The organism is Sinorhizobium sp. 7-81, from assembly GCF_030124405.1.
In the GTDB taxonomy this organism is placed as follows: Bacteria; Pseudomonadota; Alphaproteobacteria; order Rhizobiales; family Rhizobiaceae; genus Sinorhizobium; species Sinorhizobium psoraleae.
This window is the reverse complement of the sequence record NZ_JASKLT010000002.1, coordinates 657,218-740,247: the sequence shown is the minus strand read 5'-3', so window position 1 is coordinate 740,247 and position 83,030 is coordinate 657,218. Positions and strand designations below refer to the sequence as shown.

Here is an 83,030-nt window from a genome sequence, read left to right as displayed (position 1 = left end):
ATCGTCGAAGCCGTCGGCAGCGGTGTCGATCCGGCACGCATCGGCCGGCGCGCGGGTGTCCCTTGGCTCGGCCATACCTGCCAGAGCTGCTTCTATTGCCGCTCGAACGCGGAAAATCTCTGCGATGATCCGCTGTTCACCGGCTATACCCGCGACGGCGGTTTTGCCACGGATGTCATCGCGGATGCCGACTATGCTTTCGATCTTGATCCCGGTGGCGATCCCGTATCACTTGCACCGCTCCTCTGCGCGGGCCTCATCGGCTGGCGCTCGCTGAAGCGGGCCGGCGACGGCAGGAGGATCGGGATCTACGGCTTTGGTGCCGCTGCACACATAATCACTCAGATCTGCGTCTGGCAGGGGCGGCAGGTTTACGCCTTTACCCGCCCGGAGGACGCGGCGGCGCAACGCTTTGCCCTCGACCTCGGGGCGCTTTGGGTTGGCGGTTCGGCCGAGCTTCCGCCGGAACCGCTCGACGCGGCAATCATCTTCGCGCCCGTCGGAAGCCTCGTACCGGCAGCGCTGAAAGTAGTCCGCAAAGGCGGTCGGGTGGTCTGCGGCGGCATCCATATGAGCGATATCCCCGCCATGCCCTATGCCGTCCTTTGGGGAGAACGCGAACTCGTTTCGGTCGCGAACCTCACGCGCCAGGATGCCCGCGAGTTTTTCGCAATCGCGGCAGCAGCCGGCGTCAAGACGCACACCATCGCTTATCCGCTGGAGGAAGCCAATCGCGCCCTCGCCGATCTTCGCGCCGGCAGGCTCAGCGGGGCAGCGGTACTCGTCCCTTGATTACGGCGCCGTGGGGCTTTTGAGACGCACAAAGGAACGCGGTCTATATCTGTAGACTACGCGGAAGCAGGCCCGCCTTCCGCCGATTTCAGATAGCTGATGACCGCATCCGCGATCATCGCGCGGTGCCGTTCGATCGTCGTCTTTTCCGAGAGGTCGCGGCGGAAAATCGTGCCGAATGTATAGCGGTTCGAGACACGGAAGAAGCAGAAGGCGCTGATCAGCATGTGGACGTCGATCGGGTCGGCCTTGCGGCGAAAGGTGCCGTCGGCGAGACCGCGCGCGATGATGGCCTCGATCATCTGGATGACCGAGACGTTGAGGTCGCGGATTGCCTCCGAACGCAGCATATGCGCGGCATGGTGGATGTTCTCGATGCTGACCAAGCGGACGAAGTCGGGATTGGCTTCGTCATGGTCGAAGGTGGTTGCGATCAGCGTACGAAGCGCTTCTTCGGGGGCAAGGTTCGCGAGTTCCAGATCGGCTTCGAGCGTGCGGATCTTGCGATAGGATCGCTCGAGCACTGCGAGATACAGCGCTTCCTTGCTGCCGAAGTAATAATAGATCATCCGCTTCGAGGTGCGGGTGCGCTCGGCGATCTGATCGACGCGCGCGCCCGCCAGACCGTGGGTAGAAAATTCCTCCGTCGCAACTTCGAGGATGTCTTCCTGCGTCCGCTGCGGATCGTTCTTCCTGCCGTTCGCCTGCCGCTCCGCCATTTTCATCGCCTGCCCCCGCTTTTCCCCAAGTTCTTGTTTCGTCGATCTTATTGCCAGAACGGGCAGCGTCGACCCACGGATCTCCCGGGGGATACATCAAGACATATTCACCTTGGCCTTTCCTTTCAACCTTAGCCTATCTTGATTTTCCGAACTAGTTAGTACATTTTTGTTCAAGAACATGCCGAGCTTGCGCGGAGGAGCGCGGGTCCCGGCCGTCAGGCCGAACGTCCGGCTTGGGTAGGAGAAGCCACCGGCGAGTGCACAATGCTAGCATTGACGCTCGTTCGACGCTTGGGAGGAGCGAATGGCCCGCATCATCGATTTCTATTTCCTCGCGCTGAAGGTGACGATTGCCCTGCTGCTTGCCGGCATGGTCGTGCTCGTCTTCGGCAATGTCGTCCTGCGCTATGCCTTCAACCAGGGAATCACGGTTTCCGAGGAGCTGTCGCGCATGTTCTTCGTCTGGCTCACGTTTCTCGGCGCCGTCGTCGCCATGCGCGAGCATGGCCACCTCGGCGTGGACTCCCTCATCAAGCGCTTGCCGCCATTCGGTGCAAAGCTTGCTGTCCTTTGCGGCCATGCGCTGATGCTCTACGCCACGTGGCTGGTGATCAGTGGTAGCTGGACGCAGACGCTGATCAACCTCCATGTCGGTGCGCCGGCGACCGGCATTCCAATGGCCTTCTTCTACGGCGCCGGTCTCGCCTTCGGCATACCGGCCTTCCTGATCCTTCTTTCCGACGCCTTCGCGATCGCGACCGGCCGCATCGACCTGACGACGGTCGACCTCGTGCGCGAGAGCGAGGATGAGGCCGCCATCGATGATCTGCCCAAGCCCGTGCTCGGCCAGCTCTCGCCGAAGCATTGAGGAGGCGACGATGACAGTCACCATCTTTCTCGGCGCGCTTCTCGGACCCATGGCACTCGGTGTGCCGATCGCCTTCGCTCTGATCTTGAGCGGCGTGGCACTGATGCTCTATCTCGGCATGTTCGATGCTCAAATCGTCGCGCAGAACGTCTTGAACGGTGCCGACAGCTTCCCGCTGATGGCCGTTCCCTTCTTCCTGCTGGCCGGCGAGGTCATGAACACCGGCGGCCTTTCCCGCCGCATCGTCGCCCTGGCGATGGCGATGGTCGGCCATATCCGCGGCGGCCTCGGATTCGTGGCGATCTTCGCAGCCTGCATCCTTTCGAGCCTCTCTGGCTCGGCTGTCGCCGATGCGGCCGCACTCGGCGCCCTCCTCTTGCCGATGATGCTCAAAAGCGGACACAACCCGGCGCGCGCCGGCGGACTGCTGGCATCGGCCTCGGTCATCGGCCCGATCATTCCGCCGTCGATCGGCTTCATCCTTTACGGGGTGGTCGGTGGCGTCTCGATCACCAAGCTCTTCCTCGCCGGCATTTTCCCTGGGCTGATGATCGCCGCCGCCCTTTGCGTCACCTGGCTACTCGTCGCCCGCAATGAGCAGTTCGAGCTGCCGCCGAGAGAGAGTGGCGCCGTGCGCCTCAAGGCCTTCATCGACAGCTTCTGGGCGCTCATGCTGCCGGTGATCATCATCGTCGGGCTGAAGTTCGGCGTCTTTACGCCGACGGAAGCGGGCGTGGTCGCTGCCGTCTACTCGCTCTTCGTCTCGATGGTCGTCTATCGCGAATTGCCGCCGGCGCAGCTCTTCCACGTATTCGTCTCGGCCGCGAAGATCACCGCTGTGGTCATGTTCCTGGTCGCTTGCGCGGCAGTCTCGGCCTGGCTGATCACCGTCGCCGATGTGCCCGGCGCGCTCGCCGCGCTCGTCGAGCCGCTGATGGACAACCAGACGGCGCTGCTCATCGCCATCATGGTTCTGATCGTCATCGTCGGCACCGCCATGGACATGACGCCGACCATCCTGGTCATGACACCGGTACTTATGCCGATCATCAAGCAGGCGGGCATCGACCCGGTTTATTTCGGCGTGCTCTTCATCATCAACAACTCGATCGGTCTCATCACGCCGCCCGTCGGCACGGTCCTGAACGTCATCTGCGGCGTTTCGAAACTGTCGATGGAAGATCTGATGAAGGGCGTGATGCCCTTCCTCATCGCGGAGCTGATCGTTCTTTTCCTGCTCGTCCTGTTCCCTCAGCTGGTGACCGTTCCGGTCTCCTGGTTCGGGCACTGACGGGCGCGACTTCTGACTGTCAACACGGCCGGCGTGACACCGGTCAAACCTGGGAGGAAAACATGTTGAACAGACTGACGAAACTGGCATTGGGCCTCGCCCTGCCCCTGGCACTGCTGACGGCCGGACCGGCACTGGCGGAAATCCGCGACCAGACCATCAAATTCGCCTCGGCGAACAACAAGGGCCACCCGCAGGTGACCGGCATGGAGAAATTCGCCGAGCTCGCGAAGGAGAAGAGCGGCGGCAAGATCGAGGTAAAGCTCTTCCCGGGCGGCACGCTCGGCGGTGACGTGCAGACCGTCTCGGCGCTGCAAGGCGGCGTCATCGAGATGACGGTGCTGAACGCCGGCATTCTTGCAAGCAATGTCAAGGAGTTCGGCGCCGTCGACCTTCCCTTCCTCTTCAACAGCGGCGAGGAGGCCGACAAGGTGATGGACGGCCCGTTCGGCACCGGCCTGATGGAGCGCCTGCCCGACACCGGGCTCGTCGGCCTTGCCTATTGGGAACTCGGCTTCCGCAACCTCACCAACAACCGCCACGCGGTCACGAAGCTCGAAGACATCAAGGGCCTGAAGATCCGCACGATCCAGTCGCCGATCCCGGTCGAGCTCTTCAACTCGCTCGGGGCGAACGCGGTACCCCTCCCCTACACCGAGCTCTACACCGCGCTCGAAACGGGAACCGTCGACGGCCAGGAGAACCCGTCCGCAAACATCCTCAACGCGAAGTTCTACGAGGTGCAGAAATACATGACGCTGACCCGTCACCAGTACAACCCGCAGATCGTGCTGATCTCGAAGAAGTTCTGGGACGGCCTCAATGACGAGGAGAAGGCGGTTCTGCAGCAGGCCGCGGTCGAGGCACGCGACTTCCAGCGCAAGGTGTCGCGCGAGCAGGATGCAGCAGCGCTCGAGGAAATCCGCAAGACCGGCATGGAGATCAGCGAACTCAGCCCCGAGGAGACGCAGCGCCTGCGCGACGCGGTCAAGCCGATGATCGAGAAGTTCAGCGCCGACATCGGCCAGGAGACGGTGCAGGCCCTCTTCAAGGAAATCGGCGCCGTACGCGGCCAGTAACGAGGAAGCCGCAGGCCCGTCTCGCGAAAGGACGGGCCTGCCCAGCGCCCGCGGACCTCGTTGGTACGAACACATGGAACCGGAGACCATGACCGATACGCTTGTAAGATCCTTGAAGGCCGGCCTGATCGGCGCCGGCATACAGGCCTCGCTGACGCCGGCGATGCACATGGCGGAGGGCGCGGCCCAAGGGCTCGACTACGAATACGAGCTGATCGATCTCAATATGCTGGGCGCGAGCGAGAAGGACCTTTCGCGACTGCTCGCCGACGCCGAGAAGCGAGGGCTTGCCGGCGTCAACATCACCCACCCGTGCAAGCAGGCGGTGATCCCGCACCTTGACGAACTCGCCGCCGAGGCGCGATCGCTCGGCGCCGTCAACACCGTGGTGCTGAAGGGCGGGCGGCGCTATGGCCATAATACGGACTGGTGGGGTTTTGCCGAGAGCTTCCGTCGCGGCCTCCCCGGAGCCGACCTCTCCTCGGTCGTGCAACTCGGCGCCGGCGGCGCAGGCGTCGCGACAGCCTATGCGGCACTGTCACTTGGCGTGCGGCACCTGACCGTATTCGACCGTGAACCGGAGCGGGCGCCGTCCCTCGCCCGCATGCTCTCCGGATATTTCCCGAATGCTGAAATCATGGCGGGAACCGACCTCACCGAAGCCATGCGAGCAGCCGCCGGCCTCATTCACGCGACGCCGACGGGCATGGCCAAATATCCCGGTCTGCCGCTTGACGCCGAACTTCTCGAGCGCCGCCACTGGGTGGCGGAGATCGTCTATTTTCCGCTGGAAACGGCGCTTCTGAAGGAGGCGCGTCGGCGCGGATGCCTGACGCTCGACGGCGGCGGCATGGCCGTGTTCCAGGCGGTCGGCGCCTTTCGGCTCTTTACCGGGCTCGAGCCCGACGCGACGCGCATGCTCGGCCATTTCAGGACGATGACCGGCTGACGCGCAGGCGCATCCGGCGTTGAGCCCAAACGAGGACAGGACGATGAAGACCTCGATAGCCACCGTTTCGCTCAGCGGCGATCTCAAGGACAAGCTGCAGGCAATCGCCAAAGCCGGCTTCGACGGCGTGGAAATATTCGAGAACGATTTCCTCGCTTTCGACGAGGGCCCGCGCGAGGTCGGCCGGATGGCACGTGACTTCGGCCTCAATATCACCTTGTTCCAGCCGTTCCGGGATTTCGAGGGCATGCCGGAGCCGCTTCGCACGCGAACCTTCGACCGTGCCGAACGCAAGTTCGACGTGATGCAGGAGCTTGGAACCGATCTGGTGCTCGTCTGCTCCAATGTGTCGCCTGCGGCGCAGGGCGGCATCGACAGGGCGGCTGCCGATTTCCGCGAGCTCGGCGAGCGGGCGGCGAAGCGGAACCTCAGGGTCGGCTACGAGGCCCTCGCCTGGGGACGGCACATCAACGATCATCGCGATGCCTGGGAGATCGTCCGGCGCGCCGATCACCCCAATGTCGGCCTCATCCTCGACAGCTTTCACACGCTGTCTCGCAAGATCGAGGTCAACTCGATCCGCTCGATCCCGAAGGAGAAAATCTTCATCATTCAACTCGCCGACGCGCCGTTGATCGACATGGACCTGCTCTACTGGAGCCGGCACTTCCGCAACATGCCCGGCGAGGGCGACCTTCCCGTCACCGACTTCATGCGTGCCGTCGCGGCGACGGGCTATGATGGCTACCTGTCGCTCGAAATCTTCAACGACCAGTTCCGCGGCGGCAACGCCGGCGCCATTGCTGTCGATGGCCGCCGCTCGCTGATCTATCTCGGCGATCAGGTCAAGCGCGCCGAGCCCGATACACCCTTGTCGGTACCGGCGATGCCGGCGCCGGCCGAGGTGAAAGGCGTCGCCTTCATCGAATTTGCGGCCGACGAAGAGCAGGCGGCCGAACTGGAAGCGCTGGTGAAAACGCTCGGTTTCCGCAAAGCCGCGAAGCACAAGACCAAACGCGTCGCGCTTTACCGGCAGGGCGCAATCAATCTGGTCATCAACACCGAACGCGAGGGGTTCGCCAATGCCTCCTACCTCGTGCATGGCACCTCCGCCTACGCCATTGGGCTGATGGTCGACGATGCCGCGGCGACCGTCGAGCGCGCAAAGGCGCTTGGCGCCGAACCCTTCGCACAGGCCGTCGCCCCCGGTGAGCTTTCGGTACCGGCAATACGCGGCGTCGGCGGCGGCATCATCTATTTCCTCGATGAACGGTCGGAGCTTGCGCGCATCTGGGAGATCGAATTCGAACCGGCGGAGGACGACCAATCGACGACGCCGGCCGGCCTCATCTCCGTCGACCATGTCGCGCAAACCGTCAAATACGAGGAAATGCTGACTTGGCTTCTCTTCTACAACTCCCTGCTCAACGTGCATAAAACACCGATGGTCGACATCATCGACCCGGCCGGGCTGGTGCGCAGCCAGGTGGTGGAGAATGACGCAGGATCGTTGCGCATCACGCTGAACGGCGCCGAAAACCGCAACACCCTCGCCGGCCACTTCATCGCCGAGACCTTCGGCTCCGGCGTCCAGCATCTCGCCTTTGCAACGAACGATATCTTCGCGGCGGCCGGGGCATTGCAGACGAATGGTTTTCGCGCGCTGCCGATCTCACCGAACTACTACGACGACATCGAGGCCCGCTTCGCGCTTGAGCCGGAACTGATCGAGCGCTTGAAAAAGGCAAATATTCTCTACGACCGCGATGAGCACGGAGAGTATTTTCAGCTCTACAGTCCGACATACGGCGAGGGGTTCTTCTTCGAGATCGTGGAGCGGCGCGGCTACCGCGGCTACGGCGCCGCCAATGCCATCTTCCGCATCGCCGCGCTGAAGAAACAATTGCGGCCGGCGGGTTTGCCACGAGATTGAGCAGCGCGTTTCTCGTGTGCTTTATTGCGAGGAATCGCCCGTCTTGGTTGCGAGAATGTTCGCCAGTTCCATCGGGAACGGGAAGATGATCGTCGAGTTCTTTTCGCCGGCGATGACGTTGAGGGTGCTGAGATAACGCAGCTGCATCGCCTGCGGCTGCTGGGCGAGGATCTGGGCCGCTTCGAGCAACTTCGCCGCCGCCTGCTGTTCGCCCTCGGCGTTGATGACCTTCGCGCGGCGTTCGCGTTCTGCTTCCGCCTGGCGTGCGATCGCCCGGATCATCGATTCATTGATGTCGACATGCTTGATCTCGACGGTGGCGACCTTGATGCCCCAGGCATCCGTCTGGACGTCGAGTATCTTCTGGATATCATCATTGAGCCTGTCGCGCTCGGCCAGCATTTCGTCGAGGTCGTGCTTGCCGAGCACGGACCGCAAGGTCGTCTGGGCAAGCTGGCTCGTCGCCGCCATGAAGTCCTCGACCTGGATTGTCGATTTTTCAGCATCGATCACCCGGAAATAAATGACCGCGCTGACGCGGACCGAAACGTTGTCGTGCGAAATGACGTCCTGGCTCGGAACGTCGAGCACCCGCGTCCTGAGATCGACCCGCACCATCTGCTGGACATAGGGAACGAGCAGGATCAGCCCCGGTCCTTTGACGCCGGTGAACCGCCCTAGTGTGAAGACGACGCCGCGTTCATATTCACGCAGGATCCTGATTGCGTAGGCAATGACGATGAGCAGCACCACAAGCGCCGCGATGAAGGGGGTAAGACTTCCGACTATGTCCATGACCTTCTCCTGCCGAGGCGCTTAGCTTTGCGATTCACTGCGCGCGACTTTCAGCGTCAATCCGTTGCGTCCGACGACCGTCACGTCTTCTCCCGCGGCGAGCGGCTCGCCGCTGATGGCCTTCCAGCGTTCGCCATGGGCGATGACGTAGCCCGTGGCGCCCGTCCAGCTATCGACGGTGCCGGAGATGCCTATCATTTGCTCCGCCCCGGTGGCCACCTTGTGCCGGCGCGAGATGAAGGCAAGACGCGCGACAAGCAGGCTGAAGGCGAGGCTTGCGATGGCGACGCCGCCAAGCACCGGCCAGGAGACCTGCAGGCCCGGGACATCCGTGTCGAACAGGATGGCTGCGCCGAGCACAAGCGCGACCCCGCCGCCGAGGCCGAGCGCCCCGAACGACGGCGCATGCGCCTCGGCCACCAAGAGCCCCACGCCGAGGATGATCAACCCGATGCCGGCATAACTCACCGGTAGCACCGCAAGGGCATAGAGCCCGAGCAGGAGGCTTATGCCGCCGATCGTGCCGGGCAGGACCGTTCCGGGGGTCAGAAACTCGAAGATCAACCCGTAGATGCCGACGATCATCAAAAGCAGGGCGACGTTTGGATCGGTGATCACGGACAAGAGGCGTGTCCGCCAATCAGGCAGCAGGTCCTCGATGGCAAGACCAGCCGTATCGAGGCGGATATCGGTCTGGCCGACACGAACCGTGCGGCCATGCGCCTGCTTCAGAAGGTCGCCGACGGTGGCAGCCGTGAAATCGATAACCTTTTCGCGAACGGCAGCCGTCGACGAAAGGCTCGCGGCCTCGCGCACTGCCCGCTCCGCCCAATCGGCGTTGCGGTTGCGCAGTTCGGCGAGGCCGCGGATATAGGCGACCGCATCGTTTATCATTTTTGCTTCACCAGCATTGGCTGGCTGCTTCGCGCCACTCGGCCGGTCCGCCTCGCCGGAACCATCTTTGTCGCCTTCTTCATCGCCGCCGAAAAGACCGCCGCCGATGGCGATCGGCGTTGCGGCGCCGAGATTGGTGCCCGGCGCCATCGCCGCAATGTGGCTGGCGTAGAGGATATAGGTACCGGCGCTCGCCGCCCTCGCCCCACTCGGCGCTACGAAGCTTGCGACCGGTACGGAAGAATCGAGGATGGCGCGAATGATGTCGCGCATCGATGTGTCGAGGCCGCCTGGCGTGTCCATCTGCAATACGACCAGGGATGCGCCACGCGTCTTGGCCCGCTCGAGCCCTCGCGTCACATATTCGGCAGTTGCCGGGCTGATCGCGCCGTTCACGTGCAAGACCACCGCGCGGCGCTCGGCTCCGGATGCAGGCGGGTCGGGAAACGCGAACACCGATAACAATGTCATGAGCAGGATGAGGATTCGGGACATTCGCCGCCATAACCTCAGGGTCGTTTCGGATCACGGTGATCTCAAGCCTGAACGACCCGAATGCATAAACGTGATCGCCGTTTAATATAGGTCAGAACTGCCGAAAGGGGTAGGCGTCTCGCAACCTGCCGTGGAAGTGCTGCCGAAAGCTCAGCCAATGCGGCGGCTCACGGCAACAGCAGCGCAGACAAGCATTGCTCATGAACCGGCCGTCCGGGACAAGTTCGTCGCCCAGGCGAGTTCCGCGCCTTCGAGGCCGTCCTTCGCGACAAACTCCCATTCGGTGCGTGGTCGTGTTCGCACCGGCACGCAGCGTTAAGGCGAGTTTGATTGACGTTATCGGGAGGCTCTCATACGCTGAGTTCGCGGCTCTGCTACATCTCCTCGGGAGGAGAGAATGGAAAGCAAGGCTATCGCCGTCATCGGCGCTGGTATGATCGGCGCCGCGCACGCATTCGGCTACCGGACAAATTTGCCGCGCTTCAGGGACCGCATTCCCGGTCTGCGCCTTGCAACCGTCTGCGACGGCAACGGGGCGCTGGCCGGCCGGCTTGCCGCAACCTGGGGCTTCGAAAAGACGGAGACCGACCTCCATGCGGTTCTCGACGATCCTGGTGTCGGCATCGTCAGCATCTGCCTGCCGAACGCGCTCCATGCGGAGGTGACGCTGGCGGCGATCGCCGCCGGAAAGCACGTCCTTTGTGAAAAGCCGCTCGCCCTCAATGCCGATGAGGCGCTGCGCATCCATCGCGCCGCGACGGCATCGCTAGTCGTTTCCGCGACGGTCTTCAACTACCGCCGCATTCCTGCCGTCGCGGCGATGCGCGAGATCATCATCGCGGGAGAAATCGGCGATCTCGTCAACGCTCTGATCCAGTACGAAAGCGAATACGCGGCCGATCCCAATCTGCCGCACAGCTGGCGTTATGAGCGGAGCCGCGCCGGCCCCGGCGCGCTGCTCGATCTCGGAACCCATGCGATCGATACGGCCCGCTTTCTCTGCGGAGAAGTGTCAGATGTCGTCGGCGCCATCGCCACGATTTCCGTCAAGGAGCGGTTTCTGCCGGCGTCCGCCAGCATCGGTCACGACAAGGTTGCACTCAGCACCGAAAGCAGACCGGTCGACAACGACGATGTCACATCCGCCCTGCTTCGCTTCGAAAGCGGCTGCCAGGGCATGTTCATGGCAAGCCGGGTCGCGGTCGGCATGGGCAACACGCTGTCCTTGTCGATCACCGGCACCAGGGGCGCGCTGCGCTACAATTCTCGCATGCCATCCCATTATGAGATCGCGCGTTTCGACGGGAGCGGGCAATCCCCCTTTGCGCTCGTCGCGAACAACCCGGCCCTGCCCTATGCCGGCCTGCTTCCCGTTCCCCACGATGGCGTCGCGATCGGTTACGCAGAAGTGTTCGGGTTCATGATCCACGAGTTTCTCGAAGCGATCGCCGAGAACCGCCCGATGCGGAACGGATCGACCCTCGACGGCCTGCGCGCCGCCCAGATTCTCGACGCAATCCAATTGGCCGCGGACACCGGTGCAGCGACGAAGGTATCGCACGCCGAGTGAGACGCGGCTGCCGCGTCGATTACGAACCGGGGCAGACAGCAGTCGCCTCGACTTTTCACAATTTCATTTGGCTTCTGCGCGGGCGGTCAACTGATAGTCGTTGCAGCCCGTAATGTCTCCGATCCGTCGTCTCGCGACAGAGCGACGTTCGTCGCTCTTTGCCCCCGCGCGAGCGCAGCCACCTGCGCCGCCACGAAGATCGCGTGATCGTTGACCTGCGGCAGCCCCATCAGCTCACCGAAGGTTCCGCGGGCGAGCGGTCCGGCGATGAAAAGGGTCTCCGTTTCCCGCCCTTGCCTGTCGAGCGCCCGGCTCGACTCGCTGCAGGCAAGGCCGAGCCCGACCGCGTCCGGCTGCAGATGGCCATCCGCCGAAAGTGTTTCGAGCCAGATCTGGCTCTTCAACACGGATTTGTGTGCCGGGCCGGTTGTGATGACCACGGCATCGACATTCCACTGCTCGATCCCTGCCCCATGCCGCCGCCGGAACGTGGCAGCGATCTCGTCGCCGTTTCGCTCGAGCCTATCGATCGAACCCGCCAGAATGCGAATGTCGCCCGACTGCAATCCGGCTCTGACGATCGCGTCGATTTGCGGCGCGACGCGAAAGCGGTGAACGTCCCAGAAGGGGCGCAGATGACGTAGCAGCCGCCGCTGTTCCGCCACCGGGAGATTGCGCCAGATCTCTCCGCCTTGGCTGCGCAGCGCATCGAACACCGCATGCCAGGAAAAGCCGTCCGCTTCCGCACATGCGACAACCCTGCGCACCCGCACGAGGAGATCTGTCGCCGTTGCCGATAGCGGCGACGTGAAATCGCCATAGGGATCCTGGGCGCGGCTCGCATGCCCGCGCGAGCGCAGGCCGCGGCGGGAAAAGGCGGTGATCGGGCCTGTTCGGCCCGTCGTGCGCAACGAGGCGATGACGTCCGCCGCCGTGAGGCCGGTGCCGATGATCAGGACATGGTCGTCAGGGCGAATGGCCGCAAGGGCGCCGGGCACGGTGGTATCCGCCACATAGCGCGGGTGCCCCCGTAACACGTCGTCGATGCCTGCTGGCGCCGCAGGAGCGGGATGCGTGGTCGCGACCACCAGCACGTCGGCGCGAAGTGTTGTGCCAGCATCCCCACGGATTTCCCAGTCGGCGCCGCGCCGCGCGACGCTGATGACCCGCTGCCGGTGGTGGGTGATGCGGCCGTTGCCAAGGAACGGCGCCACGGCATCGGCGACATAGCGGCCGAAGAGGCCGCGGCGTGGATAGAGATGGCCGTCCGGCGCCAGCGCCTCCGCGTCGTCACGCGGTTCTCCCTGAAGCTGCATCCAGCGGACGAACTGGTCGGCATCGTCCGCATCGAGGCTCATGCGCCCTGCCGGCACATTGACCCGATGCGCCGGGTCGTCGGTATCGTAGGCAAGGCCGCAGCCGAGACGTTCGCGCGGCTCGAAGACGGCGATCTGCCATCCTTCCATGCTACTGTCGCGGGCGAGACTTGCCGCGACGACGGCCCCGGTAAAGCCGCCGCCGATGATGACGACCGAGGGGCGCCGTTCGATCACGATTGCGAGACCTTGCTCTGGCCGACGGAATCCATTCTCTCGAAGACCTCCTGTGCCGCAGTGATGGTTTCGTTATCGACATACTGAATAAGCTTGTCCGCCGCCTTTTTTAGGCCGCCTCGGCGGTCGCGCGAAGCGCTTCGGCACGAACTTCTGCGATCTTTTTTCGCCACGTCCTGCGGAGGCTCGCCTCATGTCCGGTATTTGTCAATGGTGGGCGCCAGCGGCTCTGCGGCAGCGGCATCGCCGTTGGTTCCTTGCCGCACGGCAAAGCTGAAACCCCATTGGCGTAACTGCCTGAACGTGCGAAGCCCGCTTGCCATTGAAGATGATTTGAGGGAGAATTTGACACTGGCCCTCGAGGCCTGGGCAATCTCCCGTGATTGGAGAAAACCATGCCTCTTAGATTTCTGATTGCTGCCGTAGCGCTTCTGGCACTTTCGGCATGCGCAAGCACCGGTTCTGGCGATATCAACACAACCTATGCTCAATGGCAGGGCGCCTATCCTGAGCCTGAGTTCACCGCGACCGACACGGGTAGCATTCGAATTTCTTACTGATGTCCGCCGCGCTCAATCGGCCTCATCTTGGTGAGCGCAGGAAGCATCTGTGCCATCTGCATTTGCCGCCGAGGGCGCGCCACTCGGGCAGACCGGCTGAGATCCCGCATGCTCGATTGTGGATTATTCTTGCCTGATTCTCTCGAAATCAAAATAATGTGATAAGAAATGTGACCCAGGTTGCGATAGAGAACGGTCAAGGCCCAGGAGTGACAATGAGCAAGACCATGTTCCAGAAGCGGGACCTGCGCGAGGAAACTGCGCCGCTTCGCGCGCAAATTCTCGACAAGCTTTCGCAACTGCCCTGGGATGGGATCTCCTTCAAGCACACGATTCCTGGACTTTCGCTCTATCGTGTCGTCGAGCCGGCCGGACCGTTTTCCGGTGTCTACGAACCCAGCGTCTCCCTGATCATCAAGGGAAGCAAGAATGTCCATGTGGGCAACGAAACGCTCATCTACGATGAATCCTGCTTCTTCTTGACCGCCATCGGCCTGCCCGTGACCGCCCAGATTTGTGCGGCAAGCGAGGCCCAACCCTATGTCGCAGCCTCGCTGCGGCTTGATTTGGAGAAGCTGCGGCGCATCATAGCCGACCACGACATACACCCGACCGGTATGCCGGAGCGCGACCTCGGCGTCGCCGTCGGCACCGCCACGCCGGAACTGTTCGACGCCTTGCTTCGCCTGATTTCACTCGCGAATTCGCCGAAGGACATACCGTTCCTCGCCAATCATATCCAAAACGAAATCCTCTACCGGCTGCTTACCGGCGAGCAGGGGGCGCGGCTGCGCCGCTTCGCGCTTGCGGGCACGAACAGCAACCGGGTGGCAAAGGCGGTTGCATGGCTGAAGGAGAACTATACCAGTCCGCTGCGGGTCGAAGAGTTGGCGGAGATCGCCAATATGGGCGTCTCGACGTTGCACCATCATTTCCGCGCGATGACAGCGATGAGCCCCTTGCAGTTCCAGAAACATCTGCGGCTCCATCACGCACGAGAACTGATGCTTGCTCAGTCGGTTGACGCTGCAACGGCCGCGTTGCGGGTTGGCTACGAGAGCCCGACACAGTTCAGCCGGGAATATCGTCGCGCATTCGGGCATCCGCCGTTGCGTGACATCAAGGCGATCCTGAACTCCAATGATTCGACAAAGCGCAATCCAGTCGGGTAGCGCCGGCACCGCCGGAACAGGACAGGCCACTATCAGGCAGACATGCAGCGCCCTCGCCCCATGATCACAATTGCGTCAAGTCGGCAGGAATGGGCAACAATTCGACAGGATTGAATCTTCCGGCCTCAAGGATGGTCTCCTAAGCTGCTGCGGCGGTCTGGTGGCCGCCGGGTGCGAAGCGCCCTGCCGCGTTGCGCGGCCCGCGACCACGGCATAACGCAAGGAGAACACCATGGTGAATGTTACGATCAACGGTGTCGAACGTACGTTCGACGCCGAAGCGGATATGCCGCTTCTCTGGGTTATCCGCGACCTTGTCGGGCTGACCGGGACGAAATTCGGCTGCGGCATGGCGCAATGCGGCGCCTGCACGGTCTATGTGGACGGGTCGCCGGTACGGTCCTGTCAAACCTTCATCGGTGACATCGAAGGGGCCAAGGTGACGACAATCGAGGGGCTGAAGGGGAAGGTTGCCGAAACGGTGCAGGCGGTCTGGGCCGATCTCGACGTTCCCCAGTGCGGCTACTGTCAGTCAGGCCAGATCATGTCTGCAACGGACCTCCTGACGACCAATCAGAAACCCACCGACGCGGACATCGACGCGGCCATGTCGGGCAATCTCTGTCGTTGCGCCACCTATCATCGAATCCGTGCCGGCATTCACGAAGCCGCAAAGCGTCTGGAGGCCTGAGCCATGATCCCGAAACTGATGCAATCGGTTGCCCTTCCTACCGCCCGGATCGAGGCGTCGCGGCGGCAGTTCCTGCTCGGCGCGCTCGCGGCCGGTACCGGAATCGCCGTCGGCTATCGCCTGCTGGCAGCATCGCCAGTGGCCGCCGCCGAAACGACGAGCACGCGCGAGGCGCATTCCTTTTCCCCCTACCTGACGATCGACGGGGATGGAAAGGTGACTGTGCTCTCCTCCCAGTTCGAAATGGGTCAGGGCTCCTATAACGGTATTGCCACGCTCGTCGCCGAGGAACTCGACGCCGACTGGTCTACGATCGACGTGATCGGTGCCGCCGGCAATGTGAAGGTCTACGGCAATATCGCCTTCGGTGGCGCCCTCCAGGGCACCGGCGGCTCCACTTCCATGGCTTCGTCCTGGGAACGCTATCGCAAGGCGGGTGCTGCGGCCCGCGCCATGCTGGTCGCCGCCGCCGCCTCCGAATGGGGCGTCGGCGCAGCGGAGATCACTGTCGAAAACGGCGTCCTGTCACACCCGTCCGGCAAGAGCGGCGGTTTCGGCGTCTTCGCCGCGAAGGCGGCAACCATGCCGGTACCGGCCGATGTGCCGCTCAAGCAGCCGTCGGACTGGAAACTTATCGGCAATGCCGGGCTGAAGCGCTTCGACAGCGCCCGCAAGGCGAACGGCACGGAGCAGTACACGATCGACGTCAAGCTTCCCGGCATGCTGACGGCGGTGATGATCCATCCGCCGTTTTTCGGAGCGAAGGTGAAGTCCTTCGATGCTTCGGCCGCAAAGGCTCTCAAGGGCGTGGTCGACGTCGTCGAAACGCCGCGCGGCATCGCCGTGATCGGCGAGCACATGTGGGTGGCGATCAAGGGCCGTGACGCCGTCACCGTCGAATGGGACGAAACGGCGGCGGAAAAGCGCGGCACGGATGAGCTCATGTCCATGTACCGCGACCTGGCCAAGAAACCGCCGGCGGCGGTCGCCCGCAAGGACGGCGACGCCGAAGCCGCCTTCGCGAGCGCCGCAAAGGTCATCGAGGGAAGCTTCGAATTCCCCTATCTCGCTCATGCGGCGATGGAGCCCTTGAACGCGGTCGCGCGGATGAACGAGGACGGCACGCTTGAGGTCTGGGGTGGGCATCAGTTCCCGGACGTCTATCAGCGCCTTTCCGCCGAGATTGCGGGCATTGCTCCGGAAAAGGTGCGCCTCAATGTCATGAAGTCCGGCGGCAGCTTCGGCCGGCGGGCGGTGTTCGACGGCGATGTCGTCGTTGAGTCCGTCTATGCGGCCAAGGCCATCGGGTTCCGCGCGCCTGTAAAGGTGCAATGGACCCGCGAGGATGACATGCACGCCGGCCGCTATCGGCCCGCCTACGTGCACAGCCTCAAGGCCGGGCTAGACGAGAACGGAAAGCTCGTGGCTTGGGACGATCATATCGTCGGCCAGTCGATCGTGGCAAAGACCGCCTTCCAGGGCATGATCCAGAATGGCGTCGACCCGACTTCGGTCGAAGGCGCCCACAACCTTCCCTACGCCATTCCGAACCAGACGGTCGGCCTGACAACCACTGAGGTCGGGGTGCCGGTTCTGTGGTGGCGCTCCGTCGGCTCAACGCATACCGCTTTTGCGGCCGAAACCTTTATCGACGAGGTGGCCGAGGCGGCAGGCCGCGATCCGGTCGAGTTCCGCCTCTCCATGCTCGAACCGGAGTCGCGTCACGCAAAGGTCCTGAAGCTCGCGGCCGAAAAGGCGGAATGGGAGAAGCCGCTCGCCGAAGGCCGCTTCCGCGGCGTCGCCATCGCCGAAAGCTTCGGCTCCGTCGTGGCCGAGATCGCCGAGGTTTCGAGCGATGGGAATGGCGGCATCAAGGTCGAGCGCGTCGTCGCTGCCGTGGACTGCGGACTGGCAATCAATCCCGACCAGGTCCGGGCGCAGGTCGAGGGCGGCATTGGTTTCGGGCTGGGTGCCATACTCGGCGAGGAAATCACGCTCACGGATGGCAAGGTCGATCAGGGCAATTTCGACATGTACACGCCGCTGAGGATCGATGCGATGCCGAAGGTCGAGGTTCACATCGTGCCCTCCGCCAATCCGCCCTCGGGCATCGGCGAGCCCGGAGTTCCGCCGATCGGCCCAGCAGTTGCAAACGCAGCCTACAAGGCGCTCGGCAAGCGGATCCGCGTCATGCCGTTTGCAAAATCGCTCAATGCCTGATCCCTGCACACCCGGCGGCCGGCTGACCGACCGCCGGGGCGGGGATCCCTCGAGAAGTTGGATGGTCCACCCGGTAAGCCAGGTGGACCTCCGGCAAGGCGCTACGCGATGATGACCACGATCTCCAGCGATGACGGGTCCACGATGGCTATCCGGCCGTCCGCCAGCACGAAGAACAGGTAGCCTTCGTATTCCGGTACGATCCTCACGATGCGCGTCGGAAGCGGTTTCAGCTTGACCTTGACGGTCTCGGGAACCGCTACCCCCACGGACACGTCGAAATCAACGTCGATGGGTTCGACGTTTTCTTCCCTTATGACCTGGGTGATTTCGGTCTTCTGCTCCACCGTCACGTTAACGTCTCCGGATGAACCGGATGTCTGACCCTGCTGCTGTGACGGCTGAGTTTCGCCTTGGGCGGGTTGTTCCGATTCCCCTTGCGACGGCTGCTGTTCAGTTTCACCCTGTGCGGGCTGCTGCTGATCTGTGCCCTGTTGCGGAGTCTGAGTGTCGGTGCCCTGCTGCTCGGTTTGCGAGCCGCCCTGATCCGGCTTCGGGGTCGTGCCAGTCTCGCCCTGCTGGTCCTGCTGCTGGTCCGGTTGTTGCTGGCCGGCGCCCCCTTGGTCGGTCGGCTGCTGTTGATCAGGGGTCTGTTGCTGCTGGCCCTCACCCGCCTGCCCAGGATCCGGTTGGCCTGTTCCTCCTTGAGCATCAGGCTGCTGACCCTGTTGTGCCCCGCCCTGCGGGCATTCCGTTCCGGCGGGGCAATCGCTGGATTGGCCCTGCGCCGGCTGCTCGGTTTGCGCGAAGGCTGGACTGCACGCGACGCCGAGGCCCAAGGCAACTGCACTCTTGATGAGAATACTCGTCATCGGAAGTTCTCCAATTGATTGTCCCTTCCGACAGCCAACCGCTTATCGGCAGGTTTGTTCCGTGGCAATGGCTCGTCGGTTGCGCCATCCGCCGAACTTTCGAAGGAAAGACCAGGCATAAAGGGCGTTTTCTTGCCCTAAACGCCGAGAATGCGAATCTGTTAGACATGACTGATATACCGTGTTGCGGCAGGAGCTAATCCTCGTCACAGCCGGTCAGATGGAGTATTCTCTTCGGTCTGCCGTCACCGGCCACGACGTGGGGTGTAGGGCGCCCGGACGGCGGACGGTAGGGGTTTATCACCGAGCCGGTCGCCTGCAGAGCGCAAAAATAAGGGGGGCGCGAGGTGGAGGAGTCGAGCCTCAGCATCGGACGTCAGATCGAATTGCTGGAGCGGGAGCTTGGCGAAGCGCTCGAACAGCAGACCGCGACAAGCGAAATCCTGCGCGTCATCTCGACCTCGCCCACCGACATACAGCCGGTGTTCGATGCGATAGCGCAAAACGCCGCGAGGCTGTGCGGCGCAGAGTTCTGCTTCGTTTTCCGGTTTGACGGAGAACTCCTGCACCCTGTTGCCTATCACGGCATTTCGGGCGAAGGCATCGAAGCGGTACGTGCCAATTTTCCGCAGCAACCAAATAGAGGCAATGTCACAGGACGGGCCTTCATCAGCGGCGCCATCGAGCAAATTCCCGATGTTTTTGCCGACGCTGATTACCGGATGCTCTCGCTGGCGAAAATCGTGTCCTACCGCAGCGCCATCGGCGTGCCGCTGGTGCGGAAAGGACACCCAATCGGATCAATCGCCGTCACTCGAGGCGCTGTCGGATTCTTTCCAGAGCGGCAGGTCGAGTTACTGCAAACCTTCGCCGACCAGGCGGTGATCGCCATCGAGAACGTCCGCCTTTTCGAAGAGGCGCAGGCGCGCAATCGAGAGATCATAGAAGCGCTCGAACAGCAGACCGCGACAAGCGAGATCCTGCGCGTCATCTCGACCTCGCCCACCGACATACAGCCGGTGTTCGACACGATCGCGTTGCGTGCCGCCAGACTCTGCGGAGCGCAGTTCTGCCACGTGTTCCGTTACGATGGCGAACTTCTCCACTTCGTGGCGTATCACCGGCTGGAGCCGGAAGGCGTCGAAGCGGTGCGCGCGATGTTTCCGGCCCCGCCTGATCGAGGCAGTGCCGCCGGGCGTTCGATCCTCAGTCGATCGGTGGAGCAGATACCGGACCGGCTCGCCGATCCTGAATATCAGGCCCACACCACCCTTGGCGCCCAGTCCGCGAACTACAGAAGCCTGATCGCGGTACCGATCACGCGCGACAGCAGGCCGATTGGAACCATTGTCGTCGCACGAACCCAGCCCGGAGTGTTTCCTGATCGGCAAGTCGAACTCCTGCAGACCTTCGCCGATCAGGCCGCGATAGCGATCGAGAATGTTCGGCTGTTTACCGATCTGGAAAAAAGAAACCTTGAGCTGAAGGAATCTCTACAGCAGCAGACTGCGACAGCGGATGTTCTCAAGGTAATCAACCGGTCGCCGTTCGATCTTCAGGCCGTGCTCGACACCTTGGTCGAGTCCGCAGCGCAACTCTGCGACGCTTACGACGCGGTAATATTCCTGAAGGACGGAGATACTCTCCATGTCAGGGCGCATCACGGGCCGATCCCAATCGATTTCCCCGGCTGGCCGGTATCACGGAACTGGGTCACGGGCCGGGCCGTGGTAGAGCGAAGGCCCATCCATGTGCCTGATCTGAGCGCCACGCCCGACGAGTTTCCGGACGGCCACAGCATGGCCGTACGCATGGGCCACCGCACAATTGTGGCGGTGCCTTTGATGCGGCAGCGGGAGGCGATCGGGGGGCTCGTCATCCGCCGGACAGAAGTCAGGCCGTTCACAGAAAAGCAGATCGAGCTCGTCCAGACCTTTGCAGACCAAGCCGTCATCGCGATCGAGAATGTGCGGCTGTTCGACGAAGTGACGGCGCGAACCGCTGAACTGACCGAGGCGCTGGAGCAGCAGACTGCGACGGCTGACGTTCTGAAAGTTATTAGCCGCTCCGCATTCGACCTGCAGGCGGTCCTCGACACTCTTGTGACGTCCGCTGCCCGTCTTTGCGAGGCCGATATGGCAACGATGACGCGGCCGATGGGTGACGCGCACTATCCGGTCGCCAGCTACGGCCTCTCGCAGGAATTCGGCCAATATCTTCGGGCTCTTCCGCTGGAGCCGGGACGCGGCACCATCGTGGGGCGGACCTTGCTTGAGGTTCGGCCGGTCCAGGTCGCGGACGTCCTCGATGATCCCGAGTACGCGCTGCACGAGGGACAGAGACTCGCGGGATTTCGCACTGTGCTCGGCGTGCCGCTCTTGCGCGAAGGCAGCCCGATCGGAGTGCTCGCATTGACCCGCTCGATCGTGCGCCCCTTCACCGAAAAACAGATCGACTTGGCGTCGACCTTCGCCGACCAGGCCGTGATCGCCATCGAAAACGTCCGCCTATTCCAGGAGGTGCAGTCGAGAACCGAGGAACTGTCACGGTCGCTGGAGGAGCTCAAGGCCGCCCAAGACCGGTTGATCCAGACCGAGAAACTCGCGTCGCTCGGGCAGCTGACCGCCGGAATTGCGCACGAGATCAAAAACCCGTTGAATTTCGTCAACAATTTCTCGGCGCTGTCCGTCGAGTTGATCGAAGAGTTGCAGCAAGTGCTCGATGGCGCCGTAGGTGACAGCGCCGCTCGCTCCGAGATCGACGAACTCACTGCCATGCTCAGGGGCAACCTTGAAAAGATCGTCCAGCACGGCAAGCGCGCCGACTCGATCGTCAAGAACATGCTCCTGCACTCACGCCAAGGGGCGGGCGAGCGCAGGCCGGCCGATATCAATGCAATCCTCGAGGAGAGCCTCAATCTCGCTTATCACGGTGCCCGTGCCGGGGAGCAGGGCTTCAACATCACGCTCGAGAAATCCTTCGATCCGGCAGCCGGCGAGATTGACCTCTACCCGCAGGAGATCACACGTGTGCTCCTCAATCTCATCTCCAATGGCTTCTATGCCACCAGCAAACGCGCGGCTTCCGAATCTGCCGACGGGTACGAGCCGAAGTTGGCCGCGGTGACCAGAAACCTCGGAGACAGCGTTGAAATCATCATCCGCGACAATGGGCTCGGCATTCCACCGGAAGTGAAAGAGAAGATCTTCAATCCCTTCTTCACGACCAAGCCTGCTGGCGAGGGCACGGGGCTCGGCCTTTCGCTCAGCCACGACATCATCGTCAAGCAGCATGCCGGTTCAATCGAGGTGGACACGGAACCGGGTCACTATACCGAGTTTCGCATCCGGCTGCCGCGGATTGCCGCTGCGATCATAAAATCGGAGGGCAGATCATGAGCCTCCTTATCCTGGTGGTCGACGACGAGCCTGACATCGAGTTGCTTTTCAGGCAGCAATTCCGCCGGGACCTGCGCGCCGGCCGCTTCGCAATGGAGTTTGCGCAGTCGGCGCCAACCGCGCTTGAGCGGATCGCCGATGTCGTCGACGTCACGCTTATTCTCATACTGTCCGACGTCAACATGCCGGGAATGAGCGGGCTCGAACTGCTTCCGAAGGCACGGAATTTACGGCCTGACGTGCCGGTGATCATGATCACCGCTTACGGCGATGCGGACACGAAGCGGAGAGCTCTCGAAAGCGGCGCGGAAGCGCTTTTGACCAAGCCGATCGACTTCGTCGCACTACGGGAAGAAATCGACATGCGAATTGGGCGCGCCGCATGAGCACCAGCATACTCGTTGTTGACGACGAGCCGGACCTGGAGCGCCTGCTTGTCCAAAAATTCCGGAGGCAGATCCGCGACAGCACGCTGCGTTTTCTGTTTGCCCGTGACGGAGTCGAGGCCTTGGCCGTACTGGCTGCAAACCAGGACGTGGACATGGTGCTGAGCGATATCAACATGCCGCGGATGGATGGCTTGTCGCTGCTCGCGAAACTTCAGGAGAGGGACGCGGAGTTGTCCACGATCATCGTCTCCGCCTACAGCGATATGGCCAATATCCGAACCGCGATGAACCGCGGCGCTTATGATTTCGTGACGAAGCCGATCGATTTTCCGGATCTGGAGGCGACGATCGTCAAGACGATCCACCATGTGGAAGCGCTGCGCGAGGCACAGCGCCGGCAGTCGGCGGCCGAGCAGGCCCGTGCGTCGCTTTCCCGCTATTTCTCGCCTAATCTCGCCGAGCGCTTAGCAAGCAGCGCCGAGACCCTTGATCTTGGCGGCACGCGCCGGGAGGTTGCCTCACTTTTTACCGATCTGACGGGTTTCACCACGCTCGTCGAGACGATAGAGCCAAGCGTGCTCGGACCACTCGTTAATGATTACATCGTCGGCATGACCGACATCGTGTTCGCCCATGACGGTACTGTCGCAAAGATCATCGGCGACGCGCTCCACGTGCTGTTCGGGGCTCCTGCCGACCAGCCGGATCATGCCGGTCGCGCCATCGCCTGTTCGCTCGCTCTCGACGCCTTCGCGCGGTCCTTCCGCGGAGACTGGAGCAGAAAAGGGATAATCCTTGGCGACACCCGGATCGGCGCGCACGCCGGCACGGCTGTTGTGGGCAATTTCGGCGGAGGACGGTTTTTTGACTATAGCGCCTATGGCGACACGATCAACGTCGCCGCGCGCCTGGAAGTGGCCAACAAAACGCTAGGCACCCGCATTTGCGTGAGCGGCAGCCTCGCCACCAAGGCGCAGGATTTCCGCGGCCGGCCGGTAGGCGACCTCCTCCTCAGAGGCAGGGCCGAGCCGATCCGCGCTTTCGAGCCCCTTGACGCCGCAATTTATGCGAGCGCGGAAACTCAGGCCTACATGGAGGCCTTCGGAAAGCTCGAGGCCCGCGACCACGGTGCACTCGCTTCGTTTGCCGCGCTGGTTGGTCGCAATGCGGAGGACCGGCTTGCGAGCTTTCACCTCAAGCGTCTGCTGAACGGCGAAACGACGACGATAATTACGCTTTGAATGACCGGCTACATTGGCGGCAGATCGTACGCAGCTAGATTGGCGCATAGGGACGACGTTCTAAAGTGATGCATTATCCGGCGCCTGGCGAACGAGAGCCGAGCGCTTGCCCCCGTAAAGCTCGGCGGCAAAAACGCACGCAGCATTGTGATCTGGCGAGAGACCGTATGACGGCGGCGTGCCTCGGGCGCACTCGTCGAAAGCGAGTGAACAGCGCGTTCTGAATCTGCAGCCGGAAGGGGGGCTCGTCGGACTGGGTACTTCTCCCACCATCAATGGTGCCCTACGGAGTTTTTCAACGCGTGGATCGACCTCGGGAACTGACGCCAACAGCATCTGCGAGTAAGGATGGCTGGGACGGTCGTAAAGCTCCTGGGACGGCCCATGCTCCACGATCTTGCCGAGATACATCACGTAGACGCGTGACGCCGCCTGCCTTACCAGCGAAAGATCGTGGGCGATAAACAAGCATGCCACGCCCAGCTCCTTCTGCAGTCGTAGGAAAAGGTTCATCACCTGCGCTCGGATGGAAAGATCGAGAGCGCTTACCGGCTCGTCGCAGATCAGCACCCTCGGGTTCACCGCAAGCGATCGGGCAATGGCAACGCGCTGGCGCTGGCCGCCCGAAAGCTCACGGGTGTGACGGTCCTTGATCGCGTGCGCCAAGCCGACGTGATCCAGCAGTTCCTTGGTCCGGCGATTTCGCTCGTGCTGCGACCTAAGGCCACCGATGAGCAACGCTTCATCGAGAGCCTCGCCAGCCGTTTGCCGCTCGTTCAGAGATGAATATGGATCCTGGAAGACGTATTGGAGCGCCCGCCGACTGTTGCGCAATGCGGCTCCTGAAAGTCCGCTGAGGTCTACTCCATCGAGCAACACCCGCCCGCCGCTCGCCTTCTCGAGCCCCACGATGGTTCGCCCGAGCGTCGACTTTCCACAACCGGATTCGCCCACCAGTCCGACGATCTCGCCCGGGTAAAGCTCGAGCGAGACGTCATCGACCGCGTGCACATATTTGCCCCGCTGGACGCTTTTGAAGCGCGTCTGCAGGTTCTCGACTTTAAGTACGGGCGCGTGTGTCATGCGGCAGCCTTTCCTTGATTGACGACCGAGCAGGCCACGGAAACCTTTCTGTCCGAGATTGGAACCATTGAAGGCCGGATGCGCGTGCATGCAGCAACCGCAAGCTCGCAGCGCGGTGCGAAAGCGCAGCCCTTGATCGGCGCACCAAGCATCGGCGGCACGCCGGGAAGACCCCGGAACTCGGAACCAATCGGGTCGTCCCGCCGAGGAATCGCATTGATCAAGCCCTTGGTGTAGGGGTGACGAGGATTGACCAGGACCTTGTCCACCGGACCGCATTCGGCGGCGCGTGCCGCGTACATGACGACGATGTCGTCGGCAGCCCCGGCGACCACACCCATGTCGTGGGTGATCAACACCATGGCCATGTTGAGGCGTTGCTGGAGATCTTTGAGCAATCGAAGTATCTGCGCTTGGACCGTCACGTCGAGGGCCGTTGTCGGTTCGTCCGCGATGAGGAGCTTCGGCTCGCCGGCAAGTGCAATGGCGATGACGATGCGCTGCCTCAAGCCGCCCGACAGTTCATGCGGGAACTGCCTGAGCCGTGCGGCGGGATCTGATATCCCGACAAGCTTGACGAGATCGAGTGCTCTCGCTTCTGCTGAGCGCGGACTCATGTTGAGGTGCAGTTCCGCCATTTCAGCGATCTGTCGTCCGATACGACGCACAGGATTGAGCGCACTCATCGGGTCCTGGAAGATGAAGCCGATGGATTTTCCGCGGAATTTGCGGATCTCGGGTTCGGCGAGGCCGATCAACTCCCGGCCGTCAAACCGCACTGAGCCGGAAAGGTTCGTCGTCACACCCGTCGGCATCAGCCCAAGCGGAGCAAAGTTCATCACTGTCTTGCCGCTGCCACTTTCGCCGACGATCGCAAGACATTCGCCTTGCCGGACCGAGTAGCTGACGCCGTCGACCGGGCGCACCGCCGACTTGGCAGTCAGCAGATCAACCGTCAGATTGTTGACGGACAATAGTGGTTCGTCATGCATCGACATTCTCCCTTGCCCAGCCGGCAACCTCGATCCGACGTGCAGCAAGCATGCGTCGCGTGAGTGGTTTGGGGATGCGGTTGAGCGCAATCGATTCTCCGAGTGTGTTGAAACCGATGACCGCAGCCGTCAGCGCCAGCCCCGGCAGGAGAACCTGGCGCGGGTCGGACTCGAGATAGGGCAGCGCGTCGACCAGCATCTGGCCCCACTCGGGCGTGGGCGGCTGGATGCCCAAGCCCAGGAAGCTGAGCGTTGCGACAGCGAGCGCTGCCACGCCCGCGTCGGCGGTCGCATAGACCATCACGGCACCGATCGTGCCGGGAAGGAGATGATTGAAGTAGATGCGCCAAGGGCTGGCGCCCAGCACACGCAACGCCTCGATGTGAGGCTTGCTCATGATGCTAACGGCAACGGCGCGGCTGATACGGCCACTCATAGGCCACCAGGCAAGCGCCAGCGCCAACACCATCGTCCAGTATCCCGGGCCAACGATGCCGATCACTGCCAGTGCGATGATCAGACTCGGTATGGACAGACCGACATCGACTACACGCATCAAAAGATCGTCCACCCAACCTCGGTGATAGCCGGCGATCGTGCCCATAGCGATGCCAATCGTCATGGCTATGCCGAGGACGGAACCGACGCTCACCAGCGACGTGTTCGCAGCGATGATCAGCCTGCTGAACGTGTCGCGCCCAAGATGGTCTGTACCGAGCCAGTGGGCAGCACTTGGCCCACCGCCAGCCTCCAGCAGGTTCTGGGCGCTGGGGTCCTGGGACGCCAGCCAGGGAGCGAATGTACCGAGGGCGATAAACAGGCCGATGGTGATCAATGCCGCTCTGGGCATCTTGTTCAGTCTGGTCAGGATAGGGTGCAGTCTCTTCATGATCAGCTCCATTGGCGCCTGATGCGAGGGTCGGTCAAAAGCACCGCAACGTCGACGACCAGGTTCACGAGGATGAAGAAGGTGAGAAAGATGAGCAGGCACGCCTGCACCACCATGAAGTCGCGAAAGCGCACGCCGGCGAGGAAGTAATCGCCGAGGCCCTGCCATGCGAAGAGCGGCTCGACAATGATCGCGGTGGCAGTCATCAGCCCAACTTGAGTGCCAAGTGCGTTGATGAAGATGGGCGTGATATTCGGCAACGCATCGCGGAACAGGATCGCGGTGCGACTCAGCCCCTTGCTCTTCGCGGTTAGAACAAAGGGGCTCGCCATCGCCTCTTCCAGCCCTACTCGCACGACGCGACTGAGGACCGCAGCGGGCAGGACACTGACAGTGAGCCACGGCAGGATCCAGCTTAGCGGACCGGCGAAGCCGAAGGATGGCAGGAGCTGGAAGGTGACCGAGAAGCCGTAAATCATCAACGCGCCGACGAAGAATGTCGGTGTCGACGCGCCGAGCAACGCCAGACCGCGGGAAACGCGGTCTGGCAGTTTGTATTGCCACAGGGCGCCCACGACGCCGAGCGCCAGGCTCATCAAGGTCGCTATGGCGGCCCCGCCGGCAATCAGTGTTCCGGTGATGAGCATGCGGGCGGCGAGGTCCGCACTAACAGCCTGGCCCGTCCTGTAGGAGATGCCGAAGTCGCCGCCGACCGCATCGCCGAGCCAGTCCACATAGCGCATCAGCAATGGCTTGTTCAGTCCTATCTCTTCGGCAACCTGCTCGACATAACCCGGTGTCGCGACGGCTCCTCGAAGTTCGGCAATCAGGACCGCAACATTCCCCGGAGCCGACACGACGAGGGTGAAGCACACCAAGGATGCCAAGAAAAGCAGGATCAGGGAGTGCTTCAGCCGCTTGCTGATGAAGTGCAACAAGGCGCGCTCCTCCCTACTCGGCCAACACGATGTTTTCGTACGGCATGTCGTATTCGGTGACGGGACTCGTGAAGCCCTGGACCCGCCTGGAATGCGCCCAGACGCTCGGCACGTAGACCAGCGGCGCGATCGCATCGTTGTCCCGCAGCCAGTCGTAGACCTTCTGAATCGTCGGCTGGATCTGGTCTCCGGTCGCCGCGGTCGCCGCATTGATCAGCGGATCCAGATTGGCCGGATCAGTGACCAGCTTGCCCTCGACGTCGTTGTGGAAGGTCGAGAGACACAGCCCCACGATCGAGCCAAACGGATCATAAGGCGCGCCGTAGGTCAGGAAGAAGCCGAGGTCGTACTTCTGTTCCAGCATGTCGGTGTGCTTGGAGGCATGGTCGACCGAGCGGATCACCAGGTCGATGCCGATCTCCTTCATCTCGGACTGGATGACTTCGGCAATCACGCGTGATCCCGGCACGGCGTCCGGGCTGACGACCAATTCGAGCGTCAGTGGCTTGCCGTTCTTGGATCGGATGGGACTTCCCGTCCAGCCGGCCTTTTCGAGCAGCGCCGATGCGGCGACAGCATCGCGGACGGGTGCATCATGTTGCGTCCCGGCGTAGGGCAAAGCGTCCGAGAACAGGTTGCCGGCGGGCTTCGCGTAGCCGTGATAGAGCACCTTGGAGATAGCCGCGCGATCGATACCGATGCTGACAGCCTTACGGACCTGAGAATCCTTAAGTGCCTCGGCGCGGTCGGGATTGAACGCCATCACCAGCGTGACGTTGCCCGGATCGACGACGACGTTGAAACCGGCCGCCTCGAGCTGTTTGCCCTCTTCCGGGGTCAGGGGCGCGATCCAGAACCCCCCGACCAGGTCGATTTCGCCGGCACGCAACGCCGCAACCCGTGAACGCGCATCGGGGATGACCTTGGCCTCGAGGCGCTCATAGGTCGGCTTGTCGCCCCAGTAGCCGTCGTAGCGCTCGAAGACGCTCTGGGTGTCGTCCGCGCTGATCTGAACCCAGGGTCCTGTTCCAACGGGCTCCTTGAACTTGCCATCAGCGCCAACCGATTTGGGGCTAAGGAAGCGCGTCGGTCGCGTGTAGGAGAGTTCCTGCATGAGCGCGAGGACCGGTTCCTTGAAATGCAGGGTGACGCGGTAGTCGTCGACCACCTCGAGCGACTGGAAATACTTGGAGCAGTTCATCCAGCTGAACTGGTCGAGGCCCATCCAGCGCTCGAGGTTCCATTTGCACGCAGCAGCGTCGAACTTGGTGCCGTCCTGGAACGTAACACCCTCGCGCAACGTCAGATACAGCGTCTTGCCGCCGTCCTCGATCTGCCAGTCGGTCGCCAGGCAAGGTTCGATCCGGCCACCCTTGCCGTACTTCACAAGCGGCTCGAACATCAGGTCCTGGATGGCCCAGATCGCGTAATGGCTTTGCGGGTCGAGATTGCCGGCGGGCTTAGCGATGGCAACGCGTAAGGTGCCGTTTGCACCCTGTGCATATGCAAGTTTGCACAGCGCGCTTTGCGCCAAGACTAGCCCAAGGGCGCCGGATGCCCCGTGCAGGAAGGTACGCCTCGTCAATGACATTTGTTGTTCCTCCTTTTTGGTGTTCCCTGAGCCCATCACGGCCACTGTGTTTTGGGCGTTACTTTTGTATAGACAAAACGATCGTCTCATGTACACAAACCATAGTCAACATTGTATTCATCAGGTTTGCGACATTTACCGGATGGTAAAGAACTGAACCCAAGAGAAATGGCGTCTTGTTGGCAGGATCGGCCGATGGAATGCGGGCCGTCTGGGACTCTTCGCAAGATTGTGCGCCTACGCCGCGCGAGGTTTACTCACGACGTCACATCCAAACCTATGGCTATTGTATACAATGTGTAGCCCAGATCTGCCGAAACTGCCGTTGCAGATGGCATCCGCAGGCTACCGAACCAATCAGGGCTGGGTCGGGAGGTTGGTGGCGGTAGACAAGCCGCTCCACAGGCGCGGGAGGACGACCGCCAGCTCCCCGGAACCCGGTGCGTTCGGCACAGAGAGCCTCATGCTAACGGCTTGCGCCTGTCCTCGGGGGGCTTCCGCTTTCCGGGCGAACCTGACGGAACGCGGAAAAGCGTCACCTCATTTCGGAATTGCAGCAATACGGAAAACTTTATTGAAATCAGCGCATCGGCACTCTACGTTGCGCCGAATCAGACAGTCCCGTAGGTCGCGTGCGAGAGGGCTCGTTCGATGCCGCGCAGTTCCGCGAGCCCCTTCAGCCGGCCGATCGCCGGATAGCCGGGCTGGGCGCCGCGTGAGAGATCGTCGAGGATTTCCTGGCCGTGATCCGGCCGCATCGGAATCTGGTGGTCCGCTCGCCCGACGGCGCGCCGCCGTTGCTCTTCCTTGAGCAGTTCGGCGATAACCGCCACCATGTCGGTGTCGCCCTCCAGATGCTCGTCCTCGTAGAACGAGCACGGGGTCCGCTCCTCCTCGCGGCGGACATTGCGAAGGTGGACGAAATGGATGCGCGGCGCGAACTGGCGAACCATCACCGGCAGATCGTTGGCCGCAAGAGCGCCAAGCGAGCCCGTGCAGAATGTGACCCCATTGGCCGGACTGTCGACCTCCCGCAGCATGAAGGCATAGTCCTCCGCAGTCGACAGGATGCGCGGCAGACCCAGCAGCGCCCATGGCGGATCGTCCGGATGGGCGCAGATGTTGATGCCGACCCGTTCCGCAACCGGCGTCACCTCGGCAAGGAAATCGACCAGGTGACGCTTGAGCTTTTCACGGCCGATGCCGGCATAGGTTTGTAGATGTTGGCGCAGTTGCGGCAGGCTGTATCCGTCGGCGGAGCCCGGCAGACCCGCGCCGATGTTGCGCGAGAGCGCGAGCCGGCGCTCTTCCGTCATCTCGCGAAAGCGCCGCTCGGCCTGCTCGGCGGTCTCCTCATCATAATCGTCGATCGCGCCAGGACGCTCTAGCAGATGGAGATCGAAGGCGGCAAAGTCGATCCGGTCGAAGCGCATGGCTTTCGCCCCATGCCGGGCGGTCCAGCGCAGATCCGTGCGGGTCCAATCGAGAATCGGCATGAAATTGTAGCAAACCGTGCGTATGCCGGCGGAAGAAAGGCGGCGCAGCGTCTCCTGCCAATTGGCAACATGCTCGCGCCAGGGGCCTGTTTGCGTTTTGATGCTTTCGGACACCGGGACGCTTTCCACGACCTCCCATTCCAGACCACCCGCGCGGACCTCCTGTTGCCGCTTTTCGATCTCCGCAACCGGCCATACGTCCCCTGTCGGAATGTGATGGAGCGCGCTGACGATGCCGCGCGCACCGGCTTGCGCCGCATCCCGCACGCTCACGCGATCCACTGGTCCGAACCAACGCCAAGTATGTCTCATCTAGGACTCCCTCAGGGCAGAAATGTCAGTTGCACCTTACACGCAGCCGAGCGGTCTCCGGCCTGCTCGAAAGCCTCGACGGCCCGATCAACCGGGAACGCGTGCGAAATGATCGGGCGTATATCGATCCGTCGCTCGGCGATGAGTCGGACGGCAAGGGCGAACTCGCCGTCAAACCGCTGTGATCCGATCAGCCGCAATTCCTTGCCTACCAGCGCATTGAGCGGAAGGGTGATATCGCCCGTCACCCCAACCTGCACGATCAGGCCGCGCGGTCTGACCGCCGCGATCGCGCTCCGAAGCGCCGGTTCGGCGGCCGAGCACTCGAAGACGACGTCGAATTGGCCTTTGTCAGCCTCATAGGCGGCAAGGCCCGCGGGATCATGGCGGACGTTGACCACCCGCGTCGCGCCCATTGCCATCGCCCGATCGAGTGCCGCATCGGCAAGATCCGTGACGACGATTGTCTCAGCGCCCGCGTGGCGCGCAGCCGCGACCACGAGGGCGCCGATCGGCCCCGCGCCGGTGACCAGCACATGCTTGGCCTTGAGATCGCCGGCCTGCCCGACCGCATGAAGGCAGACGGCGAGCGGTTCGGCGCAGGCGGCCTCGCCAGCGCTGACCAGCGTACCCGCCGGGAAACACTGGTTCGCCGGAACCACCAGCCAGTCGCGGAACATGCCCTGGGTATGGGGAAAGCGCATGGCACTGCCCAGGAACTGCATGTTCAGGCAATGAATGGGAAGCCCCTCCCCGCAAAAACGGCAGGTTCCGCAGGGTTGGCTCGGATTGACCGCCACCAGATCGCCAATCGCAAGCCCGGACACGCCGGCGCCGAGTGCGGCGACATGGCCGGACGCCTCATGACCAGGAATAATGGGCTCGCGCACCCGGATGGGACCGAAGCCCCCATCCTGGTAATAATGAAGATCGGAGCCGCAAATGCCACCGGCCGCCATCTTCAAGAGGACCTCGCCTTCACCTGGCGCGGAGACCTCGGCAACTTCGAGCCGGAGGTCCCGTTGGCCATAAAGCCGGGCAAGACGCGTGCGCATGGATACCCCTGCCATCAGCGGATCAGCCCGACCGCGCTCGGCAGCCACAGCGTGATCGCCGGAACGAAGGTGATCAGGATCAGCGCGATGAAGAGCGGCAGGAGCCAAGGCAGGATCGCCATGGTCGTCCGCTCGACCGAGAGCTTGGCGACGCGCGACAGAACGAAGAGCACCATGCCAAGCGGCGGGTGGAGCAGGCCGATCATCAGATTGAGAGTCATGATCAGGCCGAAATGCACGGGATCGATACCGAATTGAGCCGACAAAGGTAAGAGGATCGGCACCAGGATGGTGATCGCGGCGATCGTGTCGAGAAAGCAGCCGACGAACAGCATCAAAAGGTTCACGAGGATCAGGAAGACCCATTTGTTTTCGGTGATCGTCAGGATCGCGCCGGAAAGCATCTGGGCGGCTTGGCTTACCGTCAGGAGCCACGCGAAGATCGATGCCGCCGTGACGATGAAAAGCACCGAGGCAGTGGTCTCGATCGTATCGAAGGTCGCCCGCGTCAGTGTCGACATGGTCATCGTCCGGTAGCGCACCAAGCCCAGGAACAGCGACCAGAGAACGGCAGCAACGGCGGCTTCCGTTGGCGTGAACCAGCCCATCGTCATGCCGCCGATCAGGATCACGGGAGTCATCAGCGCCATGACGGCGGAGAAATCGAAATACCAGTCAAGGGCGAGGAGGGCGAGGAGCGCGATACCGGCGGCGACATTTATCGACAGGCCCGCCGACATCAGGAGATAGATGAAGATCGGCACCGCGAGCACGACGACGACCTCGAGCGAAGCCGACAGCAACCGCTTCACTTCGAAAGGCGTGTCCGAACCCCAGCCGCGCTTGTAAGCGAAGATGGCGACCGTCAGCATCATCAGAACGGTCATCACCACGCCAGGGACGATACCGGCCATGAACAGCGCGCCGATCGAGACATTCGCCATCATGCCGTAGATGACGAAGGGCAGCGACGGCGGAAAGATGGGACCGAGCGTTGCCGACGCGGCCGTCACGCCGACGGCGGCCTCGACCGGGTAGCCGTGATCCTTCATCGCCTTGATTTCGATCGTGCCGATGCCGGCAGCGTCGGCAAGCGCCGTGCCCGACATGCCGGAGAAAATCACCGAACCGATGATGTTGACCTGTGCGAGGCCGCCCTTCATCCAACCGACAAGAGCGACGGCGAAGGAATAGATGCGGCCGGTGACGCCGGCGGAGTTCATCAGGTTGCCGGCGAGAATGAAGAACGGCACTGCAAGCAGCGGGAAACTCTCGACGCCGGCGATCATCCGCTGCGCCGCGATAATGTCGGGTGCGACATTGTAGAAGACCAGATAGAGGACCGATGCAGCGGCCATCGAGATGGCGACCGGCACCCCGACCAGCATCAGCAGGAGAAACGAACCAACGAGCAGCAGCATGGATCAGCCCTCAACCTTATGGAATTCCTCGGGCTTTTCGAGAACCGAATAGCCGCGGCGCTGATTGGCGATAAAGACCTGGATCGAGCGGACGAGCATCAGCACGAACCCGGCCATCACGCTGTAGAAGACGATGTTGCGGGGCAGATTGACGGTCACCATGCGCTCGTTGGCGACGATCGCTACGTAGCGCCACATCAACCAGCAGGCATAGGTGAAGAAGCCGATCCGCACGAGATCGACGAAGATCGCCATGGCGCGCGCGATCGTCCGCGGCAGATAGTGATAAAGCACGTCGACCTGGATGTGCCGCGAAACCCGAACGCACATGACGGAGCCGAGAAACACGACGCCAATCAGGCAGTTTGTGGCGATCTCCTCCGTCCAGGCGTAGGAATCATTGAGGACATAGCGAGTGAAGAACTGCAGGAACACGCATGCCGTCATCACCCAGAAGATGGCAAGCGTCACCCAATCCTCGAAGGCATAGTTCGAAATATCCGCAGCCGGCGGAGCCTCATCGAAGGAATGGGCGATTTCCTCCGGCGTCGTCTGCAAATGGACTTCCTGTGACATGGGCAATCATCCGGTGAATGTGGGCGGAACGCCGGCCGCTCTGCCGAGCGGCTGGCTTTGCAGCACCGCGCATTCATGAATGCGCTCAGTCGCTGCAACGTTTTTGACCGCAGAACGGGATCAGGAGAAGCATGCGCGGCTCTCCCGCGTCCCGTTCTGATCTGCGCGTAGCGGTCACGCATTGGGCCGGTACGAACCCAAGTCTTCGTGCGATCACTTGACGGCGCGGACAGCCTCCCAGTCTTCCTTGGTGTAGCCGAAGTCCTCAAGCTTGACCTTGTCCATCACGGTCGACTCGAAATCGGCCTTGTCGACTTCGGTCACTTCGATGCCGCGTTCCTTGAAGGTCTCGACGAGTTTGTTCTCACGCTCCTCGATGATCTTGGTGGCGCGCTCCGCGGCCTCCTGCATCACTTCGGTGAAGATCTGCTTGTCGGCATCGGAAAGCTGCGACCACAGGTTCTTCGAAACGACCGTGTTCAGATGATCGACGATGTGGCCGGTCAACACGATGTGCTTCTGCACCTCGTAGAACTTCTTCGCCTCGATCGTCGTCAACGGGTTTTCCTGGGCCTCAACCGTGCCGTTCTGGAGCGCGAGATAGACCTCGGCAAAGGCGATCGGCGTCGTGTTGGCGCCGCAGGCGCGCGGCATGGCGAGATAGGCCGGAACGTCCGGCACGCGCATCTTCAGCCCCTGCATGTCGGCACATTTGGCAATCGGCCGGTTCGACGTCGTGTGACGGGTGCCATAATAGGTGACGGCGGTGATGTGGTTGCCCGAGGCCTCCTCGTATCCTTGAGCCAATCGCTTGAAAACGTCGGTCTTGGTGTAGGCGATCAGATGGGCCGGGTCGCGGAAGATATAGGGGAAATAGGTGACGCCGATCGGCGCATATTCGCGCGCGGCGAAGCTCGAACCCGAAATGATGATATCGACGGTGCCGAGCTTCAGGCCCTGGTTGATATCGGCCTCCTTGCCGAGCTGCGAAGCCGGAAAGACATCGATCTTGTAACGCCCCTCGGTGCGCTTGCCGATCTCCTCGGCAGCCCAGACGGATTCCGTGTGGAACGGCTCCGAGGTCTCGTAGACATGCGCCCATTTGAGCGCGGTCTGCGCCTGCGCGGTCAGCGCCGAAGCCAGAATGGCGGCGGTCGCACCTAACAGCGTCAACAGTTTGAACTTCATCTTCTTCCTCCTCCCAAGGTGAAATGATTGAACAAAAGCGCTAATTGCCCCCGGTACGCCTCCACGCGGCGGGTATCGTGCTGTCGGACGGCTCCTCCCCGAAGCTCGCCGACAGGCGAAGTTGAGATTGGTCGAGGTGCGCACGCATCGCGGCGCGTGCGGCGGGCGGATCGCCGGCAGCGATCGCGTCACGGATCGTGCGATGTTCCTCCATCGCGGCGCGCCAGGTCTCGGTGTTTTCGAAATAGCTCGCGAGCTTCTCGAAATACGGCGTCATGCGCATGTCGTGGATGCTGCCGACGAAACGGTTCAGCGTCTGATTGGCGATAATGCTCGAGACGATGACATGGAACTCGCGATCGAGCGCAAGCGACTGGCGCCGGTCTTCGAGCGCCGCAGCCATCCGCGCCAGATTGTCGTCCATGACGGTTATATGCTCGGGCCGGGCCAGCCGGGCAGCCTCCTCGGCGATCGCGCACTCGACCACCGCCCGCGCCCTAAGCAATTCGAAGGGACCTTCGAAATCCTCTGGCGGCGTATCCGATGCTGCGTCCTTGCGTGCCGTAACATAGATGCCCGACCCCATGCGGATGTCGATGAAGCCCTCGACCTCGAGCACGATCAACGCCTCGCGGATGGTGGGGCGGGAAACCCCCAGCTTCTGTGCGAGTTCCCGCTCAGCCGGAAGCCGCGAGCCGGGCGCCAACTCGCCACGCTCGATCAGGGCTCGCATCTGGTCCGCGACCTGACGATACAGGCGGCGCGATTCCACGGCAGAGAACATCGTGTCCCTCGAATACAGCCTTGCGATTACCGGCGGCCAAGTGGCCAAGTGGTCATACCAATCGCGATAGTACCAACCCGTGCGAGCGAGTCAACTGTGTCCGAGACCACGAAGCCGACACAGCTATCGCGGCTCTATCTCTTTTCGGCAGGCTTGAGGGGCTTACCCAACCGGTGGCCGGCCGATGCACGCAGCACCGCTATCGCCGCGACGTGCCTTTTTAAGACGCCTCTGACGAAAATCAGGCTTCGCCTGACCACTACCGCATCGACAATGACCCGACCCACCGTTTCAAACCTGCCGCTCGCGGCCCAAACTGTGGCGCAACTTGCCAGAGATGGTTCTTCCAGTGCCCTTCCTGTGGTATGTTTCCGGATTGCGCTTCCTCCCGGAGGGACACCAAAATGGAAGCTCTTACCGCCTTGGCGCGAAACTGTGTTTTCGCATTTTTAACCGGTTGCATCCTCCTCTTGCCTCCAGCGGCGGCTGAAGAGGCCGCTGATGTAGCGACCGGGACGCGGCTTGCGGAATTGCTCAGAGCCGCCCGAAGCGTCCTTTCGAATTATCAGTCGGTGATTAACGATCCAGCCGTCGGAGACAAGCATCTCGATGGCGAGCGTTTCACGGCGGAGGCGATTGCCCTCTATGGCAAGCGTACCGGTGTTGACTTGATCTCCGGTGATCTCGAGGCGCGCGACCACAAACTGCTCCGGGCACAGGTCGAGGCTATGCGTGAAGTCGTCGACCAGCGGCAGGACGACATAAACCGCCGCGGCATCGGCTTTAAGGGTTTCGTCCCAGCGGTTTTCGCGCGCCTGATGAACGAGAAATTCGCCACCAAAGTGGGAAACGAGGCGCTGGTCCGCGTGACTGCGCCGGAGGTCCTCGTCCGGAACCGCAAGTCGCTGCCGGATACTTGGGAGACACGCGTCATCAATGAAGTCTTCTCGGACCCAAAGAGGCCGAAGGGTGATGCCTATACGGAAGCGGCTCAGGTCAACGGCCGCCCTGCTTTCCGGATGCTGCTGCCGGAATACTACACGGAATCCTGTCTTTCCTGTCACGGTGAACCGAAGGGCGAGATCGACATCACCGGCTATCCCAAAGAAGGCGGCAAAGCGGGCGATCTGGGCGGTGCGATCAGCATCGTCTTGTTCAAATGAGCGCGCTCGGGCAACAGGAGCGGGCGTTCGAGGCAGCCCCGGCATCGGCCAAGAAGCGCGCCAGCCGGCTCGCCAACCTGCCGATCTCCGCCCGCGTCGCTACACTGACTGCAGCCGGCCTGATCAGCCTTATCCTGTCATCCGTTTTTCTCACACAGGCGCTCTATCGCAGCGCCGAGCGCATGGCCGAAACCAGAGAACTATTCGACCGCGCAGCATCAGCGGCCACGGCGCATGTCGCCTTCGGCGATCTACGGTATTGGCTGACCGATCTCTCGGTCAGCCTGCTGATGAATTCGCAGCGCAATGCCGATGAGGCCCGAGAACGCCTGCAGGTCCAGTTAGAGCGGCTTGCGAAGCACTCGCCCGAAGCGGTCGAGGAAATCCGCGCGCAGGTCGATGCCTATGTCGAAACGGCGCTGCAGGCAACGGACAGCTATACGCAAGACAACCGCATCGTCGGCAACGCTCTTCTGGCAAAGGCACGCACCCACAGCGGCAAGGTCGATGCGGATCTCAACAAACTCGTCGAGCAGGTAAAGGCGGATGCGGAGGCGGCCCGCAACGAGGTCGTCGCGCAAACTGAGCGGACCGCCACGGCCGCCGCCATCCTGGTGGGTGTCCTAGTCCTGATCGGCTCTTTCCTCACGCTTCTTGTCCTGCGCTCGATCGTCGGACCGCTCAGGCGTCTCAATCGCGTGATCGGAGATCTGACGGAAGGACGCTACGACGTCGAGATTCCTGAGGAGAGCGGCGATGAATTCGGAGCAATGGCGAAGACGCTTTTGCTCTTCCAGCAAAGCGCGATCGAAAAGAAAAGGCTCGAAGACGAGGCAGAGCGGCAGAGGCGGACGATAGCCGCGGCGCTCGAGGCGATTTCCGATGGGTTCGTTCTCTATGATCCGGACGACAGGATCCTGGTCGCCAACAGCAAATATTGCGAAATTTTCCCCAATCACAACCCGAACGAGCTTCGCGGCAAGAGCTTCCGCGAAATCCTCGAGCAGAACCTGGCAAAAGGGCAAGTGGACCTCGAAGGCAAATCGCCGGAAGAATGGATTGAGGATCGCCTGCGCCTTCATAGGGATCCTGCGGGCCTCGTCGACGAGAAGCGGTTCGGCGACAAGTGGGTCCGCATTACCAAACGCAAGATTCCCGATGGCGGGACGGTCGCAGTCTACACGGACATCACCGAACTCAAGCAGAGGCAAGTCGAGCTCGAGCGAGCCAAGAGCAACGCAGAATCGGCAAGCGAGGCGAAAAGTCGTTTTCTCGCTTCCATGAGCCACGAATTGCGTACGCCACTGAACGCGATCATCGGCTACAGCGAGATGCTGATAGAGGAAGCGCGCGACCACAACGACGACGAACTCGTCCCGGACCTTGACAAAATAGCGTCTGCCGGCCGGCATCTGCTGTCGCTTATTAACGATATCCTCGACCTTTCGAAGATCGAGGCCAACAAGATGGAAATCTTTCTGGAAACCTTCGACGTCGCGGACTTGCTCCGCGACGTAAGCGCTACCGTCGCGCCGCTAATGGCGAAGAACCGGAACGAGTTCATTGAGGACGTCCACGACGACCTTGGCGAGATGCACTCCGACCAGACCAAGCTGCGCCAAAATCTCTTCAACCTGCTCAGCAACGCGGCCAAATTCACCAATGGCGGCAGGGTAACGCTCTCAGTTCGACGCGAAAGGCGAACGGATCGCGATTGGCTCGTGTTCAAAGTGTCCGATACTGGGATCGGCATGACCCCGGAACAGCAGCAACGGCTTTTCAATGCCTTCACCCAGGCCGATGCTTCCACGACCCGGAATTACGGCGGTACAGGTTTGGGCTTGAGCATTACCCGCAGCTTCTGCCGCATGATAGGCGGCGTCGTCAAAGTCGAAAGCCAGGCCGGAAAAGGCTCGGTCTTCACGATGGAAGTGCCGGCGCAATGCAGGCGGGAAGCTGACGAACCTCGGGCAGCAGAGCCGCCGCCGATCGTTCAGCCGGGTCGCACCGCACTCATCATCGACGACGAACCGGCTGCCCGCGACCTAATCGCGAAAGCGCTTGCAGAAGCGGGGCTTGCCTCGATAGAGGCGGCAAGCGGAGCGGAAGGAATAGCCGCCGCACGGGAGCATCGTCCCGCCGCAATCATTCTCGACATCATCATGCCGCATCAGGACGGCTGGTCGGTGCTGCGCACGTTGAAGAGCGATCCCGAACTGTGCACGATTCCTGTGATCCTTGCGACGATCCTGGCGGATCGCGAACTCGGCCTCTCACTCGGCGCGGTCGAATATATGACCAAGCCCATCGACACGGAAAAGCTCATACGGACCATCGAGGCTTACGGCAGCGGCAACCGCGACGTACTGGTCATCGACGACGATCAGGCTTCCCGCGAATTCCTCCGCCGCATTCTGGTAAAGCGGGATTGGAGGGTGCACGAGGCAGCCGACGGCGTCCGCGGCCTCGAACTGATGAAACGGCTTATGCCGCGCCTGGTCCTGCTCGATCTTCTCATGCCGGAAATGGATGGATTCCAGACACTCAACGAGATGCAGAGGATTCCGGAACTCCAGAACATTCCGGTGGTCGTGGTCACTTCGAAGGACCTTTCTGCAAACGAGTTGAGTTGGCTGCGCGACCGGGCGGTCGCTGTCGTGAACAAAGGCGCAAACAGCAGGTCCCAACTGGTCGAGGCTCTCGAGCGCCAGATAGGATCACGCGAAACGGCTGGTGAGGCCATTACCCACGGCTGAAGCGCAAGACAGGAGGAGACCCGGAAATGACGACAATCCTTCTGGTGGAAGACAATGAAATGAACCGCGACATGCTTTCGCGGCGGTTGTCTCGTCGCGGCTTCGATGTGCTGATTGCAGAAAACGGAAAGGCCGGCGTCGAGCTTGCCGCTTTGGAAAAGCCGGATCTGATCCTGATGGACATGAGCCTGCCGGTGATGGACGGCTGGGAAGCGACCAGACTGATCAAGGCCAATCCGGTGACGTCCAGGATTCCCGTCATCGCGCTGACTGCCCACGCAATGGCGAGCGATCGGGACATGGCTCTTGAGGCCGGCTGCGACGATTATGACAGCAAGCCAGTCGACCTTTCGCAGCTTGTCCGGAAGATCGAGCAACTGCTCGCGACACCTCATTGAGCGGCCATTGCCATGAGTATCGGCAACCAATTCCAGCGCCAAGCCATCGCCGCCCACGTGGAACAGCGGCTGGCCGGGCCAGCGCGGGCGATCATGGGCTTTCAAGAGCTGCTGCTCGAGCAGGCGCGGGAGCTCGGCTTGCCCCATATGCAGGCAGACCTGGAGCGGATCGGCGCCGCGGCGCGGCAACTGAACGACCTCATCGATCGCCTAATTGACGGCAACACCGGCTCTGGGAAAGGTGGGGAGACGGAGGCCAGGCTCCGCCATGATCTGCGCACGCCTCTCAACGCCATCATTGGCTATTCCGAAATGATCCTTGAGGATGCCGGGGATCTGCGAGAGCTCACGCTGAGAGAGGATCTCGGTGTGATATTGGCGGCGGCGGCCGAGCTTTTGAAGCAGGTCGACGCCATCGCCGGTCTTTCGCGCGGAGAAGCAATCGAGACCCTTCACCCAGGGGATCAAGCCAAGATCGACGCGGCGGAACTTGAACGGCTGCTCTTCAAGGCCGATCGTGGCGCATGGCCCGAGCAGGCCGGCAGGATTCTGGTCGTCGACGACGTCGCCAGCAATCGCGATCTTCTCTCCCGCCGCCTACGGCGTGAAGGTCATCACGTCGCCACTGCTGATTCCGGTCTGTCCGCGCTCAAGAGACTGGACGAAGATGAATTCGATCTTATCCTGCTCGACATATTGATGCCGGACATGAACGGCATCGAGATTCTCTCGCGGCTGAAGGGTGAAAACCGGTGGCGGCATGTCCCGGTGATCATGATATCGGGCTTAAGTGAAGTTGCGGCGGTAGCCCGCTGTATCGAGGCGGGAGCCGATGATTATCTTACAAAGCCCTTCAATCCGATACTGCTGCGGGCGCGCATCAACTCCGCTCTCGAGAAGAAGCGCTGGCTTGATCGCGAGCACCGCTATCTGCAGCGTATCGAAATGGAGAAGCGGCGTGCTGATTCGCTGATCCACGCGATCCTGCCCGACCAGATCGTTGCCCGATTGCAGGGCGGCGAGGAGGTTATCGCCGACCGTTTCGAAGAGGTTTCCATTCTGTTCGCGGATATCGTCGGTTTCTCGCCCATTGCAGCAAGGCTGCCACCCTCCGATCTAGTCAGGCGGCTGGATGGGATGTTCAGGACATTCGATTTCTTGGCTGAGCAGCATCGTGTGGAAAAGATCAAGACCATCGGAGATGCCTATATGGCCGCCTGCGGCATTCCAGAACCTACAGCGGATCACGCCGACAGGATCGTGGCTCTCGGGAAGTCAATGCAGAAAGCGTTGGGCGACATGCCCCCGGACAGCGACCGCTTTCGAGTCCGCATCGGGATCCATTCGGGACCGGTCGTCGCCGGTCTGATCGGCCGGCTCCGTTTTGTCTACGACGTGTGGGGAGAAACTGTGAACATCGCAAGCCGCCTGGAATCGCAGGGCGTTGCCGATCGCGTTCAGATCTCGGAAGCGACGAGGCGCGCCCTTCACGGTCAGTGGGCGCTCGAGCCACGTTGCGTACTGGATCTGCGGGGCATCGGTCCCACCGAGACTTACCTCGTGGAATAGAGGTGCGCGGCGGCAGGCCGACACTCACCCGCTCATCGTCCTCCTCAATCCTGTTGTGGACCTGTCCTCGTCTCCACGGTTCGAACCACGACGCCATCGCACGAACGGACGACGCCGTCGGGACCTATTCCCGACTGGCGAGAATTTTCGGCATCCTTGGGCTCGGGGAAGTGTTTAGAGATGCTGCGTCTGGCCGCTTTCGGCGGCACTGAGAATGGAGGCAATGAAGCGGTGAACCTTTAGCGCTTCGCGCCCGTTCACGCGCGGCTCTCGCCCGCCGGCGATGGCATCGAGGAAATCGGCAAGCACCGCGCGATGATGGTGGTGCGGGAACGCCATAGGATCGGCGCCGGCACCGCCGGCCGCGTCGTCTTCGAGCGACGATTCCGATCCATCGTGGAAGGAAGCGGTAAGGCTTCGCCCGCCGAGACGGGCCATGCCACGCGTGCCGATGATGTCGATTTCGTCCGGATAGCCGGGATAGGCGCAGGTGGTGGCACTCACCGTTCCGATCGCTCCGTTTGCGAAACGGATGGCCGCCATTGCCAGGTCCTCGGTTTCCATGCGGTGCACCTTGCTGGTCGCCGCATAGGCCCTGACCTCCTCCGGAAGGCCAGCGAGCGAGATCAGAAGGTCGAGAGTGTGGATGGCCTGAGTGAGCAGCACGCCGCCGCCATCGCGAGCCAGTGTCCCGCGTCCCGGCTGATCGTAATAGCTCTGTGGCCGCCAGTTGTGGAGACGCGCCGAGGCACTGACGATCTCGCCAAGGCGCCCCTCGTTGATCAGCTTCGCAAGCGCCTCACCGACAGGGCGGAAGCGGTGCTGAAGCACGATGCCAAGCTTTATCCTTGCGCGCTCCGCCGTTTCGACCAGGGCCTCCGCTCGCTCGTGTATGATCTCCAGCGGTTTTTCGAGAAGCACATGCTTGCCCGCTTCGGCGGCCCGCCGCACGAGCTCGAGATGCGTATTGGGCGGCGTCAGCACCATGACCGCGGCAATCGACGGATCACGGAATATCGTTTCGGCGACGTCACAGGTCGCGAAACCATAGGTCTCGGAAAATGTCTTCCGCCTCGCAGGCGTCGGGCTGAAGGCGGCAGCGACCTCAACCCTGTCTTTGAGGTCGAGCAGGCTTTTGGCATGCGGCGCCGCCGCCATGCCAAGCCCGATCACACCAATGCGCAGCTTTGCCATTTCGGTCTCTCCGTCAGCCAAGCGTTCCAAGCGTGCGCATGATCCCTCCCCAACGCGCTTTCTCCTCCGCTCTGTCTACGACGAGATGTCGTCCGACGCAAGAAATTCATCATACAACTTGATGAATTTCGTATGTTGACATTATACCTTACAAGCTCTAGCCATAGAAAACCTGTTGGAGGAGCGGGTCAAAATGAAGGGGCTGATCGATCCAGATCTTCTGTTTCCGGGAGAAGCGCGCGGCCTTTCGACCGGCGTCGACGCCCGGCCGATCGTAAGCCCGCATGGGCATACCGAGCCACGCTGGAATGCGATCAACGCGCCCTTTCCCGGTCCTGCGCAACGCCTCGTCGTGCCGGACCACGGTGTGTTTCACATGCTGTTCAATCAGGGTGTGACGCTGGAAAAGGGCATCAGGGGCGTTTCCGTTCACCCTCGCGCGCCGCGATATTGCGCGCCGGATGGGTGGACTGCGCATCGCGCGACACCGCCTCAGGGAGGCGCATAGGAGCTTGCGCCGGACCTTGCCTATGGTCCCGCAAAGATTCGAGACATCAAATCATGCAAAACGGGAGGAAAGCATGAAAATCTTAGTCAAATTTGCGGCAGGTCTGTTGGCTGCCGCTTCATTCATCGCCAGCGCGGCCAGTGCCGAGACGGTGCTGCGTTCATCCGACACGCATCCGGACGGCTATCCGACGGTCGAGGCGGTCGAATATTTCGGTGAACTGGTCAAGGAACGCACAGCTGGCCGCTACGCCGTCGAGGTCTACCATTCTGCGCAGCTCGGCGAGGAAAAGGACACGATCGAGCAGGTGCGTTCCGGCGTCATCGAGCTGAACCGCGTTTCGATGGCGCCCTTCAACGGCACGGTGAAGGAAACGATCGTTCCGGCGCTGCCTTACCTTTTCCGTTCTGAAGAGCACATGCACAAGGTCATGGACGGCGCTGTTGGCGACCAGATCAAGACCGCGTTCGAAAGCGCCGGACTGGTGGTCCTTGCTTACTACGATGCCGGCGCGCGCTCCTTCTATAACAAGCAGAAGCCGATCAATTCCGTCGCCGACATGAAGGGACTCAAGTTCCGCGTCATCCAGTCCGACATCTTCGTGGACATGGTGGCCGCGCTTGGGGCCAATGCCACGCCGATGCCCTATGGCGAAGTCTATTCGGCGATCGAAACCGGTGTCATCGACGGCGCGGAGAACAATTTCCCGAGCTACGACACCGCCAAGCATTTCGAAGTGGCCAAGAACTTCTCGCTCGACGAACACACCATCCTTCCGGAAGTGTTCGTGATGAACAAGGCTGCCTTCGACAAGCTTGCTCCGGAAGACCAGGAAATATTCAAACAGGCCGCCAAGGACAGCGTCGCCAAGCAGCGTGAGCTCTGGGTCGCCAAGGTCAAGGAGTCGCGTGCCAAGATCGAAGCGGCCGGTGCGACGATCACCACGCCCGACAAACAAGGTTTCATCGACGCCATGAAGCCGGTCTACGAAAAGCACGCCGCCGACCCGGTCCTGAAGAAGTTGGTCGAAGACGTGCAGGCGGTGCAATGACGAGTCCGATGGGCGGGCCTACAGCGTTGCGCGTCATTAGACGCGCAACGCTCACTGGAAAGATGCAGCAGCCTGCCCATCCCTTCGAGGGAATGAAACCTTGTCCAACGGATTGACAAAAATAGGCGGCGCGCTGTCCTGGCTGGGCACGCTCTCGCTCTGGTCGGCCGGCGTCGGCCTCGTCGTGATGACGGCCATCGTGGCGTGGCAGGTGTTCTGCCGCTATGTGCTGAACGACTCGCCGAGCTGGACCGAGCCTGGCGCAGTCATGCTGATGAGCTGGTTCATCTTTCTTGGTGCCGCGGTCGGCGTTCGCGAAAACTATCATCTCGGATTCGACGTGCTGCTCTACGTCGTCCCGAAAAGCGGCAAGAAATGGCTGCGCATGATCTCGGATCTCGTCGCCCTCGCCTTCGGCGCCGGGATGATCTGGTACGGGGGTCAGCTCGTCGCACTCACCTGGAACACCACCCTGCCCTCGCTCCAGATCTCCGGCGGCTGGAGCTACGTGCCGCTGGTTGCCGGCGGTGTCCTCATCAGCCTGTTTGCCCTGGAGCGCATCGTTCTGCGCCTTGCCGGCGAACCCATCGACGACCTTCTCGACGAAATGCCGCCGGCGGAGGTCGCCGCCGAACTCGACACCGCGAACGTAAAGGCGTGATCATATGGATATGATGATCCTCTTCGGCGTATTCACGCTCCTGATGCTGATCGGAACGCCGATCGCCTTCTGCCTTGGCGTCGCGTCTTTTGCGACCGTGCTTTATCTGGGGCTGCCGCCGCTGGTGATCTTTCAGCGGCTGAATTCCGGCATGAGCGTGTTTTCCCTGCTCGCCATCCCATTCTTCATCTATGCCGGCGACCTGATGGTGCGCGGCGGCATCGCCCAGAAAATCGTCACCTTTGCCGCCTCGCTGGTCGGGCATATCCGCGGCGGGCTGGGGCAAGTGAACATCGTCACGGCCACCCTGTTCGGGGGGATTTCCGGCTCCGCAGTCGCGGAAGCCGCGGCCGTTGGCGGGCTCATGATCCCGCAGATGAAGGAGCGCGGCTACGGCGCCGACTATGCCGTCAACGTCACCTCCATGGCGGCACTGATCGCGCTGATGTTGCCTCCATCGCACAACATGATCATCTATTCGATCTCGGCGGGCGGAAAGATCTCGATCGCAGATCTCTTCACCGCCGGTATCCTTCCCGGCCTCCTCTATGCGGCTGCCCTGATGGTCACCGCCTATTTCGTGGCGCGCCGGCGCGGCTACCCCACCGAGACCTTTCCCGGGTTTGGCAGGGTCGGCCGATATCTGCTGGTCTCGGTTCCCGGCTTGTTGCTCATCGGCATCATCTTCGGCGGCGTCCGCTCGGGCATATTCACGGCAACCGAGAGTTCCTGCATCGCCGTTCTCTATGCGCTCGCGGTAACCGTCTTTGTCTATCGGCAGATGACCTGGCAGGATTTCGTCCACGCCACCTTCGGCGCCGTGCGCACGACCGCCATGGTCCTGCTCATCATCGGCATGGCAGCCGCTTTCTCCTGGCTGATGGCGTTCCTGAGAGTGCCCGCCGCGCTGATCGACTGGATGAACACGATCTCGGACAATCCGATCATCGTGCTCCTCTTGATCAACGTCCTGATGCTGTTCCTCGGCACCTTTATGGACATGGGGCCGACCATCATCATCTGCACGCCGATCTTCCTGCCGGTAGCGATGGCCTATGGCGTCGATCCGGTTCATTTCGGGGTGATCATGATCCTGAACTTCGGCATCGGCCTCAACACGCCGCCCGTTGGCGCTGTGCAGTTCGTGGCCTGCGCGGTCGGAAGAATCTCCGTCTGGGAGGCCATGCGTAGCATCTGGCCCTTCTATCTGGCGGGGTTGATCGTCCTCGGGCTCGTCACCTATGTTCCGGCCCTTTCGCTCTGGTTGCCGAGCGTATTCAAAGGGTAATAGCATCATGGGCCACCTGGCCGAATTCAAGATCGAGCGCAAACCGAAACTTTCCGAGCGCGTCGCGAGCGCGCTCCGGCAGCAGGTGCTGAAAGGCGAAATCCCGCCAGGCCAGAAGCTGCCGACCGAAAGCCGGATGAGCGACATTTTCGGCGTCAGCCGCACCGTGGTCCGCGAGGCAATTGCGACCCTTGCGGCCGATGGCCTTGTCGAGCCGCGGCAGGGCGCCGGAGTCTTCGTCAAGGATCACCCGACGCTTGCCTTCGGTTCGATCAGCCTCGACGTCGGCAACAAGATCTCCCATGCGCTGAATGTGATCGAGGTGCGGATGGGGCTTGAGATCGAAAGCGCGGGTCTTGCAGCGCTTCGACGCAACGCCGCCCAGGAGGCGCAGATCCAAGAGGCCTTCTTCGAATTCGACCGCCTGCTCGAGCGCGGCGAGGCGACGGGCAAGAGCGACTTCGCCTTCCACCGGGCGATCGCGGCCGCCACCAACAATCCCTATTATGTCGAGGTGCTCGACGCACTCGGCATGCGGGCCATCCCCTGCGACGTCGCCTCGCCCTGGGGTACCGACAGCGTTCTGTCGCGTGAATATCAGGAAAGCCTGCAGCGCGAGCATCTGGCAATCCTGAAAGCCATTTCCGCCAGTGACCCGGAAGCCGCCCGCGCCGCCATGCGCGCCCATCTGACCGCCAGCCAGGAGCGGTATCGCGTCCGGCTGAGCGGTCAGCAGGCCGAGTGGGGCGCCGCCAAACGCCGGGTCTGATTTCCTTTCCCCAACCGAGAGCGAGCCGATGACCGCAAGCCATATCGACTACACCATCCGTTACGCCATCGACCCGGCCACCGCCGCACACATGGATACCGATGCACTGCGCGCGAATTTCCACATTGGCGATCTCTTCCGCCAGGGCCGAATATCGCTCACCTATACCCACTACGACCGCATGGTCGTCGGCGGCGCGATGCCGGTGGATGAGCCTCTGGCGCTCGAGACCATCCGTCCTACCGGCACGTCTCACTTCCTCGACCGGCGCGAACTCATTGCCGTCAACATTGGCGGCGCCGGCCGCATCGAATTGCGCGGGGAGAGCTTCCGGCTCGAGCCGCGCGACATGGTTTATGCGGGTTTGGGCGAAGAGGTCACCTTTTCGTCCGAAGATCCGACGGCACCTGCCAAATTCTACCTGCTTAGCGCGCCAGCTCATCGGGCGCTGCCGAGCCGCCATATCCGCATCGGCGATGCCAAGCGGCTCGATCTCGGCAGCGCCGCCACCTCGAACGAGCGCTCGATCTTCCAGTTCATCCACCCGGAAGGCGTGAAGACCTGCCAGCTCGTTGTCGGAATGACGCAGCTTGCTCCAGGATCGGTCTGGAACACCATGCCCTGCCACGTGCACGACCGGCGGATGGAAGCCTATCTCTATTTCGATCTCGCTGACGGCGCGCGCGTCCTGCATCTGATGGGCGAGCCGGCAGAAACTCGCCACATCGTGATGGCGAAGGACGAGGCGGTGCTTTCGCCGCCCTGGTCCATTCATTCCGGCTGCGGAACGTCGAGCTACGCCTTCATCTGGGCCATGGCGGGCGACAATGTCGACTACACCGATGTGGACATGGTGCCGATGGAGGCACTCAGATGAGCATGCCGTCCGCTTTCAGCCTTGCCGGACGCCGCATCATCGTCACCGGTGCCAATACCGGCATCGGCCAGGGAATTGCGGTCGCGATCGGCCGCGCCGGCGGCACGGTGATCGGCGTGGGCCGCTCCACCATGGACGACACCGTGGAGAAGGTCGCCGAAGCCGGCGGAAGCTTCATTCCCGCCAACGCCGATCTTTCGGACCGGGAAGCGACCCGCTCGCTGATCGACGGATTGTGGAACGAGCATGGTCCGCTGGACGGCCTGGTCAACAATGCCGGGATCATCCGCCGCGCCGACGCGGTGGATTTCACCGAGGCAGACTGGGACGACGTGATCGACGTCAATCTCGGATCGCTGTTCTTCCTGAGCCAGGCCTACGGTCGCCGCCTGCTCGCCGAGCAAAGACGGGGCAAGATCGTCAATATTGCTTCGCTGCTTTCCTTCCAGGGTGGCATACGCGTGGCTTCCTATACCGCGTCCAAGCATGGCGCGCTGGGCATCACCAGGATTCTTGCCTGCGAATGGGCTGCCAAGGGCATCAATGTGAACGCGGTGGCGCCCGGCTATATCATTACCAACAACACCGAGGCGCTCCGCGCCGACGCCAAGCGCAGTGCCGCAATTCTGGAGCGCATTCCCGCCGGGCGTTGGGGCACGCCGGATGACATCGGCGACGCGACGGTGTTCCTGCTCGCCCCGGCCTCGGACTACATGCATGGCGCCGTTATCCCGGTCGACGGCGGCTGGCTCGCGAGATGAGGAGACGATGATGGAAACGAAACTTTTCGCCCGCGGCGACGAAGGTGAATGGGTCGATCTCGGACAGGGCAACCGACGCCGGGTCATCCTGCACACGGACGAGCTGATGATGGTAGAATTCGCCTTCGAAAAAGGCGGTATCGGCGCGCCGCACTCGCACCCGCACGTTCAGGCGAGCTATGTCGCGCAAGGCAAGTTCGAAGTCACGGTCGGCGGGCATAGCACGGTTCTTTCCGCAGGCGACAGCTTCATCGCACCGTCGGGCGTGGTCCATGGCGTCATAGCGCTGGAGGCAGGCCGGCTCATTGACAGCTTCACGCCGCATCGCGCCGATTTCCTGAAAACAGGAAGCTAATCTGCGGTAATATGTGCGCGTGGCGGCTTCGCTACTTTGCCGTCCTAGGGTTCCACAGGCGCCTAGGCCGCTGCCGCTTTCTTGCTCATTCGCGCTGCTTGACACAATTTTGGGCACGCCCTAAAAATTCTACCAGTTGGTAAAGAGGGGACGCCATCCATGACAAGAGATCTGATGATGAGCCGGCGCAGTGTGCTTGCGTCGGGCTTGGCGCTCGGCGTGAGCGCTTTCGTGCCGACAGTTCACGCCAGCACGGCTATAAAGGTCGCCGGCATCCACGCGTCCCCTGTCGAGAACGCCTGGAACTCGGTCCTCCACAAGGCGCTGCAGGATGCGGCTGCTGAAGGCGTGATCGAATATGTTTTCTCGGAAGGCGTTTCGGGCACGGACTATCCCCGGGCAATGCGTGAATATGCCGAACAGGGCGCAAAACTCATCATTGGCGAGGCATACGCCGTCGAAAAGCAGGCCCGCGAAGTGGCGTCCGAATACCCCGAAACCGCCTTCGTCCTCGGCTCGAGCGGCAAGGAATCGGGCGACAACTTCGGCGTTTTCGGCACCTGGAACCATGACGGCGCCTATCTGGCAGGCATGCTTGCCGGCAAGATGACGAAGTCGAACGTCGTCGGCTCCGTCGGCGCCATGCCTATCCCGGAAGTCAACATGCTGATCAACGCCTTCGCCGCAGGGGTGAAGGCCGTCAACCCGGACGCCAAGCACCTTGTAACCTTCATCGGCACCTTCTTCGATCCGCCGAAGGCGCGCGAAGCGGGCCTCGCCCAGATCGATGCTGGCGCCGACATCCTCTTCGGCGAGCGCATCGGAACGGCCGACGCGGCGAAGGAACGCGGAATCAGGTCCGTGGGTTCGCTGATTGACTACACCCCGCGCTATCCCGAGACGGTCTTCGCCAACGCCCTGTGGGGCTTCCGCCCCATCCTCAACGCCGCGATTGCCGACGCGACCGCCGGCAAGCCGGTCGGTAAGGATTACACCCCATTCGGCCTGCTCAAGGAGGGCGGCAGTGACGTCGCCTATGTGAAGGGCGTTGCCCCCGCGGATGCCGAAGCGGCCATGGAAGCCAAGCGCTCCGAGATCAAATCCGGTGCCTTCGAAGTTCCGCGCATCACGGACGAGCCGAAGTAGCCGGCTTGTCGATGGCCGGCGATGCAACGTCTCTGGCAGAGGCGCTTCGGATGGGGCGCCTCACCGCTTCCGAAGCCATGGAAGCGTCCTTGGCGGCCGCGAGCCGATGCGCTGAAATAGGCGCGATCGTCCACCTCGACGCGACGCTCGGAAGAGCTGCAGCGAAAAATGCCGACGCCCGCCTGAGCCGGGTGCCGAACGGCGGGCAGCCCACGCCGCTTCTCGGCGTCCCGAGTCTTGCCAAGGATCTGGGCGGCCCCTTCACCGGTCTTCCGGTTGCGGCCGGTTCAAACCTGGTCGACCGCGGTGCTGACATGGCAGACGACAGCGATCTGGCGGCCCGGCTTCGCGCGGCCGGCCTTTGTTTCTTCGGACTGACCACAGTGCCGGAAATGGGCTTGTCGCTTGCGAGCGAGCCGGCGACAGGGCCAGTCTGCCGCAACCCCCTCGATCCTGGTCGGACGCCTGGCGGCTCCTCCGGCGGGGCGGCGGCGGCCGTTGCGGCGGGCATCGTGGCGATCGCCCATGCGACCGATGCCGGCGGATCGATCCGGGTGCCTGCGGCCTGTTGCGGCCTCTTCGGTCTGAAGGCGACCCGAGGCGTCATGCCGGCAGGACCGTCCTTTGGCAATCATCTCGGCGGCATCGCCAGCGAACTGGCGCTGTGCCGCTCCGTCCGCGACCTTGAGGCGATCTTCGGCGCGGCGGCCGGAAACGCCAGGGGACCGTTTGCCGATCCGTCCCTCGCACCTGCCCCGGCAGGCCCATTGCGCATCGGCCTTCTGGTCGAGACCGGCGAAGACTACCCGACCGAACCGAAACGCAGCGAGGCCGTCGAAGCGGCCGCCCACGTCCTTGAGGCGGAAGGCCACAGCATCGTCGCCATGCAGTGGGAAGCCTTCGCCGCAGGCGTCGCCGCAAGTGGCCGGGCGCTGCGCGACATCATCGCCGTCAATCTTGGCAATTTCGTCAGGTCCACCGGACTTGATGCCTCACGTGCGGAACGGCTGACGCAGGCGTTCATCAGCCACGGATCACGGCTCGAGGCGACCGCGCTCTGGGCGACGCTTGACGCCGCCGTCCACGCGAGCCGCGCGATCTGGTCGCTCTTCGACCGGGTGGACTGCATCCTGATGCCGATGCTCGCGTCGGCGCCCCTGCCGATCGGTGCCTTCCCCTTCGACCACGACGACATCGACCTGCAGATCCATCGCATGACGGCGTTTGCGCCCCTCGCCGCGCTTGCCAATGTGACCGGCTTTCCAGCGCTCACGCTTCCCTTCGGGGCCGACGGCGATGGTTTGCCGCTGCCGGTGCAGATCTTGGCTCCGATGGGATGCGACCGCCTCCTCTTCAGCCTTGCGGCACGCCTCGAGCGGCAGGGACGCTGGCAGCATCGCTTTGCAGTCGCGGGACTTACATAATGACCACCGCCGCTCTCGACATTTCCGGCATCAGCAAGCGCTTCGGCGATAACCTGGCCAATGACGACATTTCGCTGAGCCTTGGAAAGGGCGAGATCGTCGCCCTCCTCGGCGAAAACGGCGCTGGCAAGACCACGCTGATGAACATCCTGTTCGGCCACTACGTGCCGGACAGCGGCAAGGTGCTGATCGAAGGACAGGAATTGCCACCGGGCAAGCCGCGCGCGGCGATCCGCGCCGGCATCGGCATGGTGCACCAGCATTTCTCGCTCGCTCCCAACCTGACGGTGCTGGAAAACGTGATGGCCGGCACTGAGAGCCTTTGGCGGCTTCGATCTGGCACGGATGCGGCGCGGCAAAAGCTTCAGGGCATTTGCCCGCGGTTCGGCCTGACGGTGGACCCGGACGCGCGCCTCGGTGACCTCTCGGTCGGCGAACAGCAGCGCGTCGAGATCCTCAAGGCGCTCTACAACGATGCGCGCATCCTGGTCCTTGACGAACCGACTGCGGTGCTGACCAATCTGGAGTCCGAGCGGCTATTCTCGACGCTGAAATACATGGCGCGCGAGGGGCTTTCGCTGATCTTCATTTCGCACAAACTGGACGAGGTCATGGCCGCGGCCGACAGGATCGTCGTGCTGCGCCGCGGCCGCAAGGTGGCGGAGCGTCTGGCGAGCCATACGAACAAGGCGGAGCTTGCCGAACTGATGGTCGGCCGCAAGGTTGCCCGTCCCGTGCGCGAGCCGTCGGCGCCCGGCGAAGTAGTGCTGGAGGTCGCCGGCGTCAGCGTCAGCATCGACGGGGTGGAGCGGTTGAAGTCAATCGATTTCACCCTGCGCGCCGGCGAGGTTCTTGGCATCATCGGCGTGTCGGGCAATGGCCAGACGACGCTGGCGCATCTGCTGTCGGGCACGGTCAGGCGTGACAAGGGCGGCATCGTGCTGTTCGGTGAGCCGATCGGCGACCTGTCGGTGGAAGGCGCTGTGCTGGCGGGAATCGGCCGCGTCCCGGAAGACCGCAACAACGAAGGCGCGATCGGCGAGATGGCCATATGGGAGAACGCGATTCTCGAGCGCCTGCCACGATTTTCGCGCCACGGCCTCGTCGACCGGTCGGCGGGCCAGGCATTCGCCCGCAAGATCATCGATGCTTTCGACGTGCGCGGAGGCAAGCCGACGACGCGGACTCGCCTGCTTTCGGGCGGCAACATGCAGAAACTCATCCTCGGGCGCAATCTGATCGAGCGACCGCGCATCCTGATTGCGGCGCAGCCGGCGCGCGGGCTCGACGAGGGTGCGGTCGCCGCCGTGCACGAACGCCTGCTTCAGGCAAGGCGCGAAGGGACGGCAGTGCTGTTGATCTCGGAAGACCTGGATGAAGTCATGGCACTTGCCGACCGCATTCAGGCCATCGTCAACGGACGGCTTTCGCCTCCTGTTGCAGCGCAAGAGGCCGATGCCACGAAACTCGGCCTGATGATGGCCGGCGAATGGAACGAGGAGCACGAGATTTCCGATGCGCTTTGAACGACGCGAACATCGTTCGGTCGCACTGGTGATCGCAACGCCTGTGCTTGCCGTCCTCTGCGCGCTGGCGCTGGCGGGAATACTCATTGCCATTGCCGGCGCGCCCGTCCTGGAGGCCTATTGGCGCATTCTCGTCGGCGCTTTCGGTTCGCGGCTTTCGGCGACAGAGACCCTGACCCGCGCAAGCCCGCTCATTCTGACGGGCCTCGCCGCGGCCGTCGCGTTCCGGGCGCGGCTCTGGAATATCGGCGGCGAGGGCCAGTTTTATCTCGGCGCGATCTCGGTTGCCGCCGCGAGCTCACAGCTCCTCGCCGGCCTGCCCTCGGCGGTGCAGATCCCGTTGCTTCTCGCGGTCGGTGCAGCGGCCGGCATCGTGCTGCTGCTCGTACCACTGTGGCTGAGGCTGTCCTTTTCCGTCGACGAAGTCGTGACCACACTTCTCCTCAATTTCGTCGCCCTGCTCTTCGTCTCCATGCTGATCGATGGCGTTCTGAAGGACCCGATGGCCTTCGGCTGGCCACAATCCCAACCGGTCGCCGACGACGCGGTCCTGCCTAAACTTCTCGCCCGATCCCGCCTCCATATCGGCCTGGGGATCGGGCTCATGCTCGCCGTCGCCGTCCATCTCGTGCAGTCGCGCACGGTGTTCGGCATGCAGTCGCGCGCGGCCGGCCTCAATCCCGCCGGGGCAGTATTCGCCGGCGTGCCACTCGGCCGCACGCTGGTGAAGGTGGCTTGCATCTCAGGCGGACTCGCCGGCCTCGCGGGGGCCATCGAAGTCATGGGCGTGCAGGGCTACGTGACGACGGACCTGTCGCCGGGTTACGGCTATTCCGGCATCGTCGTGGCCATGCTCGCCAATCTCAATCCTTTGGGCGTCGTGCTGGCCGCCCTGTTCACGGCCGTCATGTTCGTCGGCGCCGACGGGATGAGCCGCAGCATGGGCATTCCCACATATATTGCCGATGTGACGGTGGCCCTGTCGCTGATCAGTATGCTGGTCGGCGTCTTCTTCACCCAGTACAGGATTCGCCGATGAACGCCGTGATCGACATTTTCGCTTCGGCGGGCCTCTGGGCGGCTGTCCTGCGCATTGCGACGCCGCTGATCCTTGGCACGCTCGGGGCGCTCCTTTGCGAGCGCTCCGGCGTCCTGAACCTCGGCATAGAGGGCATCATGACCTTCGGCGCGATGATCGGTTGGCTGGCAGTTTATAACGGCGCCAATCTCTGGACCGGCCTGCTGGTCGCGGCCCTCGCCGGCGGGGTCTTCGGCCTGCTGCACGCGGCGCTGACGGTGACGCTCGGCCTGTCTCAGCATGTCTCCGGTCTCGGCGTGACGCTTTTCGCCTCGAGCTTCAGCTACTACGTCTTCCGGTTATTGGTGCCGGTGGCAGGCACACCGCCGACAATCGAGCCGTTCCAGCCGATAGACCTGCCGGCGCTCTCATTCCTCCCCTTCATTGGTCCGGCACTCTTCACGCAGACGCTGCCGACCTACGGGGCGATCGCGTTGGCGCTGGTCCTCGGCTACGTGCTCTTCCGCACGCCGCTCGGGCTTGCCATCCGCATGACAGGCGAAAATCCGCACGCCGCCGAGGCACAGGGTATCAACCCGATGGTGATGCGCTACGGCGCCGTCATCTTCGGCAGCGCGGTGATGGGTGTCGGCGGGGCCTTCCTGACACTCTCGGCCTTCAACAGCTTCTTCCCGACCATGGTGCAGGGACGGGGCTGGATCTGCATCGCGCTCGTCGTTTTCGCCTCCTGGCGTCCGGGCCGTGCGCTCATCGGCGCTTTGCTGTTTGCGCTATTCGACGGCTTCCAGCTCCGCTTGCAAGCGGTGCTGGGCGGCGGCGTCCCCTACCAGATCTTCCTGATGATCCCCTATCTGCTGTCGATCGCGGCGCTGGCGCTGATGGCCCGGCGCGCCCGCGTCCCCCAGGCTCTGATGCAACCTTACCGGCGCGGCGAGCGCTGAGCGAACACCCGGAGAACTGATTCATGTTCGACCTGATCATCCGCAACGCCAACCTTCCGGACGGCCGCCAAGGTCTTGATATCGGCCTTGCAGGTGGCAGGATCGCCGCCATCGAGAAATCGATTGCCGCGACCGCCGGCGAGGAGATCGACGCGAGCGGTCGCCTCGTCAGCCCGCCGTTCTGCGATCCGCATTTTCATATGGATGCGACGCTGTCGCTCGGCATGCCGCGAATGAACGTCTCCGGGACGCTGCTGGAGGGTATCGGGCTGTGGGGCGAACTGCGCCCGCTCTTGACGAAGGAAGCGTTGGTCGAGCGGGCGCTGCGTTATTGCGACCTCGCCGTCAGCCAGGGCCTTCTCTATATTCGCAGCCATGTGGACACTTCCGATCCGCGCCTTGTGACAGCCGAAGCGCTGCTGGAGGTCAAGGAAAAGGTCGCTCCCTATATTAACCTGCAACTCGTCGCCTTCCCCCAGGACGGCTACTACCGCGCCCCGGACGGGATAGCTTCGCTTGAGCGCGCACTCGACATGGGTGTCGACATCGTCGGCGGCATTCCGCATTTCGAACGGACGATGGAAGACGGCGCCCGCTCGGTCGAGGCGCTGTGCCGCGTTGCCGCCGACCGTGGGCTGCCGGTCGACATGCATTGTGACGAGACCGACGATCCGATGTCGCGCCACATCGAAACGCTGGCGGCCCAGACGGTGCGTTTCGGCCTCCAGGGACGCGTCGCCGGTTCACATCTCACCTCGATGCACTCCATGGACAACTATTACGTTTCCAAGCTCATCCCTCTTATGGCCGAGGCGGAGATCAACGTGATCCCCAATCCGTTGATCAACATCATGCTGCAGGGCCGTCACGACACCTACCCGAAGCGGCGCGGCATGACACGGGTGCGGGAGCTGATGGCGGCCGGCCTCAACGTCTCCTTCGGGCATGACTGCGTCATGGACCCCTGGTACTCGATGGGCTCGGGCGATATGCTGGAGGTGGCCCACATGGCAATCCATGTGGCGCAGATGGCCGGGATCGAGGACAAGCACAAGATCTTCGACGCGATTACCGTCAATTCGGCAAAGACCATGGGGCTCGAAGGTTACGGCCTCGAAGTCGGCTGCAAGGCGGATCTCATCGTGCTGCAGGCGGCCGACGTCATCGAGGCGCTGAGATTGAAGGCGAACCGCCTGTTCGTTATCAAGTCCGGCAAGGTCATCAGCAGGACCGCGCCCCGCATCAGCGAGCTTTTCCTTGGCGGGCGCCCGGCGTCGATCGACATAGGAAGCGATTACGTGCCCTCAGCGCCCGGGCGCTGACAGGATCGGCGCGCTTCCGCCCTTGGCGCGATTCCAGGAAAAGCATGGAGCGGTGTTCCGTCCGGAATTGGGTCATTTCAAAGAGTTAGATCTTCGCACGGCCACAAGTTGGAAGAGGAGGCGCTCGTCGCGCTTCATAACAATCCGTTATATTGACTCGCGCGGAAATCATTAACGGATACGTCCCGCCTGTTACACTCCCTTGCGTTCGTCATCTTGGGAGGAAAGGACGACTGCAACGCCGCAGACGCTTTACGAGGAGAACTCGTCTGCCGCCGGCCGGTTACAATTTTGTTCCTTCAAAGCAGAAGAACCCGACCGCGAGATGAACGCTCACGGCGCTGCACCCCAGCATGCGACCCTTCTGTTCATGTGTCCGAATGGCAAGAACAACCCCCGGCCGGCGGAAGGGTATTCAAGCGGCGGTGATGCTGGGGAATGAAAGCGAATGAGGTCAGACTGGGGAGGATGACCAAGTGACGGCGACTATTAGGCGCGCGAGAAAGCTTCGCTACGGTGGACTGGAGCAATTTCCGGCACGCGGCAGCTACGGCGGCATCGACTACTGCATTGCGGGCGCGCAACCCTATACGCTTGAGTTCGCCAATGAGGTCGACGTCATATGCCTGCTCCTCGGAGACATCTTTTCGAAAGCCAAGTTCGAGGATGACAGTGAGGAAGCGCTGCTATTCCACGGCGAAACCGCCGCCTTTCACCCCCGCAAAGGCAACGTCCGCGTCGCGACAAGTACGGTCCATCATGGTTTCATCGCCTTCTCCTACTCCGATGAGTTCCAGGGCTCCATAAGCGACCGCAGCCTCGATGGAGCGCGAAGCGCCGGAAGCACCAACAATATTCGGCTGAGATCGATCAGTCATCTTGCCAGCTATGCCCGCGAGCGCCTCCGCTTCAACCGGCCGCTCGATCCGCTGGAGATCAACTATCTCGGCGGCCTGGTCTATCTCGAGACGATGCGCGGCCTTCATTCCGTCAAGCCCGCGCGTGCCGCCGCGCTTTCGGATGCCGAGTTCGACCGCCTCACTGCCTTCATTGATGCTGAACTTGAGAGCGACATTAGCTGCGCCCGCCTGAGCCGGATCGTCGAGTTGCCGTTGCGCGTGGTATTCGAGGGCATAAAGGCGCGTACGGGGCTGCCGCCGTACCAGTTCGTCCTGAAACGGCGGGTCGAGCAAGCGCAGAAGCTTCTCTCCCAATCTGACCTTTCGATCGCCGAAGTCGCTTTCCGCTGCGGTTTCTCATCGCAGCAACACATGACATCGGTCTTGAACCGAAAGCTGGGTTGTACCCCCGGTCAGGTTCGCTTCAAAGGTCTCGGGTGACCTCTTACGGCCTGCCTGACCGCAAGCCGGGACGTCCCTCCCGCCACGTCGATACGGCGCCGATCACCCTACAGGAATTTGTAAAGCGCAAAGACCTGAAAGACGTGCGCGCCGCGAATTGGCAGCGTCGGCATGAACGGGATCAACTGTGCCCGGATGTTGACATCAGGAGGAGGAGCCCATGTCGACGATTCTCAGAAAATCGGCTCTGCCGGCCAAGCGGTCCGCCTTCGATGTGGAGGCCGATATCGTGGTTGTGGGCGGCGGCGCGGCGGGTCTTGCTTCCGCGCTGTTTGCCCGCTGGCAGGGAAACGAGGTCGTGCTGCTCGAGAAGGCCGACGAGCTCGGCGGCACCACCAGGAAGGCCGCCTTCTGGTACTGGGTACCGAACAACAGGCACATGCAGGAGATCGGCGTCGAGGACAGAAAGGAGGACTGCATCCGCTACATGGCGCGCCTGGCGCGCCCGGAAACCTACGATCCCGATCACCCGACCTTCGGCATGTCGCGGTGGGAGTATGATTCCTTCGCTGCCATCTACGACAACGCCTCGCCGGCAACCGAGCTACTCGCCGAGAAAGGCGCGCTCGAATACCGGCACTGCGACTTCGTGCCCGACTATTGGGCGGAACTGCCGGAGGACAAGGCGCCGAAAGGCCGCGTGCTCTTGCCCAAGGATGCCCGCGAATCCATGTCGGACGGCGGCGAGGTGGCGATCCGTACCATGAGCGCCAAGGCGCGTGCCGACGGGGTCGATATCCGCACCGGGCATCGCGTGCAGCGCACGAATGTCGACGAGAACGGCGCGGTAATCGGCGTCGAGGCCGATACGGCCCTCGGCGAGCCCGTCGCGTTTAAAGCGCGCAAGGCCGTGATCTTCGCCTCCGGCGGTTTCACTCACGACGTCGGCATGCGCAAGAATTTCCTGAGCGTGCCGGTTTTCGGTGGCTGCGCCGCGCGTACCAACGAGGGCGACTTCGTCAATATCGGCGCGGCTGCCGGTGCCGAGCTCCGCAATATGAACTACGCCTGGATGTGCCCGATCGTGCTCGAGAAGGCGTTGAACGACGATCCGTCGTTGATCGGCACCTTCTCTCCATCCGGCGACTCCATGATCTACGTCGACCGGAACGGTCGCCGAGTCACCAACGAGAAGCTTGCTTACAACGAATCCGCGCAGGCCTTCTTCACCTGGGATCCGACGAAATCCGAGTACCCAAACCTGGTGCTGATCGCAATCTGGGATTCGCGCAGCCAGCAATATTCGGCAAGCGACGAGTACGGCCGCTTCATCGTGCCCGAGGGCAGGGACGATGGTCACGTCATCAAGGGCGACACGCTCGCCGAACTGACAAACAGCATCCGTGCGCGCTTCAAAAAATATGCGAACCGCATTGGCAATATGAAAATCGCCGATGACTTCGAAGAGACGCTGAAGTCAACAATCCGACGCTTCAACAAGTTTGCCATGGAAGGCAAGGATCTCGATTTCAACCGCGGCGAGCGGCAGGTGGAGCTTCTGTTCAACGGGCCGGCGGCCGAAAGCCCGGCCATGCCGAATCCGACAATGTATCCCATCAGCGATGGCGGTCCCTACTACGCCGCGCTGCTGACCGGCGGCAGTCTCGACACCAAGGGCGGACCGGTCACCAACCCCGACGGCCAGGTCCTCGACCATACGGGCAGGCCGATCCCCGGCCTCTACGGTGTCGGCAACTGTGTGGCCTCGGCCTCTGCCCGGGCCTACTGGGCCGGCGGAGCGACGCTGGGCCCCATCCTCGCCTTCGCCTATCTCGCGGCCAAGGCCGCCAACACTGAGCCTTCTGCATGATTCCTTAGATCGGAACCGATTTAAGGAGGAAATAGTGCAGAAATTCAAAGCGCTACAGCGACCTTTGCGCGTCTCAAAAGACGCGCGGCGCTGTAGACGCTGATCGTTTCGCAGTTCATTCAGGGAGGAATAAGATGGCAGTAACGACGCAGACGATGACGGACGAGCAGCGAAAATCGGTCGCGCTCGAATATCTGAAGGCCTTCGACAGCGGCGGAGTGACTTCCACCGGCGACTCAATTCTCGACCTTTTCGCCGACGACGCGCAGGTATACTTCCCGAAATGGGGCTTGGCGAACGGCAAGGAACAGATCGGCAAGTTGTTCGGCGATGTCGGCGCGACCCTCAAGTCGATCGTCCACCACTACTCGCACTTCAACTGGATCTTCTCCGGCTCCGATCTCGTGGTCTGCGAGGGCACAAGCCACGGCGAGCACCGCGACGGCCCGTGGCGCGCCGGCGTTCCGGAATGGCAGGCAGGGCATTGGTGCGACGTGTTCGAGATCCGCGACTGGAAGATACAGCGCTGCTTCATCTACCTCGACCCGGACTACGCCGGCAAGGACACCGCCCGCTATCCGTGGCTGGAAAAATAGCCTGCTTACTGCCCTCACCTGCCGATGAGGGTAGCATCATTCGGGATGGGGGCTCACGGCGCAACCGAGAGCTCTGTGTTCGTTACCGCCAGCAAAACCGGACGCGCCGTGGCGAAACAGCTGCGGGAGAGTTGCGAGCTCCCGCAGATTTTCAGCCCTTGAATGCGCTGTTGATCGCGTCGAGCGCCGGCTTGCCATCCAACGTCGTCACGCCTTCCAGCCACGGTTCGATCACGCCTGGATTGGCCTTCAGCCAGTCGGTTGCGGCAGCCTTCGGATCTTTGCCGTCATTGAGGATGCCGTTCATGATCTCGTTTTCCATATCCAATGTGAAGCGAAGGTTGGTGACGAATTTCGCAACGTTCGGGCACTCGGCGGCGTAACCCGCGCGAATGTTGGTATAGACCTCGGCGCCGCCGTAGTTCGGTCCGAAATAGGCGTCGCCGCCCGCGAGATAATCGATCTTGTACCGCGTGTTCATCGGATGCGGCGCCCATCCGAGAAAGACGACCCACTGGTTGGCCTTGATCGCCCTTTCGACCTCGGCAAGCATGCCTTGCTCCGATGATTCGACGAGTTCCCAGTCCTTCAGGCCGAAATCACCCTTGTTGATCATGTCGAGGATCATGCGGTTGCCGTTGTTGCCGGGCTCGATGCCATAGATCTTGTGGCCGAACCTGTCGGCGAATTTCTGGAGATCTGAAAAATCCTTGACGCCTGCGTCGGCGACGTATTTCGGCACGGCGAAAGTGTATTTGGCGCCTGTGAGGTTCGGACCGATGACCTCGATCGATTTGTCCTCGAGGAACGGCTTGCGGTCGGCTTCCATGCTCGGTTGCCAGTCGCCGAGATAGACGTCGATATCCCTGTTCTTCATGCTGGTGTAGGTGACAGGTATCGACAAGAGCTTGCTCTCCGGCTGATAGCCAAGCGCTTCGAGAATTGCCGAGGCGGCGGCGGTCGTCGAGGTGATGTCCGTCCAGCCGACATCGGAGAAACGTACGGCCCTGCAGCTATCGGGCTCGCCAGCGAAAGCGGCGCCCGTCGTCAAAAGCAGTCCTGTGGTCATTGCAGCAATATGTTTCAGCATTGTCCTGTTCCCTGTTTTTAGGTTTGTGTGCACTGCGAAACTCACGTCAAAAGACCGAAAAGGCGGCTCACCAAAGTGCGCCGCCCGTAACCTGAATGTTCTCCATGGTGATGCCCCGTGCTCCCTCGCCGCACAGAAAGGCGGCAAGGGCGGCGATCTCGTCGGGCTGGATGATGCGGTTTTGCGGATTTTGCGCGGCGATGTCCGCCATCGCCTCCTCCATCGTCCGCCCCTTGCCTTCTCGTTCGACAACCTGCTGCACGTTGCGGCGCATCAGTTCCGTTTCCACCCAGGTCGGACTGATCATCACGCAGGTGACCCCGTGCGGTGCTCCTTCGAGCGCCACGCAGCGCGTGAGGCCGAGAAGCCCCGATTTCGAGGCGCAATAGGCGGGATTATCCTTCCAGCCAACGGTCGCAGCCGTCGAACCTATGTTGATGATCCGGCCCGCCTTGCGCTCGATCATCTGCGGCAGCAGCTTCCGCGTCATGCGAAACGCGCCGTTGAGGTTGGTGTCGATGATCTTCAGCCACAGTTCGTCGGAATGGCCTGAGACCGGCTGCTCGGCCGTCGTGCCGGCGGCGTTGACGAGAATGTCGGCCGGGCCGCAGACCTCTTCCGCCGCACGCACGAAATCGTCGATCGCGCCGCTGTCGCGGACATCGAGATGGCCTGCGTAAACTGCCGTTCCGGAAGCGGCGAGCCGCTCGCGGACCTCGACGATCTCCTGCGGATCAGGATAAGCCGCCGCGTCGCCCTGTCGGCCGGCCGCTTCGCGGACAAACGAGCCAACAGCGACATTGGCGCCCTCGGCGGCGAGCGCTTGCGCAATCGCCAGCCCCTGGCCCGTCAACCCGCCGGTAATGACCGCGCTGCGGCCCTTGAGCTTGCCTGTCATGCCACCTCCTTCAACGGCCTGCCGAGCCAGTCGCGATAAAAGCCTTCCAGATCCGGTTCGAAATCATGCACGATCGGATAGCCGGGTGCTGCCGCTTCCACCTCGTGCAGATGCGCGCAGTTCGGGCAGAAGAATTCGCGGATCTCCATCCAGCTCGGATCGGGAATATCGCTGTTCGGGTAGATTTCGCGCAGGCTTTCCTCGGTGTTGCGGACGTTGATCAGCGCCTTGAGCTTCCAGTTCTTGCGGTAATCTCCGAAGGAATGCCCGCATTCGCAGCGGGTGATCCGGCCCTCGGCGCTTTCGCAGATGAAGAGGTGGTCGCTGACCGGCAGCAGGATCGGATCGCTCCACGAAACGCGATCCTGCAACACTGCGAGATACTTGAAGAAACGGTCGTCATCCTTGTAGGCGCTCATGATCCGCCGCGTCTGCGGCCAGGGTAGTGTGCCGTTGACGAGGTCGTTGATGACTTCCTTCGAATATCCGGTCATGGCTCATTTCTCCCCAGCAATGGCGAAATCGGAGGCGAGGCCCCAGAATTCTTTGAAATCCTTGGCAAAGCGCGGCGAGAGCTTCATCGCGCTGCGGTACATCTTTGCGACTTCGGGTGCGAAATCGGACGTCCTGACGCGCTCGCTTTCCCTGGCGATCCACTCGGATACGGGAACGGCTCTTTTCAGCCGCTCCTCGCGCATTTCGGCGCGGCGAGCGACGGTCGCGTCGATATCGGCCTGCGGATAGCCGTCCGCGTCGTCCGTGAGGATGATGCCGAATACCTTCTCGGCGGCTTCGCGCGTGAGGAAGCCGTTTTCGACGTCCCATGCGGTCTTGATCGGATCTCGCTCGAGCACATCGCCGAAACCGCCGCCGCCATTATAGGCATGGCTGAAGATGTCGCCGGCCTTGTGCGGACGGGTGATATAGGGCCCCTCCTCCCATACCTGCTCGCCTTGGTAGGTGCGCTCGAAATCAGAGACCAGCGGATCGGTACCGGGCGCATGCGCGAGCGGCTCGCGGCGTTCGGCTCGCTCGAAGATGTCCGAGTTCCTGACAGCATGATGCTTCTCGCAGGTGGGCGCCGGATAGCCGCCGCACATGCCGCCATTGTCGAACACGCGCGAGGAATGCTCCGACGTCACGAGACGAAGGTGATTCGTCTTGTTGATGAGCCAGGTTGAGATGAAGGCACAACCGCCGCGATATTTGCCGGCCCCGCCCGAGTTCGGCACGATCGACCGGCCGATATAGATCATCGGCATGTTCTGTTCCCAGATCTCGATATTGCCCATGTCGGACTCAGGATTCCAGCCGACATAGGCCGTGTCGAGACCGTCCTTGATCGCCAGCGCCCCTGAGCCAGCGGCGGCGCATTCGAAATGCGCCATGCCGAACCCGGTGCCATATTGGCTGGTGCCACCCATCTCGATCATCGGCGAGTTGACCTGACCGACAAAGGCTTCCTCGACGAAGCCCCGGGCGATGAAGCCGCGCGACAGCAGCCGCTGGAAAACGCCGTAGGCCGGCAGCAGCAATGCCCAGGAGGTGGCGGTCGCCGCCATTTCGTTGTCCGGATTGGTCCACGTGCCGTGCGGGATGTTGATTTCGGTCGCCATCCAGGCGCCGTCATTGACCAGCCCCTCGAAGTTCATGTGCTGGGTGAGCGTCACGAACATGCCGCCGTCCATGCCGGCCGGCGTGCAGTTCATCGAGTGATAACCCCATGGCTGAGTACCGTCGAAATCCAGCCGGATCCTGCCCTCGCTGGTGATCTCCATCTCGATCGGGATGTTGTACAGCCAATTCGGATCGGCGAGCGGCTGGAAGCCGGGCTTGCCTTCAGTGACATGGCCGTAGAACGTGTGGCCGCGATAGATGCCGGGCACTGTGAGCTGCCGCGTGCGGGCAAGCTGCGCTCTCCGGCCCTCCTCGATATATTCCTTGGAAAGCTGCTGCCAATAGCCGAGACCGATCTCGCCGATGAGCTGCTTGACGCTCTCGCGCATGTCGATGCAGGCCGCGACCTTGGCCTTCTCGTCCAGGACCCAATAGATCGGCATGCGCAAGTTGCGCTCGCAGCGGATGACGTAATCGCGGCGGATCTCGTCGTTCTCGCCGATCTTTTCGGCACACACGAACAAGCCTTCGGTGAAGCGTTCCTGCGCAAGGCAAACATCGCCGCCGGGCGTGATGCCGCCGGCCTCTAGCTCATGGCAGACCGCACCCGCCCAGCCGACCAGCGTGCCCTCGAAGAAGATCGGCACGACATCCATGACGTCGGGCACCTGCACGGTGCCGATGAAGGCATCGTTGTTGGCGAAGATGTCGCCGTGGCGGATGCCGGGATTCTGCTCGTACCCGTTCCTGATCATCCATTTGATGAAACGGCTCATCGTATGCACATGCACCATGATGCCGTTCGAAAGTGCGATCGCGTCGCCTTCGGGCGTGTAGATCGCCACCACCATTTCGCCCACCTCGCGGACGCCGGGCGAGGCGGAGATGCGCCGGGCCATTTCACGAGCAGAGACGCAATAGGCGCGCAGCTTGGTGTGCAGCGTCTCGAACTTCAGCGGGTCCTCTTTGCGCAGCCGAAGTTCGGTAATGCCGTCATAGCAGCCGGTCTCGTCCATCAGCCGCTCCGACTCGAGCAGCCGCTGCTGCAGGGAATTTGCCGTTCTGTCCAGCATAGTCATAACCTCCAGCTCAGGCGTGGTTGTAGTGAAGCAGCGTCCATTCATCGATGAAGACGCGATCGTCGGGATGCACGACGAGGGTCGTTGCCGGGTGCTCGATGATCGCCGGGCCGATCACCTCGTGTCCGGGCTGAAGCAGATCCATCTCGTAGAGGTTGGCCCTGTGCCAGCGGCCGCCGATATAGGCCTCGCGAACGCCCTTGTGAGCCGATTGCGGATTGGAGGTTCCGAGCGGCCGCTTGACGAGCACCGGCTTGATCTTGTCGGCCGTGGCAATGACGCCAAGTTCCATCAACGAAAAGCCCGCCTCGCCATATCGCGATACGCGATGATTGGCTTTGGCGTAGACTTCTTCGAACTGCGCCAACACCGTCCGCATGTCGTCGGCCGTTTCGATGGACGACAGCGGCGCGATAACCTCTACGTCCTCCAATTGACCGGTATAGCGGGCCATGAAGAAGGGAACAGTCCTGATCTTCTCCCGCGCGTGGCCGTCGACGAGCATTTCGTCGACCGCGGCCTTTTCGAGGTCACGCCACACGTGCGTCACCTGCGCGCCGGCAGCAACCAGTTGATCCTCGGAGGCACGGGCGCCGATATCGATCTGGGTCGAGACCGAATGGCGGCGCATATAGTCGGCCGTCGTACAGCCGAAGGCGGAGAAGGCGGCAGCGAACTGGAACGTGATGATATCCTTGAAGCCGATGCCCCGCGAGCAGCCGGCAAGATGCAGCGGCCCCGAACCGCCGTAGGAAAGCAGGGTGAATTCCGACGGGTGGATGCCCTGGCCCGAGATGACGCGACGCAGCGCGTTGTTGGCGTCCTGCTCCAGCATGTCGATCATGCCCTCGGCCGCTTCCTCGACGCCGACGCCGAGCACGTCGGCGCATTTCTCCTTGAACGCCGCACGCGCCTTCTCGACCTGAAGCACCACCTTGCCGCCGAGGAAGTAATGGGGGTTCAGCCGGCCGAGAATCGCATCGCAATCCGCAATGGTTGGCTCGGTACCGCCCTTGGCAAAGCAGATCGGGCCGGGATCGGAACCGGCGCTTTCCGGCCCGAGCGAAACCTTCTTCGTCAGCGGATCGACCTTCAGGATCATCCCCGCGCCCGCGCCGATTGTGTCGAGATGGAGCGTCGGCACGTTCAGCTTGAAGCGGTCCATCAGCGGCTCGTTTTCGATGCGGGTCTGGCCGCGCGAAATGACGCCCATGTCGAAGGATGTGCCGCCCATGTCCGAGCAGATGAGCGAGTCGTTGCCGATCAGCTTGCCGACATAGGCCGCGCCGAGAATGCCGCCGATCGGGCCGGAGATCATCGTCTCGTGCAGGCGCGGATGGTTGATTGAGGTGAGCCCGCCGAAGGAGAGCAGCGTCTGCACGCCATATTTGAAGCCGTATTTTTGAGAAGCCTCCTCGATGCCCTTGAGCTGCCGGCGCCCCCGTGACGTCGCATAAGCCTCGATCAGCACAGAGTTCAGCCTCGATTGTTCCCGGATCACCGGGCGCACCTCATGGCTGGTATAGACGCCGATCTCGACGCCGGCGGCCTCGATCACCTCGCGGCAGATTTCGGCGATGCGCTTCTCATGCACCGGATTGACGTGGGAGAAGATCGTCATGATGCAGATCGCGTCGACCTTGTCGCGGATCAGTGCACGGGCCGCCGCGATCACCTCCTGCTCGTAAAGCGGCAGGATGATATCGCCGAAATGGTCGATGCGCTCGGTCACGCCGTGAGTGCGGCGGCGCGGCACCAGTGGATCAGGATGGGCATGGGTGACGGCATGCAGCCTGTCGGCATAGGAATAGTCGGCCCAGGCCTGCAGGCCGCGGCCCATCAGCACCATGTCCTCCATGCCCTTAGTGGTGATGAGGCCGAGCTTTCGGCCGGTGCGCGATAGAAGCGTATTGAGCATGCCGGTGCCGGAATAAAGCACCACGTCGAGGCCCGAAAACAGGCTTTCAAGCGAGATGCCCCAAGCATCCGCTGCGTCCTGGGAGGAGGCGATGAAGCCTTCAGCCTCGTTTCTCGGGGTGGTGGCGGCCTTGCCGATCTTGAAGTGTCCGTGCTGATCGACAAGGATGGTGTCGGTCATCGTGCCGCCCGCGTCAATGCCGATCACGATTGGGTTTTCCAAGGTTCACCCTCCATGGCTCTGATGATGGAGGCAGCCTATTGGCGGTTTGGGAGGCAGGAAATAGGCCAAAAGGCACAATGACCGGCAGGGGGAAGGGTGCTAGACGACGCCATGACCAGCAATGGATTCTGGAAAACCTTGGCCGATGCGATCGCTGCGACGGGCACAGACAGCCACGTCGATCGATTGATCGACATGATCGGATCGTCCGTGCCGCAGGATTTGGTGACGGTCGTGCGCTACTCCGTCACCCGCAAGCCAGAATTTATCAAACATCGCCGCTATTCAGACGAAATGGCCGGCCGCTACCTCGACACCTATTACGTCTTTGACCCCTTTTATGCCTATTGGCGGCGTGAGCGGCGACCTGGGATCGTCCCGCTGAATAGCCTTGCGGATGGCGAAGCCAAACGCGGCCGCTATATCGCGGAGTTCCTGGCGCAATCGGAAATCTGTGACGAGGTTGGCGTCCTGCTCGAGGACGGCGAGGACTGGTGCCTTGGCATCTTCCTCGACCGCTCGACGAAAATGTATCGCGACGACGAGATCGAGACGCTTCGCAACCGCTTTGCGGTCTTCGCCGCGCTGCATGAACTCGACACGCGCGCACAGGCGCCCGATTTCCGGCGCACCGATGTACCCGCCGTGCCGGGGGCAGCGCCGGTCAATGCCTCGCAGGCGTCAGCCACGCTGTGGCCGGAGCTTTCCACACGCGAGCGCGAGCTCGTCGATTTGATCCTCAAAGGCCATCCGAACGCGACTATCGCCAGCAAGCTTGGCATTGCGGCGGGCACGGTGAAGAACCATCGCGCCAGGATCTACGAGAAGCTCGACATCACCACCGAGCGCGAACTCTTCCTCCAGGTGTTCCAGCAGTATCACATTCCGTGACGAGCGGACGTCACCGCAACTTGCGTGCCTCGCCCAAAAGCCGATTGCGCAGGCATCATGTTCTCAAGCTGCGCATTTCATCCTGCAACCACTCGAGAACTTGTCGTGTGTCGCGGTCAGCCCGTGTCCGGTTTGGCACCAGGATGCGGTAGCAATGGCCGGGAATCGAGACGTCAGGCAGGACGTCTTCAAGGAGCGCACTGGAGACCAGGTGCTGTGCAAGCACGTCGCTGAGGACGACGATCCCCTTGCCCGAGACAGCGGCGAGGGCTGCATGATGCTCGTCGTCATAGGAAATGACCTTGAAGGATCCGTGTTGCCCCAGAGCCGTTTCCCATGGATCGAGCGCAAGCTTCTCCAGACCGCGCGATCGCCAGCGATACGAGAGGACTGCCACGCTCCGGGTCTCGGCCTGGCGCGCAAAGGTTCCGGGTGACGCGAAGGCCCTGAACCGCTCGCGCACCAGGAGTTGGCCCTCGCCGGAGGTACTGGGCGAATACCTTACGGCGGCGTCTATGCCTCGCGTCCGCTCAAGATCGATTGACGTGTGGCTGGCCTCGGTCCGCAGCGACAGGTTCGGGAACTGCGCCTGAAACTCGGAAATCCGGGGCGCTAACCACAGAGTTGCAAAGGCTGGCGTTGTCGTCAATGTCACGCTGCGCGTTTCGCTGCTGATCCGGTCAATCGCGTTATCGAGCAGCGATACGGCGGCGCGAGCGGCTTCCAGGAGTTCCGCGCCCGCCTGCGTCAACTCGACTTTCCTGTGCGAGCGCCGGAACAGGTCGACGCCCAGATCAACCTCGAGGCCGCGAACCCTGTGAGACACGGCAGTGGATGTCAAGCCAAGCTCGCCCGCAGCGTCCTTGAAACTGCCAAGCCGGGCTGCGGCCTCGAAGACTCGAATTGCAGAGAGAGAAGCTCGCACTGAGATGAGTTTCCTTCATTCGAACGGGTGGATTTCTCGTTTTAAAGATTGCCTTGGAAGCCGCATATTGCACGAGGAAAATTCACCACAGGAATAACTCGATGACAACCCTTCTGCGCCTCGATGCAAGCGCCCGTCGCTCTCGGTCCCTCAGCCGCACCCTGGGCGATACATTCGAAAGAGAATGGAGAAAGCATCGTCCCGACGATGCCTGGATCATTCGCGATCTGGCGGAACAACCGCCAGCCCATATCACGGAGCCATGGATCGCAGCTGCCTTTACCCCGCTCGAGGCGCGCACGCCGGAGCAGCATCAGATCCTTGCCGCCTCCGATGACCTCATTGACGAGCTCGCCGCGGCCGACGTTCTGGTCGTCAACGTTCCGATGTACAACTACGGCATGCCCTCCGCCCTGAAGGCCTGGGTCGACAATGTGGTCCGCGTCGGCCGGACCTTCTCCTTCGACCTCGGTCGCGGCGACTTCCCCCTACGGCCGATCATGTCCGGGAAGCAGATGGTAGTGCTGAGTTCTTCAGGTGAGTTTGGGTTCGACCCGGCAGGCATCCGGGGCGATATGGATCAGCTCATCCCGCACCTGAGAACAGTGAAACACTATCTCGGTGTTTCGGATATGCATATCGTCCGCGTCGAGTACCAGGAATTCGGCGATGCCCGGCACAAGCAATCCATGAGTGATGCCATCGCCTCGTCCAAGCGCTTAGCGGGAGCGGTGGCGCAGGCCATAACCGCCCCAGCGGCAGCGGCCGAATGACACCGGGCTCAACGAGGTTGCTCTCCCGACTGGGCTTCGGGCGGGACGCTCGTCGCGGGCCAGCCATCTCCGGCTGCCCGATCCGGAGGTCCGGACGGGACAATGCGATCCAAGCGGCGCCTACAGTTCCTCGATCGAATCCACCCGATCCGGATAGAACGCCACGTGGTCCTTGATTTCCCGTACCGCCGCATGGGGATCTTCATAGGTCCAGACGGCGTTTTTCGAGCGCTCGCCACCGGGCGTGATGCTGTAGTAGGAAGCATCGCCCTTGTACGGGCAATGCGTCGAATGATCGGTGCGTGCAAGCAGCGACATGTCGACGTCCTTGCGGGGGATATACTGCACCGCCGGGTAGGACGCCTCGCGCAACGTCAGCGCATCGCGCGTGTCGGCGACGACGCGACCGTCAAGCTTGACGACGACGCGCGCTGGATTGTGATCGATGCTGATAGGATGATCGGGCCCGGGAATTCTGATCGACTTGTCTGACATGAGCGATCGCCTTCGAAGATTGGGACCAGTCTTAGATAGGATCATGGCTCTCGCTTCCCAAGGGCGGCGGTAGTCGTCGATGCGCTTTTATGGACGGAATGCTCAGGCGCGATGGCACGATCTGCCAGGACCTTCTTGGCCGCGCGAGCGAAGATCGTATTCCGAGATGGCGAGCGCGCCGCGGATCGCTGCGTCGGCAGGGGCCGGCGCAAGATTCACGCCAAAGGCCTTGGACACGGCCCCGTAAACCTCGACCAGGTCGTCATCGCCAACAATCGCGATCGTGTCGCCCTCTTTGAACCAGCCCCCGGCACGCGCCTCGGCGAACTCCCACCCGACGATCAGACCTGACAGCCGGCTTTTCATCTCCTCCGGCGTGATCTTGCCAGCGAGCCAGCCGGTGCGCACGGCAAAGAGGCGGGTCAACAGGCCGCCGGCCCTTCCGCTTTCGTCGCGGGCAAGCGCAAGGCCTTCGGCAAAAGCCGCGCTGGCGTGGTCCGCCTCCGCCGTCGCGACCTTCGACAGAAAGGAATGGTTCGCGAGCGTGTTGAAGATCTCGCCAGTAACGAAAGTGCGGAATCGTTCGATGCGGCCGTGGCGGATCTCGGCCCATTTGGAATGGGTGCCGGGAAGAACGACGACGATGTCCTGTTCCAGCCCGAAGCCCACAAGCTGGGTCTCCTCGCCGCGCATGACGTCGGGAAACGGAAAGGCGGACGGATCAGTCAGCCCCGGAAGGAACCGGAGCCGGTCTCCTTCGGGAAGTTCGATGGTGCGGCTGACCGCAGCGAAATCCGCGGCCGTCGCCGGCGTCGGCACATATGGCATCTCGAGCCAGCCATTGCGGCTGCCGATCATTCCTGCCGCCACGACGCGAAGAGAACCGTGTTTGCTGCGCCAGGGTGCGAGCGCATCGGAAAGCACGCCTGCATGCTCCCCCTTCGGCACGGCCTGGACGCCTTGCCGGCTTTCCTTGGCGTCGACGATCAGGCCTTCCCGATCCACCAGCACGGCACGGAAGCCCATGGCTCCCCAATCGAGCACCACTGTGACTGAATCAGTCGGATCGATGGACAAGACAGGTCTCCTTCAATCGCGGATCACGATTGACACCCCCTACCATTTTCACTTATGGTCCACAATATAAAAAGATAGTCTCATTATATGGACCTCTCGCGATTATGCTTCTGACAGGAATACTTCCGGTGCTCCCGACGCCCTTTGCCGATGCTGGCGTCGATCTGGAAGCGATGCGCCGCGTCGTCCGCTTCGCGCTGCGAGCCGGGGTCGACGGAGTCGTATTTCCGGGATTTGCCAGCGAAGTGGAAACACTGACTGTCGACGAGCGCGCAGCGCTTCTTCAACTCGTCGCCACCGAAGTGGACGGTCGAGTGCCGATCGTGGCGGGCGCCAGCGCGCCGACGATCGATGAAGTCGTCAAATACGGCAGCCAGGCGCTTGCACTGGGGATCAAGCGGCTGATGATTCAACCGCCGAAATCGATCGGTGCCGGTGCCGACGCGGTGGCATCCTTTCTCTCGGCCGTGGCGGCGCAGTTGCCGGGCGCCGAAATCATTCTTCAAAATGCGCCGGCACCGCGCGGCTCCGACCTCTCGCCTCAGGCGGTCTTGCAGGTCGTCCGCCGGGTCGCCGCCGTTCGCTACGTGAAGGAGGAGACGCTGCCGGCGGGTCCGGCAATCACGGCGATCCTCGCCGAGGCGCCCGAGCATCTGTTGGGTGTCATCGGAGGCGGCGGCGCCCGCTACATCCTGGACGAGTACGATCGTGGCGCCTGTGCTGCGATGCCGGCGCTCGAGATAGCCGATTTGCATGTTGCCCTCGACCGAGATTACCGCGCCGGACGTAGAAGCGAAGCGAGGGCGCTCTACGTTAAATCGTTGCCTTTGTTGGTTTTGCAGGCCGTCTACCGCATGCGTCTCACCAAGCATGTACTCGGGCTTCGCGGCGTTTTGGACAATCGCGCCGTGCGCGCACCTACCCCGGAGCTCGACCCGTTCGCCATGCAGGACATCGAAAGCTGCTTCGCCGAATGTGGGCTACAATCGGGGGTATTGGCACCCGAGCGGAAGGGAATTGGCGCATGAGTGACCCTGTCCGGAAAATCGAGACGTTTACGCTCACCCTGCCGCGCGACAGGCCCTATCTCGGAAAGCCCCGCCCCGGCGAGGATCCCAACCAGCGCGGTTATCTGGTGCGCAAGGGCAATCGCACGGTCTATACGACCTTCGATCGCAGCGTGCTCGTCCGGATCGAGACAGCGAACGGTGCGGTTGGCTGGGGCGAGACCTATGGACTGGCTGCTCCCGGAGCCACTATGGAAATCATCGACGACCTTCTGGCCGACTTCACCATCGGCCGCGACCCGTTCGATGCCTCGGCGATACACGACGATCTCTACGACCTGATGCGCGTGCGGGGCTACACCGGCGGTTTCTATCTCGACGCCCTCGCCGCGATCGACATCGCGTTGTGGGATCTCGCCGGCAAGCTCGCGGGTCTGCCCATCTGCAAGCTGCTTGGCGGGCAGCGCCGCGATCGGATAGCCGCCTATGTCTCCGGCCTGCCGGAGGACACGCGCGCCAAGCGCGCCGAACTCGCCGCGCACTGGCAAGCCAAGGGCTTTTCTTCCTTCAAATTTGCCTCTCCCGTTGCCGACGACGGCGTTGCGAAGGAGATCGAAACGCTGCGCGAAAGGCTGGGTCCTCAGGCACGCATCGCCTGCGACATGCATTGGACGCAAACCGCAAGCGAGGCGATCGCGCTCGTCAAGACGATGGAGCCGCATGGGCTGTGGTTCGCCGAAGCGCCGGTGCGCACCGAGGATCTCGACGGCTTGGCGCGGGTGGCGGCCGGCGTGTCGACCGCGATTGCAGTCGGGGAGGAGTGGCGCACGGTCTACGACATGGTGCCGCGCGTCGCGCGCGGTGCGGTAGCAATCGTGCAGCCGGAAATGGGACACAAGGGCATCACGCAATTCATGCGCATCGGGGAATATGCCCAGGCGCACCACATCAAGATCATCCCGCATGCAACGATCGGCTCCGGCATTTTCCTGGCTGCAAGCCTGCAGGCGAGTGCGGCGCTCGCCAATGTCGACTGCCACGAGTTCCAGCATTCGATTTTCGAACCCAACCGCCGGCTTCTCGATGGCGACATGGATTGCGCCGCGGGCGAATACGTCCTGCCGACAGGACCCGGCCTCGGCGTCGAGCCGTCCAGGGAGGCTCGCGAACTGCTCAAGAAGCACTGAACAAAGATACTTCGCGGAGGAGTGGAGGAGAACATGAAGACCATAGCAAAACAAATCGCTGCGTCGGCTGTCGCCGCGATGCTCGTCAGCACCGCCTTGCCCGTCTCAGCCAGCGCGGAGGTGCTCAAATTCGTTTCCTGGCAGAAGGACGAGAAAGGCGTCGGCGACTGGTGGGCTTCGGTAATCAAGGAGTGGGAAGCCAAGCACCCCGGCGATACCATCGAATGGACCAAGGTCGAACGCAGCGCCTATGCCGACACTATGACAACGCTGTTCGCAGGAGGCACGCCGCCCGACATCGTCCACCTGGCCTCGTTCGAGTTCCAGGCCTTCGCCAACAATGGCTGGCTGGAAGATCTTGGTCCCTGGATCGAAAAGGCAGGACTCGATCTCAACGGCTGGAGCGGCCAGGACATCTGCAGGTTCCAGGAGACGACCGTCTGCGTAATGATGCTCTATTACGGCACCATATTCGGCTACAACGAGGAGATCCTGAAACAGGCGGGGATGTCGGTTCCCAAGACCTATGCGGAGTTCCTCGCAGCCGCCAAGGCGACGACCAAGGATCTGAACGGCGACGGCATCGTCGACCAATTCGGCACGGGCCACGAGACCAAGGGCGGCGGTGGTCAATACATCGCGGAAATGGCGAGCTACCTGTTCGATGCCGGCGCACGCTTCACCAATGCTGAAGGCGAGGTAACGATCGACACGCCCGAGATGGTCGAAGGCCTGACACGCTGGAAGACGATCGTCAGTGAAAACCTGACGCCGCGCGACCTTTCGGCGGGTGAGGTGCGCAAGCTCTTCGCCGATGGCAAGATCGCGCTGAAGGTCGATGGTCCGTGGATCTATTCCATCATGCAGCAGGGGGCGGCCAAGGACAAACTGAAGCTGGCGAGCGTACCCTTCGACCCGCCGCTTGGCGGCTCGTCGAACGTGCTCGCGATGCCGAGCGAGATTTCGGACGAGAAGAAGCAACTGGTCTGGGACTTCATCGCCATCGCCGCCTCGGACAAATTCCAGACCAGCTTTGCGACGCTCGCCGCGTCCACGCCTCCGAGTCCGCGCGCGGATCTGGCCGATGCCAAGGCGAAAATCCCGCATTTCGATCTCATGGTGGAATCGCAGCAGGCCGCGGCAGAGAACAAGATCGACCGTATTCCGATCGGCCTTGAGGTTCAGTTCAACGAATTCTCGAAAATGATCCAGGAGGAGGCGCAGCGGATGATCATCGAGGACCTCGATCCGGCGACCGTCGCCAAGACGATGCACGAAAAGGCAAAGGCGCTTCAATAGAACGCTTTGCCGACCAGTGAAGAGTCCCGGGCGCTCGCATGGCAGCGCCCGTCCTTTTAAATCCTGAAGGCAGAGACATGAGCCTACGCTTCCTCGATCTGGCACGCCCAAGCCGACAGCACTGGCTGGGCTACCTGCTGCTGCTACCGGCCGTCGCACTGGTGGCTCTGATCATCGTCTATCCGCTCTTCGTGTCGCTTGACCTGTCGTTTCAGAAGATCGGCATGGCCACGCTCAAAGCGCCGCGCAAGCCCTTCACCCTGGAGAACTACAGCAAGCTTTTCACGTCGCCGGATTTCTGGAACGCCTGCTGGGTGACGATCAAACTCGTGGTGGTCGTCAGCGCCGCCTGCTTTGCGGTCGGTCTCGGCACGGCCCTTCTGGTTAACAATCGCTTCAAGGGGCGGACACTCGCACGGCTCTTCGTCGCCCTGCCCTGGGCCGTTCCGGAAGTGATTGCCGTCGTCATCTTTGCCTGGATTTTCGATTCTTCCTTCGGCCTCATGAACTGGCTCTTCATCAAGCTCGGGGTTACGAGCCAGATGATCAACTGGTTCTCCGAGCCGACCGCCGCCTTCTGGGTGGTGGCAATAACCATGATCTGGAAGGGCTATCCCTTTGTTTCGATCATGACGCTTGCGGGCCTGCAATCTATCCCGGAGGACTTCTACAATGCCGCCAAGGTCGATGGCGCCAGTGCCTTGCAGCGCTTCCGGTACATCACGATCCCCGTGCTGATGCCCGTGCTCGGGGTGACGTTGGTGCTCGTCATCCTTTGGGTGTTCCGCGATTTTTCGATCATCAAGGTGCTGACCGACGGCGGACCGCTGAAGGCGACCCAGACGCTGTCCATCATGACCTACGATCAGGCCTTCGGCTTCTTCAACATGGGCTACGCCTCTGCGATCGGCATCGTGACGCTCGTCCTGTGCGTCATCGCCAGCCTTCTGATGCTCGGCCGCAAATCCCAGGCGATGTACTAGGAGGCTCAAAACGATGGAACGTACCGGCTTTCAATCCCTCGCGCTCTATGTGGGCCTCGCGGTCGTCTGCGGCATCCTGCTCTTCCCGATCTACTGGCTGTTCGTCACCGCACTCTCGACGCTCGCCGAGATCCGTCAGTTGCCACCGTCCTTCTGGCCGGCCGAGCCGCAGTGGAGCACCTTTACCAAGGTCGCCTCCGAGCGGCCGATCCTGCTGTGGCTGTGGAATTCGACGCTTGCTGCCGTCGGTTCGGTCGGCCTGTCGATGGTCGTTTCGGTCTTCGCCGGCTACAGCCTCTCGCGCTTCAGCCTCAGAGGCGGGCGATCGCTCGGCCTGTTCATTCTCACAGCGAAGATGCTGCCGGCAACGCTGCTTGTGATCCCGCTCTTCGGCATCTTCCGCTCGATCGGGCTGATCGGCAGCCTCTGGTCGCTCGTCCTGGCCCACGCGACGCTGATCATCCCCTTCACCACCTGGATGCTGAAGGGCTATTTCGATACGATCCCGCGCGAACTCGAGCAGGCCGCCATGGTCGATGGCTGCTCTCCGCTCGGCGCCATGTTCCGGGTCGTGCTGCCGGTCGCCACCCCGGGGCTCGCAGCGACGGCTCTCTATGCCTTCGTGCTCTCCTGGGCGGACTATGCCTATGCCCGCACCTTCCTCACCAACGCACAGGGCAGTTGGACGGCCAATCTCGGCATCACCACGATGAAAGGCGAATATGTAACCGACTGGAACGAGATCTCCGCTGCTGCCGTGTTCATCGCGCTGCCGATCCTCGTCATCTACCTGTTCCTGGAACGCTATTTGGTCGGCGGCCTCACAGCCGGCGCGGAGAAGTGAAATGGCCGGCATAAGCATTCAAAACGTCTACAAAAACTACGGCGCGCTGAACGTGCTCAAGGAGTTTTCACTGGAGATCGCAGACGGCGAGTTCGTGGTCCTCGTTGGCCCCTCGGGCTGCGGCAAGTCGACGATGCTGAAAATCCTCGCCGGGCTTGAACCGGCAAGCGGCGGCAAGATCCTGATCGGCGACAGGGACGTCACCGACCTCGCGCCGGGTGACCGCGACATCGCCATGGTGTTCCAGAACTATGCTCTTTATCCGCACCTGACCGTCGGGCAGAACATTGGTTTCGGCCTGAAGATGCGCGGCACCCCGAAGGCGGAGATCGACAAGCGCGTTCGCGAGGTGGCAAAAATCCTCGCTGTCGACCATTTGCTCGAGCGCCGCCCGAAGGCGCTGTCGGGCGGGCAGCGCCAGCGCGTCGCACTCGGGCGCGCCATTGTGCGCGAACCGCGCGCCTTCCTGATGGATGAGCCGCTTTCCAATCTCGACGCCAAGCTGCGTGTCCATACCCGCGCGGAGATCAGCGCGCTTCACAAGCGCATCGGCGTCACCACGGTCTACGTCACCCATGACCAGATCGAGGCGATGACAATGGCCGACCGCGTCGTCATCATGCGCGACGGCGTCATTCAGCAGATCGCCGATCCCGATGCGTTGTTTGCGAGACCAGCCAACCTCTTTGTCGCCGGTTTCATCGGCTCGCCGGGCATGAACTTCCTGCGTGCCACGGTGGAAGGCGGCAGGCTGACTCTCTTCGGCCAGACCTTCGACGCCCCTGCGGGCGTTGGTGCCGGCGAGATCATCGTCGGCATCCGGCCCGAACACCTCGCGCTCGGTCAGGGCAACGTCACATTCACCGTGAAGCCGGCGCTGGTAGAAAGCCTTGGCTCGGAGAAATATGTCTACTTCGAGCCCGGCGCACATGCCTATGCGGCTTCGCGCGACGAAGAGCGCGGCAAGGGTTTGATCGCCCGCATCGCGCATGCTGGCCCGATCCGTGAGGGCGAAGAGCTCACGCTCTCCTTCAATGCCTCCGAGATCCATCTTTTCGACGCAAAGACAGAAAAGGCAATGAACTGACATGAAGGTCCTTGTAACCGGCTCCGCCGGCAGGGTCGGCTCCTTTGTCGCGCGGCAACTACTCGCTTCAGGACACCAGGTGCGGGGCTTCGACCTGCGCTCGGCCAGTGTAGAAGATGCAGCCTTCGAGGAGGTCGTCGGCGCCTTTGACGACCGCGAGACGGCAAGCCGTGCCTGCGAGGGCGTCGACGCCGTTCTCCATCTCGGCGCCTTCATGTCGTGGCTTCCGGCTGACCGCGACAAGCTCTTCCGCGCCAATGTCGAGGGCACGCGGATCGTGCTCGAGGCGGCAGCCGACGCGAAGGTCGGGCGCTTCGTCTTTGCAAGTTCGGGCGAGGTCTATCCCGAGAACAAGCCGGAGCTCCAACCGATCACCGAGGACCACCCGACGAAGCCGCTCTCGGCCTATGGCATGACCAAGCTCATCGGCGAGGGATTTGTGAAGTTCCAGGGACGCGTATCGCCGATGGAGACGGTGATCCTGCGCTTCTCGCACACGCAGAACGCCAGCGAACTGCTCGATCCGGACAGCTTTTTCTCCGGTCCGCGCTTCTTCCTGCGTCCAAAAATCAAGCAGCAAGAGGGGTTCGGCAACCGGGCCGCAGCCGATCTCCTCAGAGCGGCCGATCCCGGGCAGCCGGCGCTGATTCTCACCCGCAACGAAAACGGCCGGCCGTTCCGCATGCACATCACCGACACCCGCGACATGGCCAAGGGAGTGCTCATCTCACTCACCCATCCGAAAGCGGCCGGCGGCGTCTTCAATCTGGGAGTAACCGATCCTGTTGACTTCGCAGACATCCTGCCCGTAATGGCCGAAAAGACCGGGCTGCCGCTTGTGACCGTTGATCTTCCAGGCGCCGGTGTGTGGTATCACACGTCCAACCAGCGCATGCGCGAAACGCTCGGCTTCGAGCCGGAATGGCCGATCACGCGCATGCTAGACGAGGCGGTAAAGGCATGGAAGAGAAGGCAGGTGTAGGCGGGCTCGAAGATCGTGGAGCCCCCGCCGGCGCGGCAGCGCTTGCCAAGGGCCTCGCTCTTCTCGACCTCATCGCGGAATCGGCGAAGCCGCTGCGCTTCGCTGACTTGCAGAAGCTCAGCGGCGTACCGAAGCCGACGCTGGCGCGCATGCTCAAGACGCTGATGGTCTACCGCCTGATCCGCCAGGACGAAGCAAGCGGCGCCTATCTGCTCGGCCATCGCTTTCTCGAGCTTTCACATCGGGTCTGGGACAAATTCGATCTCGTAAGCGCTGCCATCCCGGAACTCGAACGCCTCTCGGTCGAACTCGGCGAGACGGTGGCCCTTTGCCGGCTGGACGGTCAACGTGTCGTCTATCTGGAAGAGCGGTCGAGCGACGGGCTCGGCGTGCTGATCGATGTCGGCCGCCGTGTGCCGATACATTGCACCGCCGCCGGCAAGGCTCTGCTCGCCTTTCAGGAACCTTCCTTCGCCCGCGCATTGACCGGCCAGATCGTCTACGATCGCTTTACGCCGCAGACAATCACCGACCCGCATGCGCTGGAGGCCGATCTGCTCCTGACACGCGCCCGTGGCTATGCCGTTTCCTACGAGGAGCACCTGGCTGGCGTCAATTCGGTCGCCGCGCCGATCGCCGGACGCGACGGGGTTCCGCTCGGTGTGCTGGTGGTGCTCGGACCGGCGTCCCGCCTTGACAATTCCGCCATCCATCCGGTTGGCCGCGAGCTGATGGCGGCCGCGCGGCGCATCACCGGCTCGGTCGGTGCTGTGGCGATCAGCTCCGGTCCGCGGCCCCGCGCGCGGTCCGGCGGCTTCAGCGGCGTGCATTGCGTGCTGCCCTGGGGCGCGCAACTCGGCGAGGCGCCCGCATGGGTCGAGAGCGAAAGGCGGCTCTATTGGGTCGATATCCTGCATCCGGCCATCCATCGCTTCGACCCGATTTCCGGCAAGAACGAGAGCTGTAACGTCTCCAAGCTTGTCAGCGCCGTCCTTCCGACGCGTGATGGCGGACTGCTCGTGGCATCGCAGGACGGCATCGAGCGCTTCGATTTCGATCGCGGTCTCTTTACCTCCTTCGCAGAGCCGGAGCCCGGTCTGCCGGAAAACCGTCTGAACGATGCCAAGGTCGATCCGAGCGGCCGGCTCTGGGTCGGCTCGATGCGTCTAGACGTGAGCCGCCCCAGCGGCAGTCTCTACTGCCTCACAGGCGCGGGCGACGTTGTCCGCGCCGATAGCGGCTTCACCGTCGCCAACGGGCTCGCCTGGAGTCCCGACGGCGGCACATTCTATTTTGTCGATACCGTTCCGGGCATCGTCTACGCCTATGACTTCGACGCGCGAAAAGGGCTTATCTCCAACCGGCGCGTCTTCGTGACCGTGCCCGAGTCCGAAGGTCGTCCGGACGGGCTTGCCGTCGATGCGGACGGCGGCGTCTGGTGTGCCATCTGGGACGGTTGGCGCGTGAACCGCTACTTGCCGGATGGCCGGCTCGACCGCGCCATCGACCTGCCCATCCCGCGACCGACCAGCGTGGCTTTCGGCGGTGCCGATCTCGCGACACTGTTCATCACCAGCGCCCGCACGCGACTGCCCGCCTCGACCTTGGCCGAAGCCCCGCTTTCGGGTGGAATTTTCGCCTGCGAACCCGGCGAGCGCGGCCTGCCCACCAATCTGTTCGCCGGATGAGGAGGTCTCGTGACGAAATATTTGGACATCTTCTCGCTGAAGGACCGGACCGCTCTCGTCACGGGATCGAGCCGCGGCATCGGCGCGTCGATCGCGCATGGGTTTGCCGCCTATGGGGCGCGGGTGGTTCTGCACGGCCAAAGACCTGGCGCTACAGATGAGGTCGAGCAGGCGATCCGCGCAGGCGGAGGGAATGCTGTTTCGATCCACGGGGAATTATCGCCGCCGGGCGCCGGCCGGGAAATTGTCGCCGCGGCGGTAGCAGCCGCCGGTCCCTTGGACATACTGGTCGTCAATGCGTCTGCCCAAATCAATGGGACATTCGAAGACGTCACGATCGAGGATTTCGCAACACAGATCGACGTCAATCTGCGCGCGACGGTCGAGATGCTGCAGGCCGTCCTGCCGGGCATGGCCGAGCGTGGCTGGGGTCGCGTCGTCAACATCGGCAGCATCAACCAGCTGCGGCCGAAATCGATCGTCTCGATTTACGCGGCGACGAAAGCCGCTCAGCACAATCTGATCCAGAGTCTTGCCCGCGACTACGCGGCTCGCGGCGTATTGCTGAACACGCTTGCCCCCGGTCTCGTCGACACCGATCGCAACGCCGCCCGTCGCGACAGCGACCCCGAAGGCTGGGCGAATTATGTCCGCACACTCAACTGGATGGGCCGCGCCGGCACTCCCGATGAAATGGTGGGCGCCGCGCTCTTCCTTGCCTCGGACGCCTGCAGCTTCATGACTGGCGAGGCCGTCTTCGTGTCGGGTGGCTACTAGGCAACAGCCAACCATGTCTGCAGCCGCAGACTCAAGCCCGACAGTGTTGAAGCGACACCCTGATATCGGTTGAGATTCTCATCAGCGAATGAGAACATCTAGTGAACAAACCGGAGGCCGCCATGACCCGTGCGGAGGAAGTAATCGAGCGAGCTATGGCTGCCGTCGCCGCAGCGCGACGTCAGCGAGAACGCCATCAAGAGCGACGGAAACAGATCTTCGGGCGAATTCAATTAAGCGGTCCGCTGCCTACGCTGAAACGCGGCGGGGTGCAGCTTTCGTTGCGACTGGACAGCCCGGATCAACGGTGACGTCCCGCGCGGGCAGGCGCATCCCTGTATTCCCCCGGGAGAACGCCGTCGTGCACAATCGGCCGCCGCCATATCCGGCAGGTCGTCAGTGAGCGACGCCCAAGCGGCCAGTCATTCCTCCCATCCCCGCGCTATGGCCGGATGATCTAAGGCCGCATGAAAGTCTGAATCTCTTCGGGAGAAGCCTTCCCGTCCTTGCTTGCATCGCGCCGGGTGACCGCGGAACCGCGATAGCATTGTATGTGGTGCGTGGCCGTTGTACCGTGCATCCAGACAGGTGAGCAAAGTGCTCACAGCCGGAGCAGGTCCGGCTGCGTTTCAACCGTTGGACAAGTAGCCGCGGATCATGGAACTTATCGTCGCCCTTGGCCTGATCATCTTCAAAGTGGCGTTGCTGATTGCAATCCTGCTGCTGCTGCCCTTGCCGCTAACATGGCTGGAACGCAAGATCGCCGGGCACATCCAGCAGCGGATGGGACCGATGCGCGTCGGATGGCACGGGCTGCTGCAGCCGGTGGCGGATGGCATCAAGCTCTTGACCAAAGAGGACCACATCCCGGCCGATGCCGACCGCTTCCTGTTCAAACTGGCTCCAATCCTGGCGCTCGCCCCGCCCTTCGTGGTGTTCGTCGCGGTCCCTTTCGGCGAAACCGTCTCGGTCCTCGGCAACGAGATCACGCTCTACGTTTCCAACCTGAACGTGGCGCTCCTTTTCGTCTTCGCCGTGATCGGCCTGGAGGTCTACGGCATCATCTTCGGCGGCTGGGCCGCGAACAGCAAATACGCGGTCCTGGGCAGCCTCAGGACCTGCGCGCAGATGATCAGCTACGAGATCCCGATGGGGTTCGCGGTCATCGGCGTGGTAATGATGGCGCAGTCCATGAGCCTTCTGGACATCGTGCGGGCCCAGGCCGATGTCTGGAACGTCGTCTATCAACCGGTCGGTTTCTTTGTCTTCTTCGTCGCGGGGCTGGCCGAAGCCCAGCGCATTCCCTTTGATCTGGCGGAAGCTGAAGGCGATCTCGGGGCCGGATTCCATACTGAATACAGTGGCATCCGCTTCGCGTTCTTCATGGCCAGCGAATACGCCATCATGCTCTTGGTGTCGGTCCTGGTTGTGATCCTGTTCTTCGGCGGCTGGAACGGCGTGCTGCTGCCATTGCCGCCGCTCGTCTGGTTCGTGCTCAAGGTGGCGTTTTTCGTCTATCTGTTCATGTGGCTTCGCTTCACTCTCCCCCGCTACCGCTACGACCAGCTGATGGCGATCGGATGGAAAGTCTTGCTTCCTTTGTCGATGGCGAACATAATTATCACCGGTATTGCATTCTCTTAGGGGCCGCAGCGGCTCAGCAATTCAAAGGCTGCAGCGGCGCCTATGCGTCCGAATAGGCGCATGATGCTGAGAGCGAGGCGGCGATGTCGCGCGCACGGAACACGATTGGAACATGGATCGGTTGGGCGTTTTTTGCTGATCTGGCGAACGGCCTGGCGCTGACTTTCGGCTATATGTTCTCCAGATCCGTGACCATGCAGTATCCGGACAAGGAGAAATGGCT

General features: G+C 62.3%; 72 protein-coding genes and 2 pseudogenes (1 of these 74 cut by a window edge). 49 read left to right on the top strand and 25 right to left on the bottom strand.

Annotation, left to right across the window (positions count from 1 at the left end):
• A pseudogene (locus QN224_RS10680) lies at positions 1-792 on the top strand (alcohol dehydrogenase catalytic domain-containing protein); the annotation flags it as partial.
• A 56-nt stretch (positions 793-848) separates the two neighbouring features.
• On the opposite strand, the gene QN224_RS10675 reads toward QN224_RS10680, so the two are convergent.
• A complete protein-coding gene (locus QN224_RS10675; protein WP_283976630.1) occupies positions 849-1,511 on the bottom strand; it encodes a TetR/AcrR family transcriptional regulator in 663 nt (220 codons plus the stop codon).
• 307 nt (positions 1,512-1,818) lie between these two features.
• Here QN224_RS10675 and QN224_RS10670 point away from each other — a divergent pair, with 307 nt between their 5' ends.
• The 5 genes from QN224_RS10670 to QN224_RS10650 all read left to right on the top strand — a co-directional run bounded on the left by QN224_RS10670 (position 1,819) and on the right by QN224_RS10650 (position 7,634).
• Positions 1,819-2,382, top strand: a complete 564-nt coding sequence (locus QN224_RS10670) for a TRAP transporter small permease (protein WP_283976629.1) — start codon at positions 1,819-1,821, stop codon at positions 2,380-2,382.
• A 10-nt stretch (positions 2,383-2,392) separates the two neighbouring features.
• Entirely contained in the window at positions 2,393-3,673 is a 1,281-nt protein-coding gene (locus tag QN224_RS10665; protein ID WP_283976628.1) for a TRAP transporter large permease subunit, read from the top strand.
• Between the two features lie 62 nt (positions 3,674-3,735).
• Positions 3,736-4,752, top strand: a complete 1,017-nt coding sequence (locus tag QN224_RS10660; protein ID WP_283976627.1) for a TRAP transporter substrate-binding protein — start codon at positions 3,736-3,738, stop codon at positions 4,750-4,752.
• A gap of 88 nt (positions 4,753-4,840) precedes the next feature.
• Complete coding sequence (locus tag QN224_RS10655; protein ID WP_283976626.1) at positions 4,841-5,701, top strand: shikimate dehydrogenase; 861 nt, start codon at positions 4,841-4,843, stop codon at positions 5,699-5,701.
• 43 nt (positions 5,702-5,744) lie between these two features.
• Positions 5,745-7,634, top strand: a complete 1,890-nt coding sequence (locus tag QN224_RS10650; RefSeq protein WP_283976625.1) for a sugar phosphate isomerase/epimerase and 4-hydroxyphenylpyruvate domain-containing protein — start codon at positions 5,745-5,747, stop codon at positions 7,632-7,634.
• Positions 7,635-7,655: 21 nt separating this feature from the next.
• Here QN224_RS10650 and QN224_RS10645 read toward each other — a convergent pair whose 3' ends face one another.
• Positions 7,656-8,429 carry a slipin family protein gene (locus QN224_RS10645; protein ID WP_283976624.1) on the bottom strand — a complete coding sequence of 258 codons (774 nt, stop codon included), beginning with the start codon at positions 8,427-8,429 and terminating at the stop codon, positions 7,656-7,658.
• A gap of 21 nt (positions 8,430-8,450) precedes the next feature.
• Entirely contained in the window at positions 8,451-9,818 is a 1,368-nt protein-coding gene (locus tag QN224_RS10640; RefSeq protein ID WP_283976623.1) for a nodulation protein NfeD, read from the bottom strand.
• A 397-nt stretch (positions 9,819-10,215) separates the two neighbouring features.
• On the opposite strand from QN224_RS10640, the gene QN224_RS10635 reads away from it, so the two are divergent.
• Entirely contained in the window at positions 10,216-11,388 is a 1,173-nt protein-coding gene (locus tag QN224_RS10635; RefSeq protein WP_283976622.1) for a Gfo/Idh/MocA family oxidoreductase, read from the top strand.
• Between the two features lie 86 nt (positions 11,389-11,474).
• Here QN224_RS10635 and QN224_RS10630 read toward each other — a convergent pair whose 3' ends face one another.
• Positions 11,475-12,944 carry an FAD/NAD(P)-binding protein gene (locus QN224_RS10630; protein ID WP_283976925.1) on the bottom strand — a complete coding sequence of 490 codons (1,470 nt, stop codon included), beginning with the start codon at positions 12,942-12,944 and terminating at the stop codon, positions 11,475-11,477.
• 392 nt (positions 12,945-13,336) lie between these two features.
• Between QN224_RS10630 and QN224_RS10625 the strand changes: the two genes are divergently transcribed.
• From QN224_RS10625 to QN224_RS10610, 4 genes are all read left to right on the top strand, one after another.
• Positions 13,337-13,501, top strand: coding sequence for a hypothetical protein (locus QN224_RS10625; protein ID WP_283976621.1), 165 nt, complete (start codon positions 13,337-13,339; stop codon positions 13,499-13,501).
• 215 nt (positions 13,502-13,716) lie between these two features.
• Positions 13,717-14,673 (top strand): AraC family transcriptional regulator, encoded by a 957-nt coding sequence (locus QN224_RS10620; RefSeq protein ID WP_283976620.1) that lies wholly within the window; start codon positions 13,717-13,719, stop codon positions 14,671-14,673.
• Positions 14,674-14,905: 232 nt separating this feature from the next.
• Entirely contained in the window at positions 14,906-15,364 is a 459-nt protein-coding gene (locus tag QN224_RS10615; RefSeq protein ID WP_283976619.1) for a (2Fe-2S)-binding protein, read from the top strand.
• 3 nt (positions 15,365-15,367) lie between these two features.
• On the top strand, positions 15,368-17,584 hold the full coding sequence (locus QN224_RS10610; protein ID WP_283976618.1) for a xanthine dehydrogenase family protein molybdopterin-binding subunit: 2,217 nt from the start codon (positions 15,368-15,370) through the stop codon (positions 17,582-17,584).
• A 101-nt stretch (positions 17,585-17,685) separates the two neighbouring features.
• Here QN224_RS10610 and QN224_RS10605 read toward each other — a convergent pair whose 3' ends face one another.
• A complete protein-coding gene (locus QN224_RS10605) occupies positions 17,686-18,456 on the bottom strand; it encodes a DUF1236 domain-containing protein (RefSeq protein WP_283976617.1) in 771 nt (256 codons plus the stop codon).
• Between the two features lie 347 nt (positions 18,457-18,803).
• Here QN224_RS10605 and QN224_RS10600 point away from each other — a divergent pair, with 347 nt between their 5' ends.
• From QN224_RS10600 to QN224_RS10590, 3 genes are read left to right on the top strand one after another with little or no spacing between them, the layout of a single operon-like run.
• Complete coding sequence (locus QN224_RS10600; RefSeq protein ID WP_283976616.1) at positions 18,804-21,854, top strand: GAF domain-containing protein; 3,051 nt, start codon at positions 18,804-18,806, stop codon at positions 21,852-21,854.
• Positions 21,851-22,240 (top strand): response regulator, encoded by a 390-nt coding sequence (locus tag QN224_RS10595; protein WP_283976615.1) that lies wholly within the window; start codon positions 21,851-21,853, stop codon positions 22,238-22,240. Before QN224_RS10600 ends, QN224_RS10595 begins: the two co-directional genes overlap by 4 nt.
• Positions 22,237-23,484, top strand: coding sequence for an adenylate/guanylate cyclase domain-containing protein (locus QN224_RS10590; protein WP_283976614.1), 1,248 nt, complete (start codon positions 22,237-22,239; stop codon positions 23,482-23,484). Before QN224_RS10595 ends, QN224_RS10590 begins: the two co-directional genes overlap by 4 nt.
• A 60-nt stretch (positions 23,485-23,544) precedes the next feature.
• Here the strand turns inward: QN224_RS10590 and QN224_RS10585 are convergent, their stop codons facing one another.
• The 11 genes from QN224_RS10585 to QN224_RS10535 all read right to left on the bottom strand — a co-directional run bounded on the left by QN224_RS10585 (position 23,545) and on the right by QN224_RS10535 (position 35,809).
• On the bottom strand, positions 23,545-24,567 hold the full coding sequence (locus QN224_RS10585) for an ABC transporter ATP-binding protein (RefSeq protein ID WP_283976613.1): 1,023 nt from the start codon (positions 24,565-24,567) through the stop codon (positions 23,545-23,547).
• Positions 24,564-25,559 carry an ABC transporter ATP-binding protein gene (locus tag QN224_RS10580; RefSeq protein ID WP_283976612.1) on the bottom strand — a complete coding sequence of 332 codons (996 nt, stop codon included), beginning with the start codon at positions 25,557-25,559 and terminating at the stop codon, positions 24,564-24,566. The genes QN224_RS10585 and QN224_RS10580 overlap by 4 nt, the downstream gene beginning before the upstream one ends.
• Positions 25,552-26,460 carry an ABC transporter permease gene (locus QN224_RS10575; protein WP_283976611.1) on the bottom strand — a complete coding sequence of 303 codons (909 nt, stop codon included), beginning with the start codon at positions 26,458-26,460 and terminating at the stop codon, positions 25,552-25,554. The genes QN224_RS10580 and QN224_RS10575 overlap by 8 nt, the downstream gene beginning before the upstream one ends.
• Positions 26,451-27,386 (bottom strand): ABC transporter permease, encoded by a 936-nt coding sequence (locus QN224_RS10570; RefSeq protein WP_283976610.1) that lies wholly within the window; start codon positions 27,384-27,386, stop codon positions 26,451-26,453. Before QN224_RS10570 ends, QN224_RS10575 begins: the two co-directional genes overlap by 10 nt.
• 13 nt (positions 27,387-27,399) lie before the next feature.
• Positions 27,400-28,977, bottom strand: a complete 1,578-nt coding sequence (locus tag QN224_RS10565) for a nickel ABC transporter substrate-binding protein (RefSeq protein ID WP_283976609.1) — start codon at positions 28,975-28,977, stop codon at positions 27,400-27,402.
• A gap of 611 nt (positions 28,978-29,588) precedes the next feature.
• Positions 29,589-30,785 carry a mannonate dehydratase gene (gene uxuA / locus QN224_RS10560; RefSeq protein ID WP_283976608.1) on the bottom strand — a complete coding sequence of 399 codons (1,197 nt, stop codon included), beginning with the start codon at positions 30,783-30,785 and terminating at the stop codon, positions 29,589-29,591.
• An 11-nt stretch (positions 30,786-30,796) separates the two neighbouring features.
• Positions 30,797-31,840 carry an L-idonate 5-dehydrogenase gene (locus QN224_RS10555; protein ID WP_283976607.1) on the bottom strand — a complete coding sequence of 348 codons (1,044 nt, stop codon included), beginning with the start codon at positions 31,838-31,840 and terminating at the stop codon, positions 30,797-30,799.
• Positions 31,841-31,854: 14 nt separating this feature from the next.
• On the bottom strand, positions 31,855-33,261 hold the full coding sequence (locus QN224_RS10550) for a TRAP transporter large permease (RefSeq protein WP_283976606.1): 1,407 nt from the start codon (positions 33,259-33,261) through the stop codon (positions 31,855-31,857).
• Between the two features lie 3 nt (positions 33,262-33,264).
• Positions 33,265-33,837 (bottom strand): TRAP transporter small permease, encoded by a 573-nt coding sequence (locus QN224_RS10545; protein WP_283976605.1) that lies wholly within the window; start codon positions 33,835-33,837, stop codon positions 33,265-33,267.
• A 213-nt stretch (positions 33,838-34,050) separates the two neighbouring features.
• Positions 34,051-35,025, bottom strand: coding sequence for a sialic acid TRAP transporter substrate-binding protein SiaP (locus QN224_RS10540; RefSeq protein ID WP_283976604.1), 975 nt, complete (start codon positions 35,023-35,025; stop codon positions 34,051-34,053).
• A gap of 40 nt (positions 35,026-35,065) precedes the next feature.
• Complete coding sequence (locus QN224_RS10535) at positions 35,066-35,809, bottom strand: FadR/GntR family transcriptional regulator (protein WP_283976603.1); 744 nt, start codon at positions 35,807-35,809, stop codon at positions 35,066-35,068.
• Between the two features lie 404 nt (positions 35,810-36,213).
• Between QN224_RS10535 and QN224_RS10530 the strand changes: the two genes are divergently transcribed.
• Genes QN224_RS10530 through QN224_RS10515 form a run of 4 tightly spaced genes read left to right on the top strand, consistent with a single transcriptional unit; the run spans position 36,214 to position 41,695 of the window.
• Positions 36,214-36,972: a DUF3365 domain-containing protein gene (locus QN224_RS10530; RefSeq protein ID WP_283976602.1), complete on the top strand. Its 759-nt coding sequence runs from the start codon at positions 36,214-36,216 to the stop codon at positions 36,970-36,972.
• The gene (locus tag QN224_RS10525) at positions 36,969-39,728 is read left to right on the top strand and encodes a response regulator (RefSeq protein WP_283976601.1); all 2,760 of its coding nucleotides are present in this window, start codon (positions 36,969-36,971) and stop codon (positions 39,726-39,728) included. Before QN224_RS10530 ends, QN224_RS10525 begins: the two co-directional genes overlap by 4 nt.
• A 26-nt stretch (positions 39,729-39,754) precedes the next feature.
• The gene (locus tag QN224_RS10520; RefSeq protein ID WP_283976600.1) at positions 39,755-40,126 is read left to right on the top strand and encodes a response regulator; all 372 of its coding nucleotides are present in this window, start codon (positions 39,755-39,757) and stop codon (positions 40,124-40,126) included.
• Between the two features lie 12 nt (positions 40,127-40,138).
• Positions 40,139-41,695, top strand: a complete 1,557-nt coding sequence (locus tag QN224_RS10515) for an adenylate/guanylate cyclase domain-containing protein (protein ID WP_283976599.1) — start codon at positions 40,139-40,141, stop codon at positions 41,693-41,695.
• A gap of 174 nt (positions 41,696-41,869) precedes the next feature.
• Here the strand turns inward: QN224_RS10515 and QN224_RS10510 are convergent, their stop codons facing one another.
• A complete protein-coding gene (locus tag QN224_RS10510; protein ID WP_283976598.1) occupies positions 41,870-42,889 on the bottom strand; it encodes a Gfo/Idh/MocA family oxidoreductase in 1,020 nt (339 codons plus the stop codon).
• Between the two features lie 193 nt (positions 42,890-43,082).
• Here QN224_RS10510 and QN224_RS10505 point away from each other — a divergent pair.
• The 17 genes and pseudogenes from QN224_RS10505 to QN224_RS10425 form a co-directional block, all read left to right on the top strand.
• Positions 43,083-43,295 (top strand): annotated as a pseudogene (locus QN224_RS10505) (glucuronate isomerase); the annotation flags it as partial.
• Between the two features lie 175 nt (positions 43,296-43,470).
• Positions 43,471-44,448, top strand: coding sequence for a TRAP transporter substrate-binding protein (locus tag QN224_RS10500; protein WP_283976597.1), 978 nt, complete (start codon positions 43,471-43,473; stop codon positions 44,446-44,448).
• Positions 44,449-44,548: 100 nt separating this feature from the next.
• A complete protein-coding gene (locus QN224_RS10495; RefSeq protein WP_283976596.1) occupies positions 44,549-45,109 on the top strand; it encodes a TRAP transporter small permease in 561 nt (186 codons plus the stop codon).
• Positions 45,110-45,113: 4 nt separating this feature from the next.
• Entirely contained in the window at positions 45,114-46,397 is a 1,284-nt protein-coding gene (locus QN224_RS10490; protein ID WP_173512112.1) for a TRAP transporter large permease, read from the top strand.
• Positions 46,398-46,404: 7 nt separating this feature from the next.
• The gene (locus QN224_RS10485) at positions 46,405-47,166 is read left to right on the top strand and encodes a FadR/GntR family transcriptional regulator (RefSeq protein ID WP_173512111.1); all 762 of its coding nucleotides are present in this window, start codon (positions 46,405-46,407) and stop codon (positions 47,164-47,166) included.
• Between the two features lie 28 nt (positions 47,167-47,194).
• Positions 47,195-48,043 carry a 5-dehydro-4-deoxy-D-glucuronate isomerase gene (kduI, locus tag QN224_RS10480; RefSeq protein WP_283976595.1) on the top strand — a complete coding sequence of 283 codons (849 nt, stop codon included), beginning with the start codon at positions 47,195-47,197 and terminating at the stop codon, positions 48,041-48,043.
• Entirely contained in the window at positions 48,040-48,804 is a 765-nt protein-coding gene (gene kduD / locus QN224_RS10475) for a 2-dehydro-3-deoxy-D-gluconate 5-dehydrogenase KduD (RefSeq protein ID WP_283976594.1), read from the top strand. The genes kduI and kduD overlap by 4 nt, the downstream gene beginning before the upstream one ends.
• A gap of 7 nt (positions 48,805-48,811) precedes the next feature.
• The gene (locus QN224_RS10470; RefSeq protein WP_173512108.1) at positions 48,812-49,159 is read left to right on the top strand and encodes a cupin domain-containing protein; all 348 of its coding nucleotides are present in this window, start codon (positions 48,812-48,814) and stop codon (positions 49,157-49,159) included.
• A 159-nt stretch (positions 49,160-49,318) separates the two neighbouring features.
• Positions 49,319-50,305 carry a BMP family protein gene (locus QN224_RS10465; protein ID WP_283976593.1) on the top strand — a complete coding sequence of 329 codons (987 nt, stop codon included), beginning with the start codon at positions 49,319-49,321 and terminating at the stop codon, positions 50,303-50,305.
• Between the two features lie 11 nt (positions 50,306-50,316).
• Positions 50,317-51,729, top strand: a complete 1,413-nt coding sequence (locus QN224_RS10460) for an amidase (RefSeq protein ID WP_283976592.1) — start codon at positions 50,317-50,319, stop codon at positions 51,727-51,729.
• The gene (locus tag QN224_RS10455; protein WP_283976591.1) at positions 51,729-53,255 is read left to right on the top strand and encodes an ABC transporter ATP-binding protein; all 1,527 of its coding nucleotides are present in this window, start codon (positions 51,729-51,731) and stop codon (positions 53,253-53,255) included. The genes QN224_RS10460 and QN224_RS10455 overlap by 1 nt, the downstream gene beginning before the upstream one ends.
• Entirely contained in the window at positions 53,245-54,294 is a 1,050-nt protein-coding gene (locus QN224_RS10450; protein ID WP_283976590.1) for an ABC transporter permease, read from the top strand. The genes QN224_RS10455 and QN224_RS10450 overlap by 11 nt, the downstream gene beginning before the upstream one ends.
• Positions 54,291-55,235 (top strand): ABC transporter permease, encoded by a 945-nt coding sequence (locus QN224_RS10445; protein WP_283976589.1) that lies wholly within the window; start codon positions 54,291-54,293, stop codon positions 55,233-55,235. Before QN224_RS10450 ends, QN224_RS10445 begins: the two co-directional genes overlap by 4 nt.
• 23 nt (positions 55,236-55,258) lie before the next feature.
• Positions 55,259-56,557, top strand: a complete 1,299-nt coding sequence (locus tag QN224_RS10440; RefSeq protein ID WP_283976588.1) for an amidohydrolase family protein — start codon at positions 55,259-55,261, stop codon at positions 56,555-56,557.
• 476 nt (positions 56,558-57,033) lie between these two features.
• Positions 57,034-57,897: an AraC family transcriptional regulator gene (locus tag QN224_RS33865; RefSeq protein WP_283976587.1), complete on the top strand. Its 864-nt coding sequence runs from the start codon at positions 57,034-57,036 to the stop codon at positions 57,895-57,897.
• Positions 57,898-58,078: 181 nt separating this feature from the next.
• Positions 58,079-59,728 carry an FAD-dependent oxidoreductase gene (locus QN224_RS10430; RefSeq protein WP_283976586.1) on the top strand — a complete coding sequence of 550 codons (1,650 nt, stop codon included), beginning with the start codon at positions 58,079-58,081 and terminating at the stop codon, positions 59,726-59,728.
• 134 nt (positions 59,729-59,862) lie between these two features.
• Positions 59,863-60,324 carry a nuclear transport factor 2 family protein gene (locus QN224_RS10425; RefSeq protein WP_283976585.1) on the top strand — a complete coding sequence of 154 codons (462 nt, stop codon included), beginning with the start codon at positions 59,863-59,865 and terminating at the stop codon, positions 60,322-60,324.
• Between the two features lie 151 nt (positions 60,325-60,475).
• On the opposite strand, the gene QN224_RS10420 is transcribed toward QN224_RS10425, so the two are convergent.
• The 5 genes from QN224_RS10420 to QN224_RS10400 all read right to left on the bottom strand — a co-directional run bounded on the left by QN224_RS10420 (position 60,476) and on the right by QN224_RS10400 (position 67,148).
• On the bottom strand, positions 60,476-61,414 hold the full coding sequence (locus QN224_RS10420) for a choline ABC transporter substrate-binding protein (RefSeq protein ID WP_283976584.1): 939 nt from the start codon (positions 61,412-61,414) through the stop codon (positions 60,476-60,478).
• A gap of 67 nt (positions 61,415-61,481) precedes the next feature.
• Positions 61,482-62,312 carry an SDR family NAD(P)-dependent oxidoreductase gene (locus QN224_RS10415; RefSeq protein ID WP_283976583.1) on the bottom strand — a complete coding sequence of 277 codons (831 nt, stop codon included), beginning with the start codon at positions 62,310-62,312 and terminating at the stop codon, positions 61,482-61,484.
• Positions 62,309-62,806 (bottom strand): acetone carboxylase subunit gamma, encoded by a 498-nt coding sequence (locus QN224_RS10410; RefSeq protein WP_283976582.1) that lies wholly within the window; start codon positions 62,804-62,806, stop codon positions 62,309-62,311. The genes QN224_RS10415 and QN224_RS10410 overlap by 4 nt, the downstream gene beginning before the upstream one ends.
• Positions 62,807-62,809: 3 nt before the next feature.
• Positions 62,810-65,002 (bottom strand): hydantoinase B/oxoprolinase family protein, encoded by a 2,193-nt coding sequence (locus QN224_RS10405; RefSeq protein WP_283976581.1) that lies wholly within the window; start codon positions 65,000-65,002, stop codon positions 62,810-62,812.
• 16 nt (positions 65,003-65,018) lie between these two features.
• Positions 65,019-67,148 carry a hydantoinase/oxoprolinase family protein gene (locus QN224_RS10400; RefSeq protein WP_283976580.1) on the bottom strand — a complete coding sequence of 710 codons (2,130 nt, stop codon included), beginning with the start codon at positions 67,146-67,148 and terminating at the stop codon, positions 65,019-65,021.
• Between the two features lie 111 nt (positions 67,149-67,259).
• Here QN224_RS10400 and QN224_RS10395 point away from each other — a divergent pair, with 111 nt between their 5' ends.
• Positions 67,260-68,039 carry a helix-turn-helix transcriptional regulator gene (locus tag QN224_RS10395; protein ID WP_283976579.1) on the top strand — a complete coding sequence of 260 codons (780 nt, stop codon included), beginning with the start codon at positions 67,260-67,262 and terminating at the stop codon, positions 68,037-68,039.
• Positions 68,040-68,094: 55 nt separating this feature from the next.
• Here QN224_RS10395 and QN224_RS10390 read toward each other — a convergent pair whose 3' ends face one another.
• The gene (locus QN224_RS10390; protein WP_283976578.1) at positions 68,095-68,964 is read right to left on the bottom strand and encodes a LysR family transcriptional regulator; all 870 of its coding nucleotides are present in this window, start codon (positions 68,962-68,964) and stop codon (positions 68,095-68,097) included.
• A gap of 101 nt (positions 68,965-69,065) precedes the next feature.
• Between QN224_RS10390 and QN224_RS10385 the strand changes: the two genes are divergently transcribed.
• Positions 69,066-69,737: an NAD(P)H-dependent oxidoreductase gene (locus tag QN224_RS10385; RefSeq protein WP_283976577.1), complete on the top strand. Its 672-nt coding sequence runs from the start codon at positions 69,066-69,068 to the stop codon at positions 69,735-69,737.
• A gap of 120 nt (positions 69,738-69,857) precedes the next feature.
• Here the strand turns inward: QN224_RS10385 and QN224_RS10380 are convergent, their stop codons facing one another.
• Together QN224_RS10380 and QN224_RS10375 are read right to left on the bottom strand one after the other, a co-directional pair.
• A complete protein-coding gene (locus QN224_RS10380) occupies positions 69,858-70,232 on the bottom strand; it encodes a DUF427 domain-containing protein (protein ID WP_283976576.1) in 375 nt (124 codons plus the stop codon).
• Positions 70,233-70,334: 102 nt separating this feature from the next.
• Entirely contained in the window at positions 70,335-71,258 is a 924-nt protein-coding gene (locus QN224_RS10375; protein ID WP_283976924.1) for a 2-dehydro-3-deoxygalactonokinase, read from the bottom strand.
• A 155-nt stretch (positions 71,259-71,413) separates the two neighbouring features.
• Between QN224_RS10375 and QN224_RS10370 the strand changes: the two genes are divergently transcribed.
• The 12 genes from QN224_RS10370 to QN224_RS10315 form a co-directional block, all read left to right on the top strand.
• Positions 71,414-72,337 carry a dihydrodipicolinate synthase family protein gene (locus QN224_RS10370; protein ID WP_283976575.1) on the top strand — a complete coding sequence of 308 codons (924 nt, stop codon included), beginning with the start codon at positions 71,414-71,416 and terminating at the stop codon, positions 72,335-72,337.
• Positions 72,334-73,503: a mandelate racemase/muconate lactonizing enzyme family protein gene (locus tag QN224_RS10365; RefSeq protein WP_283976574.1), complete on the top strand. Its 1,170-nt coding sequence runs from the start codon at positions 72,334-72,336 to the stop codon at positions 73,501-73,503. The genes QN224_RS10370 and QN224_RS10365 overlap by 4 nt, the downstream gene beginning before the upstream one ends.
• Positions 73,504-73,536: 33 nt before the next feature.
• Positions 73,537-74,802, top strand: coding sequence for a sugar ABC transporter substrate-binding protein (locus QN224_RS10360; RefSeq protein WP_283976573.1), 1,266 nt, complete (start codon positions 73,537-73,539; stop codon positions 74,800-74,802).
• Positions 74,803-74,879: 77 nt separating this feature from the next.
• A complete protein-coding gene (locus QN224_RS10355; protein ID WP_283976572.1) occupies positions 74,880-75,785 on the top strand; it encodes a sugar ABC transporter permease in 906 nt (301 codons plus the stop codon).
• Positions 75,786-75,798: 13 nt separating this feature from the next.
• On the top strand, positions 75,799-76,629 hold the full coding sequence (locus tag QN224_RS10350; RefSeq protein ID WP_283976571.1) for a carbohydrate ABC transporter permease: 831 nt from the start codon (positions 75,799-75,801) through the stop codon (positions 76,627-76,629).
• Position 76,630: 1 nt separating this feature from the next.
• Complete coding sequence (locus tag QN224_RS10345; protein WP_283976570.1) at positions 76,631-77,716, top strand: ABC transporter ATP-binding protein; 1,086 nt, start codon at positions 76,631-76,633, stop codon at positions 77,714-77,716.
• A gap of 1 nt (position 77,717) precedes the next feature.
• The gene (locus QN224_RS10340; protein ID WP_283976569.1) at positions 77,718-78,698 is read left to right on the top strand and encodes an NAD(P)-dependent oxidoreductase; all 981 of its coding nucleotides are present in this window, start codon (positions 77,718-77,720) and stop codon (positions 78,696-78,698) included.
• Entirely contained in the window at positions 78,677-80,386 is a 1,710-nt protein-coding gene (locus QN224_RS10335) for an SMP-30/gluconolactonase/LRE family protein (RefSeq protein ID WP_283976568.1), read from the top strand. Before QN224_RS10340 ends, QN224_RS10335 begins: the two co-directional genes overlap by 22 nt.
• 9 nt (positions 80,387-80,395) lie before the next feature.
• On the top strand, positions 80,396-81,163 hold the full coding sequence (locus QN224_RS10330) for an SDR family oxidoreductase (protein ID WP_283976567.1): 768 nt from the start codon (positions 80,396-80,398) through the stop codon (positions 81,161-81,163).
• A gap of 122 nt (positions 81,164-81,285) precedes the next feature.
• Positions 81,286-81,474, top strand: coding sequence for a hypothetical protein (locus QN224_RS10325; protein ID WP_283976566.1), 189 nt, complete (start codon positions 81,286-81,288; stop codon positions 81,472-81,474).
• Positions 81,475-81,820: 346 nt separating this feature from the next.
• Complete coding sequence (nuoH, locus tag QN224_RS10320; protein ID WP_269286104.1) at positions 81,821-82,807, top strand: NADH-quinone oxidoreductase subunit NuoH; 987 nt, start codon at positions 81,821-81,823, stop codon at positions 82,805-82,807.
• 83 nt (positions 82,808-82,890) lie between these two features.
• On the top strand, positions 82,891-83,030 hold the start of the coding sequence (locus QN224_RS10315) for an NADH-quinone oxidoreductase subunit I (protein WP_283976565.1). 427 nt of this gene lie beyond the right edge of the window; only the first 140 of its 567 coding nucleotides appear in the window; the start codon lies at positions 82,891-82,893; its stop codon lies off the right edge, out of view.

Coding starts and splice junctions, on each gene's coding strand:
- QN224_RS10525 (WP_283976601.1), top strand. CDS start 36,969: ATGAGCGCGCTCGGGCAACAGGAGCGGGCGTTCGAGGCAGCCCCGGCA.
- QN224_RS10640 (WP_283976623.1), bottom strand. CDS start 9,818: ATGTCCCGAATCCTCATCCTGCTCATGACATTGTTATCGGTGTTCGCG.
- nuoH (WP_269286104.1), top strand. CDS start 81,821: ATGGAACTTATCGTCGCCCTTGGCCTGATCATCTTCAAAGTGGCGTTG.
- QN224_RS10660 (WP_283976627.1), top strand. CDS start 3,736: ATGTTGAACAGACTGACGAAACTGGCATTGGGCCTCGCCCTGCCCCTG.
- QN224_RS10625 (WP_283976621.1), top strand. CDS start 13,337: ATGCCTCTTAGATTTCTGATTGCTGCCGTAGCGCTTCTGGCACTTTCG.
- QN224_RS10360 (WP_283976573.1), top strand. CDS start 73,537: ATGAAGACCATAGCAAAACAAATCGCTGCGTCGGCTGTCGCCGCGATG.
- QN224_RS10555 (WP_283976607.1), bottom strand. CDS start 31,840: ATGCGCACGCGTCTTGCCCGGCTTTATGGCCAACGGGACCTCCGGCTC.
- QN224_RS10430 (WP_283976586.1), top strand. CDS start 58,079: ATGTCGACGATTCTCAGAAAATCGGCTCTGCCGGCCAAGCGGTCCGCC.
- QN224_RS10530 (WP_283976602.1), top strand. CDS start 36,214: ATGGAAGCTCTTACCGCCTTGGCGCGAAACTGTGTTTTCGCATTTTTA.
- QN224_RS10535 (WP_283976603.1), bottom strand. CDS start 35,809: ATGTTCTCTGCCGTGGAATCGCGCCGCCTGTATCGTCAGGTCGCGGAC.
- QN224_RS10665 (WP_283976628.1), top strand. CDS start 2,393: ATGACAGTCACCATCTTTCTCGGCGCGCTTCTCGGACCCATGGCACTC.
- QN224_RS10585 (WP_283976613.1), bottom strand. CDS start 24,567: ATGACACACGCGCCCGTACTTAAAGTCGAGAACCTGCAGACGCGCTTC.
- QN224_RS10580 (WP_283976612.1), bottom strand. CDS start 25,559: ATGCATGACGAACCACTATTGTCCGTCAACAATCTGACGGTTGATCTG.
- QN224_RS10645 (WP_283976624.1), bottom strand. CDS start 8,429: ATGGACATAGTCGGAAGTCTTACCCCCTTCATCGCGGCGCTTGTGGTG.
- QN224_RS10565 (WP_283976609.1), bottom strand. CDS start 28,977: ATGTCATTGACGAGGCGTACCTTCCTGCACGGGGCATCCGGCGCCCTT.
- QN224_RS10460 (WP_283976592.1), top strand. CDS start 50,317: ATGGCCGGCGATGCAACGTCTCTGGCAGAGGCGCTTCGGATGGGGCGC.
- QN224_RS10375 (WP_283976924.1), bottom strand. CDS start 71,258: ATGGGCTTCCGTGCCGTGCTGGTGGATCGGGAAGGCCTGATCGTCGAC.
- QN224_RS10605 (WP_283976617.1), bottom strand. CDS start 18,456: ATGACGAGTATTCTCATCAAGAGTGCAGTTGCCTTGGGCCTCGGCGTC.
- kduI (WP_283976595.1), top strand. CDS start 47,195: ATGACCGCAAGCCATATCGACTACACCATCCGTTACGCCATCGACCCG.
- QN224_RS10410 (WP_283976582.1), bottom strand. CDS start 62,806: ATGACCGGATATTCGAAGGAAGTCATCAACGACCTCGTCAACGGCACA.
- QN224_RS10670 (WP_283976629.1), top strand. CDS start 1,819: ATGGCCCGCATCATCGATTTCTATTTCCTCGCGCTGAAGGTGACGATT.
- QN224_RS10575 (WP_283976611.1), bottom strand. CDS start 26,460: ATGGAGCTGATCATGAAGAGACTGCACCCTATCCTGACCAGACTGAAC.
- QN224_RS10615 (WP_283976619.1), top strand. CDS start 14,906: ATGGTGAATGTTACGATCAACGGTGTCGAACGTACGTTCGACGCCGAA.
- QN224_RS10490 (WP_173512112.1), top strand. CDS start 45,114: ATGGATATGATGATCCTCTTCGGCGTATTCACGCTCCTGATGCTGATC.
- QN224_RS10620 (WP_283976620.1), top strand. CDS start 13,717: ATGAGCAAGACCATGTTCCAGAAGCGGGACCTGCGCGAGGAAACTGCG.
- QN224_RS10450 (WP_283976590.1), top strand. CDS start 53,245: ATGCGCTTTGAACGACGCGAACATCGTTCGGTCGCACTGGTGATCGCA.
- QN224_RS10540 (WP_283976604.1), bottom strand. CDS start 35,025: ATGAAGTTCAAACTGTTGACGCTGTTAGGTGCGACCGCCGCCATTCTG.
- QN224_RS10455 (WP_283976591.1), top strand. CDS start 51,729: ATGACCACCGCCGCTCTCGACATTTCCGGCATCAGCAAGCGCTTCGGC.
- QN224_RS10510 (WP_283976598.1), bottom strand. CDS start 42,889: ATGGCAAAGCTGCGCATTGGTGTGATCGGGCTTGGCATGGCGGCGGCG.
- uxuA (WP_283976608.1), bottom strand. CDS start 30,785: ATGAGACATACTTGGCGTTGGTTCGGACCAGTGGATCGCGTGAGCGTG.
- QN224_RS10610 (WP_283976618.1), top strand. CDS start 15,368: ATGATCCCGAAACTGATGCAATCGGTTGCCCTTCCTACCGCCCGGATC.
- QN224_RS10415 (WP_283976583.1), bottom strand. CDS start 62,312: ATGACAGGCAAGCTCAAGGGCCGCAGCGCGGTCATTACCGGCGGGTTG.
- QN224_RS10445 (WP_283976589.1), top strand. CDS start 54,291: ATGAACGCCGTGATCGACATTTTCGCTTCGGCGGGCCTCTGGGCGGCT.
- QN224_RS10425 (WP_283976585.1), top strand. CDS start 59,863: ATGGCAGTAACGACGCAGACGATGACGGACGAGCAGCGAAAATCGGTC.
- QN224_RS10595 (WP_283976615.1), top strand. CDS start 21,851: ATGAGCCTCCTTATCCTGGTGGTCGACGACGAGCCTGACATCGAGTTG.
- QN224_RS10635 (WP_283976622.1), top strand. CDS start 10,216: ATGGAAAGCAAGGCTATCGCCGTCATCGGCGCTGGTATGATCGGCGCC.
- QN224_RS10365 (WP_283976574.1), top strand. CDS start 72,334: ATGAGTGACCCTGTCCGGAAAATCGAGACGTTTACGCTCACCCTGCCG.
- QN224_RS10500 (WP_283976597.1), top strand. CDS start 43,471: ATGAAAATCTTAGTCAAATTTGCGGCAGGTCTGTTGGCTGCCGCTTCA.
- QN224_RS10335 (WP_283976568.1), top strand. CDS start 78,677: ATGGAAGAGAAGGCAGGTGTAGGCGGGCTCGAAGATCGTGGAGCCCCC.
- QN224_RS10405 (WP_283976581.1), bottom strand. CDS start 65,002: ATGCTGGACAGAACGGCAAATTCCCTGCAGCAGCGGCTGCTCGAGTCG.
- QN224_RS10420 (WP_283976584.1), bottom strand. CDS start 61,414: ATGCTGAAACATATTGCTGCAATGACCACAGGACTGCTTTTGACGACG.
- QN224_RS10485 (WP_173512111.1), top strand. CDS start 46,405: ATGGGCCACCTGGCCGAATTCAAGATCGAGCGCAAACCGAAACTTTCC.
- QN224_RS10380 (WP_283976576.1), bottom strand. CDS start 70,232: ATGTCAGACAAGTCGATCAGAATTCCCGGGCCCGATCATCCTATCAGC.
- QN224_RS10350 (WP_283976571.1), top strand. CDS start 75,799: ATGGAACGTACCGGCTTTCAATCCCTCGCGCTCTATGTGGGCCTCGCG.
- QN224_RS10385 (WP_283976577.1), top strand. CDS start 69,066: ATGACAACCCTTCTGCGCCTCGATGCAAGCGCCCGTCGCTCTCGGTCC.
- QN224_RS10370 (WP_283976575.1), top strand. CDS start 71,414: ATGCTTCTGACAGGAATACTTCCGGTGCTCCCGACGCCCTTTGCCGAT.
- QN224_RS10655 (WP_283976626.1), top strand. CDS start 4,841: ATGACCGATACGCTTGTAAGATCCTTGAAGGCCGGCCTGATCGGCGCC.
- QN224_RS10395 (WP_283976579.1), top strand. CDS start 67,260: ATGACCAGCAATGGATTCTGGAAAACCTTGGCCGATGCGATCGCTGCG.
- QN224_RS10590 (WP_283976614.1), top strand. CDS start 22,237: ATGAGCACCAGCATACTCGTTGTTGACGACGAGCCGGACCTGGAGCGC.
- QN224_RS10550 (WP_283976606.1), bottom strand. CDS start 33,261: ATGCTGCTGCTCGTTGGTTCGTTTCTCCTGCTGATGCTGGTCGGGGTG.
- QN224_RS10545 (WP_283976605.1), bottom strand. CDS start 33,837: ATGTCACAGGAAGTCCATTTGCAGACGACGCCGGAGGAAATCGCCCAT.
- kduD (WP_283976594.1), top strand. CDS start 48,040: ATGAGCATGCCGTCCGCTTTCAGCCTTGCCGGACGCCGCATCATCGTC.
- QN224_RS10340 (WP_283976569.1), top strand. CDS start 77,718: ATGAAGGTCCTTGTAACCGGCTCCGCCGGCAGGGTCGGCTCCTTTGTC.
- QN224_RS10465 (WP_283976593.1), top strand. CDS start 49,319: ATGACAAGAGATCTGATGATGAGCCGGCGCAGTGTGCTTGCGTCGGGC.
- QN224_RS10440 (WP_283976588.1), top strand. CDS start 55,259: ATGTTCGACCTGATCATCCGCAACGCCAACCTTCCGGACGGCCGCCAA.
- QN224_RS10345 (WP_283976570.1), top strand. CDS start 76,631: ATGGCCGGCATAAGCATTCAAAACGTCTACAAAAACTACGGCGCGCTG.
- QN224_RS10355 (WP_283976572.1), top strand. CDS start 74,880: ATGAGCCTACGCTTCCTCGATCTGGCACGCCCAAGCCGACAGCACTGG.
- QN224_RS10650 (WP_283976625.1), top strand. CDS start 5,745: ATGAAGACCTCGATAGCCACCGTTTCGCTCAGCGGCGATCTCAAGGAC.
- QN224_RS10515 (WP_283976599.1), top strand. CDS start 40,139: ATGAGTATCGGCAACCAATTCCAGCGCCAAGCCATCGCCGCCCACGTG.
- QN224_RS10520 (WP_283976600.1), top strand. CDS start 39,755: ATGACGACAATCCTTCTGGTGGAAGACAATGAAATGAACCGCGACATG.
- QN224_RS10675 (WP_283976630.1), bottom strand. CDS start 1,511: ATGGCGGAGCGGCAGGCGAACGGCAGGAAGAACGATCCGCAGCGGACG.
- QN224_RS10470 (WP_173512108.1), top strand. CDS start 48,812: ATGATGGAAACGAAACTTTTCGCCCGCGGCGACGAAGGTGAATGGGTC.
- QN224_RS10325 (WP_283976566.1), top strand. CDS start 81,286: ATGACCCGTGCGGAGGAAGTAATCGAGCGAGCTATGGCTGCCGTCGCC.